Annotated in this window: 88 protein-coding genes, 1 rRNA gene, 3 pseudogenes and 1 riboswitch (1 of these 93 cut by a window edge); of the genes and pseudogenes, 64 read left to right on the top strand and 28 right to left on the bottom strand. The window is 71.1% G+C overall.

All coding sequences use genetic code 11. The features are described from left to right. The first annotated feature begins 221 nt into the window (after nt 1-221). Nucleotides 222-338, top strand: a 5S ribosomal RNA gene (gene rrf / locus ACGFIO_RS35735). 109 nt (nt 339-447) lie between these two features. Here rrf and ACGFIO_RS35730 read toward each other — a convergent pair. Then, on the bottom strand, nt 448-1,296 hold the full coding sequence (locus ACGFIO_RS35730) for a hypothetical protein (protein WP_392833535.1): 849 nt from the start codon (nt 1,294-1,296) through the stop codon (nt 448-450). A 91-nt stretch (nt 1,297-1,387) separates the two neighbouring features. On the opposite strand from ACGFIO_RS35730, the gene ACGFIO_RS35725 reads away from it, so the two are divergent. The 3 genes from ACGFIO_RS35725 (at nt 1,388) to ACGFIO_RS35715 (ending at nt 5,818) form a co-directional block, all read left to right on the top strand. Continuing rightward, the gene (locus tag ACGFIO_RS35725) at nt 1,388-4,027 is read left to right on the top strand and encodes a valine--tRNA ligase (protein ID WP_392833533.1); all 2,640 of its coding nucleotides are present in this window, start codon (nt 1,388-1,390) and stop codon (nt 4,025-4,027) included. Between the two features lie 61 nt (nt 4,028-4,088). Further along, nucleotides 4,089-5,414, top strand: coding sequence for a bifunctional folylpolyglutamate synthase/dihydrofolate synthase (locus tag ACGFIO_RS35720; protein ID WP_392833531.1), 1,326 nt, complete (start codon nt 4,089-4,091; stop codon nt 5,412-5,414). Beyond that, the gene (locus ACGFIO_RS35715) at nt 5,411-5,818 is read left to right on the top strand and encodes a DUF4233 domain-containing protein (protein WP_392833529.1); all 408 of its coding nucleotides are present in this window, start codon (nt 5,411-5,413) and stop codon (nt 5,816-5,818) included. Before ACGFIO_RS35720 ends, ACGFIO_RS35715 begins: the two co-directional genes overlap by 4 nt. Nucleotides 5,819-6,424: 606 nt before the next feature. Here the strand turns inward: ACGFIO_RS35715 and ACGFIO_RS35710 are convergent. Then, entirely contained in the window at nt 6,425-9,682 is a 3,258-nt protein-coding gene (locus ACGFIO_RS35710) for a VOC family protein (RefSeq protein WP_392833528.1), read from the bottom strand. A 254-nt stretch (nt 9,683-9,936) separates the two neighbouring features. Here ACGFIO_RS35710 and ndk point away from each other — a divergent pair, with 254 nt between their 5' ends. Next, nucleotides 9,937-10,359, top strand: coding sequence for a nucleoside-diphosphate kinase (gene ndk / locus ACGFIO_RS35705; RefSeq protein ID WP_392833525.1), 423 nt, complete (start codon nt 9,937-9,939; stop codon nt 10,357-10,359). Between the two features lie 219 nt (nt 10,360-10,578). Here ndk and ACGFIO_RS35700 read toward each other — a convergent pair whose 3' ends face one another. Beyond that, on the bottom strand, nt 10,579-11,019 hold the full coding sequence (locus tag ACGFIO_RS35700; RefSeq protein ID WP_392833522.1) for a carboxymuconolactone decarboxylase family protein: 441 nt from the start codon (nt 11,017-11,019) through the stop codon (nt 10,579-10,581). A gap of 194 nt (nt 11,020-11,213) precedes the next feature. Here ACGFIO_RS35700 and ACGFIO_RS35695 point away from each other — a divergent pair, with 194 nt between their 5' ends. From ACGFIO_RS35695 to ACGFIO_RS35685, 3 genes are all read left to right on the top strand, one after another. Further along, a complete protein-coding gene (locus ACGFIO_RS35695) occupies nt 11,214-12,743 on the top strand; it encodes an alkaline phosphatase D family protein (RefSeq protein ID WP_392833520.1) in 1,530 nt (509 codons plus the stop codon). A 294-nt stretch (nt 12,744-13,037) separates the two neighbouring features. Continuing rightward, nucleotides 13,038-16,178, top strand: a complete 3,141-nt coding sequence (gene ileS / locus ACGFIO_RS35690) for an isoleucine--tRNA ligase (RefSeq protein ID WP_392833518.1) — start codon at nt 13,038-13,040, stop codon at nt 16,176-16,178. A gap of 121 nt (nt 16,179-16,299) precedes the next feature. Further along, on the top strand, nt 16,300-16,974 hold the full coding sequence (locus ACGFIO_RS35685; protein ID WP_392833515.1) for a lysophospholipid acyltransferase family protein: 675 nt from the start codon (nt 16,300-16,302) through the stop codon (nt 16,972-16,974). Between the two features lie 8 nt (nt 16,975-16,982). Here ACGFIO_RS35685 and ACGFIO_RS35680 read toward each other — a convergent pair whose 3' ends face one another. After that, a complete protein-coding gene (locus tag ACGFIO_RS35680) occupies nt 16,983-18,443 on the bottom strand; it encodes a cryptochrome/photolyase family protein (protein ID WP_392833513.1) in 1,461 nt (486 codons plus the stop codon). A gap of 9 nt (nt 18,444-18,452) precedes the next feature. Beyond that, nucleotides 18,453-19,496, bottom strand: a complete 1,044-nt coding sequence (locus ACGFIO_RS35675; protein WP_392833510.1) for a hypothetical protein — start codon at nt 19,494-19,496, stop codon at nt 18,453-18,455. A gap of 168 nt (nt 19,497-19,664) precedes the next feature. Between ACGFIO_RS35675 and ACGFIO_RS35670 the strand changes: the two genes are divergently transcribed. The 6 genes from ACGFIO_RS35670 (at nt 19,665) to ACGFIO_RS35645 (ending at nt 27,303) form a co-directional block, all read left to right on the top strand. Next, nucleotides 19,665-20,456, top strand: coding sequence for an alpha/beta fold hydrolase (locus tag ACGFIO_RS35670; RefSeq protein WP_392833507.1), 792 nt, complete (start codon nt 19,665-19,667; stop codon nt 20,454-20,456). A gap of 3 nt (nt 20,457-20,459) precedes the next feature. Then, on the top strand, nt 20,460-22,919 hold the full coding sequence (locus tag ACGFIO_RS35665; RefSeq protein WP_392833505.1) for a SpoIIE family protein phosphatase: 2,460 nt from the start codon (nt 20,460-20,462) through the stop codon (nt 22,917-22,919). Then, the gene (locus ACGFIO_RS35660; RefSeq protein ID WP_392833502.1) at nt 22,916-23,269 is read left to right on the top strand and encodes an STAS domain-containing protein; all 354 of its coding nucleotides are present in this window, start codon (nt 22,916-22,918) and stop codon (nt 23,267-23,269) included. Before ACGFIO_RS35665 ends, ACGFIO_RS35660 begins: the two co-directional genes overlap by 4 nt. Nucleotides 23,270-23,350: 81 nt before the next feature. After that, nucleotides 23,351-25,303 carry a TIGR03960 family B12-binding radical SAM protein gene (locus tag ACGFIO_RS35655; protein ID WP_392833499.1) on the top strand — a complete coding sequence of 651 codons (1,953 nt, stop codon included), beginning with the start codon at nt 23,351-23,353 and terminating at the stop codon, nt 25,301-25,303. A 24-nt stretch (nt 25,304-25,327) separates the two neighbouring features. After that, the gene (rffA, locus tag ACGFIO_RS35650; RefSeq protein ID WP_392833497.1) at nt 25,328-26,422 is read left to right on the top strand and encodes a dTDP-4-amino-4,6-dideoxygalactose transaminase; all 1,095 of its coding nucleotides are present in this window, start codon (nt 25,328-25,330) and stop codon (nt 26,420-26,422) included. Continuing rightward, a complete protein-coding gene (locus tag ACGFIO_RS35645; RefSeq protein ID WP_392833494.1) occupies nt 26,419-27,303 on the top strand; it encodes a methionyl-tRNA formyltransferase in 885 nt (294 codons plus the stop codon). Before rffA ends, ACGFIO_RS35645 begins: the two co-directional genes overlap by 4 nt. On the opposite strand, the gene ACGFIO_RS35640 is transcribed toward ACGFIO_RS35645, so the two are convergent. Continuing rightward, the gene (locus ACGFIO_RS35640; RefSeq protein ID WP_392833492.1) at nt 27,205-28,179 is read right to left on the bottom strand and encodes a glycosyltransferase family 2 protein; all 975 of its coding nucleotides are present in this window, start codon (nt 28,177-28,179) and stop codon (nt 27,205-27,207) included. The two genes, ACGFIO_RS35645 and ACGFIO_RS35640, sit on opposite strands and share 99 nt — an antisense overlap. Before the next feature lie 44 nt (nt 28,180-28,223). Here ACGFIO_RS35640 and ACGFIO_RS35635 point away from each other — a divergent pair, with 44 nt between their 5' ends. The 3 genes from ACGFIO_RS35635 to ACGFIO_RS35625 all read left to right on the top strand — a co-directional run bounded on the left by ACGFIO_RS35635 (nt 28,224) and on the right by ACGFIO_RS35625 (nt 31,412). Then, nucleotides 28,224-30,161: a hypothetical protein gene (locus ACGFIO_RS35635; protein ID WP_392833489.1), complete on the top strand. Its 1,938-nt coding sequence runs from the start codon at nt 28,224-28,226 to the stop codon at nt 30,159-30,161. A 91-nt stretch (nt 30,162-30,252) separates the two neighbouring features. Next, nucleotides 30,253-30,960, top strand: a complete 708-nt coding sequence (locus ACGFIO_RS35630) for a class I SAM-dependent methyltransferase (protein WP_392833486.1) — start codon at nt 30,253-30,255, stop codon at nt 30,958-30,960. After that, on the top strand, nt 30,957-31,412 hold the full coding sequence (locus ACGFIO_RS35625; protein ID WP_392833483.1) for a GtrA family protein: 456 nt from the start codon (nt 30,957-30,959) through the stop codon (nt 31,410-31,412). The genes ACGFIO_RS35630 and ACGFIO_RS35625 overlap by 4 nt, the downstream gene beginning before the upstream one ends. Here ACGFIO_RS35625 and rfbB read toward each other — a convergent pair. Together rfbB and ACGFIO_RS35615 are read right to left on the bottom strand one after the other, a co-directional pair. After that, on the bottom strand, nt 31,321-32,280 hold the full coding sequence (gene rfbB, locus ACGFIO_RS35620; protein ID WP_392833480.1) for a dTDP-glucose 4,6-dehydratase: 960 nt from the start codon (nt 32,278-32,280) through the stop codon (nt 31,321-31,323). The two genes, ACGFIO_RS35625 and rfbB, sit on opposite strands and share 92 nt — an antisense overlap. Beyond that, nucleotides 32,277-33,344, bottom strand: coding sequence for a glucose-1-phosphate thymidylyltransferase (locus tag ACGFIO_RS35615; RefSeq protein WP_392833477.1), 1,068 nt, complete (start codon nt 33,342-33,344; stop codon nt 32,277-32,279). The genes rfbB and ACGFIO_RS35615 overlap by 4 nt, the downstream gene beginning before the upstream one ends. Before the next feature lie 336 nt (nt 33,345-33,680). Between ACGFIO_RS35615 and ACGFIO_RS35610 the strand changes: the two genes are divergently transcribed. From ACGFIO_RS35610 to ACGFIO_RS35580, 7 genes are all read left to right on the top strand, one after another. Then, on the top strand, nt 33,681-34,403 hold the full coding sequence (locus tag ACGFIO_RS35610; protein WP_392833558.1) for a TIGR03936 family radical SAM-associated protein: 723 nt from the start codon (nt 33,681-33,683) through the stop codon (nt 34,401-34,403). Between the two features lie 134 nt (nt 34,404-34,537). Then, nucleotides 34,538-37,522 carry an Rne/Rng family ribonuclease gene (locus ACGFIO_RS35605; protein ID WP_392833474.1) on the top strand — a complete coding sequence of 995 codons (2,985 nt, stop codon included), beginning with the start codon at nt 34,538-34,540 and terminating at the stop codon, nt 37,520-37,522. Nucleotides 37,523-37,601: 79 nt separating this feature from the next. Next, nucleotides 37,602-38,102, top strand: a complete 501-nt coding sequence (locus tag ACGFIO_RS35600; RefSeq protein WP_392833471.1) for a hypothetical protein — start codon at nt 37,602-37,604, stop codon at nt 38,100-38,102. A gap of 158 nt (nt 38,103-38,260) precedes the next feature. Next, complete coding sequence (rplU, locus tag ACGFIO_RS35595) at nt 38,261-38,575, top strand: 50S ribosomal protein L21 (RefSeq protein WP_392833557.1); 315 nt, start codon at nt 38,261-38,263, stop codon at nt 38,573-38,575. Between the two features lie 11 nt (nt 38,576-38,586). Continuing rightward, complete coding sequence (gene rpmA, locus ACGFIO_RS35590; RefSeq protein ID WP_392833470.1) at nt 38,587-38,844, top strand: 50S ribosomal protein L27; 258 nt, start codon at nt 38,587-38,589, stop codon at nt 38,842-38,844. Nucleotides 38,845-38,915: 71 nt separating this feature from the next. Next, nucleotides 38,916-40,409: a GTPase ObgE gene (gene obgE / locus ACGFIO_RS35585; protein ID WP_392833467.1), complete on the top strand. Its 1,494-nt coding sequence runs from the start codon at nt 38,916-38,918 to the stop codon at nt 40,407-40,409. A 56-nt stretch (nt 40,410-40,465) separates the two neighbouring features. After that, nucleotides 40,466-40,780 (top strand): GNAT family N-acetyltransferase, encoded by a 315-nt coding sequence (locus tag ACGFIO_RS35580; RefSeq protein WP_392833464.1) that lies wholly within the window; start codon nt 40,466-40,468, stop codon nt 40,778-40,780. Here the strand turns inward: ACGFIO_RS35580 and trpS are convergent. Continuing rightward, entirely contained in the window at nt 40,774-41,727 is a 954-nt protein-coding gene (gene trpS, locus ACGFIO_RS35575) for a tryptophan--tRNA ligase (RefSeq protein ID WP_392833461.1), read from the bottom strand. The two genes, ACGFIO_RS35580 and trpS, sit on opposite strands and share 7 nt — an antisense overlap. A gap of 268 nt (nt 41,728-41,995) precedes the next feature. Between trpS and pepN the strand changes: the two genes are divergently transcribed. From pepN to ACGFIO_RS35540, 7 genes are all read left to right on the top strand, one after another. Further along, nucleotides 41,996-44,491 carry an aminopeptidase N gene (gene pepN, locus ACGFIO_RS35570; RefSeq protein WP_392833458.1) on the top strand — a complete coding sequence of 832 codons (2,496 nt, stop codon included), beginning with the start codon at nt 41,996-41,998 and terminating at the stop codon, nt 44,489-44,491. Between the two features lie 34 nt (nt 44,492-44,525). Continuing rightward, the gene (locus ACGFIO_RS35565) at nt 44,526-45,659 is read left to right on the top strand and encodes an ATP-binding protein (protein WP_392833456.1); all 1,134 of its coding nucleotides are present in this window, start codon (nt 44,526-44,528) and stop codon (nt 45,657-45,659) included. A gap of 14 nt (nt 45,660-45,673) precedes the next feature. Then, nucleotides 45,674-46,282 carry a nicotinate-nucleotide adenylyltransferase gene (gene nadD / locus ACGFIO_RS35560; RefSeq protein WP_392833453.1) on the top strand — a complete coding sequence of 203 codons (609 nt, stop codon included), beginning with the start codon at nt 45,674-45,676 and terminating at the stop codon, nt 46,280-46,282. Between the two features lie 40 nt (nt 46,283-46,322). Continuing rightward, complete coding sequence (rsfS, locus tag ACGFIO_RS35555; protein ID WP_392833554.1) at nt 46,323-46,721, top strand: ribosome silencing factor; 399 nt, start codon at nt 46,323-46,325, stop codon at nt 46,719-46,721. After that, complete coding sequence (locus ACGFIO_RS35550; protein ID WP_392833452.1) at nt 46,718-47,350, top strand: histidine phosphatase family protein; 633 nt, start codon at nt 46,718-46,720, stop codon at nt 47,348-47,350. The genes rsfS and ACGFIO_RS35550 overlap by 4 nt, the downstream gene beginning before the upstream one ends. Before the next feature lie 157 nt (nt 47,351-47,507). After that, on the top strand, nt 47,508-47,942 hold the full coding sequence (locus ACGFIO_RS35545) for a hypothetical protein (protein ID WP_392833450.1): 435 nt from the start codon (nt 47,508-47,510) through the stop codon (nt 47,940-47,942). Between the two features lie 52 nt (nt 47,943-47,994). Beyond that, nucleotides 47,995-48,840 carry a DegV family protein gene (locus tag ACGFIO_RS35540; protein ID WP_392833449.1) on the top strand — a complete coding sequence of 282 codons (846 nt, stop codon included), beginning with the start codon at nt 47,995-47,997 and terminating at the stop codon, nt 48,838-48,840. A 299-nt stretch (nt 48,841-49,139) separates the two neighbouring features. Here ACGFIO_RS35540 and ACGFIO_RS35535 read toward each other — a convergent pair whose 3' ends face one another. Both ACGFIO_RS35535 and ACGFIO_RS35530 read right to left on the bottom strand, forming a co-directional pair. Next, nucleotides 49,140-50,378 carry a hypothetical protein gene (locus ACGFIO_RS35535; protein ID WP_392833446.1) on the bottom strand — a complete coding sequence of 413 codons (1,239 nt, stop codon included), beginning with the start codon at nt 50,376-50,378 and terminating at the stop codon, nt 49,140-49,142. A 103-nt stretch (nt 50,379-50,481) separates the two neighbouring features. After that, entirely contained in the window at nt 50,482-51,237 is a 756-nt protein-coding gene (locus tag ACGFIO_RS35530; protein WP_392833443.1) for a putative protein N(5)-glutamine methyltransferase, read from the bottom strand. Between the two features lie 106 nt (nt 51,238-51,343). On the opposite strand from ACGFIO_RS35530, the gene ACGFIO_RS35525 reads away from it, so the two are divergent. From ACGFIO_RS35525 to ACGFIO_RS35505, 5 genes are all read left to right on the top strand, one after another. Next, complete coding sequence (locus ACGFIO_RS35525) at nt 51,344-52,414, top strand: ComEA family DNA-binding protein (RefSeq protein WP_392833440.1); 1,071 nt, start codon at nt 51,344-51,346, stop codon at nt 52,412-52,414. Beyond that, a complete protein-coding gene (locus ACGFIO_RS35520) occupies nt 52,414-54,672 on the top strand; it encodes a ComEC/Rec2 family competence protein (RefSeq protein WP_392833552.1) in 2,259 nt (752 codons plus the stop codon). The genes ACGFIO_RS35525 and ACGFIO_RS35520 overlap by 1 nt, the downstream gene beginning before the upstream one ends. Nucleotides 54,673-54,710: 38 nt before the next feature. After that, nucleotides 54,711-57,101, top strand: a complete 2,391-nt coding sequence (locus ACGFIO_RS35515) for a GH92 family glycosyl hydrolase (protein ID WP_392833437.1) — start codon at nt 54,711-54,713, stop codon at nt 57,099-57,101. Nucleotides 57,102-57,536: 435 nt separating this feature from the next. Then, on the top strand, nt 57,537-58,517 hold the full coding sequence (holA, locus tag ACGFIO_RS35510) for a DNA polymerase III subunit delta (RefSeq protein ID WP_392833549.1): 981 nt from the start codon (nt 57,537-57,539) through the stop codon (nt 58,515-58,517). A gap of 104 nt (nt 58,518-58,621) precedes the next feature. Next, on the top strand, nt 58,622-59,818 hold the full coding sequence (locus tag ACGFIO_RS35505) for a hypothetical protein (protein ID WP_392833435.1): 1,197 nt from the start codon (nt 58,622-58,624) through the stop codon (nt 59,816-59,818). A 967-nt stretch (nt 59,819-60,785) separates the two neighbouring features. Here the strand turns inward: ACGFIO_RS35505 and rpsT are convergent. Then, a complete protein-coding gene (rpsT, locus tag ACGFIO_RS35500) occupies nt 60,786-61,052 on the bottom strand; it encodes a 30S ribosomal protein S20 (protein WP_392833432.1) in 267 nt (88 codons plus the stop codon). A 102-nt stretch (nt 61,053-61,154) separates the two neighbouring features. Beyond that, nucleotides 61,155-62,147: a phosphotransferase family protein gene (locus ACGFIO_RS35495; RefSeq protein WP_392833429.1), complete on the bottom strand. Its 993-nt coding sequence runs from the start codon at nt 62,145-62,147 to the stop codon at nt 61,155-61,157. Between the two features lie 182 nt (nt 62,148-62,329). On the opposite strand from ACGFIO_RS35495, the gene ACGFIO_RS35490 reads away from it, so the two are divergent. The 5 genes from ACGFIO_RS35490 (at nt 62,330) to ACGFIO_RS35470 (ending at nt 67,863) form a co-directional block, all read left to right on the top strand. Then, nucleotides 62,330-62,863 (top strand): DUF4240 domain-containing protein, encoded by a 534-nt coding sequence (locus ACGFIO_RS35490; RefSeq protein ID WP_392833426.1) that lies wholly within the window; start codon nt 62,330-62,332, stop codon nt 62,861-62,863. 238 nt (nt 62,864-63,101) lie between these two features. Continuing rightward, nucleotides 63,102-64,973 (top strand): translation elongation factor 4, encoded by a 1,872-nt coding sequence (gene lepA, locus ACGFIO_RS35485; protein ID WP_392833423.1) that lies wholly within the window; start codon nt 63,102-63,104, stop codon nt 64,971-64,973. A 125-nt stretch (nt 64,974-65,098) separates the two neighbouring features. Further along, nucleotides 65,099-65,383, top strand: a complete 285-nt coding sequence (locus ACGFIO_RS35480; protein ID WP_392833420.1) for a GlsB/YeaQ/YmgE family stress response membrane protein — start codon at nt 65,099-65,101, stop codon at nt 65,381-65,383. A 199-nt stretch (nt 65,384-65,582) separates the two neighbouring features. Then, nucleotides 65,583-66,149, top strand: a complete 567-nt coding sequence (locus ACGFIO_RS35475; RefSeq protein ID WP_392833418.1) for a helix-turn-helix domain-containing protein — start codon at nt 65,583-65,585, stop codon at nt 66,147-66,149. Between the two features lie 61 nt (nt 66,150-66,210). Then, on the top strand, nt 66,211-67,863 hold the full coding sequence (locus tag ACGFIO_RS35470) for an MFS transporter (protein ID WP_392833416.1): 1,653 nt from the start codon (nt 66,211-66,213) through the stop codon (nt 67,861-67,863). Between the two features lie 133 nt (nt 67,864-67,996). Here ACGFIO_RS35470 and ACGFIO_RS35465 read toward each other — a convergent pair whose 3' ends face one another. The 3 genes from ACGFIO_RS35465 to ACGFIO_RS35455 form a co-directional block, all read right to left on the bottom strand. Continuing rightward, entirely contained in the window at nt 67,997-69,634 is a 1,638-nt protein-coding gene (locus tag ACGFIO_RS35465; protein ID WP_392833414.1) for a PAS domain-containing protein, read from the bottom strand. A gap of 139 nt (nt 69,635-69,773) precedes the next feature. Continuing rightward, nucleotides 69,774-70,556, bottom strand: a complete 783-nt coding sequence (locus ACGFIO_RS35460) for a hypothetical protein (RefSeq protein ID WP_392833547.1) — start codon at nt 70,554-70,556, stop codon at nt 69,774-69,776. A gap of 133 nt (nt 70,557-70,689) precedes the next feature. Beyond that, nucleotides 70,690-71,460 carry an enoyl-CoA hydratase-related protein gene (locus ACGFIO_RS35455; RefSeq protein WP_392833412.1) on the bottom strand — a complete coding sequence of 257 codons (771 nt, stop codon included), beginning with the start codon at nt 71,458-71,460 and terminating at the stop codon, nt 70,690-70,692. A 37-nt stretch (nt 71,461-71,497) separates the two neighbouring features. Between ACGFIO_RS35455 and hemW the strand changes: the two genes are divergently transcribed. Then, entirely contained in the window at nt 71,498-72,682 is a 1,185-nt protein-coding gene (hemW, locus tag ACGFIO_RS35450) for a radical SAM family heme chaperone HemW (protein WP_392833410.1), read from the top strand. Here the strand turns inward: hemW and ACGFIO_RS35445 are convergent. Continuing rightward, nucleotides 72,675-73,454, bottom strand: coding sequence for a DUF4870 domain-containing protein (locus tag ACGFIO_RS35445; protein ID WP_392833407.1), 780 nt, complete (start codon nt 73,452-73,454; stop codon nt 72,675-72,677). The two genes, hemW and ACGFIO_RS35445, sit on opposite strands and share 8 nt — an antisense overlap. A gap of 154 nt (nt 73,455-73,608) precedes the next feature. On the opposite strand from ACGFIO_RS35445, the gene hrcA reads away from it, so the two are divergent. Genes hrcA through ACGFIO_RS35430 form a run of 3 tightly spaced genes read left to right on the top strand, consistent with a single transcriptional unit; the run spans nt 73,609 to nt 76,539 of the window. Then, nucleotides 73,609-74,631, top strand: coding sequence for a heat-inducible transcriptional repressor HrcA (hrcA, locus tag ACGFIO_RS35440; RefSeq protein WP_392833405.1), 1,023 nt, complete (start codon nt 73,609-73,611; stop codon nt 74,629-74,631). A 34-nt stretch (nt 74,632-74,665) separates the two neighbouring features. Then, nucleotides 74,666-75,805: a molecular chaperone DnaJ gene (gene dnaJ, locus ACGFIO_RS35435; protein WP_392833404.1), complete on the top strand. Its 1,140-nt coding sequence runs from the start codon at nt 74,666-74,668 to the stop codon at nt 75,803-75,805. Continuing rightward, nucleotides 75,805-76,539 carry a 16S rRNA (uracil(1498)-N(3))-methyltransferase gene (locus tag ACGFIO_RS35430; RefSeq protein WP_392833402.1) on the top strand — a complete coding sequence of 245 codons (735 nt, stop codon included), beginning with the start codon at nt 75,805-75,807 and terminating at the stop codon, nt 76,537-76,539. The genes dnaJ and ACGFIO_RS35430 overlap by 1 nt, the downstream gene beginning before the upstream one ends. A 79-nt stretch (nt 76,540-76,618) precedes the next feature. On the opposite strand, the gene ACGFIO_RS35425 is transcribed toward ACGFIO_RS35430, so the two are convergent. Further along, nucleotides 76,619-77,200, bottom strand: a complete 582-nt coding sequence (locus tag ACGFIO_RS35425; RefSeq protein ID WP_392833399.1) for a hypothetical protein — start codon at nt 77,198-77,200, stop codon at nt 76,619-76,621. Between the two features lie 55 nt (nt 77,201-77,255). Between ACGFIO_RS35425 and ACGFIO_RS35420 the strand changes: the two genes are divergently transcribed. After that, entirely contained in the window at nt 77,256-79,616 is a 2,361-nt protein-coding gene (locus ACGFIO_RS35420; protein ID WP_392833396.1) for a beta-glucosidase, read from the top strand. A 66-nt stretch (nt 79,617-79,682) separates the two neighbouring features. On the opposite strand, the gene ACGFIO_RS35415 is transcribed toward ACGFIO_RS35420, so the two are convergent. Next, nucleotides 79,683-80,441: an SDR family NAD(P)-dependent oxidoreductase gene (locus ACGFIO_RS35415; protein ID WP_392833393.1), complete on the bottom strand. Its 759-nt coding sequence runs from the start codon at nt 80,439-80,441 to the stop codon at nt 79,683-79,685. Nucleotides 80,442-80,573: 132 nt separating this feature from the next. Between ACGFIO_RS35415 and ACGFIO_RS35410 the strand changes: the two genes are divergently transcribed. The 9 genes and pseudogenes from ACGFIO_RS35410 (at nt 80,574) to ACGFIO_RS35370 (ending at nt 88,678) form a co-directional block, all read left to right on the top strand. Next, nucleotides 80,574-81,965 carry a serine hydrolase domain-containing protein gene (locus ACGFIO_RS35410; RefSeq protein WP_392833391.1) on the top strand — a complete coding sequence of 464 codons (1,392 nt, stop codon included), beginning with the start codon at nt 80,574-80,576 and terminating at the stop codon, nt 81,963-81,965. 96 nt (nt 81,966-82,061) lie between these two features. Continuing rightward, a pseudogene (locus tag ACGFIO_RS35405) lies at nt 82,062-82,769 on the top strand (PhoH family protein); the annotation flags it as partial. Further along, a pseudogene (locus ACGFIO_RS35400) lies at nt 82,758-83,573 on the top strand (LAGLIDADG family homing endonuclease); the annotation flags it as partial. The pseudogenes ACGFIO_RS35405 and ACGFIO_RS35400, both read left to right, overlap by 12 nt. A gap of 273 nt (nt 83,574-83,846) precedes the next feature. Next, nucleotides 83,847-84,212 (top strand): annotated as a pseudogene (locus ACGFIO_RS35395) (PhoH family protein); the annotation flags it as partial. 21 nt (nt 84,213-84,233) lie between these two features. Beyond that, a complete protein-coding gene (ybeY, locus tag ACGFIO_RS35390; RefSeq protein ID WP_392833544.1) occupies nt 84,234-84,704 on the top strand; it encodes an rRNA maturation RNase YbeY in 471 nt (156 codons plus the stop codon). 5 nt (nt 84,705-84,709) lie between these two features. After that, nucleotides 84,710-86,029, top strand: a complete 1,320-nt coding sequence (locus ACGFIO_RS35385; protein ID WP_392833389.1) for a hemolysin family protein — start codon at nt 84,710-84,712, stop codon at nt 86,027-86,029. Further along, nucleotides 86,022-86,369 carry a cytidine deaminase gene (locus ACGFIO_RS35380; RefSeq protein ID WP_392833386.1) on the top strand — a complete coding sequence of 116 codons (348 nt, stop codon included), beginning with the start codon at nt 86,022-86,024 and terminating at the stop codon, nt 86,367-86,369. Before ACGFIO_RS35385 ends, ACGFIO_RS35380 begins: the two co-directional genes overlap by 8 nt. Before the next feature lie 260 nt (nt 86,370-86,629). Beyond that, entirely contained in the window at nt 86,630-87,514 is an 885-nt protein-coding gene (gene era, locus ACGFIO_RS35375) for a GTPase Era (protein WP_392833541.1), read from the top strand. An 81-nt stretch (nt 87,515-87,595) separates the two neighbouring features. Then, entirely contained in the window at nt 87,596-88,678 is a 1,083-nt protein-coding gene (locus ACGFIO_RS35370) for an acyltransferase (protein ID WP_392833384.1), read from the top strand. Between the two features lie 70 nt (nt 88,679-88,748). On the opposite strand, the gene ACGFIO_RS35365 is transcribed toward ACGFIO_RS35370, so the two are convergent. Both ACGFIO_RS35365 and ACGFIO_RS35360 read right to left on the bottom strand, forming a co-directional pair. After that, on the bottom strand, nt 88,749-89,501 hold the full coding sequence (locus tag ACGFIO_RS35365; RefSeq protein ID WP_392833381.1) for a thioesterase family protein: 753 nt from the start codon (nt 89,499-89,501) through the stop codon (nt 88,749-88,751). 7 nt (nt 89,502-89,508) lie between these two features. Then, nucleotides 89,509-90,396, bottom strand: a complete 888-nt coding sequence (locus ACGFIO_RS35360; RefSeq protein WP_392833378.1) for a DUF4097 family beta strand repeat-containing protein — start codon at nt 90,394-90,396, stop codon at nt 89,509-89,511. 106 nt (nt 90,397-90,502) lie between these two features. Between ACGFIO_RS35360 and recO the strand changes: the two genes are divergently transcribed. Both recO and ACGFIO_RS35350 read left to right on the top strand, forming a co-directional pair. Continuing rightward, nucleotides 90,503-91,276: a DNA repair protein RecO gene (gene recO, locus ACGFIO_RS35355; protein WP_392833376.1), complete on the top strand. Its 774-nt coding sequence runs from the start codon at nt 90,503-90,505 to the stop codon at nt 91,274-91,276. Beyond that, on the top strand, nt 91,273-92,058 hold the full coding sequence (locus ACGFIO_RS35350; RefSeq protein WP_392833373.1) for an isoprenyl transferase: 786 nt from the start codon (nt 91,273-91,275) through the stop codon (nt 92,056-92,058). Before recO ends, ACGFIO_RS35350 begins: the two co-directional genes overlap by 4 nt. Nucleotides 92,059-92,397: 339 nt before the next feature. On the opposite strand, the gene ACGFIO_RS35345 is transcribed toward ACGFIO_RS35350, so the two are convergent. Beyond that, complete coding sequence (locus tag ACGFIO_RS35345) at nt 92,398-92,895, bottom strand: hypothetical protein (RefSeq protein ID WP_392833371.1); 498 nt, start codon at nt 92,893-92,895, stop codon at nt 92,398-92,400. Nucleotides 92,896-93,048: 153 nt separating this feature from the next. Here ACGFIO_RS35345 and ACGFIO_RS35340 point away from each other — a divergent pair, with 153 nt between their 5' ends. Genes ACGFIO_RS35340 through ACGFIO_RS35320 form a run of 5 tightly spaced genes read left to right on the top strand, consistent with a single transcriptional unit; the run spans nt 93,049 to nt 96,083 of the window. Then, nucleotides 93,049-93,660: a maleylpyruvate isomerase N-terminal domain-containing protein gene (locus ACGFIO_RS35340; protein WP_392833368.1), complete on the top strand. Its 612-nt coding sequence runs from the start codon at nt 93,049-93,051 to the stop codon at nt 93,658-93,660. Nucleotides 93,661-93,718: 58 nt separating this feature from the next. Beyond that, nucleotides 93,719-93,907, top strand: a complete 189-nt coding sequence (locus tag ACGFIO_RS35335) for a hypothetical protein (protein ID WP_392833366.1) — start codon at nt 93,719-93,721, stop codon at nt 93,905-93,907. Nucleotides 93,908-93,931: 24 nt separating this feature from the next. Next, nucleotides 93,932-94,225 carry an MTH1187 family thiamine-binding protein gene (locus ACGFIO_RS35330; protein ID WP_392833363.1) on the top strand — a complete coding sequence of 98 codons (294 nt, stop codon included), beginning with the start codon at nt 93,932-93,934 and terminating at the stop codon, nt 94,223-94,225. A gap of 4 nt (nt 94,226-94,229) precedes the next feature. Then, a complete protein-coding gene (locus ACGFIO_RS35325) occupies nt 94,230-94,904 on the top strand; it encodes an HAD family hydrolase (RefSeq protein ID WP_392833361.1) in 675 nt (224 codons plus the stop codon). 18 nt (nt 94,905-94,922) lie between these two features. Next, nucleotides 94,923-96,083, top strand: a complete 1,161-nt coding sequence (locus ACGFIO_RS35320) for a tetratricopeptide repeat protein (protein ID WP_392833359.1) — start codon at nt 94,923-94,925, stop codon at nt 96,081-96,083. Between the two features lie 627 nt (nt 96,084-96,710). On the opposite strand, the gene ACGFIO_RS35315 is transcribed toward ACGFIO_RS35320, so the two are convergent. The 5 genes from ACGFIO_RS35315 to ACGFIO_RS35295 all read right to left on the bottom strand — a co-directional run bounded on the left by ACGFIO_RS35315 (nt 96,711) and on the right by ACGFIO_RS35295 (nt 101,699). Continuing rightward, nucleotides 96,711-97,127: a hypothetical protein gene (locus ACGFIO_RS35315; protein ID WP_392833358.1), complete on the bottom strand. Its 417-nt coding sequence runs from the start codon at nt 97,125-97,127 to the stop codon at nt 96,711-96,713. Beyond that, nucleotides 97,124-98,806 (bottom strand): histidinol-phosphatase, encoded by a 1,683-nt coding sequence (locus ACGFIO_RS35310; protein ID WP_392833356.1) that lies wholly within the window; start codon nt 98,804-98,806, stop codon nt 97,124-97,126. The genes ACGFIO_RS35315 and ACGFIO_RS35310 overlap by 4 nt, the downstream gene beginning before the upstream one ends. Nucleotides 98,807-99,011: 205 nt before the next feature. Next, nucleotides 99,012-99,785, bottom strand: coding sequence for an energy-coupling factor transporter transmembrane component T family protein (locus ACGFIO_RS35305; protein WP_392833353.1), 774 nt, complete (start codon nt 99,783-99,785; stop codon nt 99,012-99,014). Continuing rightward, nucleotides 99,782-101,131 carry an ABC transporter ATP-binding protein gene (locus tag ACGFIO_RS35300; protein WP_392833351.1) on the bottom strand — a complete coding sequence of 450 codons (1,350 nt, stop codon included), beginning with the start codon at nt 101,129-101,131 and terminating at the stop codon, nt 99,782-99,784. The genes ACGFIO_RS35305 and ACGFIO_RS35300 overlap by 4 nt, the downstream gene beginning before the upstream one ends. Beyond that, a complete protein-coding gene (locus tag ACGFIO_RS35295; protein WP_392833348.1) occupies nt 101,124-101,699 on the bottom strand; it encodes an ECF transporter S component in 576 nt (191 codons plus the stop codon). Before ACGFIO_RS35295 ends, ACGFIO_RS35300 begins: the two co-directional genes overlap by 8 nt. Then, nucleotides 101,696-101,801: riboswitch (TPP riboswitch) on the bottom strand. It overlaps the preceding gene by 4 nt. 136 nt (nt 101,802-101,937) lie before the next feature. Between ACGFIO_RS35295 and ACGFIO_RS35290 the strand changes: the two genes are divergently transcribed. Continuing rightward, a complete protein-coding gene (locus ACGFIO_RS35290; protein WP_392833345.1) occupies nt 101,938-102,753 on the top strand; it encodes an alpha/beta fold hydrolase in 816 nt (271 codons plus the stop codon). Between the two features lie 30 nt (nt 102,754-102,783). Then, nucleotides 102,784-103,317, top strand: a complete 534-nt coding sequence (locus tag ACGFIO_RS35285; protein WP_392833342.1) for a DUF6328 family protein — start codon at nt 102,784-102,786, stop codon at nt 103,315-103,317. On the opposite strand, the gene ACGFIO_RS35280 is transcribed toward ACGFIO_RS35285, so the two are convergent. Further along, a protein-coding gene (locus ACGFIO_RS35280; protein WP_392833339.1) for a hypothetical protein crosses the window boundary here: on the bottom strand, nt 103,277-103,670 show its 3' portion. The gene runs 221 nt beyond the window's last position; the window shows 394 of its 615 coding nt (coding positions 222-615); the start codon falls outside the window, past its right edge; it ends in the stop codon at nt 103,277-103,279. The genes ACGFIO_RS35285 and ACGFIO_RS35280 overlap by 41 nt on opposite strands.

Here is a 103,670-nt window from a genome sequence, read left to right as displayed (position 1 = left end):
CCAGCTAGACGACTGGGTTGATAGGCCGGAGATGTAAGCCAGGTAACTGGTTCAGTTGACCGGTACTAATAGGCCGAGGGCTTAACTAACCTTTAGCGGAAGATTATTGAAGCGTGATTGCGTCCACTGTGTGATTCACAGCAAACAACCATCCACCTTGAATCGTGGCCGGTGACGGTCGGGGTTTGGGTTGCTGGGAGGGTTGTGTTGTTGATGGTTGTTTCGGTGGTCATAGCGGTGGGGAAACGCCCGGTCTCATTCCGAACCCGGAAGCTAAGCCTGCCAGCGCCGATGGTACTGCACTCGGGAGGGTGTGGGAGAGTAGGACGCCGCCGGACTAAACGTTGATCGAGGGTCACCCTTTGCGGGGTGGCCCTCGATTTTTTGTGTCTTGCTCGATTGTTTTTGTGTCCTGCCAGCCCGCCCGCGGTCAAACCGCGGTGCGGGCTAGTTGCGTTTCTGGGCCACGTCGCGGAAGTCGCGCAGGAGCTTGGCGGCTTCGTCCTCGGAACGGCTCGGGAAGAGGCCGACGGCGAGGCTGCCGTGGTCGGCCCAGCCGCAGACCGGCATCTGGCCGTCGGCGGTGATCGTCTGACCGCACTTCATGGAGCCGCCGAGGCCGCCGGCCGGCACGTCGTGCACGTCGGTGACCGAGCCCTGGTCGTCGGCGATCAGGTCGAAGGCCGACTCCAGGTCGTTGCCGGGGCTCCAGATCAGGCCGGTGCCGCCGAAGAGCAGCACGCCCTTCCGCTGGTCAGCGGCATCGCGGTAGACGGCGCCGACCGTCCTGTCGAGGGAGACCTCGGCCGACAGGGCTGTGGTGAGGTAGTCGGAGGTGTTGCGGCCGTTCTCGCTGTCGTCGACCTTGAGGCCGCCGAGGTCCGTGGGCGGGGTGAGGGTGGCGTCCTTCTCCGAGACGATCTGGTAGGCGGTGATGCCCGCCGCCACGGCACCGGCCACGCCGACCGCGAGCAGACCGGCCAGCAGGATCGAGCGCGTACGGGATTTGGGCTTGAGGGTTGCCTCGTCGTCGCCGGCGGGCTCGGTGAGCGGGAAGGGGCCGTCGCCGACCTCGATCGGGTCGGGCTGACTGGCTTCGATCCGGTTCGACCGACTGGCCTCGATCGGGTGGGACTGGCCGGCCTCGATCGGATCGGGCTGACCGGTCTCGGTCGGGTGGGACCGGCCGGCTTCGGCGGGGTCGGGCTGACCGGCCTCGACGTGCACGGATGCGGCTCCTGGAGGGGCCGTTGCCACGGGCTCGGACTCGGCCGGACCGCTGCTGCGCTCGGACATCGGGGCAGCCTAACAATCCACAGCCAGCCGGTTATCCACAACCACGCAATCCCGTGGCTGTCCCCGTACACCACCTCCGTAGAATTGCCGGGTGAGCGAAACAACCCAGACCAGCGCACCCGACGGCCGTCCCTCCGGTGAACTCTCCGCCCAGTACCAGCCGGGCGAGGTAGAGCAGCGGCGGTACGAGTCGTGGGTATCGTCGGGGCTGTTCGCCGCGGACCCGAAGAGTGACAAGCCGGCGTTCTCGATCGTGATCCCGCCGCCCAACGTCACCGGCTCGCTGCACGTCGGCCACGCGCTCGACCACACCATTCAGGACACGCTGTCCCGACTCAAGCGCATGCAGGGGTACGAGGTCCTGTGGCTCCCGGGGATGGACCACGCCGGCATCGCCACGCAGAACGTCGTCGAACGCCAGCTTGCCGCCGAGGGCAAATCCCGGCACGACCTGGGGCGGGAGGCCTTCGTCGAGAAGGTCTGGCAGTGGAAGGCGGAGTCCGGCGGCGCGATCCTCGGGCAGATGCGCCGGCTCGGTGACTCGGTCGACTGGTCGCGCGAGCGGTTCACGATGGACGAGGGGCTGTCCCGTGCGGTGCAGACGATCTTCAAGCGGTTGTACGAGGACGAACTGATCTACCGCGCCGAGCGGATCATCAACTGGTGCCCGCGGTGCCTGACGGCGCTGAGCGACATCGAGGTCGAGCACACCGATGACGACGGTGAGCTGGTCTCGATCCGGTACGGCGACGGGGCCGACGCCATCGTGGTGGCGACCACCCGGGCCGAAACCATGCTCGGCGACACCGCGGTGGCCGTACACCCGGATGACGAACGCTACAAGCACCTGATCGGCACCGAGGTGGAGCTGCCGCTGACCGGGCGGCGCATCCCGATCGTGGCCGACGAGCACGTCGACCCGAGCTTCGGCACGGGGGCGGTCAAGGTCACGCCGGCCCACGACCCCAACGACTTCGAGATCGGGCAGAGGCACCGGCTGCCGAGCATCACGATCATGGACGAACGCGCCGTGGTCACCGTACCCGGGCCGTTTGAAGGTCTTGATCGTTATGAGGCCCGGCCGGCGGTGGTCGCGGCGCTGCGTGAGGAAGGTTGCATCGTCGCGGAGAAGCGGCCCTACGTGCACTCGGTGGGGCACTGCTCGCGGTGCAAGACGACGGTGGAGCCGCGGCTGTCGCTGCAGTGGTTCGTGAAGACCGGGCCGCTGGCCCAGGCCGCCGGCGACGCGGTGCGCGACGGGCGGGTGGCGATCGAGCCGGCCGAGTTGGCCAAACGCTACTTCTCCTGGGTCGACAACATGCACGACTGGTGCATCTCGCGGCAGCTGTGGTGGGGGCACCGGATCCCGGTCTGGTATGGGCCCGGTGGGGAGGTCGTGTGCGTCGGGCCGGATGACGAGGCACCGACCGGCGAGGGCTGGCGACAGGACGAGGACGTGCTGGACACGTGGTTCTCGTCGGCGCTGTGGCCGTTCTCGACCATGGGCTGGCCCGACCAGACGCTCGAGCTGGAGAAGTTCTATCCGACGTCGGTGCTGGTCACCGGGTACGACATCCTGTTCTTCTGGGTCGCCCGGATGATGATGTTCGGGCTGTACGCGATGGACGGCAAGCAGCCGTTCGACGTGGTCGCCCTGCACGGCATGGTGCGCGACGGGCACGGCAAGAAGATGTCGAAGTCGTTCGGCAACGTGGTCGACCCGCTGGACTGGATCGACCGGTACGGCGCCGACGCCACCCGGTTCACGCTGGCCCGCGGAGCCAACCCCGGCTCCGATGTGCCGATCAGCGAGGAGTGGTGCCAGGGCTCCCGCAACTTCTGCAACAAGCTGTGGAACGCGACCCGGTTCGCGCTGATGAACGGGGCCACGGTCGCGGGCGGGCTGCCCGAGCAGGACGAACTGAACGCCGTCGACCGGTGGATCCTGTCCCGGCTCCAGCACGTGACCGCCGAGACGACCGAGCAGCTGGCGACGTACGAGTTCGCGAAGTACTGCGACAGCCTCTACCACTTCGCCTGGGACGACGTGTGTGACTGGTACGTCGAGCTCAGCAAGCCGGTGCTGGCCGCGGGTGGTGCGGAGGCGGAACGTACCCGGCGGGTCCTGGGGCATGTGCTCGACAACCTGCTGCGGCTGCTGCACCCGGTGATCCCGTTCGTCACCGAGGAACTGTGGACCAGCCTGACCGGCGAGGCGACGGTCGTCACGGCGACGTGGCCGGTGTCCGAGGCCGCACGGATCGACGACGCCGCCGAGGAAGAGCTGGCCGCCCTGCAGAAGGTCGTGACCGAGGTGCGGCGCTTCCGCTCCGACCAGGGGCTGCGGCCCGGTCAGCGGGTCCACGCGGCGCTCACCGGGCTGGGCAACGTCGGCATCGACACGCACGAGCCGCTGATCCGGTCGCTGGCCCGGCTGGACGCGCCCGGCGGCGACTTCACCGCCACGGCGACCCTGACCGTGGCCGGCGGGATCACCGTCGACCTGGACACCCGCGGCACCATCGACGTCGCGGCCGAGCGGGCGCGGCTGGAGAAAGACCGCGCCGCCGCCGAGAAGGAGGCCGCGCAGTGCCGGGCCAAGCTGGGCAACGAGTCGTTCGTCAGCAAAGCGCCGGAGCAGGTGGTCGCGAAGATCAAGGATCGGCTGGCGACGGCCGAGGCCGACCTGGAGAGAATCGCGGCGGCCCTTTCGGCGTTGCCAACGGCATGACCGGCCGCACCCAGCGGCGCCACCCGGCGCCCGCGGACGGCATGCCAAAGGAAGGCGTGGCATGAGTGAGTACGACGAGGTTGACGCCGCGCTGTTGAAGCGCGGCTTCACCCGGATGGACTTCGACCTTCGCAAGATCAAAGACCTGATGGACGTGCTCGGGAGCCCGCAACGGGCGTACCCGTCGATCCATCTGACCGGCACCAACGGCAAGACGTCGACCGCGCGCATGATCGACGCCCTGCTGCGGGCGCACGGGCTGCACACCGGCCGCTACACCAGCCCGCACCTGGAAACCATCCGCGAACGGATCAGCCTGGACGGCGAGCCGATCTCCGAGGAGGCGCTGGTCGCCACCTACAACGAGGTCGAGCCGCTGGCCGAGCTGATCGACTCGCGGGTGTCCGAGCCGCTGACCTACTTCGACCTGACCACGGCCATGGCGTACGCGCAGTTCGCCGACGCCCCGGTCGACGTGGCCGTGATCGAGGTCGGCATGGGCGGCGAGGACGACGCCACCAACGTGATCGAGGCCGGCGTCGCGGTGATCACCCCGATCGGGCTCGACCACACCGAGTGGCTCGGCGACACGATCGAGGACATCGCCTGGGCCAAGGCCGGCATCATCCACAAGGGCGCCACCGTGATCAGCGCGCTGCAGACCGAGGAGGCTATGCGCCCGCTGCTCGAACGCACCGTCGAGATGGGCGCCACGCTGGCCCGCGAGGGCGGCGAGTTCGGGGTCGTGCAAAGGGACATCGCGGTGGCCGGGCAGCTGCTCACCCTTCAAGGCCTCGGCGGCGTGTACGACGAGATCTTCCTGCCGCTGCACGGCGCCCACCAGGCACAGAACGCGGCGGTGGCGCTCGCCGCGGTCGAGGCGTTCCTCGGGGCCGGCAAGGACAAGCAGCTCGAGATCGAGATTGTGCGCGAGGGTTTCGCGCAGGTGGATTCGCCCGGCCGCCTCGAACGGGTACGCAGCGCGCCCGCGATCCTCCTCGACGGTGCGCACAACCCGCACGGCATGGCCGCGACCGTGGCGGCGCTGGAGGAGGAGTTCAACTTCCGCCACCTGGTCGCCGTCGTGGCCGCCCTCGGCGACAAGGACGTGTCCGGGCTGCTCGACCTGCTCGAGCCGATCGCCGCCCGGATCGTCGTCACCCGCAACAGTTCGCCCCGCTCGATGCCGCTGGAGGAACTGGCGCAGTTGGCGACCACCATCTTCGGCGAGGACCGCGTGACAGTGGCCCAAACCATGCCCGACGCCATCGAGGAAGCAGTAGTCCTGGCCGAGTCCGACACCGACGGCGAACTCAGCGGCGTCGGCGTCCTGATCACCGGCTCGATCGTGACCGTGGCCGATGCCCGGAAGCTCCTGAAGAAGTGACCACGCCGCCCCCTGACTCCTCTGACAAGCTGCCGCTCGCCGGCTCCTCAGACACGCCGCCGCGTCGGCCGTCGGGTTTGCGGAACCCCGGTGCCGCGGTGCGTGGGCTCGGGGCGGGCACGCTCGTGCTCGAGGCGATTGTGTTGCTGTTGGCGATTCAGCCGATCCGGATTCTCGGCGGGCATTTGAGCGGCTGGGGGATCGGGGCGGTGGTCACGCTCGCCGTGCTGTGCATTCTGGTGGCCGGCGTCATGAAGCGGCGGTGGGCCTGGTCCGCCGGCACTGTCATTCAGGCGTTGTTGCTGGTCAGCGGGCTGCTGCATTGGTCGCTGGCGGTCATCGGGCTGATCTTTGGGGCGGCTTGGGTCTACGCGACCCATGTGCGCCGCAAGATCCTGGGCTGACCCCGGCCGCGATCTCCGGGTGGCTGGGCCTCTGCGTTTCCGGGTGGCTGGCTCCCACGTTTCCGGGTGGCCGGCCTCTGCGTTTCCGGGTGGCTGGCTCCCACGTTTCCGGGTGGCCGGCCTCTGCGTTTCCGGGTGGCTGGCTCCCGCGTTTCCGGGTGGCCGGCCTCTGCGTTTCCGGGTGACCGGCCCCCGTTTTTCGAGCGCTTGCCCCCGGCGTTTCGAGCGGCCGGTCGCCGCGCGTGCATGTGCGGCCGGGTGCTGTGGTGGTTGTGGAGTGGCTCGGTGGCTGGCGTGTTCTTCAGGGGCCGGGCGCTGTGGTGGTTGTCGAGTGGCTCGGTGGCTGGCGTGTTCTTCAGAGGCCGGGCGTTGCGGTGTTGCCGAGTGGCCGGGCGTCGTGGCGTGGCGGCCGGGTACCCGCCACGTTCCTGAAGGGCCGGCTATTGCGGCTTGTTGAGCGGGGAACCCTGTTGCGTTGGCGTGCGGCAGGCCACCGCCTCGATACCCGGCAGCTGAGACTGCGGCGTTTGTTGAGAGACCGGGGGCTGCGAGGGTGGTGGCCGGCCGGGGTGCTGGGGTTGGCGGCCGGCCGGAGTGCTGGGGGTGTCAGCGGATGGCTCGCCACTGGGTGATTGCGATGTTGTGGCCGTCTGGGTCGTAGAAAGTGGCCGCCCACAGCTCGAGCTTGTCGCCGCGGTTGACAGGGCGGGGACCGTGCAGGAACTTTACGCCCTTGTTTTTCAGCTCTTCGAAGACGGCGTCTACGTCGCCTACCTCCAAGTTCAGGTAGATCAGCCGGCCGATGTCGGGGGACAGCGAATGCACCGCGCGGAGAACCAGCCGGGTGTCGCCGGAGGCCAGGACCGCGCTGCCGGTGCCCGTGTCGATCTGGAAGAAGCCGAGCGTGTCGCGGTAGAAGTCGATCGAGCGGGCCATGTTCGTCACCAGGACCGTGATGCCCACGCCGTGAATCGCGCCGGCCGGGCCGGGGCGGGCACTCGGGTAGGCGGTGATGACCTCGTCGGTGCGTTCGGCCGGTTCGTAGCCGGAGCCCTCCAGGTCTGCCCACGGGCGGGGGCCCTTGACGGTCGCGGGGCGGGCCGTGGCCGAGACGATGATCGGCTTGGTTCCGGCCGGCGGGGTGGCGGGACGTGCCGCGGGGGCCGCTGCGGATTTGGGCGGCTCGGTGGGCTCGCTCGACCGGCCGGGTGACGAGGCGGTGCCGGTCGTGGGCGGGCTGAGTGGGGCCGTGCCGATCACCGGGCCGGAATGGGCGGCCGTCGGGCCTGGTGCCGGGATCGGGCCCGGTGCCGGTGCCGGTGCCGGGGTTGAGGCTGGTGCTGGTGCTGGTGCTGGTGCTGGTGCTGGTGCTGGTGCTGGTGCTGGTGCTGGGGGCGTGGCTGGGGCCGGGTCTGATGAGGGCGCGGTCGGGGCGGTCGTGGAAGTGGGGGACGAGGGCGGTGCCTGGGCGGTGGTTGGTGAGGTCGGTGTGTGGGGGGAAGGCGGCTGGGCGGCCTTGGCGGCGGCTTGGCGGGCTTCCCACGGGGGTGGGCCGGGGTCTAGGAGGTCGTCGAGTAGGGGGTCATCGAAGGAGGAGGCGGGGTGGGGGGTGTCCGCGGTGGGGGACGCCTGCCACGGACGGGCGGACTGGACCTTGGGGGTGGCGGACGGGGCGGTGTCGCTGGTGGCGGGTGGGGGTGGGTCGTTGGGGGTGCGGCTTGTCTCCCAGGGGCGGGGAGAGGTGTCGCCGGTAGCGGCTGCTCGGTCGGCGGCTGCGGCGGCTGTTGCCTGAGACGGTGGGGTGGTCAGGTCCTCGTCGGAGGTGGGCGGGCGTTTGGAGACGGGGACCTCGGACGGTGGGGTGGAGGCGGTGGAGCCGGCTGCCCAGGACCTTGGGGGTTCGGGGGTGCCTGGCGGTGGGGCTATGACGTCGGTGGTCAGGCTGTGGCGGGACTCGGGGGCGAACTCCGGGGGGGACTGCAGGTCGTTGTCGTCCAGGGGGAGGTCGATGTCGCGGTCTTCGCGGAGGTGGGTCTCGTCCTGCGGGCGCGAAGTTTGATCCTCGCCGGTGCGGGTCGTCTGGGACTCGTCGAGGTGAGCTGCCCCGGGCTTGCCAGAGTGGGCCGTCTGGGGCCCGCCGGTGTGGGTCGCCTCAGGCGTGCCGGGCTTGTCGGTGAGAGGTGTCTCTTGCTCGTGGAGCTGGGTGTGGGGCGTGGTGGGCTGCGCCTCGGGGTTGTCGGTGGGGGACGCCTCGGACTCGTGGCGGGGGGTGGAGGGTTGCGCCTCGCGGGGGCGGGGAGGGGAAGCAGCCGCGCTGGTGGGGGATGGGTTGGTGGGGTGGGAGGCGGGGCGGGCGGAGGTGGAACCGGGCACGCCGGCGGCACGTTGCTCGGGGACCAGGCCTGCTGGTGGGCCGGCGGGAGTCGGTGGTGCTTCTGGGGAGTGGGTGGGCGTACCCGTGAAGGTTTCTGATTTTGGTTCTGAAGGGCGGCGGGGGCGCGGGCTGGGGCGGCGGTGTTCGGGGGGTGATGGGGGAGTGTCACTCGCTGCGGTGGGGGGCGGAGTGGGAGGTGCGGAGGGTGACTGGACGGGGGTGTAGGCGGGGTGGGTCTGGTCTGTCACGGGGGTGTAGGAGGACGGGCTGGGGTGGGGGTCGGGCTGTTCGAAGAAGGCCGTGCGCCGGTGGGGTGCGGGCTGGTCGGGTTCGGGAGAGGGCAGGTCGGGGTCAGGAGGAGAAGGCTGGTCGGGTTGGAAGGGGAGTGGGTCGGAATGGGGGTTGGAATCGGTCGGGTGGAGGTCGGACTCGGTCAGGTACGAGTTGGACGCGGTGGGGTGGGGGTCGGACTCGGTGGGGTACGGGTCGGGCTGGGTCGGGTGGGGGGCGGACTCGGTGAAACGTGAGTCGGCCTCGGGGGCGGGGGCTGAACGGGGGGTGCGGGGGCGTGGGGGTGCCTCGGTGTGAGCGGCGGCGGGCGTGGGGGGCTCGGGAATAGCGGAGGCGGGGGGATCGGCGGGGTCGGGCTGGGGGGTGGTGGGAGCGGGAGGATCGGTCGGGTCCAGCAAGGGAGTGTCGGGGGTGGGGGGCTCGTCCAGGAGGGGGGACGCGGTTGCCTGGGACTCGGCGTGGTGGGGGTGGGGGCGAGGGGCCCGCTGGGGGAGGACTGTGGGGATGTCGTCGTGGTTGACGTACTCGCCCTCGAGGATGGGGCCGCCTGGGGTGTCGTGGACCACCACTGAGGAGCTGGGGCGTTCCTCCGTGGCCACGGGGGAGGTCTGGGCGGCGGCGGGGGGCATGGGCTCGTCGGGGCCACGGCCCCAGGCTCGGTCGCGGGTCACCCATGGCGGGGCCTCGGGCTCGCCCAGCAGGTCGTCGTCGAGGAACTCCTCGGGCTGCTCGAACGATGGCGGGGGCGGGTCGCCGTCGTCGCTGCGGTCTTCCACGTCGGCCCACTCGATCTTGCAGCGGCGCATGTCGTCGACGTCGACCGAGATCGGCAGGGTCTCGTTCACGCGGGGCCATTTGCCCGTGGGTACGCGCGCGTCGCGCACCATGACCTCGGTCACGGGCAGGCCGGGGGCGACCACCACCAGCTGAATCTCGGCGCGGCCGTAGGCGCCGTTGGGGGGCGGGTCGGAGATCGCCTTCACCTGACCGTGGCCGGTCACCCAGGCGCGGGCGCCGCGGCGCACGACGTTGACCATGCCGAGCGCGATCGCCAGCGCCAGCAGTGCGGCGCCCAGGGCGACGATCGGCCAGCTGGACAGGCCGAGCCCGAACACCATCACGAACACCGCGAAAGTGCCCAGCACCGCCGCGAAAAGCTTGCGCGCCGGCGCGACGGGTCGGCCGGTTTGGTTCGCCACAGTGGACCCCCTTTGTGTTCCTGTCAGGCTATGGCGCTCCGGGGGCGGAGCGAAAGTGTGGTTACCCGCAGTTGGCGCTCGGCGCGAGCCCAGGCGGAACGGCGGTTACCCGCAGGTGGCGCTCGGCGGGGGCCGGGAGAGAAATCGCGGGTGGCCGCCCGGGCGGAAACCGCGGTTGCGCGAGGTTGGCGGTGGGCGCGGGATCGGTACCGATAGGCTGACGCTCCGCGTGTCGAACCTGGGAGGAACCAACCGTGACCAGCCCGTCCGGCGAGCGCTCGCTCGTACTGATCAAGCCTGACGCCGTGCGCCGTGGTCTGGTCGGCGAGATCATCGGCCGGTTCGAGCGCAAGGGACTCGCGGTCGACGCGATGGTGCTGCGGTCGATGGACGCCGCGCTCGCCGACCAGCACTACACCGAGCACGTCGACAAGGCGTTCTACCCGCCGCTCAAGGAGTTCATGACTTCGGGGCCGCTGGTCGCGATGGTGGTGTCCGGCGATCAGGTGATCGAGGTCATCCGGGCGATGATCGGGTCGACCGACGGGCGCAAGGCCGCCGCGGGCACGATCCGGGGGGACTTCTCGCTGTCGAACCGGGAAAACCTCGTACACGCCTCCGACTCGCCCGACAGCGCCAAGCGGGAGATCCAGCTCTGGTTCCCTGAGCTGGCCTGATGCGCGTCGCCCTCCTGGACGACTACCAGCCGGTGGCCCACGGGTACGCCGACTGGAGCGGTCTCGACGTCATTCCCCCGGGTCACCAAGGACGAGCTGGTCAGCACCTCCGACGTGATCACGGTGCACGTACCGCGACCTAAGAGGCGCGGCCGGTGAAGCCACCGGTGGGGACCGCGGGTGTGGCGCGTGCGAGGGGCGCGGGCGCCGGTGGTGGGGTCAAACGTTGGGGAGGTCCTGCTTCGTGGCGATCGCGAGGCGGTTCCAGACGTTGATGGTGACGATGGCCATCAGGAGGTTGCCCAGCTCGGTCTGGTCGAAGTGGCGGGCCGCCTCCTCCCACACGTCGTCGGGGACGCCGTGTTCGCCGAGTTTGGTCACCGCGTCGGTCAGGGCGAACGCCGCCTGTTCCTTCGCGGTGAAGAGCTGGGTGGCCTCGCGCCACGCGGACACGGCGAACAGCCGGCGGGTCGACTCGCCCGCCTGCTGGGCCTCGGTGGCGTGCATGTCGACGCAGAAACCGCAGCCGTTGACCATCGAGGCGCGCAGCTTGACCAGCTCGTACAGCTGCGGGTCGTTGTTCTGCCGGGCGTAGATCTCCATGCCGCTCACGGCCTTGTAGGCGTGGGGTGCGACATCGTTCAGTGAAAGTCGGCTCATGTCAGGTGGACGAGCCCGCCGGAAGAGACGTGACGTGGCCTCGGTCACAGGCCGGTGTGGGGGCGCGACTCCAGTTCGTGCGGAACATCCGCCGGTGTGGGCTCGTCGATCGCGACGCGGATCACGGGTACGAGTTTAGGTGCCGTCCACCTCGGCACGGTGCGTCTGTCATGTCGAGCCGATAGGCCATCATCATGACCTCGATAAATAGACGAACCCTGCTTCGGGTGGGCCTGGCCGGTGGCATCGCCGGCGCCGTGGGGACGGCGAACCCGGCCTTCGCGTACAAGCAGAGCGGGCGCCCGGTTCTCACGCACGGCGTGCAGAGTGGCGACCCTGCGGCCGGGACGGCCATGGTCTGGACTCGCGCCGACCGTCCGGGGCGGATGTGGGTGGAGGTGGCCCGCCGGCCCGACTTCAAGGGCGCCCGGCTGGTCCGCGGTCCGGTGGTCACCCCGGACACCGATTTCACCGGCAAGGTCCGGCTGCGTGGGCTGCCGCCGGGCGAGGACCTGCACTACCGGGTACGGGTGGAGAGCCTGGACCGGCACGGCCTGTTCAGCGCGGCCGAGCGTGGCCGGCTGACCACGGCGCCCCTGGGGCGGCGGGACGTGCGCTTCGTGTGGACCGGCGATGTCGTCGGCCAGGGGTGGGGCATCGATCCGGCGTACGGCGGCCTGAAGATCTTCGAATCGATGCGGCGGCGGCGCCCCGACTTCCTGCTGCACTCCGGTGACACCGTCTACGCCGACGGGCCGCTGGTCGCGAGCGTGACCCTGCCCGACGGCCGGGTCTGGAACAACCTGGTCACCGAGGAGAAGTCCAAGGTCGCCGAGACGCTGAAGGAGTACCGCGGGCAGTACGCCTACAACCTGCTCGACGACGCGTACAAGCGGTTCGCGGCCGAGGTGCCGCAGCTCAACCAGTGGGACGACCACGAGGTGCTGAACAACTGGTACCCGGGGGAGATCCTGGACGACGCCCGCTACACCGAGAAGCGGGTCGACGTGCTGGCGGCGCGGGCGCACCAGGCCTACCACGAATGGGTGCCCATCCCGGCGTCGCAGGGGACGGTCTACCGCAAGCTTTCGTACGGTCCGCTGTTGGACGTGTTCGTGCTCGATATGCGTACGTTCAAGGACGTCAACGACGGCAACACGTACGCCGACCCGAACCGCGGCCTGCTCGGTCACGAGCAGCGCGAGTGGCTGATCAAGGGCCTGAAGCGCAGCCACGCCACCTGGAAGGTGATCGCCAACGACCTGCCGCTGGGCATCGTGGTGCCGGACGGCCCGACCGCCCAGGAGGGTGTGGCCCAGGGCGACCCGGGTGCTCCGAAGGGCCGCGAGCTCGAGTTCGCCCAGGTCCTGCGGTCGGCGCATCGAGCCGGGGTGACCGGTGTCGTGCTGCTCACCGCCGACGTGCACTACACCGCGGCCAACCACTACGACCCGGCCCGCGCGGCGGTCCAGGACTTCACCCCGTTCTGGGAGTTCGTGTCCGGTCCGGCCCACGCCGGGGCGTTCGGGCCGAACGCGATGGACGCCACGTTCGGCCCGCAGGTGGTGTTCAGTCACACCCCGCCGGTGGCCAACGCGTCCCCGGCCGAGGGCTTCCAGCACTTCGGCGAGGTCGAGATCGACGGGCGGACCAGGGCGTTCACCGTCAATCTGCGCGACCGTGACGGTGTGTCGCTCTGGAAGACCACGCTGCAAGCCCCCTGATGCGTGTTTGTGCTCAAAGCGCTTTGAGCACAAACACGCATCAGTGCCCGGGGGCGGAACTCGGATGAAGGAATCGTGGGGTGGCCGGTATCGTTGTGAGCCAGCGGGCAACGAACCGGCCATCACCGGGGAGCCTCCGGAAGAACGGGCTGACGCGCCCTAGTAGAACCGGGCGGACCGACACGCGCAGACGTCGGTGAACGAGCGGGCGGCCTTCACTCAGGTCGTCAAGCGAGGTGGTACCGCGGGCCCAAGGCTCGTCCTCGCAGTCCGACAGGAACTGCGAGGAGAGCAATGAACTACCCGAAGCACACCGATGCGGCCGGCGTTCCGGCCAGCCCCGACCTGCCCGCGGTCGAGCGCGCGGTGCTGGAGCACTGGCAGGCCGACAAGACCTTCGAGGCCAGCGTCGACCAGCGGCCGGCCGGCAGCGACGGCGCCAACGAGTTCGTCTTCTACGACGGGCCGCCGTTCGCCAACGGGCTGCCGCATTACGGGCACCTGTTCACGGGGTACGTGAAGGACGTCGTCCCGCGCTACATGACGATGCGGGGCAAGCACGTCGAGCGCCGCTTCGGCTGGGACACCCACGGGATGCCGGCCGAGGTGGAGACCGAGAAGCAGCTCGGGATCAACACCAAGGCCGAGATCCTCGACCTGGGCGTGGCCAAGTTCAACGAGGCCTGCCGGACGTCGGTGCTGGCGTACACCCAGGACTGGGAGCGCTACGTCACCCGCCAGGCCCGCTGGGTCGACTTCTCGCACGACTACAAGACCCTCGACCCGGACTACATGGAGTCCGTGATGTGGGCGTTCCAGACCCTCTTCAAGAAGGGGCTGGTGTACGAGGGTTTCCGGGTGCTCGCCTACTGCTTCCGGTGCGAGACGCCGTTGTCCAACACGGAGACCCGGATGGACGACGTCTATCGGGACCGCACCGACCCGGCGCTCACGGTCAAGTTCCGCCTCGACACGGGTGAGGACATCGCGGTGTGGACGACCACGCCGTGGACCCTGCCGTCCAACCTGGCGCTGGCCGTCGGCCCGGACATCGAGTACGCGGTGCTGGCCAAGGACGGCCAGAAGCTGCTGGTGGGGGCTGCGCGCGTGGCCGCGTACGCCAAAGAGCTCGACGGTTTCGAGCAGACCGGGACCGTGCTGGGCCGGGAGCTGGTCGGCCGCCGTTACACGCCGCTGTTCGACTTCCTGGTCGAGCCGGGCGGCCCGAACGCGTTCCAGGTGCTCGGGGCCGACTTCGTGACCACCGAGGACGGCACGGGCGTGGTGCACATGGCTCCGGCCTTCGGTGAGGACGACCAGAACGCCTGCAACGCGGCCGGCATCCCGACCGTGGTGACCGTCGACGACCACACCCGGTTCACCGCGCTGGTCCCGGATTACCAGGGTCTGCAGGTGTTCGACGCGAACAAGCCGGTGATCGCCGCGCTCAAGGAGCGGGGCGTCGTCGTGCGGCACGACGGCTACACGCACTCGTACCCGCACTGCTGGCGCTGCGACACCCCGCTGGTCTACAAGGCGGTGTCGTCGTGGTTCGTGGCCGTGACCAAGTTCCGCGACCGGATGGTCGAGCTCAACCAGGAGATCACCTGGACGCCGGCGCACATCAAGGACGGCTCGTTCGGCAAGTGGCTGGCCAACGCCCGCGACTGGTCGATCTCCCGTAATCGGTTCTGGGGCTCGCCGATCCCGGTGTGGAAGTCGGACGACCCCAACTACCCGCGGGTCGACGTCTACGGCTCGTTCGAGGAGCTGGAGCGCGACTTCGGGGTCAAGGTGACCGACCTGCACCGGCCGTACATCGACGACCTGACCCGGCCCAACCCGGACGACCCGACCGGGCAGTCGACCATGCGCCGGGTGCCGGAGGTGCTGGACTGCTGGTTCGAGTCCGGGTCGATGCCGTTCGCCCAGGTGCACTACCCGTTCGAGAACAAGGACTGGTTCGAGCACCACTACCCGGGCGACTTCATCGTCGAGTACATCGGGCAGACCCGCGGCTGGTTCTACACGATGCACGTGCTGGCCACCGCGCTGTTCGACCGGCCGGCGTTCCGGAACTGCCTGAGCCACGGCATCCTGCTGGGCGAGGACGGCCGGAAGATGTCCAAGAGCCTGCGCAACTACCCGGACGTGTACAAGGTGTTCGACACGCACGGGTCGGACGCGATGCGCTGGATGCTGATGTCATCGCCGGTCCTGCGCGGCGGGGACATGCCGGTCACCGAGGTGGCGATCCGTGACGCGGTCCGGCAGGTGCTGCTGCCGCTGTGGAACGTCTGGTACTTCTTCAGCCTGTACGCCAACGCGTCCGGTCACTCGGCCGCATTCCGTACGGATTCGCGGCACCTCTTGGACCGGTACGTGCTGGCCAAGACCGGCGAGTTGGTGTCGGACGTTCAAAATCAGATGGACGAGTACGACATCTCGGGCGCCTGCCAGACCGTCCGCAACTACCTCGACGCGCTGACCAACTGGTATGTGCGGCGGTCCCGGGACCGCTTCTGGGCCGGCGACGCGGACGCGTTCGACACGCTGGCCACCGTGCTGGAGACCCTGTGCCGGGTGCTGGCGCCGCTGGCCCCGCTGACCGCCGAGGAGATCTGGCGTGGGTTGACCGGGGAGCGCTCGGTGCACCTGACCGACTTCCCCCGCCCGGCGGCCTTCCCGGCCGACCACGCGCTGGTCACCGGCATGGACGGCATCCGGGACGTGGCGTCGGCCGCGCTGTCGCTCCGCAAGGCCAAGGGGCTGCGGGTACGGCTGCCGCTGGCCACGCTGACCGTGGCCAGCGCCGACGCCGAGGCGCTGCGGCCGTTCGCCGACCTGCTGGCCGACGAGGTCAACGTCAAGGAGGTGGTCTTCACCGGCGACGTCGCGAACTACTGCGACCAGGTGCTGACCGTCGTCCCGCGGGCGCTCGGACCGCGCGTCGGCAAGCAGGTCCAGCCAGTGATCAAGGCGGTCAAGGCGGGGGACTGGCAGCTGGTCGACGGCGCGCCGACCGCCGCCGGGGTCACCCTGCAGGAGGGCGAGTACGAGCTGAAGCTGGTGGCCAAGGACGCCGGCAACTCGGCGCCGCTGGCCGGCGGCGTGGTCGTCCTGGACACCGAGGTCACCCCGGAACTGGCCGCCGAAGGACTGGCCCGGGACGTGATCCGGGTGGTGCAGCAGGCCCGCCGGGCCGCGAACCTGGACGTGTCCGACCGGATCTCGCTCATGGTGGCCGGATCCGAGTCGGTGACCAGCGCGGTCGCGCAGCACCTGCAGTTCGTGTCGGCCGAGACGCTGGCCGGCGAGGTGACCATGGGCCCGGTCGACGCGCCGTTCATGCCCTCGATCACGGAACTGGGCGACACCTTCACCGGCGAGGTGGGTGACGGCGAGCCCGTCACCGTGCTCGTGGCGAAGGCGTAACCGCAGGTTGAACTCCCGGTCCGGGTCGCCCGGGCCGGGACAGCGGCGGGGACTTTCGGCGGGGAGTGGTTTAGTCTTTTCCCGCCCCCACGTTCGTGTTGTTCCCTCCCGGAGGAACCCGTTGCCGCTGCTCTATTCGTTCGGCAAGATCACCGTCGGTAGTGCGATGATCTTGGGCTGGCGGCCGCGTGTCGAGGGGCTCGAGAACGTCCCGAAAACCGGCGGCGCGGTCTTCGCGAGCAACCACCTGTCCGTCGCCGACGAACTCTTCCTCGGCGCGGTCGTGCCACGGCACCTGGCCTTCTGGGCCAAGAGCGAGTACTTCAACGGCACCGGCGTCCGCGGCCGGTTCAACCGCTTCATCATGGAGGGGCTGGGCGCGATCAAGGTCGAACGGGCCGGTGGGCGCGCCGCGCTGACCGCCTTCGACGCGGCCATCCCCAAACTCAAGGCCGGCGACATGGTCGTCGTCTATCCCGAGGGCACCCGCTCACCCGACGGCAAGCTCTACCGCGGCCGCACCGGCGCCGCCCGGCTGGCCGTGGCCGCGGGCGTGCCGATCATCCCGGTCGGCGTGATCGGCACCGAGCGGATCCAGCCCATCGGCCAGCCGTACCCGAAGCTGGTCGGCTGGGGCAAAGCCACGATCAAGTTCGGCGAGCCGATCCCGACCACCGGCCGGCCCGACGACCGCACCGCCCTGCGCGAGCTGACCGACGAGGTCATGGCCGAGATCCAGAAGCTCACCGGCCAGGAGTACATCCCGCGCTACGCCCCGGCCAAGGGGCAGGACTAAGGCAGGTCTCAAGGCGCGCGGCTGCCTCGGGCGGTCTCCTGCTCGACCAGCTCGTCCAGATCCTTCAGGCGGTCCAGGCCGCGCAACGGCTGCCGCATCCGGTGGTTGTCGCGCAGCTTCGGCTCGTTGCGGTGCAGGAAGGCCCAGTAGCCGGCGGTGAACGGGCAGGCGTCGTCGCCCACGCGTTTGCGTGGGTCGTAGCGGCAGCCGCCGCAGTAGTCGCTCATCCGGTCGATGTAGGCGCCGCCGCCGGCGTAAGGCTTCGAGCTCATCCGCCCGGCGTCGGCGAATTGGCTCATCCCGATCACGTTGGCGGTCATCACCCACTCGTAGCCGTCCACGAACGCCCGATGGAACCAGTCGGCCATCGCGCCCGGCTGCCAGCCACGTTGCATCGCGTAGTTGCCGAGCACCATCAGGCGGGGGATGTGGTGCACCCAGCCTCGGTCGCGGACACCGGCCAGCACGTCGGACAGGCAGGCCGCGTCGACCTTGTCGGCTTCGAGATCGGCAAACCACGGGGGTACGCGGCCGGCGGCGCCCAGTTCGTTGGCGCGGCGGTAGCCGGGCTCGAAATACCAGTACAGGTGCCAGACGAAATCCCGCCAGCCGAGGATCTGCCGGACGAAACCCTCGACCGAGGCCAGCGGCGCGTGGCCCGAGCGGTAGGCGTCCTCGGCCCGGTGGATCACCTCGACGGGGTCGAGCAGGCCCAGGTTCAGCGGCGCGGAGAGCAGGCTGTGGGCCATCCACGGGTCGCCGGCCAGCATCGCGTCCTCGTACCGGCCGAACGTCGGCAGCCGGTGCTCGACGAAATGCCGCAGCCGGGCCAGCGCCTCGGCCCGGGTCGCCGGGAACAGCCGCGGGCCGTCGTGGCCGAGAAAGGTGATGCCGTCCTCGCGTTCCCACCGGTCCAGGTCGGCCCGCACCTGCTCGTCGATCTCGTCCTCGACGATCTTCGGAGCCTCGGGTACGCCCAGAGCCCGCTGTTTCGGCGGCGGTTCCCGGTTGTCGGCGTCCAGATTCCACCGCCCCCCGGCCGGCTCCCCGCCGTCCATCAGCACGTCGTGACGGCGCCGCGCATCCCGGTAGAAGTCCTCCAGGCGCAGCGCCGTCCGCCCGGCGGCCCAGGCGGTGAAGTCCTGCGGGCCGGTCACGAAGCCCCGTGGCGGCAGCATCTCGACCGGCCGGCGGAGGACGAAGGCGCGTGCGGCCCGCGAGGTGGGATGGCAGACGCTCAGGTCTTCGGCCGGCAGGCTCTCGGCGTACGTGGAGGATCGCGCGAAGCGCGCCTGATCGCCCAGCTCGGCCGCGCGGTGCCGCAGCGCCGAGAGCACCAGATGGGCCTTCTGCCGGTGGAACCGGCGGCGCCGGAACACCGCCTGCGATTCGATCAGCAGGACGGGCTGGTCCGGCGCGTCCAGGAAGTGCGGGCCGAGCTGGTCGGCGAACAGCCACCTGCGGGTCATGCCGATCTTCTACCCGCGGGTGAGCACCGCACTCCGCAGAACCGCCGTGAGATCGGCGCTGTCGGCGACGGAACGCCTGGTCATGAGCACTGTCACCAGGCTGCCGTGGTCGGCCCAGGCGCACACCACGACCGTGTTGCGGCCGGCCTTGCCGGTGCCGCAGCGCTCGTGCACGCCGGTTTCGCCCATGTCGAAGGTCCGCACGTCCCGGATGTCGTAGTCGGGGGTGAGCTGGCGGATCTGCGCCTCGACGTCCTGCTTGGGGGTGATCCGCAGGCCGGTGGTGCCGAAGATGGTGACCCGTTTGCCGTTGCCGTCGGCGTAGACGCCGGCGAACGCCGCGCCGTCGTTCAGCTCGGTGGCCAGGCGATCGGCGGCGCGGCGGCTGGTCGTGTCGTCGCGGCGGTCGAGGTCGGACACCTCGTCGGGGAGGACGGCGTTGACCGGGTACTGGCCGAAGGCGGGCAGGAGGAACAGAGCCGGGACGCCGCAGCAGAAGACCAGGCTGAGCAGGGCGAACGTGCCCAGTTTGCGGATCGGGTGGCGCTTCTTCGGTGCCGGCGGCAGGCCCTTCGGCTGCGGCTTGACCGCCTGCTGGGCGTACTTGGGCGGCACGTAGCCGGGCCGCGGCTGGACCGGCAGCCGGTTGGCCCTGGGCTTCTCCGCCTTCCGGGCCGCCGGCGGCGGAGGAGGGGGAGGGGGCGGCGGAGCAGGCGTTTCGACGCGGGTCGGGGGCGGCGGGGGCGCTTCGACCGGTGCGTCGAGGCGGGTCGGCGGCATCGAGACCGGCTCGGGCTCGGGGACCGGGAGTCGCAGCGGGTCCCAGGGGGTGTCCTGGCCGGCCCAGGGGTCGACGGCTGGGGTCTTGCCCCAGTCGTCGTCGTCCTCGGCCGGTGGCTTGCGGCGGGGCCAGAGGGACTTCTTCGGCTGGGGTGGCGGGATCGATGCCGCACCGCTCCAGCGGACCGGAGCGTCCACCGTCGAGGGCTCGCCGACCCGGGTGGGGTCGGGCGGTCGGGCATCCGGGGGATCACCGCCCGGCTGATCGGCCATCCGCTCGTCTCCTCCTCAAGGTCGCCACCAGCGTGAACAAGAAGCCAAAGCCCAGGTTATCCGGGGTGTGCCAGGCCGTAGACGCCCGCCGAACCAGACACCGGCTCACAAATGCCGGACAACCTGACCGTCGTGCGGGACGCTCCGGAGTCGTAAGGTGACCCCACGATGAATACGACTGTGCGCAACGCCGTGACCGTTACCGGGAATCCCACCGGGCAGCCGATCATGTTCGTCCACGGGTACGGCTGTGATCAGAACATGTGGCGCTTCGTCACGCCCGCCTTCGCCGACGATCATCGGATCGTGTTGCTCGACCTGGTCGGCAACGGAAAATCGGATCTCAGCCAGTACGACGAGAAGAAGTACTCGACGCTGAACGGCTACGCCGACGACATGCTGGAGATCATCTCCGAGCACGGCCTGCGTGACGTGATCTTCGTGGGCCACTCGGTGAGCGCGATGATCGGCATCCTGGCCGCGATCCGCGAGCCCGAGCACTTCGCCCGGCTGGTGCTGATCGGCCCGTCGCCGCGCTACATCGACGACGAAGGCTACATCGGCGGCTTCCAGCGCTCCGACCTCGAAGAGATGCTCGACTCGCTGGACAGCAACTACCTGGGCTGGTCGAGCGCCATGGCCCCGGTGATCATGGGCAATCCGGAGCGGCCGGAACTGGGCGAGGAGCTCAAGAACAGCTTCTGCCGGACCGACCCGGAGATCGCCCGGCACTTCGCCCGGGTGACCTTCCTCTCCGACAACCGGGCCGACCTGCCCCGGCTGCGGACGCCGGCGCTGGTCCTGCAGTGCTCCGACGACGTCATCGCCCCGACACCCGTGGGGGAGTACGTGCACGCCCAACTCGCGGGTAGCACACTGGTTCACATGAATGCCACGGGTCACTGCCCGAACCTCAGCGCTCCGGACGAGACGATCGCCGCGATCAAGGCCTATCTGTAGGACATGAGTGAGAGGGACGTGACTCAGGACCTACGCGTGCCGTGGGAGGAGGATCCCGGCGAGTTGTATGAGCACGCCCCGTGCGGATATCTGACCACGACTCCCGACGGCACCATCGTCAAGGTCAATGAGACCTTCCTCGCCTGGACCGGCTATGTCCGCACCGAACTGATCGGACGACGGCGGTTCCGTGACCTGCTGAGCTCGGGCGGCCAGATCTACCACGAGACGCACTACGCGCCGTTGCTGCGGATGCAGGCCGACGTGCACGAGGTGGCGTTCGACCTGATCTGTGCCGACGGTCGCCGGCTGCCCACCCTGGTCAACTCCACGCTCAGCCGGGACGCGGACGGACTGCCCCGGCTGATCCGGACCACGATCTTCAACGCCACCGAGCGTCGCGGGTACGAACGCGAACTGCTGGCCGCCCGCCGCGCCGCCGAGGACTCCGAGCGCCGGGTGCGCGTACTCCAGGAGATCGTCGCCGACCTGGCCGCCGCACCCACCGAGACCGAGGTCGCACAGGCCCTGGTCCGCGCGCCCGGCCCGGCCTTCGGCGCGACCAGCGCCGGCGTGTGGGTCAGCGGCACCGCGGGCGACGACCTGACCGCGGTGTCGGCGATCGACCCGGGCGTGACCGCGGCGGCCGCGGCCGAGGTGGCCCGCCGTGGCGTCCTGCGGGTGATCGCCGACCCCGCCGAGGCCGGCGCCGAACCGGACGGGCTCGGCGACGCCATGCGCGCGGCCGGACGGACGCTGGTCGTGCTGCTCCCGCTGACCGCCGGACCGGCCGGCGACGGCATCGAGGTGCGCGGCGTGCTCGCGTTCAGCTTCACCGAGCCGCGCGTGCTCAACGACGGCGAACTGCGCGTGGTCCGGCTGCTCGGTCAGCAGGGCGGGCAGGCGCTCGACCGGGCCCGGCTCTACGACGCGGTGCGGCTGCGCGAGCAGCGGGCCACGTTCCTGGCCGGCGTCACCCGCGAGATGGACGAGGAGAACCGGCTCACCGCCCGGGCCCATCGGCTGGTCGAACGGCTGGTGCCGGAGATCGCCGAGTGGGCCTCGGTGCGCCTGCAGATCGGCGGGCCGCCCGGGTTGCTGGCCGAGGCGGGTGGCCCGGCGCCGGACCCCGAGCTCATCGCCGCGCAGATCGAGGGGGTCACGACCAGTGGCGAGGCGCTGTGGCCGGCCGCCGACGCCGACGCCGACGGCATCGCGGTGCTGCCGCTGACAACCCGCGGACGGGTGCTCGGCACGCTGGCCCTGCGCATGGAGGGCGCTCGCCGCGCCCTGGCCGAGTCGGGATTCCTCACCGCGCTGGCCGCCCGGGCCGCCCTGGCGCTGGAGAACGCGCGGCTCTACGAGCAGGAGCGGGCGGTCGCCCGTACGCTGCAGCGCAGCCTGCTGGCCGGGACGGCGCCGCAGGACCCGCGTTTCGTGGTCGAGACCCACTACCACGCCGGGGCGCAGGGACTCGAGGTCGGCGGCGACTGGTTCGACTCGTTCATGGTCTCGCCGGACAAACTGGTGGTCGCGGTCGGCGACGTGGTCGGCCGGGGCATCGACGCCGCCGCCACGATGGGTCAGCTGCGCAGCGCGATCCGGGCGGTCGCCTCGGCCGAGGCCGGACCGGCCAAGGTGCTCAAGAAGCTGGACCGGTTCGTCGACCGGGTGATCCAGGCCCGGATGGCCACCGTCGCCTATTGCGAGATCAACCTGGCCACCAACGTCCTGACCTACGCCTGCGCCGGCCACCTGCCGCCGCTGGTGCACGAACCGGCCAGCCCGGCCCGCTACCTGATGGGCGCCCGATCGGCGCCGCTCGGATCCCGGGCGGGCAAGCGCGAACGGATCGAGGAGAAGGTCAAGCTGGCCTCGGGCACCCGCCTGCTCCTCTACACCGACGGCCTGGTGGAGCGGCGCAACCGCCCGATCGACCGCGGCCTGGACACGATGGCCCGCGAGTGGGCCCGCCGCCGCGACGCGCCCACGGCCGGGCTGGCCGCCGGGTTCGCCGATCTGATGGTCGGCTCCGACCACACCGACGACGTGTGCCTGCTCTGCTTGACGCTGGGCACCGACGAGCGCCTGGAGCGTTCCATCGGCGCTGATCCGATGCAGATTGCACTGCTGCGCAAGGAGATGCGCGGCTGGCTGGTCTCGCACGGGCTGCCCGAGGAAAGCGTCCAGGGTGTCCTGCTGGCCTGCTCGGAAGCGGTGGCCAACGCGATCGAGCACGGCTACCGGGACGACCCGTTCGGGCGGGTCGAGGTGTCCGCGACGATCTCCGACGACGCGGTCGAGGTGGTCGTGGCCGACCGGGGCGTGTGGCGGCCGGCCCGCACCGACGTGGCGCGGGGACGCGGTCTGCAGCTGATCCGGCAGGTAATGGATCATGTGTCGTTCGACCGGAGCAACGGCACGGTGGTCACCATGCGACGCTCCCGGAGGGATGACTCGTGAACTTCGAAGCCGGCAAGTTCGTCTCCGCGTACCGCCGCGGTCCGGCCTTTGTCGTCTCGATCACCGGCGAACTCGACCTGGCCACCGCGCCGGAGATCGGCCGGGCTTTCGTCAACTACGTGGGCGCCGACGCCCCGGTCCTGCTCGACCTGACCCAGGTCTCGTTCCTGGACAGCGCCGGGGTGCGGCTGCTCGACTTCATCGTCGGGGACATGGACGAGCGCGGCCGGGCGATCCGGCTGATCGTCGGTGACGCCGGTCCGGTGCGGATGACGCTCCAGCTGTGCGCCTTCCGCGACGACCTGCTGGCCGCCGATCTGGACAAGGCCGCGGCCGAACTCGGCGCTTAGCACGACCTGTCCGGGATTCAGTCGCGGTGGAGGCGCCCCGGGAACGAATCTGAGACAGGTCGACGCGTACCCTGGATCCCCATGAGCGTCACTTCCGTGTTCCCACAGCTCGAGCAGCTGCTACCCCGGGTCAGCAAGCCGATCCAGTACGTGGGTGGCGAGCTCGGCGCCGTCGTCAAGGACTGGGACGCCACCACGGTCCGCTGGGCGCTGATGTACCCCGACGCCTACGAGGTCGGGCTGCCCAACCAGGGCGTCCAGATCCTCTACGAGGTGCTCAACGAGCAGCCCGACGTGCTGGCCGAGCGCACCTACGCGGTCTGGCCCGACCTCGAGGCGCTGATGAAGGAAGCCGGCGTCCCGCAGTTCACGGTCGACGCCCACCGCCCGGTTCATGCCTTCGACGTGCTCGGTGTCTCGTTCGCCACCGAGCTGGGCTACACCAACCTGCTCTCCGCGCTCGACCTGGCGCAGATCCCGATGATGGCCGCCGACCGCGACGAGTCACACCCGATCGTGCTGGCCGGAGGGCACGCCAGCTTCAACCCGGAACCGATCGCCGACTTCATCGACGCCGCCGTGCTGGGCGACGGCGAGGAGGCGGTGCTCGAGATCACCGGGATCATCCGGGAGTGGAAGGCCGAGGGCAGTCCCGGCGGGCGTGACGAGCTTCTGCTGCGTCTGGCGCGTACCGAAAGCATCTATGTCCCTCGCTTCTACGACGTCGACTACCTGCCCGACGGCCGGATCCAGCGGGTCGTGCCCAACCGGCCGGACGTGCCGTTCCGGGTGCACAAGCGCACCACGATGGACCTCGACGCGTGGCCCTACCCGAAAAAGCCGCTGGTCCCGCTGGCCGAGACCGTGCACGAGCGCTACGCGGTGGAGATCTTCCGGGGGTGTACGCGCGGCTGCCGCTTCTGCCAGGCCGGCATGATCACCCGCCCGGTGCGCGAGCGGTCGATCACCACGGTCGGCCAGATGGTCAAGGAGGGCCTGGAGTTCTCCGGCTTCTCCGAGGTCGGCCTGCTCTCGCTGTCCAGCGCCGACCACTCCGAGATCGGCGACATGTGCTCCGGCCTGGCCGAGCAGTACGCCGACACCAACGTCTCGCTGTCGCTGCCGTCGACCCGGGTCGACGCGTTCAACATCGACCTGGCCCAGGAGCTGTCCCGCAACGGGCGCCGCACCGGCCTCACCTTCGCGCCCGAGGGCGGCTCGGAACGGATCCGCAAGGTCATCAACAAGATGGTGACCGAGGAAGACCTGATCCGGACCGTCGTCACCGCGTACTCGAACGGCTGGCGGCAGGTCAAGCTGTACTTCATGTGCGGCCTGCCGACCGAGACCGACGAGGACGTGCTGCAGATCGGCCGGATGGCCCACGAGGTGATCAAGGCCGGCCGGGCTGCCGCCGGCACCAAGGACATCCGCTGCACGGTCTCCATCGGCGGGTTCGTGCCCAAGCCGCACACCCCGTTCCAGTGGGCGCCGATGGAGCGCCCCGAGGTGATCGACAACCGGCTCAAGATGCTCAAGCAGGAGATCAACTCGGACCGGTCGCTGGGCCGGGCCATCGGCTACCGCTACCACGACGGTGAGCCCTCGCTGATCGAGGGCCTGCTGTCCCGCGGCGACCGGCGGGTCGGCGCGGTGATCAAGCGGGTGTGGGACAAGGGCGGCCGGTTCGACGGCTGGTCCGAGCACTTCTCGTACTCGCGGTGGGTCGAGGCGTGCGCCGAGGTGCTGCCCGGCTTCGGCGTCGACCTCGACTGGTTCACCACCCGCGAGCGCGAGCAGCTCGAGGTGCTGCCCTGGGACCACCTCGACTCCGGGCTCGACAAGGACTGGCTCTGGCAGGACTGGCAAGACTCGAAGAGCGAGTACGAGCAGGACGACTGCCGCTGGACGCCTTGCTTCGACTGTGGCGTCTGCCCGTCCATGGACACCGAGATCCAGATCGGGCCGACCGGCAAGAAACTGCTGCCGCTCACCCCGGTAAATGGTCTGAAGGTTCCCGCGCACACCCATTGACGCCCCCGGACGGTTGAACGGGACGTGCAGATCCCGTTCAACCGTCCGTACCGCGCGCCGCGCGAGCTCGACTACCTGGCCGAGGCGGCCGCCTCCGGGCACACCTCCGGCGACGGCCCCTTCACCCGCCGGGCCACCGCACTGGTCGAGTCGCTCACCGGTGCCGCGCACGCGCTGCTGACCACCTCGTGCACGCATGCCCTGGAACTGTGCGCGCTGCTGCTCGACCTGAAACCGGGCGACGAGGTGATCATGCCGTCGTTCACGTTCGTGTCCACCGCCAACGCGTTCGCCCTGCGCGGCGCCGTGCCCGTCTTCGTGGACTGTCGGCCGGACACCCTCAACCTGGACGAGAACCTGGTCGAGGCGGCGGTGACGCCGCGTACCCGGGCGATCGTGGTCGTCCACTACGCCGGCGTGGCCTGCGCCATGGACACCATCCTGGCCGTGGCCGGGCGCTACGGCCTGGCCGTGGTCGAGGACAACGCGCACGGGCTCGGTGGCAGCTACCGGGGGCGACCGCTGGGCAGCTTCGGCGCGCTGGCCACGCAGAGCTTCCACGCCACCAAGAACGTGTCCTGCGGCGAGGGCGGCGCGTTGCTGATCAACGATCCGTCCCTGGTCGAACGGGCGGAGATCATCCGCGAAAAAGGCACCGACCGCAGCCGGTTCTTCCGCGGCCAGGTCGACAAGTACCGGTGGATGGACATCGGGTCCAGCTATCTGCTGTCCGACCTGCTGGCGGCGGCGCTGACCGCCCAGCTGGAGGCGTTCGGGGAGATCCAGCGGGCCCGGCACGAGGTTTTCGACGCGTACGCCGCCGCCTTCGGTTTCTCGATGCCGCCCGGCCATCCGGCCCACCTGTACTACCTGCTGATGCCCGACCTGGCGGCGCGGCAGGAGCTGATCGCGCACCTGCGCGGCCGCGGGGTGCAGGCGACGTTCCACTATCAGCCGCTGCACGACGCTCCGGCGGGGGAGCGACTTGGTCGGACCGGGCCGGGCGGCTGCCCGGTGACGTCCGACGTGGCCGACCGGCTGGTGCGGCTGCCGCTCTGGGCCGGCCTGACCCCCTCCGACGTCGACCGGGTGATCTCGTCGGTCGCGGTCCCCGCATGATCGTTCTCTATGCCATGACCGCCAAGGGGGTCGCGGTCTTCGACGCCCTCGACCCCAGCCTGGTCCGGGCGGTTGTCTCGGCGCGTGATCCCGGAACGACCGACGACTCCTACCGTCAGCTGTCGGAACGCTGCGCTGAGCGGGGTGTGCCGTTCCTGGACCGTGGCGACGAGGTGCCGGCCGCACCCTATGCGCTGGCCGCCGGGTGGCGGTGGATGATTCCGGAGCTTCCCGGGCGTACCCTCATCGCCTTTCATGATTCGCTCCTGCCGCGCTACCGCGGCTTCAACCCGCTGGTCACGGCCCTGCTCGCCGGGGACGCCGAGAGCGGCGTGACCGCGCTGCTGGCCACCGGCGAATACGACCGCGGCGACATCCTCGGCCAGGTGCGGGTGTCGCTGCGACCGCGTCCGATGCGGATCGCCACCGCCGTCGACCTGATGGCCCGGGCCTACGCCGTGCTCGCGGCCGACCTCGGGCAGCGGATCGCGGCCGGAGAACGGCTCACCGCCACACCGCAGGACGACGACCTCGCGTCCTACAGCCTGTGGCGGGACGACGCCGACTACGAGATGGACTGGTCGCGGCCGGCGTCGTGGTTGCGGGACTTCGTCTACGCGGTCGGTCCGCCCTACGCCGGGGCGCGGTCTCTCCTCGACGGGCAGCCGGTGCGGATCCACGACGTGACCGCCGAGCCGGACGTGGTGGTGGCCAACCGTACCCCCGGGAAAGTGATCTTCCTGAGGGATGGCCGGCCGACCGTGGTGTGCGGCAGCGGCCTGCTACGCGTCGACGCGCTGACCGACGACGGCGGCCGTGACCTGCTTCCCCTGCGGCGCTTCCGGGTCCGGTTCGGCCGGTCGCACGACGTAGGTCGGTAGGCCGAGCCCGTTGGCGTGAATACGGCCGATGTACTCGCCCAGCACCCCGACCGCGATCATCTGCGCGGCCGAGAACAACGCCACCATCGACGCGACAGTGGTGAAGCCGGCCACCGTCGTCTCGCCCGTGAAATACAGCCACAGCACCCGGCCCAGCAGCAGCACGCCGATCAGCCCGACCAGGAAGCCCAGATACGTCACCAGGCGCAACGGCGCGGCCGAGTAGCCGAGCACCATGTTCAGCGTGTGACGCAGGAGCATGCGCAGGGTGTAACCGGAGCGGCCGTGCTCGCGCTCGTCCATGCGTACCGTCACCGAGGTCACGCTGGTCGTGCCCCAGGACAGGGCCACGTCCAGGCAGGCGTGCGGGCCGCGCAGCTCGGTGAAGCCGTCGCGGAGGAAGGTGCGGAAGGCGCGGAACGCGCTCAGCTGCCGGGCGCCCGGGACGCGGAGCAGCCGCTCCAACCCCGACTTGGCCAGCCGGGAGGCGAGGCTGCGGGCGGCGCCGTGCTCCTCCTCGGCGGCCACGCCGTAGACCAGGTCGACGTCCGGGGTGAGGGCGGCCAGCAGGGTGCCGATCTCCTCCGGGCGGTGCTGGAGGTCGTCGTCCATCGTCACCACGACCTCGTGCCGGGCCTCGCGTATGCCCGCGACCAGCGCGTTGTGCTGGCCGTAGTTGCGGCTGAGGCGCATCGCGCGGACTTCGTCGTGCCGCCGGTCGAGCCGGCTGGCGGCCGCCCAGGTGGCCCGGTCGCCGCCGTCGACCACGAGCAGTATTTCTTTGCGGCCGTCGGTGGTTATCGCGGCGAGCCGCTCGACCAGCGGCGGCAGCGTCTCGGCCGACCGGTAACAGGGGATCACGACCGAGATGTCCACTGCGCTATCCTATCTACCCATTTGTGTCAGGTACGGTCGGCGCCATGACGACCACCCTCGCGGCCACCGCGCCCCCGGTCGCCCCCGTACGTCGCTCCCGGCGCGGCCCCGCCCTGGCCCTGGCGTTCTGCGGTGCCGTGGCCGTCGTGTGGATCACCGCCGCCGCGCTCGCCGCCGGCCGCGGATACGACCTCACCGACGAGGGCTTCTACCTGCTCTCGTACCGCTGGTGGGCGATCGACCACCGCAACTTCACCGGCGTCGCCTACCTCTACGGCCCGGTGTTCGACCTGCTCGGCCACGACGTCGCCGCCCTGCGCCTGGTCCGCGTCGGCACCATCGCCGGCGCGCACCTGCTGTTCGGCCGGGCGTTCATGGCCTGGCTGCGACGCCGGCGCCCGTCCGCCCCGCCGACCCGCCTGTGGGAGGCCGCCGGGGCGACCGCGATCCTCGCCGCCGGTGGGGTCACCTACAGCTGGCTGCCGGCCACCCCCGGGTACAACGACGTGGTCCTGCTCGGGGCAATGCTCGGGCTGGCCGTCGTCTGCGTGCTCGGCCCGCGGACCTGGCCGTCGTTCGCGCTGGGCGTGCTGGCCGTGCCCGTCCTGCTGACCAAATGGGCCGCGGTGTCGGTCATGCTCCCCGTACTTCTCGCGGTGGTCGTCGTTCTTTTCCGGTACGGGTTTCCTCATCTCCTGCGGGCGGCCGGTTGGTGCATGGGCGGCTTCGCCACAGCGGCGGCGCTGGTGCACGTGCTGATCGTGCCCCTGAACGTGGCCCTGCCTCCCCTGATCGAGGTCAACCGCCTCCTGGCCGCCTCCAGCTTCGCCGTGCCCGTCCTCCTGGAGCGTTACTGGACCACCACCCGCCCCACCCTGATCGAGGTGGCCCACCACTACGGCCTGTTCCTGCTCGCCCTGGCCGCCTTGACCCACCTCCGCCCCGCGCCCCGCCCCGCTCCACTCCCGGCCGCCCGCCTCGCGTCCCGTCCCGCCCGACTTCTTGCTGCCTGCCTCCCGTCCCGTCCCGCCCGGTCCCTTGCTGCGCGCCTGGCCCCGCGTCCGGCTCCGGACCCCGCGTCCCTCCCGGCCTCGGGCCCCGTGCCGATCCCGGCCGCCCGTACCGGTGCCGCCGATGCGTATCTGTGCTCAGAGCAAAGGCGCGGCCGGGTCCTTTCCGGAGTGCTGATCGCGCTCGGTGTGGCCGGTTTCGCCCAGGCCGCCTGGCACACCGCGACCGCCGGCGGCCTCGGCGGCGGATCGGCCAACGCCGAACACTTCCTCGCCCCCGCCGTGGCCATCGCGCTGGCCGGGCTCCTCACCATCCGCGGCGACCGCCTGTTCCTGGCCCTGCTCGCCGTGGTCCCGCTCGCCTACGCCTTCGGCACCTCCAACGCTCCACTCAAGATCTCCATCAACGCCCTGGCCATCTGGGTCGCCATCCTCATCGCCGCCCTGACCAGCGGGCCGCCCGCCGGCCGAGCCCCCCGGACCCTGCTCGCCGCGGTGATCGCGGGTGGCCTGGTCGCCTCGTCCGGCATCGGGGTCGGTGGTTCCTGGCTGCACCCCTACCGTGGCCGCCCCAACACCCAGGCCACCGCCCCCGTCCCCGGCGTGCCCGAACTCGCGTCCCTGCGGCTCGACCCGGTCAGCGCCCGGCGTTACGCCACCTTGCGTGCTCGCCTCGCGCCCTATCTGGACCCACCCGGCCGCCCGATCATCGCCCTGGACAAGATGCCCGGCCTGGTCTTCCTCCTGGGTGGCCGCACCGTGGGCGAAGGATGGTACGACCCGGCCAACCGCCCCCGCACCGCCGCCGGCATCCGTGCCGCCTGCTCCACCCTGGACCGCCGCCCCCTGCTGATCCTCAACCGCCCGATGGTCCCGGCCGACCGCGCGATGCTGGGCGACTGTGGCACCGGCTACCGGCGGCTGGCCCCGCCCCGCGAAACCGCCGGCTACACCGTCTACGTCCCCTCCTGACCGCCCCGCCCACCACTGGGGTTGGGGCGGGGGCAACGACGTGGACGGGGTGGGTGGCGTTGAGGACGTAGGGACTCGAGGAGGACTTCGCTTGGATGCGAGTGATATTCATCGGCTGGCCGACGTAGAGGATCGGCACTGGTGGTTCCGGGAGCGGCGGAGCATCTTGGCCCGCTGGCTGCGTGGGCTGGAACGGGACGGTGCACCGGGGTCCGCCCTCGACATCGGGGCGGCGGGCGGCGGGAACACGCGGGTGCTGCGGCGGCACGGGTGGCGGCCGGTCGCGGTGGAATACAGCGCGGACGGTGCCCGGGTGGCGGCCGGGCGGGGGCTGATCGTGGTGCGGGGCGACGCCACCGGCCTGCCCGTGGCGGGTGGCTCGGTCGATCTGGTCACCGCGTTCGACGTGATCGAGCACATCGAGGACGACTATCTGGCGCTGGCCGAGATTCGGCGGGTGCTGAGGCCGGGCGGGACGGTGCTGGTCACCGTCCCCTGCGACATGCGGTTGTGGTCGGCGCACGACGTCGCCAGTCAGCATTTCCGGCGATACGACCGGGACGGGCTCCGCCGCGTGGTGCGGAAGGCGGGGCTGGAGATCGACGAACTGTGGAGCTGGAACGTGCTGCTCCGCCCGGTTGTGGCGGCCACCCGCAGGCGAGCCACCGGCAACGAGCTCACCCTGCCGCCGGCGCCGGTGAACGCGGCCCTTCGCGCGGCGGTGGTCGCCGAACGCTACCTGCCGGTCCAGCGCCTGCCCGGTGTCTCGCTGATGCTGCGCGCCCACCGCCCACGGTGAAGACTTCGGTGGTGCGGCGGCTGGTCGACGACCGGCGGGTGCGCTATCTGGCCGCCGGCGGGTTCAGCGCGGTGCTCTATTACGCGGTGTTCGCGGCGGGGTGGCTGGCGTTGGGGCGGGTTGTGCCCTACCTGGTGCTGGCGGTGGTGACCGGGACGTTGTGCGCGGTCGTCACCTATCCGGTGTATCGGTGCCTGGTGTTCCAGACCGGTGGGCCGGTGCTGGCCGGCTTTCTGCGCTTCTATGCCCTGTGCCTGTGGTCGCTGCTGTTCGGGATCGGGGGGCTGTGGGCGCTGGTCGAGCTGGCGGGGCTGCACGTGCTGCTCGCGCAGGCGGTGATCATGCTGCTCGGGCCGCTGATCAACTACCAGGCGGGGCGGCTGTGGGCGTTTCGGCCCACCACCGCGGATGGTCGCGGTACCACGCCACCGTCGCCGCCAAGCCCTCGGTGAAAGCGACCTCAGGGGCGTACCCCAAAGATTGGATCTTGGTGTAGTCGACGGCGTAGCGGCGGTCGTGGCCGGGGCGGTCGGGCACCCGCTCGACCCGGGACCAGTCGGCGCCGCACGCGTCCAGCAGCAGCCGGGTCATCTCGACGTTGGTCAGTTCGGTGCCGCCACCGATGTTGTAGACCTCGCCCGGCGAACCCTTGGCCAGCACCGCGCGGACGCCCCGGCAGTGGTCGGCGACGTGCAGCCAGTCGCGCACGTTGCCGCCGTCGCCGTAGAGCGGGACCGTGCGGCCGGTGAGCAGCCGCGTCACGAAGTGGGGGATCAGCTTCTCGGGGTGCTGGCGCGGCCCGTAGTTGTTCGAGCAGCGGGTGATCCGCACGTCCATGCCGTAGGTGCGGTGGTAGGCCAGGCACAGCAGGTCGGCGCCGGCCTTGGCCGCGGCGTACGGCGAGTTGGGCCGCAGCGGATCGGTCTCCGGCCACGAACCGCGCTCGATCGACCCGTACACCTCGTCCGTGCTGATCTGGACGAACGTCGTCACGCCGGCGGCGCGGGCGGCGTCCAGCAGGGTCTGCACGCCCAGCACATTGGTGCGCAGGAAGGCCGTCGGGTCGGCGATCGACCGGTCCACGTGCGTTTCGGCCGCGAAGTTGACCACGACGTCGTGGCCGGGCAGCACCGAGGCGAGCAGGTGCGGGTCGGCGATGTCGCCGCGGACGAAGGTGTGCCGGTCGCAGCCTTCGAGATTCGCGAGATTCCCGGCGTACGTCAGCCTGTCCAGAACCGTGACCCGCGCACCCTCGGCGAGCAGGTCGCGGACGAACCGGGAACCGATGAAGCCGGCGCCGCCGGTGACCAGCGCCCTCATCCGCGCAGCCGGACCGTGCTGTGGTCGCCGATGACCAGCTGGTGGGTGTTGGGCGCCTTCCGCGCGGGCGTCACCTCGACGCCCCGGCCGATCAGCGACGCCTCGATCCGGGACACCCCGCGCACCGTCGAGTCGCTCATCACGATCGAGTACTCGATCTCGGCGTCCTCGACCACGCAGCCGGCGCCGATCGAGGTGAACGGCCCCAGGTACGAGCCGACGATCTTGGTGTCGGCGCCGACCACGACCGGACCGCGCAGCACCGAGCCCTCGACCACGGCGCCCGGCTCGATCACCACCCGGCCGGTGACCTCGGTGCGGTCGTCGACCGAGCCGCCGATGCTGGTCTCGATCGACTCCAGCACGATCCGGTTGCATTCGAGCATGTCCCGGACCCGGCCGGTGTCCTTCCAGTAGCCGGTGATCAGGTGCGAGTGCACGTGGTGGCCGTGATCGATCAGCCACTGCAGGGCGTCGGTGATCTCCAGCTCGCCGCGGGCCGACGGCCGGATCGCCCGGACCGCGTCGTGCACCGCCGCGGTGAACATGTAGACGCCGACGATGGCCAGGTCGGACGCGGGGTCGTCGGGCTTCTCGGCCAGGCCGACGATCTGCCCGCTGCGACCGAGTTCGGCCACGCCGTACGAACCGGGGTCGTCGACCGGGGTGAGCAGGATCTGCGCGCTGTAGTCGCCGGCGCGGAAGGCCGACACCAGCTCCTGGATGCCGCCGACCAGGAAGTTGTCGCCGAGGTACATGACGAAGTCGTCGTCGCCGAGAAAATCACGGGCGATGAGTACGCAGTGAGCGAGGCCGAGCGGCGCCTCCTGCGGGATGTAGGTGACCCGGATGCCGAACCGGCCGCCGTCGCCGATCGCCGCGCGTACCTCGTCACCGGTGTCGCCGACGATGATCCCGACGTCGGTGATCCCGGCCGCCCGGATCGCCTCCAGGCCGTAGAAGATCACCGGCTTGTTGGCGACGGGTACGAGCTGCTTGGCCGAGGTGTTGGTCAGGGGACGCAACCGGGTACCCCGGCCACCGGCCAGGACGAGTGCCTTCATGCGCCGTTCAACGACAGTGCGAAGATGGAGAAATTCTGTGCCGGCCACCGGCGCCTGGTCCTCCGGACGGCGCGGAGAATCAACCGCCCAAAACCAGCGTAATACCGGCGCCTGGTCCTCCGGACGGCGCGGAGAATCAACCGCCAAAACCAGCGTAATACCGGCGCCTGGTCCTCCGGACGGCGCGGAGAATCAACCGCCAAAACCAGCGTAATACCGGCGCCTGGCCCTCCGGACGGCGCGGAGAGTCAACCGCCGAAACCAGCGTATTGGAGCAGAGCCATCCCCAAGAACCAGCCGGTCGGCGGTCAGGCGCCGGTCGTACAGAGAATCAGGATCCGGTACGCCAAGCGCGGCCCGCTGCGTTTCACGTCACACCGTGACTTCGCCCGCGCGTTCGAGCGGGCGTTGCGCCGGGCCGCCGTACCCATCGCCTTCTCCCAGGGTTTCCACCCCCACCCCAAGATTTCGTACGCCTCGGCCGCGCCCACCGGCGTCGGCAGCGAGGCCGAATACCTGGAGATCGGCCTGCAGGCCCCGGTCGACCCGGCCGAGCTCCGGGCCGCCCTGGACGCGGCGTTGTCGCCCGGGCTCGACGTGCTCGACGCGGTGATCGCCCGCGAGGGGACCAGCCTGGCCGACCGGATCGACGCCTCCCGCTGGCGCCTGGAGCTTCCGGGCGTCGAGCCGGCGGTGGCCGCGGACGCTCTGCAACGGTTCATGAGCGCTCCGGAAGTGCAGGTCGAGCGCATGACGAAGCAGGGCCGGCGGACGTTCGACGCGCGGGTGGCGGTGACTTCCGGCACGGTGATCGACGAACCTGCCGCACCTTCCGGGGCCGCCGCGTCGCCGTGTGCGATACTCGACCTTGTCGTACGGCAGGTCACGCCCGCCGTCCGACCCGATGACGTCCTGTCCGGTCTACGCGTGGTGGCCGGTCTGGAGCCGCCGGCGCCGCCTCGAGCGACGCGGCTGGCCCAGGGTTCACTCACCGCGCACGGGGAATTTGTTGATCCGTTGGACGCGGATCGCGAGGACGAACCCATCGGAGGGCGTTAGCCGATTCGGCTGGCGTCCGTCGGAGACTTCGGTCGACTCGACCGCCACCGCGGCGGACGGGCCCGAAAAACTTGCGGCGACCCTGCGTGGCAGCGCTCACACGCGCCCGGGGCCGCCAGAACTGGAGAGCGCCCATGCTCGATAACGAGCCACAGGGTGGGGACGAGGGCGAGGTCACACCTCAGCCTGCGGAGGCCACCGAGAGTAACGAGACCGCGGCTCCGGCGCGACGGACTCGAGCGAGGAAGAAGGCCGCTCCTCCGGCGGCACCCCCGGCGGACGAGCCCGGTGCGGCCATCGAGGTGGCCGCGACCGAGGCTCCGGTCCGGGCCCGCCGCGCCCGGAAGAAAGCGGCACCCGCCGCGGCGGCGGAACCCCCGGCTTCGGCCGCCGATTCGCCGGCTTCGGCCGCTGACTCGCCGGTCGATGAGGTGGCCGGTGTGCCGGCGCCCGCCGCCGAGAAGCCGGTGAAGCGGACCCGTGCGCGCAAGAAGGCCGCCCCGCCGCCCGCCGAGCCGATCCCTGAGCTGGCCATACCGCCCGCGCAGGCGATCGCGGAGGACGAGACGCCGGTCGCGGACGAGGACGAGGAGTCGATCGTCGTCGTCCCGCTGGACGACGAGCTGGTCGAGGAGAAGCCCGCGCCCCGCAAGCGTGGTGCCGCCCTGCCCCCGGTCGTGCTCTTCATGCCGCCGGAGGCTCAGGAGGAGCCGCCCGCCCCCGCGCGCCGCAGCCGCAAGAAGGCCGTCCCGGCCGCCGAGGCCGAGGCCCCCGAGGCGGGTGTCGAGGCCGGTTCGCCGGTGGGCCGCGCCGCCGAGGAGGAACCGGTCGAGGAGGCCCCGCGCCGCAGCAGCCGCCGCCGGCGCCGGGGTGCGGCCGAGGAGGCGCCGGCCGAGGCCGAGGCCCCCGTCGTCGCCGAGCTGCCCGCGCTGGAAGAGGTCGACGAGAGCGCCGACGACGTCGAGGACGACGCCGCCGACGATGACACCGAGGACGACGAGTCGGGCACCGGTCGCCGGCGTCGTCGCCGGGGCCGCCGTGGCCGTGGCCGCGGCAAGGGCCCGGCCGACGAGAACGACGAGGGTGAGGACGGCGAGCCCGTCGCCGCGGACGCCGGCGAGAGTGAGCCCGAGGGCGAGGACGACGAGGAGGGCGACGGGGTCACCCGGCGTCGCCGCCGTCGCCGCCGGAAGGGCGCCGGTGGCAGCGACGACACCGGCGGCGTCGAGGACGGCGTGCACACCGTGGTCCGGGTCCGCGAGCCCCGGCGCAGCGACGAGGTGCAGGGCGTCTCCGGTTCGACCCGGCTCGAGGCCAAGCGCCAGCGCCGCCGGGACGGCCGCGAGCAGCGCCGCACCCGGCCGCCGATCCTGAGCGAGTCGGAGTTCCTGGCCCGGCGGGAGGCGGTCGACCGGGTCATGGTCGTGCGCCAGAAGCCGGACCGGACCCAGATCGCCGTGCTCGAGGACGGGGTGCTGGTCGAGCACTACGTGTCCCGGTCCACCTCCGGCACCATGGTCGGCAACGTCTACCTCGGCAAGGTCCAGAACGTGCTGCCCAGCATGGAGGCGGCGTTCGTGGACGTCGGCCGGGGGCGTAACGCCGTGCTCTACGCCGGCGAGGTCAACTGGGACGCCACCGGGCTGGAAGGGCGGGCCCGCTCGATCGAGCAGGCGCTGCGCTCCGGTGACTCGGTGCTGGTGCAGGTGACCAAGGACCCGATCGGGCACAAGGGCGCGCGGCTGTCGAGCCATATCGCGTTGTCGGGGCGGCACCTGGTCTACGTACCCAATGGGAATGCCTCGGGGATCAGCCGCAAGCTGCCGGACACCGAGCGCAAGCGCCTCCGCGACGTGCTGAAGAAGCTGGTGCCGGACGGCGCGGGCGTGATCGTGCGGACCGCGGCCGAGGGGGCCAGCGAGGACGAGCTGGCCCGCGACGTCAAGCGGTTGCAGGCGCAGTGGGAGGACATCCAGGCCAAGGCCGCGCAGGGGCACGCCCCGGCGGCGCTGTCCGAGGAGCCCGACCTGGTCATCCGGGTGGTCCGTGACCTGTTCAACGAGGACTTCAACGAGCTTGTGGTCCAAGGTGACCAGGCCTACGGCGAGATCGAGAACTACCTCAACAGCGTCTCGCCCGACCTGGTCGAGCGGCTGCACCGGCACGCCGGGGCCAGCGACATCTTCGCCGACAAGCGCATCGACGAGCAGATCCTCAAGGGCCTGGACCGCAAGGTCTTCCTGCCCTCCGGCGGTCACCTGGTGATCGACCGCACCGAGGCGATGACCGTGGTCGACGTGAACACCGGTAAGTACACCGGGGCCGGCGGCAACCTGGAGGAGACGGTCACTCGCAACAACCTGGAGGCGGCCGAGGAGATCGTGCGCCAGCTGCGGCTGCGTGACCTGGGCGGCATCGTGGTGATCGACTTCATCGACATGGTGCTGGAGAGCAACCGGGAGCTGGTGTTGCGCCGGCTGACCGAGTGCCTGGGCCGGGACCGGACCAAGCACCAGGTCACCGAGATCACCTCGCTGGGCCTGGTGCAGATGACCCGCAAGCGGATCGGCGCCGGCCTGCTGGAGGCGTTCAGCGAGACCTGCGACCACTGCAAGGGCCGCGGCGTCATGATCCACACCGAGCCGGTGCCCGAGAAGCGCTCGTCCGGCGTGGTCAACCAGGTCAAGGCGGTGGCGGCGGCGCCCACCACGCCGACCAAGTCGTCGCGCCGGCGCGGCCGCAACGCCGAGCCCGCACCGGCGGAGGAGCCGGTGGCCGAGGTCGCGGTCGAGGTCGAGGCGCCGGTCTTCGAGACGGTCGTCGAGCCGGTGGCCGAGCCGGTGGAGGCGCCGCCGGTGGCACCCGTGGCGCCGGTGGCCGGGTCGGGCATCATCGGCGCGCGGCCGGTGCTGACCACGAATGAGAGCGACGACGACTACGACATGAGCGGGTACGACCTGTCGCGGTTCGAGGCGAACGGTTCGGGGCCGCTGGCTGGTTCCGACGACCCGGACGCGGCCGGCGAGGACGACGAGGATGACGACGACGAGCCGGTGGGTGCCGGCGCGGGCCGTCGGCGGTCGCGTCGCGGGGGAACCCGGCGGCGTACGCGCCCCTGATCGATGTGGGGATGGCGGTTCGGTAAAGAAAGTTAACTGCCGAGCCGTCATCGCCATCGACGTCGGTTACTATCCCCCGATGCGACGCCTGGTCCTCCTGCTCCTGCTCCTGCCGCTGGCCGCCTGCTCGACCGGGCCGGCCGGCGGGAAGACGGCCGCGCCGGCCACCATTCCGGCGCCGGGCGCCTCGGCCACCGTGCCGCCGCCCAGCTCCACGGCCCCGGCGGACACGTCCGGTGACGCCAAGCTGTCGCAGGACACCAAGGCCATCTGCGCCCAGGCCGACAAGCTCACCACCAGCTTCGGCGCCACGTTCAGCCAGGACCTCAAGGCGCTGATCGACTCGGCCCAGAATGCGAAGCAGAAGGCCGAGGTCGAGCAGAAGACCAAGCGGGACGTGCAGAACTTCTCGTTCGCGCTCACCGACCTCTCCAGGCTCGCCGCCGACTCCGACCTCAAAAAGGCGCTGGCCGGGATGGGCAAGGAGGTCACCGCGCTCAAGGGTGACGTGCGTCAGCTCGATGCCGGCCAGCTGGGCGAGCTGAGCGGTAAGCTGGACAAGGCCTGCGGCCGGTCGTGACACCCCGGTTTGGGAGTGGGCACGCCGATGAAGTACGCTAATCAACGGCGCTTTTCCAAGCGCCATCTTCCTGTGCGGCCCTGACGGGCGCCGGGATGAGCACCATCCGCCAAGCAGCGCAAACCTGGGCTGCGCAAGTGTCAGGGAGTCCGCGTCCGATGTACGCGATCGTCAAGACCGGCGGCAAGCAGTACAAGGTTGCCGAGGGCGACGTGATCGAGGTCGAGAAGCTCGCGGGTGTTCCCGGCGACTCGCTGACGCTCGCTCCGCTCCTCCTCGTCGACGGTGACGATCTGGTGACCGATGCGGCCAAGCTTGCCAAGGTGACGGTGTCCGGCGAGATCGCCGAGCACACCAAGGGTCCGAAGATCCGGATCCACAAGTTCAAGAACAAGACCGGCTACCACAAGCGCCAGGGTCACCGTCAGCCGCTGACCCGCGTCAAGGTGACCGGCATCTCCACCGGGAAGTAGGGGCAGCAGCCATGGCTCACAAAAAGGGTGCGTCCAGCTCGCGCAACGGCCGTGACTCCGCCGCCCAGCGGCTCGGTGTCAAGCGCTTCGGCGGCCAGCTGGTGAACGCCGGCGAGATCATCGTCCGGCAGCGCGGCACCAAGTTCCACCCGGGCGACCTGGTCGGCCGCGGTGGCGACGACACACTGTTCGCGCTGGCGCAGGGCAACGTGCAGTTCGGCATCAAGCGCGGCCGCAAGACGGTCAGCATCGTGCCGGTGGCACAGTAACCATCTCTCTCGGCGGGCCGCGGACCTGAAAGGGTCCCGCGGCCCGTTGTGTTTTCAGCAGGAGTGACAAAGTGACCACGTTCGTCGACCGGGTCGTGCTGCACCTTCAAGCGGGTGACGGCGGCCACGGCTGCGTGTCCGTCAAGCGGGAGAAGTTCAAGCCGCTGGGCGGGCCGGACGGCGGCGACGGCGGCCACGGCGGCGGCGTCACGCTGCAGGTCGACCCGCAGCTGCACACGCTGCTCGACTTCCACTTCCGGCCGCACATCAAGGCGTCCAACGGCGGCGGGGGAGCCGGCGCCAACCGGGACGGTGCGAAGGGCGCCGACCTGGTCCTCAAGGTGCCGGACGGCACTGTCGTGCTGACCACCGAGGGTGAGGTGCTGGCCGACCTGATCGGGGCCGACGCCTCGTTCGAGGTGGCCCGGGGCGGGCGCGGCGGGCGCGGCAACGCCTCGCTGGCCAACACCCGGCGCAAGGTGCCGGGCTTCGCCGAGCTGGGCGAGCCGGGCGACCGCTTCGACGTGGTGCTCGAGTTGAAGAGCGTGGCCGACGTCGGGCTGGTCGGCTTCCCGTCGGCCGGCAAGTCGTCGCTGATCTCGGTGATCTCGGCGGCCAAGCCCAAGATCGCCGACTACCCGTTCACCACGCTGGTGCCCAACCTGGGCGTGGTGCAGGCGGGCGAGCAGACCTTCACCGTCGCCGACGTGCCCGGCCTGATCCCGGGCGCGGCCACCGGCAAGGGGCTGGGCATGCAGTTCCTGCGGCACATCGAGCGGACCTCGGTGCTGGTCCACGTGCTCGACGCGGCGACGCCCGAGATCGAGCGTGACCCGCTGGCCGACCTCGACGCGATCGAGGCCGAGCTGGCCGCGTACGGCGGGCTGGAGGACCGGCCCCGGATCGTGGTGCTCAACAAGATCGACGTGCCGGACGGGCGGGACCTGGCCGAGATGGTCAGGCCCGACCTGGAGGCTCGTGGCTACCCGGTGTTCATGGTCAGCGCGGTCACCCGTGAGGGCCTCAAGGAGCTGGTCTTCGCCCTGGCCAAGGCGGTCGACGAGCACCGGTTGGCGGCGCCGCCGGCCGAGCCGTCCCGGGCCGTGCTGCGGCCCCGGGCGCTGGATGAGAAGGGCTTCACGATCGAGCAGGACGCCGACGACGTGTACGTCATCCGGGGCGTCCAGGTCGAGCGCTGGATCCTGCAGACGAACTTCGACAACGAGGAGGCCATCGGCTATCTGGCCGACCGGCTGGAACGCCTCGGCGTCGAGGCCGCGCTGGCCAAGAAGGGTGCCCAGCCGGGCGACCCGGTGCGGATCGGCGCCCAGGAGTTCGACTGGCAGCCCAACGGCGGCGAGTACGTCCAGGGCCCGCGCGGCACCGACTCGCGCCTGGAGGACAAGTCCGGCCGGGCCACCGCCGCCCAGCGCCTGGCCGCCCGCAAGGCCCGCCGGGTGCGCTCCGACGACGAGCTGTTGCACATGGCCCCGGACGGCACGGTGACCACCGTGGCCAACGCGAACAGACCGGTCCTGGTGGAGGACGACGACACCGAGGAATAGATTCCCGGCCAGCTGGGCGCAACCCGCGCGAAACGGACCGAGAATAGGATTTCGTCGTGCAGATCCAGACGCGCGAGGCGCTCGACCCCGAGGTCGTCGCCCTGCTCATGGCGCGGCGGCGGGAGCTGGCCGCGTCCGGCGTCGAGGCGGCTGACGCCGAGGACGGGCACTTCCTGGTCGCGATGATCGGTGGCCACGCGGTCGCCTTCGGCGTGTGGGAGCCCCGAGGCGCCGGCGGGGCGGAGCTCACCTGTGTGTACGTCCGGCCGTCCTTCCGCGGCCGGGGCATCACCGTGGCGCTGACCGTCGCGCTCGAGGAGGAAGCCCTGGCCACGGGTCGGCAGCTGGTGGCGCGGCCGCTCGTTCAATAGACGCCGACGGCCTCCTTGGCCCGGCGTACCGTGGCCTCGGCCGTCGGAAGCACCCGCTCGCGCCCCGCGTCCAGCACCGAACGCACGTGGCCGGGGTCCTTGGCCAGCTCGGCGTGACGCGCCCGGATCGGCGCCAGCATTTCCTCGACCGCGTCGGCCACAGCGGTCTTGAGCGCGCCGTAGGACGTGAAGTCGGCCGACCCGCCGCAGGCCTCGAGGATGGTCAGCAGGTTGGTCACCCCGGGCTGGCCGACCGGATCACGACGAACCTCACCGAGCGTGTCGGTGACCGCGCGCATGATCGTCTTGCGGACCTTGGCCGGCGGGTCCAGCAGCCCGATCCGGCCCACGTCGCCGGCGGCGCTCTTGCTCATCTTGGCGGCCGGGTCGGCCAGGTTCATCACCCGTGCCACCCCGGCCGGCAGCACGCCGACCGGCACCCGGAACGTCGGGCCGTAGCGCTTGTTGAACCGCTCGGCGACCGTCCGGGCCAGCTCCAGGTGCTGGTTCTGGTCGTCGCCGACCGGCACCTCGTCGCTGTCGTGGACCAGGATGTCGGCCGCCATCAGCACCGGGTAGGTGAGCAGGCTGAGCCGCACCGGGCCGCCGCGCGCCGACTTCTCCTTGAACTGGATCATGCGGGCCGCCTCGCCGTAGCCGGTCGCGCATTCGAGCAGGTAGTGCAGCTCGTAGTGGGCCGGCACGCTGGACTGCGCGAACAGCGTGGTGCGGGACGGATCGAGGCCGGCCGCGAGCAGCAGGGTGGCGGTCTCCAGGGTCAGCTCGCGCAGCCGCGCCGGGTCGTGGTCCATGGTCATCGCGTGCAGGTCGGCCACGAACACCAGCGACTCGTTGGTCTCCTGCGCCGCGATCATCGGCAGCATCGCGCCCAGCAGATTGCCCAGGTGGAGGCGCCCGGTCGGTTGAAAGCCGGTCAGTCTTTTCATGATCAAACCCTTTCGTGAGGTACGCCGAGCGGTCCTCACGAAAGACACCGTGTGCACCAGAGCACAGAAACGGCCGCCTGCGTGAGGCGGCCGTAGCGTCGGTTTCGCGTGTCGGGTGGGCCGCCCTTGAGACTCGTTTCAAATTCGAATCCGGGGCGGCGTGGCTTGGGGCGAATTTGAAACAAGTCTTAAGGCAGCCACCAAGCAAGAGTCGACACGCGCATGACAGGAGCATCCCGGGCTGTCGCGTACCGGCATGATTGTCGGCATGCCCTTGACCCGTGCCGAGGCCACCGAGCGGGCCGCGACGATCGATGTCCAGTCGTACGAGATCGACCTGGATCTGACCGACCCGGCCGGCTCGTTCCTGTCCCGCACCGTGGTCCGGTTCGCCGCGACCGAGGGCGGCGCCACCTTCGCCGACCTGGAGCCGGCCGAGCTGATCGCGGCCACCCTGAACGGCGCCGAACTGGACCCGGCCACGCTGACCGGCAAGCGGCTGCCGCTGACCGGGCTGGCCGCCGCCAACGAGCTGGTGGTCGAGGCGCGGATGCGGTTCGCCAACGACGCCGAGGGCCTGCACCGCTACGTCGACCCGAGCGACAAGCGCACCTACCTGTACGCCAACCTGTTCCTGGACGGCGCCCGCAAGGTGTTCGCCTGCTTCGACCAGCCCGACCTGAAGGCGCCGGTGACGCTGCGGGTGACCGCCGCACCGGAGTGGGTGGTGGCCGCGAACGCCCCGATCGCCTCGGCCGCGGGCGGGCGCTGGGAGTTCGCGCCGACCGTGCCGCTGGCCACCTACTTCGTGACGCTGCTGGCCGGGCCGTACCACGAGGTGCGGGACGAGCACGCCGGCCGGCCGCTGGCCGTCTACGCGCGGCAGTCGCTGGGAAGCTACCTGGACGAGCAGGCGCCCGAGCTGTTCGAGATCACCAAGCAGTGCCTCGACCGGTACGCCGAGCTGTTCGACGTGCCGTACCCGTTCGGCCACTACCAGCAGGCGTTCGTGCCCGAGTTCAACGCCGGCGCGATGGAGAACCCGGGCCTGGTCACGTTCCGGGACGAGTTCGTCTACCAGTCGGCGGTGACCGACAGCGAGCGGCAGCTGCGGGCGGCCGTGATCGCGCACGAGATGGCCCACATGTGGTTCGGCGACCTGGTCACCATGCGCTGGTGGGACGACCTGTGGCTGAACGAGTCGTTCGCCGAGTACATGGGTTACCGGGTGACCGACGAGGCGACCCGCTTCCCCGGTGCCTGGACCAGTTTCGCGGTGGCCCGCAAGTCCTGGGGGCTGCGCGCCGACCAGTTGCCGTCCACGCATCCGGTGGCACCGTCCGAGGTGGATGACACCGAGCTGGCGCTGCTCAACTTCGACGGCATCTCGTACGCGAAGGGCGCGTGCGTGCTCAAGCAGCTGGTCGCCTTCCTCGGCGACGACGTGTTCCTGGCCGGGGTCAACGAGCACTTCGGCGCCCACCAGTTCGGCAACGCGACGCTGGCCGACCTGCTCGGCGCGCTGACCAAGGCGAGCGGCCGCGACCTGAGTGCCTGGGCCGAGGCGTGGCTGCGTACCGCCGAGGTGAACACCCTGCGCACCGAGGTCGCACTGGCCGACGACGGCACGTACGCCGAGGTGGCGATCGCGCAGACCGCGCATCCGAGCCACCCGGTGCTGCGGCCGCACCGGATCGGCCTGGGCGTCTACGACCGCGCCGCCGACGCCACGGTGAGCCGCCGCGCCCTGTTCGAGGTGGACATCCCGGCCGGCGCCGAGCGGACCGTGGTGCCCGAGCTGACCGGGGCCGCGCCGGCCGATCTGCTGCTGCTCAACGACGGTGACCTGGGGTTCGCCAAGATCCGCCTGGACGACGCCTCGTTGGCCGGTGTGCCCACCCTGCTGCCCCTGCTGGGCGACTCGCTGGCCCGCGCGGTGATCTGGGGCGCGATCATCGACGCCGCCCGCGACGCCGAACGGCCGGTGGCCGAGCTGGTCACCCTGGTGCTGTCGGCGCTGCCGATGGAGACCGAGGTGGTGATCATCGAGGACGTGCTGGCGATCACCCGCCGGCTGGTCGACCGGTACGCCATCCCAGAGACCCGCCCGGCCGCGCTGGAACTGCTGGCCCAGGCCTGCGACCGGCTGCTGACCGTGGCCGAGCCGGGCGGCTCCCGGCAGCTGGCCGCGGTCCGGGCGCTGATCGCGTCGACCGTGGACACCGCCCGGATCCGCGGCTGGCTCGACGACGACGGCGTGCCCGAGGGGTTGGCGGTCGACGCCGAGCTGCGCTGGCACATCCTCTACCGGCTGGTGAAGCTGGGCGCGGCCACCGACGCCGAGATCGAGGCCGAGTTCGCCCGGGACCGGACGGCCACCGGCGAGCGCTTCGCCGTGCGCTGCCGGGCCGCGCTGCCGTCGGCCGAGGCGAAGGCGGCGGCCTGGCGGAGCATCGTCGACCCGGCCACGTCGGCCCGGATGGCCGAGGCGGCGGCGCTCGGCTTCTGGCATCCGGAGCAGACCGCGCTGACCGAGGCGTACGTGGCCCGCTACTTCGCCGAGATGCCGGGGCTGTTCGGTGAGCGGGGCGGCTACGGGGCCGAGCTCATCGCCACCGCGCTCTACCCGTCGCTGGCCGTGGCCGAGTCCACTCGCACCCTGGCGGCCGGCCTGCTCGCCCAGCCCGGCATGAACGCCTCGCTGCGCCGCACCGTGGTCGACAGCGACGACGACATGCGGAAGGCCCTGCTGGCCCGAAGTTGACCCGAATGACCGTTTCTGCCCGTACGCTAAAAATGTGGGTAATGAGCGGGCTGAACGCCTGGAAGGTCTGGGCCGGCTTGCCGGTGGGATCGCGCACGACTTCAACAACCTGCTGGGCGTGATCCTCAACTACGCCAACTTCGTGATCGAGGAGGCGTCGGGGGGCAAGCCCGACCTGGCGGCCATCGCCGACGACGCCCGGCAGATCGTCCGGGCCGGCGAGCGCGGCACCGATCTCACCCACAAGCTGCTGGCCTTCGCCCGCCGCGAGGTCGCGCGCCCCCGGGTGGTGGACTTCAACGAGGTCGTGACCGGCCTCGAGGCGACCGTGCGGGCCGAGATCAACGACAACATCGAGCTGACCGTACGCCCGGGTCCGGACCTGCCCCCGGTGACCTGCGACCCCGGCCAGATCGAGCAGGTGCTCGCAAGCCTGGCCGCGAACGCCCGCGACGCCATGCCCGACGGCGGCACGCTTGTCATCGACACCGCCTGCCAGCGGATCAGCGCGGGGCACCCCGAGCTCGAACCCGGCGAATACGTGCGATTACGCGTCTCCGATTCCGGTGAGGGCATGCCGCCGGAGGTGGCCGAACGCGCGTTCGAGCCGTTCTACAGCACCCGGACCGGCAGCACCGGGCTCGGGCTGGCCACCGTCATCGGGCTCGCCGGTCAGGCCGGTGGCACCGCGTCGCTGACCTCCGAACCGGGCGTCGGCACCACGGTCACCGTGCTGCTGCCGATCGGCTCGGCCGAGCAGGCCGACCCGCTGGCCTCGGCGCCGCCGCCGAGCGCCGGGAACGGCGAAACGCTGCTGGTCGTCGAGGACGAGGCGGCGCTGCGCGACGTGGCCGGGCGGATCCTTTCGGGCGCCGGGTACCACGTGCTCACCGCCGACGGCGGCCGGCAGGCGCTGGAGCTGGCCGCGCTGCACGAGGGCGAGATCGACCTGCTGGTCAGCGACGTGGTGATGCCCGGGATGCTGGGCAACGAGCTGGCCGAGCGGCTGGTCGACGTGCGGCCCGGCACCCGGGTGCTGTTCATGTCCGGGTACGCCCAGCCGGTGCTCGCCGCCCAGGGCAACCTGGAGCCCGGGGTGGCACTCCTGGAGAAGCCGTTCACTGCTGGTGATCTCCTCAGTGCCGTACGCAAGCAACTCGATGGTTGATCTATATTTCTTCGATGGGCGGCAAGCGGATCGGCATCATGGGTGGCACGTTCGACCCGATCCACAACGGTCACCTGGTCGCGGCGAGCGAGGTCGCCGCACGGTTCGAACTGGACGAGGTCGTCTTCGTGCCGACCGGCGAACCGTGGCAGAAGCCGCTCGGCGTGACACCGGCCGAGGACCGCTACCTGATGACGGTGATCGCCACCGCCTCGAACCCGCAGTTCCAAGTCAGCCGGGCCGACATCGACCGCACCGGCCCGACCTACACCGTCGACACGCTTCGTGACCTGCGCGCCGACCACGGGCCGGACGCCGAGTTGTTCTTCATCACCGGTGCCGACGCCCTGGAGAAGATCCTCTCCTGGAAGGACGCGCTCGAGGTCTTCTCGCTGGCCCACTTCATCGGGGTGACCCGGCCCGGCTTCGAACTGTCCGACAAACACCTGCCGGCCGACACCGTACGCCTGGTCGAGGTACCCGCCATGGCCATCTCATCGAGTGACTGCCGGGCTCGCGTGCGCTCCGGGAAACCGGTGTGGTACCTGGTCCCGGACGGTGTTGTGCAATACATCGCCAAACGGGGCCTGTATCGGGCTAGCGGGAATGTCACACCTGTGTGAGACGCTTGACTCTCCTGGACCTGACTCATAGGGGATGCTCTTGCCCGTCACCGAACGCGCTCTGGAACTCGCCATGGCGGCCGCCCAGGCTGCCGCGGACAAAAAGGCGCAGGACATCGTCATCATCGACGTGGGCGACCAGCTCGCCATCACCGACGCCTTCGTGATCGCCTCCGCCTCCAACGAACGACAGGTGGTCGCCGTCGTCGACGCTGTCGAGGAGGCTCTGCTCAACCTCCCGGAAAAGGCGAAACCGGTCCGCCGCGAGGGCGAGCGGCAGGGTCGCTGGGTCCTCCTCGACTTCATCGACATCGTCGTTCACATCCAGCACACCGAGGAACGCGAGTTCTACGCCCTCGACAAGCTGTGGAAAGACTGCCCGTCGATGCCGTTCGTCGACCGCGACCTGGCCGACGCCGACGCCACCGGCGCGGCGTGACCAGGCTCATCGTCTGGCGCCACGGCAACACCGACTGGAACGCGACCCATCGCGTCCAGGGCCAGACCGATGTGCCCCTCAACGAGCTGGGCCATCAGCAGGCGGTCGACGCCGCCGCGCTGCTGGTCCGCTTCAAACCGGACGCCATCGTCGCCAGCGACCTGCGCCGGGCCGCCGACACGGCCGCCGCGCTGGCCGCGGTGACCGGGCTGGCGGTCAAGCACGATCAGCGCCTGCGGGAGCGGTCTTTCGGCCTGTGGGAGGGGCTGACCATGACCGAGGTCGCCGAGCGGCGGCCCGAGGAGTACGCCCGCTGGACCCGCGGTGAGGACGTCATCGGCGGCGACGTCGAGACCCTCGACGACCTGGGCAAGCGGGTCAGCGAGGCGCTGCTCGGCGCGGCCGCCCTGGCCCCGCCCGGTGGGACTGTCGTCGCGGCGACGCACGGCGCCGGGGCCCGCTCGGGCATCGGGCACCTGCTGGGCTGGCCGCGCGAGCAGCTCCGCACCTGGCGGGCGTTGCAGAACTGCCACTGGGTCGAGCTGACGCATGACGCCTCGCGGGGCTGGCAGCTGGCCGCGTACAACGTGGGTGTCTTCTCCGACCGCCCCGTCCCGCCCCCCGTCTGATCCACCCCATCCCTTCCATCCTCCCCGGGCCTCGTCGTTCCCGGGCCTCGTCGTTCCCGGGCCTCGTCGTTCCCGGGCCTCGTCGTTCCCGGGCCTCTTCCTTCCGTGCCTCGTGCTTCGTGCGGAACCGGTGCGGGTGGCCTAGCGTCTTACCTCGATGAAGATCACCGGTCCTCTCGTCCTGATCGCCGTCCTCGCGGCGCTGGCCACCGCCGGATGCGCCCGCGGCGCCTCCACCTCCCCATCCGCGACCTCGCCCTCCTCCACCTCGCCTTCCGCGGCCTCGCCCGCCTCGCCTTCCTCGCCCGGTTTGCCGGAATCCTCCGACCTGCCGCAGCCGAGCAAGGGCGGCGAGCCCGGCCAGACCGGCGCCCAGACCATCACCGGCAAGATCAGCAAGGGCGTCGAGCCCGGGTGCCTACTGCTCACCGCCGGCAGCCAGAGCCACCTGCTGGTCTTCGACGACGCCGCGCTGAAGGCCGAGGCCAAGGAGGGCGCGACAGTCGTGGTGACCGGCCGCAGCGACCCCGGCCTGATGACAACCTGCCAGCAGGGCACGCCGTTCCTGGTGACCGCCGTCCGCCCCGGCTGACCTTTACCGCTCTGACGCTGTCGGGTCGCCCGTTATCGGCTACCGTGCCCGCATGACCGTCGCGGTCGTCACCGACTCCACCGCGTACCTGCCCGCCGAGCTGAGCGGCACGTATGACCTGACCGTCGTGCCCTTGACCGTGGTGATCAACGGTGACTCGGGCCTGGAGGGCAGCGAGATCACGCCGACCGAGGTGGCCCGTGCCCTGAACGCCCGCCGCGCCGAGGTGAGCACCTCCCGGCCGGCACCGGAGCAGTTCGCCGAGGCGTACCGCAAGCTTCTCGCAGCCGGCGCCGACGGCGTGGTCTCGATCCATCTGTCGGCGCAGCTGTCCGGCACCTACGACGCGGCGTGCCTGGCCGCGGCCGAGGTGGGCGAGCAGGTCCGGGTGGTCGACAGCCAGACGACCGGCATGGGCCTGGGTTTCGTCGCGCTGGGTGCGGCCACGATCGCCCGCGAGGGTGGGACCCTTGACGAGGTACGCGCCGGAGCAATCGATCACACGGCCCGCACGAGCACCCTCTTTTACGTGGACACGCTGGAGTTCCTCCGCCGGGGCGGCCGCATCGGAGCCGCCGAGGCCCTGGTCGGCACCGCCCTCTCGGTGAAGCCGATCCTGCACGTGGTCGACGGCGCCATCGTGCTGCGCGACAAGGTCCGCACGGCCGGCCGGGCCCTGGCCAAGCTGGTCGACCTGGCCGTGGACGCCTCCGGCACCGGCGAGGTCGACATCGCCGTCCACCACCTGGGCTTGCCCGACCGGGCGGCGGCCCTGGCCGACGCGGTGTCCATGCGCATGGGGGACCGCCTCCGCGACTGCTACATCACCGAAATCGGCGCCGTCGTAGCCGCCCACGTAGGCCCCGGCGTAGCCGGCGTAGTCGTCCACCGCCGCTGACCCCCGTCGCGTGGGTCGCGGCTGTCCTTCTCTGGCCTGGGCCCCGGTGTCCTTCTTCGGCCTGGGTCGCTCTGTCCTTCCTCGGCCTGGGTCGCGGCTTCACTTTCTCTGGCTGGGGTCGCAGCTGCCCCTCTCAGGCCATTGCCGCAGTTGCTCTCCTCCGGCCATTGCCGCAGTTGCTCTTGTCTGGCCATTGCCGCAGTTGCTCTTGTCTGGCCATTGCCGCAGTTGCTCTTGTCTGGCCATTGCCGCAGTTGCTCTTGTCTGGCCGGGGTCGCGTTGCTCTTGTCTGGCCGGGGTCAGAGCTGCCAGCGGGGTGGGTCGAGGTCGGGTACCTGGGTGAGTTTGGGCAGAATGTCCGACCAAGGCCGGATGGTGCCGCCAACGTCGATCTCGTCGGCGGGCGGCAGCAGAGCTCCCGGTGTAGCGACCGCGCGGGTGCGCAAACCGTCCACAAGCGCCAGCTCAGCCGCCCCCGGCAACGTCTCGGCCTGCCGCGCGTACTCCTGAACCCGCTGGATGATCTCGGCCCGGCGGACACAGTCGTAAAGCGGCTGCCCCGGCGCCGCCGGATAGGGAACCGTCCGCCCGTCCGCACCACTCACATAGGCCATCGGCGTGATCGCCCGCGGCGACGTCAAATACATCACCTCGGCCCTCGCGAACAATTCCGGCAGATGCGAACTCCCGTCCGCCGCCACGATCAACGTCGCGTGATCCGGCGCAAAGGCCACCGGCTCCCCGCCCACCTGCCCCGACAGCTTCGCCAGCCAGCCGTCCAACAGCAGATGCGACGTCCAATAGGCGTTGTCGTCGCCCACGAACTGCACAATCACCGGCTCGCCGGCGACCCCTTGCAGAATCGCCCCCGACAGGTTCCCCCGCGCCGCCGCGAACACCTCATCCGCCGTCACGCCCCACCCGGCGAGCTGGTCGGCCCCCACGTACGTCATGGTCTCGGGCTGGTCGACCACCACGAACTCCGACAGAAACGGCAGCCGCGGCCGCCGCAGCGGCGCATCCGGCCCACTCCCCGGAATACCGCCGCGCAAATGAGCCGGCCGAAGCAGAGGCCGCAACATCGGCCGCACCTCGGCCCAGTTCCGCGGCAACTCCGGCCCGCTGAGAAAGCCCGCCACGAAGCTCTCGACCCGCGCCCGTCGACTGCCGGCCTGCTGCCTGTTGCCGGCCTGCTGCCTGTTGCCGGCCTGTTGCCGGGTGGTGGCCTGGTCCCGGGCGGCTGCCTGTTGTCGGGTGGTGGCCTGGTGCCGGGTGGTGGCCTGGTCCCGGGTGGTGGCCTGGTCCCGGGCGGCTGCCTGTTGTCGGGTGGTGGCCTGGTGCCGGGTGGTGGCCTGGTCCCGGGCGGTGGCCTGTTGTCGGGCGGTGGCCTGTTGTCGGATTGACGGGGCGCGGCGGGCGCGGGCGGCTCGAGGCAGCGACGCCAGCAGCGGCTCGAGGGGCAGGATGGTCGCCTCGTCGGCGCCCGGTCGCGTAAAGCGCACCGCGAACGCGGCCGCCTGGTAGCGCGCGTCGGTCACCCCGGCCCTCCGCAGCCGCCGGATGACCTGGCTGGCCAGCCGAGCACGGGCGATCCGCCGCAAAAGCCCCACGTCGCGGCCCCTCTCTGACAGGCCGCAGACCCTACCGCACCGCCAGGATCACCGTCGCCTCAAGATCTTCGTCGGTCACCACCTCGGGCCGCAGGCCGGACGCCCTCGCCGCGGCCGTCGCCGGCTCGATCTGGGCCTCGGTGATCTCGGACAGCAGCACCCCGCCGGGCCTGAGCCACGCCGGCGCCTCGGCGGCCACCGCCCGGAAGACGTCAAGGCCGTCGCCGCCGCCGTCCAGAGCGCTGTGTGGCTCGTGGTCACGCGCCTCGGCCGGCAGCAGAGGGATATGCGTGGTCGCGACATAGGGCACGTTGGCCAGCAGGACGTCGACCGTCAGCGGGCGGGGGAGGGCCGCGTACAGATCGCCCTGGTAAGCCTGGCCGACGCCGGTCAAGTTGTCGCGGGCGCAGGCGACGGCCACCGGGTCGACGTCGGCGGCGTACAGCATGATTCCCGGACGTTGCCGGGCGACGGCCAGGCCGAGCGCGCCCGAGCCGCAGCACAGGTCGACGACCACGGCGTGCTCGGCGGTGCGACGGATCGCCTCGCGGACCAGGAGCTCGCTGCGGACGCGCGGGACGAAGACGCCGGGGCGCATCTTTACCCGTACCCCCGCGAAGTCAGCGAAACCCACCACCTGCTCGAGCGGCTCGCCCCGCGCCCGCCGCGCGACCGTCTGTCTCAGGGCGGCGTCGTCGTCGGCGGCCTTGATCAGCATCGTTGCCTCCTCCTCCGCGAAAACACAACCTGCCGTCCGCAGTGCGGTGATCACCTCGTCCTCGGTCATGCCCACAGGTTTAGCACTTCGGCAAGGGCGGTCCGGAGTTATCCACAATCGACGTTTATCCACAGGCCTGGCCCGCCGGCCTCGACGACCGGCCTAGCTTCGCCGCGTGCCCAAACGTGACGAGAACGACGAGGTGGCCGCGGCCCGGTTCCGGTCGGTCCTGGCCACTGACACACCTGTGCGTGACCTGTTCGCGGACCGCAGCCCGGTCCGCTGGTCCGAGCTGATCCCAAGCTGGCCGGACGACGTCGACCTGCCCGACCCGCCGCCGCCCGAGAGCGTCCGGCCCCAGCCCCAGCCACGATCGCAGCCGGACCGGTCGCCCGCCGAGCTGGCCGCGGTCGCTGCGAGCAGGCAGCCCTGGCAGGCGGAGTCGATCCCTGGCACCGCGGCGTTACCTCTACGCGCCGGTGCCGCGGACTTCGGAACGTGGACGGCGCCGGATGTGTCCGTGGCCGATCTGGGTGTGCGACCCGTGCCGCAGGCGGAGGATGAGGACGAGCGAGAACCGCGGCTCAGCCCGGCCGGGGCGTTCGGTGGGCGGCTGGCGGCGTTCGACATCGGGCGACCCGGGGTGAAGGCGCTGGCCGTGGTGGCCGCCCTGGTGGTGATCATCGCCGCGTTCCTGGCCTGGCGGGCCCGGCCGCACACCGAGACCGTGGTGCCCGACGAGCCGCGGCCACCGGCCTCGGTGTTGCAGGACGAAAAGGATCCGCTGGTCGTCCCGTCGCCGAGCGGTGCGGCACCCGCACCCGTCGTCGTGGCGGTGGCGGGCAAGGTGGTCAAGCCGGGGCTGGTCACTCTGCCGGCCGGCGCTCGGGTCGCGGATGCGCTGGCGGCGGCCGGTGGCGCGAAGCGCGGTGTCGACCCGGGACCGCTCAACCTCGCCCGCAAGGTCGTTGACGGGGAGCTGATCATGGTCGGTGGACCGCAGCCGTCGGGCGGGGCGGTCGCACCCGCGGCCGGTGGCGGCAGTGCGCCCGGCGTACCGATCAATCTCAACACCGCGACCCTTGCCGACCTGGACAATCTGCCCGGTGTCGGGCCGGTGCTGGCTCAGCGGATTCTCGAGGCGCGCGACGCTCAGGGCGGCTTCAAGACGGTCGGCGACCTGCGCAAGGTGAACGGTATCGGCGCCTCGCGGTTCGAGCAGCTCAAGGACCTGGTGACGGTGTGATCCCCGACCTTCGGCTGGCCGGCTTCGCGGTGGCGACGTGGCTGACCGCGCTGGGTTGCCTGTACGCGTCGGCGCGTGTCGGATTTCTCGTGGCGGGGGCGGCGTTGGCGCTGGCGGCGATCGGTGGCGCGGTGATGCGCCGGCGGTCGAGAGGCGCGGCCTGGATCGTGATCGCGCTGCTGCTCGGTGCGGGCTGCGGTGCCGTCGCCACGGCGGCCCGGGTGCTGGCCAAGGAGTCGGTCCCGGTGCCGGAGGGGGAAACCGTACGGGCCGAGTTGATCGTGCGTGACGACCCGCGATCACTGGTGAGATCGGCCGGGCAGCCGCCCACCTACCTGGTCGGGGTGGACGTCGTGCGGCTGGGGGACGTCACCCTGCGGGCCCGTGGCGTCGTCCTGGGTAGCGACGACGGGTGGCGCGGCCTGTTGCCGGGACAGCGACTCACGACGGCCGGCCGGCTGCTGCCTCCGCGCGGCGGCGACCTGAGCGCGGCGGTGCTGTCCGTCCGCGAGCCGCCAGAGCTGCTTGGCCGGCCGTCGTGGGCCCAGCGGGCGGCCGGCGTCCTGCGCAGTGGCCTGCAACGGGCGTGCGAGCCGCTGCCCGACGACGCCGGTGGCCTGCTGCCGGGCCTGGTCGTCGGGGACACCAGCCGCCTCGATCCGGGGTTGGAGGCGGATTTCCGGACAACCGGGATGACTCACCTCAACGCGGTCAGCGGGGCGAACGTGGCCATCGTGCTGGGGGTCGTGCTCTTCGTGGCCCGGCGGTTGCGGGCCGGCCCGATCGTGGCGGCGCTGGTGTGCTCGGTGGCGCTGGTCGGCTTCGTGATCCTGGTTCGGCCGTCGCCCAGCGTCGTCCGGGCGGCGGCGATGGGCGCGATCGGCCTCGTCGGACTGGCGGCGGGACGGCCACGCGCGGCGCTCCCGGCGCTCGCGGCGGGGGTGGCGGTGCTGGTCATCGCCGACCCGGAACTCGCCGGGGATGCCGGATTCGCACTGTCGGTGCTGGCCACCGGGGGTCTGCTGCTGCTCGCCCCGAAATGGCGGGACGCCCTGCGCCGCCGCGGCTGGCCGCCCGGTGCCGCCGAGGCGCTGGCCGTTCCGGCGGCGGCCCAGGTCGCATGTGGACCGGTGGTGGCCGGGCTGTCCGGCTCGGTGAGCCTGGTCGCGATCCCGGCCAACCTGCTCGTCGTCCCGGCCATCGCGCCGGCCACGCTGCTCGGGATCGGCGCCGCCGTGCTGTCGCCGGTCTGGCCGCGCGGGGCGGAGTTCGTGGCCTGGCTCGGGCACTGGCCGGCGCGATGGCTGGTGTGGGTGGCCACCTACGGCGCGCGGGTGCCGGCCGGCGCGGTGCCGTGGCCGGGCGGTGTCCTGGGCGGGCTGCTGCTCGGCGTGATCACGGTGGCGTTGCTGGTGGCGGCGCGGCGGGCGATCGTCCGGCGGCTGGTCGCGGTGATCGCCCTGGGCGGAGTGCTCGGTGCCTTGCCGGTGCGGATCCTCGCCTCGGGCTGGCCGCCGGACGGCTGGCTGGTCGTCGCCTGCGATGTCGGCCAGGGCGATGCCGTGGTCCTGCCCGCCGGGGACGGCCGTGCCGTGGTGATCGACGCCGGGCCGGAGCCCACCGCTGTCGACGGGTGCCTGCGGCGGCTGGGCGTACACACCGTTGCTCTGTTCGTGGTCAGCCACTTCCACGTGGACCACATCGGCGGAGTGGCCGGAGTCTTCCGCGGCCGCCACGTGGAGGCGGTGATCGCCCCCGACTTCGCCGAGCCGGTCGGCGGGCGCCGGGCGGTGGCGGAGCTGCGGGCGATAAGAACCGTCCATCCGGGATGGACATATCGGGCAGGGCGGATGGTGCTCCAGGCCATCGGGCCGACCGAGATCCTGCACGGGACGTCCTCCGACGCCAACAACAACTCGCTCGTGCTGAAGGCGGTCGTCGATGGGCGAGCCGTGTTGCTGCCGGGGGACGCGGAAACCGAGGAACAGCACGAGCTGCTGAACCTCGACGTCCGGGCCGATGTGCTCAAGGTCGCCCACCACGGCAGCGCGTACCAGGAACCGGCCTTTCTCGACGCGGTCGGTCCGCGGGTGGCGCTGGTCAGTGTCGGCCGTGACAACGACTACGGTCATCCCAACGGGCCACTGCTGGAGAGGCTGCGCCGCGGTGGGGCCCGGGTCGTGCGTACCGATGAATCGGGCGATGTCGCCGCGGTCGCGACCGGCCATGATCTGTCCGTCGTCGCGAGGGGGAATTGATCATGTTCTGTTCACGCGTTGCTCTTAGCGTCCGGCGCATGAAGAAGCTCGTGGCCCTGCTCGCCGCCGTCATCCTGCTGCCGGTCACCCCGGCCCAGGCCGCGCCGGTTTCGCTGGTGGACGATCCGGTCTCGTACGTGGACCCGTTCGTCGGTACGACCCGGGGCGGGAACACGTGGCCCGGCGCCACCCGGCCGTTCGGCATGATCGCGTGGAGCCCGACCAGCACCACCGGCGACCAGACGAACACGGCGGCGGCCAACGGCTACGAGTACAACGCGACCCGGCTGCGTGGCTTCAGCCTGACCCACGTCAACGGGGCCGGCTGCCACCCGGGGGCCGCCGGTGACGTACCGATCCTGCCCTGGACCGGCGACGTCACCACCTCGCCGACCGCGGACACCACCGACGCGAAGTACGCGGCGAACTTCGCGCACGCCAACGAATCCGCGTCGCCCGGCCACTACACCGTCGGCATGGACAACGGGGTGCGCGCCGACCTGGCGGTCAGCACCCGGGCCGGCGTGGGGGAGTTCACCTTCCCGGCCGGCGCGGCGGCGAACCTGCTCTTCCGCACGTCGAACAGCCTGAACGGCAGCGAGAACGCGGAAACCGTGATCGACCCGGCGGCCCGGACGGTCACCGGCTCGGTCCTCACCGGAGGGTTCTGCGGGCGGCGCGGCAACGGCGGCGGCGCCACCAACCCGAACCGGCGGTCGTGGTACCGGCTCTACTTCAGCGCCACCTTCGACCGGGCCTTCTCCAGCACCGGCACCTGGAAGAACGCCGAGATCACCCCGGGCGGCACCAGCTCGACCGGCGGCGAGGGCTACCTGACCGGCGCCGACCGGGCCGGGCGCGGATCGGGCGGATGGGTCGGCTTCGACACCGCGGCGGGACAGACGGTGCGGATGCGGATCGGCATCTCGTACGTGAGCTTGGCCGGCGCCGTCGCCAACCGCGACGCCGAGATCCCCTCCGGGGCCGGCGTCACCCAGGTCGCGCAGGCCACCCGGGACGCGTGGTCGACCGAGCTGAAGCGCATCCGGATCGGCGGCGGCACCGAGGACCGGACCCACGCCTTCTACACCGCGCTCTACCACTCGCTGATGCAGCCGCAGACGATGGACGATGTGGACGGCCGATACTTCGGCGCCGACCTCCAGGTCCACAGCAAACCGGCCGGTCAGGGCTCGGTCTACGGCACGTTCTCGGGCTGGGACCAATACCGGGCGCAGATCCAGCTGCTCGCCGTCCTGCGACCGGACGTGGCCGGCGACATGGCCCAGTCGATGCTGGCGTTCGCCGAGCAGAACGGCGGCATCTGGGATCGCTGGCTGCACCTCGGCGCGCCCACGCACGTGATGACCGGCGACCCGGCCGCGCCCACGCTGGCCACCTACTACGCGATGGGCGTCCGCAACTTCGACACCGACGCGGCGCTGGCGTCGCTGTACCGGCAGGCCACCGTGCAGAACGCGCAGGCGCTGTCGGACGCCGGCTGCCCCGGCCAGTGCACCGGGCAGCGGCCGGCCCTCGACACGTACCTGAGGCTGCACTACGCGGCCAACGACATCTGCCACTGCTGGGGTGGTGCGGCCGAGACGCTGGAGAACTCGCTCGCCGACTTCTCGCTGGCCCAGTGGGCCAAACGGGCCAAGCGCAACGATCTCCACCGCGAGTTGCGGCCCCGCGGCGACTACTGGCGCAACACGTTCAACCCGGCGGCCGGCTACCAGGCCGCGCGCAAGGCGGACGGCAGCTGGCAGCCCGGATTCACCCCGTCGACGGACGTCGGGTTCGCGCAGGGGTCCAGCGCCACGTACACGTGGATGGTCCCGCAGGACGTGGCCGGGCTGGCCGAGGCGATGGGCGGCCGGGACGCGGCCACGACCAGGCTCGACGGGTTCTTCCACGACGAGAACGGCAACTGGGCGGTGCTCGGCGGGAACGCGTTGCGCTACGACCCGACCAACGAGCCCGGCATCCACGCGCCGTGGCTTTACAACGGGCTCGGCCGGCCGTGGAAGACGCAGGCCACGGTGCGTCAGATCGTCGACACGGCGTACGGCGTCGGGCCCGCCGGCCTGCCCGGCAACGACGACCTCGGGACCATGAGCGCGTGGTATGTCTTCGCCGCCGTCGGCCTGTTCCCGCAGGTCCCGGGGCGGGCGGAGATGCTGCTGGGCAGCCCGGTGTTCCGGCGGGCGGAGATCTACCGCAGTAGCGGCGTCCGGCTCACGATCAACGCCGACGGCACGGACACGTTTGTCCAGTCAGTGCGCTTCCGCGGCGCCGACCTCACCCGGTCGTGGCTGCCGGAGGGCTTTGTCCAGAAGGGCGGGGCGGTCACGTTCAAGCTCGGACCCAACCCCAACACCACATGGGGTACGCGCAGCGCGGACTTGCCCGTTGACTACTCGCGCTGAGCAGGGCGAGACCTCCGGCGTGACCGCTGCGGGTTGCCCCGTTGGGCCACGCCGGTGTCCCGGGGGAGCCGGTGCCGTCCCGTGGTGGGCTGTCCCCGCTGAGCCGGTGCGGCGTCCCGTTGGGGCGCTGGCGGCGTTGCGGCCGGGGCGCTGGCGGCCGTTGCGGCTGGGCTGATGTCGGTCGTTCCGGCTGGGCTTTTGCGGCTGTGTCCGGGTGACACGCCCGGATTAGCCCGTTGGAATAGGTGGGGGTCGGATGATCGGTTTCGATGTCACGCGGGCGGGTTCGTCGGGGGCGGGGAGACATTCAGCCTGATCGAGGGGATTTGCGGTTCGCGGGCCATGTTCGGGGGTCGATATGTCCGTGTTTGCGGGCGGTGATGAGCGTGATTACGCGGGGTGTGGGCGGTGGGACTGTCATACCCCCGTGCGACGATATTCGGCGTGACCGACGCACCCCCCGCCCCGTTGCTGCTCGTCCAAGGCGACGAGGAGTTGCTGGCCGCCCGCGCCGTTGAGGCTGCCGTCGCGGCGGCTCGCTCGGCTGACCCGGGTGCCGACGTCCGGGAGTACGAGGCCGGTCAGCTGGCCTCGGGCGAGGTTGCCGAGATGCTCAGCCCGTCTCTGTTCGGCGGGCGGCGGGTGCTGGTCGTCCGCAGTGGGCAGGACGCACGTAAGGATCTGGCGAGCGCGCTCCTCGCGTACGCCAAGAATCCTGATCCTGAAGTGAACCTGATTGTCACGCACCTCGGCGGTGCCAAGGGCAAGGCGTTCGCCGACGGGCTCAAGTCGGCCGGTGCCACGGTCGTGGCCGCCGCCAAGCTCAAGGGCGACCGTGAGCGCGTCGCGTTCGTGCGCGACGAGTTCCGGCGGCACGGCGGCAAATGTGACGAGGCGGCGGCGTCCGCGCTGATCCAGGCGGTCGGCACCGACCTGCGCGAGATCGCGGCGGCCTGCTCCCAGCTGCTGGCCGACACCGACGGCAAGATCACGCCGGGAGTGGTCGCGCGCTACTACCGGGGGCGGGCCGAGGCGAGCGGCTTCACGGTGGCCGACGCGGCGATGGTCGGCGACGTGGCCGGGGCGCTGGAAGCGTTGCGTTGGGCGCTGCACGTCGGTGTCGACCCGGTGCCGATCGCGGATGCCATCGCCGACGGCGTGCGGACCGTCGCCCGGGTGGCCTCGGCGGGGCGCGGTAACCCATACCAGATGGCCAGCTCGCTCGGCATGCCCGCGTGGAAGATCCAGCGCGCCCAGGAGCGGGCCCGCGGCTGGAGCCCCGAGGGCCTGGTTGACGCGATGCAGGCGGCGGCCGACTGCAACGCCGCCGTCAAGGGTGGCGCCGAGGACCGCGGATGGGCCCTCGAGCAGGCCGTCTTCGCCGTGGCCGCGGCACGCCGGGGGTCGGCCCGATGAGCCGCACGATCCGGTCGCGGCGGGCCGCCCCCTCACAAGATCTTCCGCTGTACGCACGGCTGCTCCGCCTGCGTCATCTGGCGCCGAGCGGGTTCCTGTGCTTCGTGTTCCTCGAGGGCACGGTGGCGCTGGGCATCCTGCTCGCCCTGGCCGAACTGGTCAGCTGGTGGGGAGTGCTGATCCTGCCGGTCACGGTGGCCGCCATGGTCAAGCTGAACGACGTGATCGCCGGAGTTCTCAGCCGGCCGGCTTCGGCCGCTGCGGGCGGTGGTGCTTCGAAACGGGGACGTTCGCTGGTGCGGCCGGCGGTGGCGACCTCGGGGTCCGCTTCGGGTCGGCCGGGTTCCGGTCCAGGCCGCTCGGACGCCTCTCTGGGGCCGGCGGATGCTGTTCTGGGGCGGACGGGTGATGCTGCGGGCGGTTCTGAGTTCGGTGCGGGCCGGGCTGAGTTGGCCTCCGGGCTGTCGCAGTCCGCCTCCGGGCTTTCCGAGTCTGCTGACTTCGACCTGGGGCGGCCCGAGTTCGGGATGGACGATCTTTCGCTCGGGCGGGCGCGGACGGTTGATCTGAGCAATCCCGATGGGGCGCGGGCGGTTGGTCAGCCTGTGTTTCACGCGGAACCGGGCGGGGGCGCCTCCGGTGGTCGCCGCCGCTATCGTGCGGGGGAAATGCCTGGTCAGCGGTTGGGTTCAAGCTCGGGTGGGCGCGGCGGAGGCTGGAGCCTGTGGAAGCCGCCCGGTGAGCGACACGACTCCGAGCAGTCGCCGGATGAGCACCGCGGCTTCCAGGATCTGCCAGCCGAGTCCCGGGATTTCGGGGACCTGCTGGGTGAGCGTCACGACGGCCAGGATCTGCCGGGTGCGTCTCCGGACTTTGAAGACCTGCCGAGTGAGCGTCACGGCCCTCCGGATCTGCCGGGTGGGTCTCGCGATTTTGGGGACCTGCCGGATGAGGGTCGCGGCTCGAAGGAGTTGCCGGGTCACGCCGTCGAGGAGTCGCCGGGTCACGCCGTCGAGGGCCTGCCGGGTCGCGCCTTTGAGGAGCTGCCGGGTGGGCGTCGCGCCTTCGATGATCTGGAGCCTTGCGGATTTGGGGACCTGCCCGGGGAACGGCGGGGGTCGGGGGAGATCCGCCGCGAGCGGGAGCGCGACGGTCTGGGCGACGTGCCCGGCGGCGGCTCGCCGATCGTGACCGCCCCGGAGCCGCTGTCGCCGAACGGCGGCGCCGCCCAGGTCTGGGCCGACGACCCCGAAACCATCCGCCAGCGTGCCCGGCAGTCCGCCGCCCGCCGCTACGAGTAACGCCCACACTTCGCCTGCGTCCACGCGCGCCGCGTCCGTCCTGCGCCGTCGTCAGCCTCGCGCGGCGTCCGTACGGCCTCGGCCGCGCCGTTGCGCTGCGAGGGGTCGTGAGCGTCGTGCCGTCCTCGCGACGTTGGCCTCGCGGAGTGTCCTCGCCCTGCTAGGACCCGCGTCGCGAGCACCCGGCGTCGGTGATCGCGCGCTGGGGCATGCATGCGGCTGGGGCATGCATGCGGCTGGGGCATGCATGCGGCTGGGGTATGCATGCGGCTGGGGTATGCACGCGGCTGGGGTATGCACGCGGCTGGGGTATGCACGCGGCTGGGGTATGCACGCGGCTGGGCATCCGCGAGGCTGGGCATCCGCGCGACTTCTGAAGAACTGCTTATCGGCTGCTCAAAGTTGGCTTTCGGCGCTCACGAAGGCGACCCGCAGCGGCCTAGCGTCGCGTTGCCCGCGCCTGTTGGAACGCGAGTTGTTTCCGAAGTCCTTACTCGCCCCTAGGGCCGGTCACTGTAATTCCGGCGGTGACCGGCCCGCGACTCGCACAACCCGGACGCGGGCGAGCGTGCGCCGCTGCCAAGTGTCCTGGGAAAGGCGAGCGTGCACCGCCGCGGGACCCCGGAGAGGGCGAGCGGGCACCGCCACGGGTGAGTCATGCGACCGGAGAGGGCGAGCGTGCACCGCCACGGGTGAGTCGTGCGACCGGAGAGGGCGAGCGTGCACCGCCACGGGTGAGTCGTGCGACCGGAGAGGGCGAGCGTGCACCGCCACGGGTGACTCATGAGACCCGGAACGCCGGCGAACGCGCACCGCCGGAGGGTGGCTCAGGTGACCTGGACAAGGCGAACCGGACCCGGACACGGCGAACGGGCACCGCCGCGAGACCTCTCGGGAGAGGCCCGGCGATGCCCGAAGGTGCCGATGCGCCGGCGTCGGCCGCCAGGAGAACGGCGGCCGGGCGGGATCAGGCCGACAGCGTCGAGACGCGCTTGGCGATGGCCGACTTGCGGTTCGCCGCCTGGTTCTTGTGGATGACGCCCTTGCTCACGGCCTTGTCGAGCTGGCGCGAAGCGTCACGCAGCAGGGTCTGAGCCGTCGTGGAGTCGCCCGCTTCGCTCGCCTCGTGGAGCTTGCGGATGACCGTCTTCAGCGACGACTTGACCGACTTGTTGCGCAGCCGAGCCTTCTCGTTCTGCCGGTTGCGCTTGATCTGGGACTTGATGTTCGCCACGCGACAGCCTTGTCCTGACTAGGTTCGGAGGAATCCGAGCGGATGATGTCTTCCGTCGTAGACACGCCAGCAGTCAGCGGCGCGTCACCACAACGCGAGAACCTACGTTACCAGCCCATCCTTCGCCCCACCAAAACGGGTGGACCAGCCCCGGCGCTCGGCCAGCCAGGTCAGGGCCTGGACGCCGCTGTACGCGTGGTGCTGCCGGGCCGTCGCGGCGGCCGTACCGGTGGAGCCCGCCGCCCTGGTCAGCCAGTAGCCGCTCATCGCGGCCAGCGTCCCGTCGACGCCGCCGGGCGGGGGCTTCCACGAGGCGATCAAGGTGTCCGCGTCGAGGCCGCTGGCCCAGGCGCTGACCAGCAGGGTCACCGTGTCGAACCAGGGGGCGCCCAGGCACGGCCAGGTCCAGTCGCACAGCCACGCGTCGCCGGTCGGGTCGATCATGACGTTGTCGACGCGCAGGTCGCCGTGTGTGACCCCGGTGCCCGCGACCAGGGGCGGGAGGCGTTGCTCGAGGCCGGCCAGCTCGTCGAGGTGTGACAGTGCCCACGGCGGGAGCGCGGGAATGGGCGCGCGGCCGGCGGCGACGGGGGTCCACCAGGAGAGTTCGTCGCGGACCAGGTCGGTCAGGCGGGGCAGGTCGCGCAGCGGGGCGGGTGGGTGGCTGAGCGCGTCGGCCGCAGTACGCCACGCCGTCAGCGTCGCCGCGAGCGAGGCCGGCGACCAGGGCAGCGCCGGGATGTGACCGTCGATCGCGTCCAGGCACAGCACGTAGTGGCCGGCCACCTCGAGGGTCCAGCGCGGTCGTGCGGCTCGCACCCCGCTCGGCAGCGCGGCAGTGATGTGCGCCTCACGGGCGTACGCGTGACTGGTGTTGCCGAAGGGTGCGGCCTTGACGAACACGCGCTCGCCCGGCCCCGACGTCAGCAGCCCGGCGAAAGCCGTCGTGAAACCGCTGGTCGCGCTGGTCGCCGAAGCGACCGGCGCGCCCAGCCGGTGGGTGATCGCGTCGCGCACGGCGGTGGGCAGATCTTCCCAATTCGGGCGTACGGCTGTCGCCGAGTACGGGATCTCGGGCAACGACACCGGGCGCATGCCGACCATCCTGCCGTCCCGCCACCCGGGCCTGTGGCGGCCAGGCCGGCGGACGCGCCGGGATCCGGGAAGGTGAAGAGCGGCCGGGCGCGAAGACGAGGGCAGCCGGGCGTGTGACGAGGCCGCCGTGGGGCCGCGCGGCTGGAGCGAACTTGTCGTACCCCGATGGCACGATTCTCGGCATGAGAACCGACGACTTCTGGGCGGTCATCGACCGGGCGACCGCCGATCGGCCGGGCTCGCCCGCGGTGGTGGCCGAGCGCGCCGTCGACGAGCTGAGCCGGCGTGAGCCCGACGAGATCGCGGCGTGGGGCCGCCACCTCGACAAGGTCATGGCCGCCTCCGGCACCGAGGATCTGTGGGCGGCGGCCTATCTGATCAATGGCGGCGCCTCCGAGGAGGGTTTCGACTCTTTTCGCGGCTGGCTGATCGCGCACGGGCGAGACGTGGTGGCGCGGTCCGTGCGCGAGCCGGATTCGCTGGCCGAGCTGCCGGCGGTGCGGTCGGCGGCGGCGAGCGGGGCGGTCTTCGAGGCCGAGGAGGTGCTGTCCATCGCCCGGTCGGCCTACCAGCGGGCGACCGGCGACGAGCTGCCCTCCTCCGATGTCGCGGCGGGCCGGCCCGACCCGGCCGACCTGTGGGATTTCGACAACGAGGACGAGATGGGCAAGCGACTCCCGCGGCTGTCCGCACTGTTCCTGGAGCCGCCGGAGTAGGCCCCGGCGCAGGCGATTCGGGCGGCCAGGGCGCGGGCCAACGTAAGCGATTCGGGCGGCGAGAGCACGGGCCGGGTGAGCGATTGGAGCGGCCGGAGCGGGGGCTGGCGTGAGCGATTCGCGCGGCCGGAGCGGGGGCTGGGGCGGGCGACTCCAGCCGCCGGAGTAAAAGCACGCGGCGCGGCGTGGGACGATGGGAGAGGCCAGACCCCAAGCGAGCTACGAGAACGGACGAACGTTGCCCGACCCCGTCGTGAACATCATCGGGGCGACCGACCCTGGTCGCATCCGCAACTTCTGCATCATCGCGCACATCGACCACGGCAAGTCCACGCTGGCCGACCGCATGCTGCAGATCACCGGGGTGGTCGACCCGCGGCAGATGCGCGCCCAATACCTCGACCGCATGGACATCGAGCGTGAGCGTGGCATCACGATCAAGTCCCAGGCCGTACGCATGCCGTGGGTCGTCCGTGCGGGCGGCAACAAGGGCGACACGGCCGTCCTCAACATGATCGACACCCCGGGGCACGTCGACTTCACCTACGAGGTGTCCCGCAGCCTGGCCGCCTGTGAGGGCGCGGTGCTGCTGGTCGACGCGGCTCAGGGCATCGAGGCGCAGACCCTCGCGAACCTGTACCTCGCGATGGAGAACGACCTGCGCATCATCCCGGTGCTCAACAAGATCGACCTGCCGGCGGCGCAGCCCGAGAAGTACGCCGAGGAGCTGGCCAAGCTGATCGGCTGCGAGCCCGACGACGTGCTGCGCGTCTCCGGCAAGACCGGCGTCGGCGTGGAGCACCTGCTCGACGAGATCGTCCGCCAGTTCGTGCCGCCGGTCGGTGACAAGGACGCGCCGGCCCGGGCGATGATCTTCGACTCGGTCTACGACGTGTACCGCGGCGTGGTCACCTACGTCCGGGTGATCGACGGCCGCATCGAGTCGCGCGACAAGATCAAGATGATGTCCACCGGTGCCGTGCATGAGCTGTTGGAGATCGGCGTCGTCTCGCCCGAGATGGAAAAGGCCGGGGCGCTCGGCGTCGGCGAGGTGGGCTACCTGATCACCGGCGTGAAGGACGTGCGCCAGTCCCGGGTCGGCGACACCGTGACCGGCAACGCGCGGCCGGCCAAGGAGGCGCTGGGCGGCTACAAGGACCCGCGCCCGATGGTCTACTCCGGTCTCTACCCGATCGACGGCTCCGACTACCCGGCCCTGCGTGACGCCCTCGACAAGCTGAAACTCAACGACGCCGCGCTCACCTACGAGCCCGAGACGTCCACGGCGCTCGGCTTCGGGTTCCGGTGCGGCTTCCTCGGCCTGCTCCACCTCGAGATCATCGGCGAGCGGCTGGAACGCGAGTTCAACCTCGACCTGATCTCCACCGCGCCCAACGTGGTCTACCAGGTGGTCACCGAGGACCTGGAGGAGACGACGGTCACCAACCCGAGCGAGTTCCCCGAGGGCAAGATCGCCGAGATCCACGAGCCGGTGGTGCGCGCCACCATCCTGGTGCCCAACGACTACGTCGGCGCGGTCATGGAGCTGTGCCAGAGCCGCCGCGGCCAGCTGCTGGGCATGGAATACCTCTCGACCGAGCGGGTCGAGCTGCGCTACACCCTGCCGCTGGCCGAGATCATTTTCGACTTCTTCGACCAGCTCAAGAGCAAGACCAAGGGGTACGCGTCGCTCGACTACGAGCCGTCCGGCGAGCAGGTCGCCGACCTGGTCAAGGTCGACATTCTGCTGCACGGCGAGCCGGTCGACGCGTTCAGCGCGATCGTGCACAAGGACAAGGCGTACGGGTACGGCACGACCATCGCCGCCAAGCTGCAGAAACTGATCCCGCGGCAGCAGTTCGAGGTGCCGATCCAGGCGGCCATCGGCAGCCGGATCATCGCCCGCGAGACGATCCGCGCCATCCGCAAGGACGTGCTGGCCAAGTGCTACGGCGGTGACATCAGCCGGAAGCGCAAGCTGCTCGAGAAGCAGAAGGAAGGCAAGAAGCGGATGAAGATGGTGGGCCGCGTCGAGGTCCCTCAGGAGGCGTTCATCGCGGCGCTGTCCACGTCGGACTCCGGTGACGCAAAAGGGGCGAACAAGAAATAAAATCCCTCCAAATCCCCTCGTACGAGACAACTTCTTGATCGAGCGGTTTGGGTTTTCGTACGGTCGGGAACTCCTCGGGTCGACGGACGCAACGCATAGCTCCACCCCCTGAGGAGGGACCCCCAATGACTGTCACCGGTATCGTCGTCGCCCTAATCGTCGGCCTCGTGATCGGCGCGCTGGGCCGCCTGGTCGTGCCCGGCAAGCAGCACATCCCGATCTGGCTGACCATGCTGATCGGTGTCGTCGCCGCGCTGCTGGGCACCGTGCTGGCCCGCGCGTTCGGCGTCAACACCGACTCGGGCGGCGTCATCAACTGGGCCGAGCTGGCCTTCCAGGTCGTCCTCGCGGCGATCGGTGTGGCCCTGGTCGCCGGCATCGGCGGTCGTCGCCGTCGCCTGACCCGCTGATCTCGGGCGTCCCCGGACGCCTTTGGAACCACACTGCCACAAACGAGAGCGCCGGACCCCTTCCCCCGGGTCCGGCGCTCTCGGCTTTCCCCAGCCGCGTCGGCTCGTGCTCACCGGGGACGGAGGCGCCGCGTGCGGTCGTGGTGGTTGTGGTGCGCGGGCGGCTGGGCGGGGCGGCTGGCGTCGTAGCATGGCCGGCATGTCGCAGGTGGATTTGTCCGAGCTGGTCCGGCAGCGGATTCGGGGGTTGCGGCAGGCGCGCGGCTGGAGTCTCGACGCGCTCGCGGCGCGGTGTCATCTCAGCCCGTCGACGCTGAGCCGGATCGAGACCGGCCACCGGCGGATCGACCTCGACCAGCTTGTCGCCCTCGCGCAGGCGCTGGGCAGCACCATCGACCAGCTCGTCGAGCCGGTCGACGACGCCGACGTGATCATCCGGCCGATGGAGCGCCAGGAGCCCGGCCTGACCACCTGGGTGCTGTCCCGGGACGCGGCCCAGCACGGCGGACGGTTCGTGGCCAAGATGCGGATCACGCCGGAACGACGCTCGGGGCCGGGTCATCTGACCGTGCATCCGGGGCGGGAGTGGTTCACCGTGCTCGACGGGACGGCCGTGCTCTACCTGGGTGAGCGCCAGATGACCGTCCGGCGGGGTGAGGCGGCCGAGTTCTCCACGATGATCCCGCACTCGATCGGCGCGCCGGCCGGGCCGGTGGAGATTCTGACCATGTTCGACCAGGACGGCGAGCGAGCGCACGCCGACTGACTTCTTGCGACTTTCGCAAGAGCGCGTGCCGATGTCGCAAGGGCGTCGATAGCTTTCGGGCATGAGCACACCTCCCCTCGACCCGCGCCGGCTACGCGCCATCCTGATCGCGGTCTGCGTCGCCCTGATGGCGGTCATCGCCTCGGTCTCCGGGCTGAACGTCGCCCAGCAGGAGATCGCCCTGGCCTTCGACGCCTCCCAGGGCACCGTCCTGTGGATCATCAACAGCTACACGATCACCCTGGCCGCGCTGCTCCTCCCGCTCGGCGCCGTCGGTGACCGCTGGGGCCGCAGGCCGGTCCTGCTGGCCGGTCTGATCGTCTTCGGCCTGGCCGGCGTGGCGGCCGGCCTGGCCACCTCGTCCCCGGTGATGATCGCCGCCCGTCTGCTGAGCGGGGTCGGCGCCGCGATGATCATGCCGGTCACCCTGGCCGTGATCACCTCGACCTTCCCGGGCGAGCAGCGGTCCCGGGCGATCGGCGTGTGGACCGGTGTCGCCGCGGGTGGCGGGCTCCTCGGCATGTACCTGTCGGCGCTGCTGGTCGACGTGGCCAGCTGGCGGTGGCTGTTCGTACTCCCGGTGGCCCTCGTGCTCGTGGCGACGGTCCTCACCCTGCGCTCGGTGCCCAACTCCCGCGAGGAGTCACCGCACCGCTTCGACCTGGGCGGGTCGCTGACCTCGGTGGTCGCCGCGGTCGGGCTGACCTTCGCCCTGCACGAGGGCCCGGACCGGGGCTGGACCTCGGCGCCGGCGCTGGGCGCGCTGATCGCCGGCCTTCTGGGCGCGGCCGGTTTCGTGGCGTGGGAACTACACCGGCGGGCGCCACTGCTGGATGTACGCCTCTTCGGTGAGCGCGGACTGGCCGGCGGGTCGGTATCGCTGCTGACCGTGTTCGGCGTACAGGCCGGAATCTTTGTCGTGCTCTTCCCGTACTTCCAGGCCGTGCTCGGTTGGTCGGGCCTGCGCTCCACGCTGGCCATGCTGCCGATGGCCCTGCTGATGATGGCCGCGTCCGGCGTCGCGCCGCGGCTGGCCGCCCGGGCCGGCGCCCGCGCGACGATGGCGGCCGGGATCGCGCTCGGCGGCGTGGGGCTGGCCCTGATGGCGGTGCTGGTGTCGGTCGACGGCGGCTATCTGTCGGTGCTGCCCGGCATGGTCGCGATGGGCTTCGGCATGGGCCTGTCGATGACGCCGTCGACTGAGGCGATCACCTCGGCGCTGCCCCGCGAACGGCAGGGCGTGGCGTCCGCCCTCAACGACGTGACAAGGGAGCTCGGCACCGCGCTGGGGGTAGCGCTGCTCGGTGCGATCGTGTCGGCCGGCTATCGGGACGCGATCGGCTCCCGGCTCGGGGCCGTGCCGCCGGAGGTCGCCGATTCCGCGCGGGAGGGGATCGCCACCGCCCTGGCCGCCGCCGACGGGTCGCCGGCGCTGGTCCGGGCGGCGCAGGAGGCCTTCGTCGAGGGCTGGCAGCACGCGATGTGGGCCGGGGTCGCGGTGATGGGCCTGCTGCTGGCGTTCGTGGTCGCCCGCGGGCCGGGGAAGCTGGTAGCGCCGGGCGATATTTCGGGCTCGGATGCCGCGCGGGGCTACCACTGGGAGGACGAACGCACCGGGAGGCGCGGCAGGGGCGTGGTGGAGGAAGCGGGCGGTAACAGGGGCGCGGGACATGAGGGCGAGGGCGGAGCGGCCGAGGTGCGCGTCGGCGGATAGGGCGAAGATCAAAGCCGGATGTCGTAGCGGAGTGGGTGGTGCCGACCGTCGCTCCCGCCGAGGTCGCTTCGCTCCACGTGCGTAAATGGTTGCGCTCGAACACCCCCCGGCGGGGGCCAGAGCGGCGCGAGGGTCAGTAGCGGAACTTGTGCTGGGCGCTGCGGCGGTTGACCCAGGCCGGCAGTTCGTCGACGTGGTCGATGTGCGGAAGGCGTTCGTCGGGTTCGTGGCCGGTCGGCACGTGGCGCATGGTCACCACGTAGCCCTGGACCAGGCGGTCGTCGCGCAGGTCGCGGTAGGTGGCCTCGACCAGGACCTGGCGTTCGTCGGGGCGCCGCAGCGAACAGAACAGCACGCCGTCGCCGTCGTCCTGCAGGGCCTGACGGACCTGGGTGCGGTCGTCGGGGTGGACCAGCTCGGTCAGGGTGGCCAGCGGCGGCAGCTCGTCCACGCCGATCAGGTCGCGGAGCGCGGGGCTCGCGTACCGGATCCGCTGGTCCTCGTCGATCACCAGCATCAGCTCGGCCGTGTTGCGGACCACCGCCCGCAGGTAGAGGTCGCTGTCGCGGCGGCCGACCGCCTCGACCAGGGTGATCCGGTCGAGGGCGAGCGCGGCCTGGCCGGCCAGCACCTCGAGCGCGTCCTGGGTCGCGGTCAGGTCCTCGCGGTGACCGGCCACGACCAGCGCGCCGCCGCTGGGCCGGGCCACCGCGAGCGGTTCCAGCCACAGCGGACAGACCAGCGTGGCGTCGTCGTTGTCGGAGTCTTGCACCCACCACGAGCGGCCGCGGGGATCGGTGCCGGCCGGTGGCACCGCCTCCATGGTGAGCTGGCGGTCGTCCATGGCGAAGACGACCTTGTGCAGCGCCGCGGCCGGCATCAGACCGTCGATGGCCGCGCGGACCGCCCGGTCCACCTCGTCCGGGCCGGCCGCCGCCACCAGCGCCGCGCTGGCCTCGCGCAGGGTGCGTTCGCGCAGCAGGGCCCGGCTGTTCTGGGCGACCGAGTCGGCCAGCCGGGTGATCGTCAGGGTCAGGGTGATCGCCCCGGCGATGGCGATCAGGAGGCCGTCGGTGACGTCGCCGCTCAGCGCCTCGATCATCAGCACCGCGGGTGGCGTGGCCACCGAGATGCCGAGCAGCGCGGCCCAGTGGCCGCGCCACGGTGACGGCCGGGTCGGCATCGGCACGGTCAGCCGGCTCATCGACGGGTGCAGCGCGGACGCGCCCCAGGCCAGGTACAGGACGCGGTAGCCGGACTCGGTCCACCAGTTCTCGGCCAGGCCCCAGGCGATGTCCGAGCCGAGCATGCCGACTGCCCCGACCAGCAGCAGGATCGCCGCGACGTTGCGGCCGGTGGCCATCAGCAGGCGCACCGACACGACGATGAGAAGCAAGTCACCGATGACATCGGCGGCCGAGATCTGTCCGATCTGGCCGGTGCCGCCGATCACGAACACCCAGACGACCAGCAGGGCGGCGCACGAGAAGGCCAGCAGGTCGATCAGCCGGGCCCGGTCGACCAGGATCGCGCCGCCGCGGGTGAACTGGAGCAGTCCACACGCGACCAGCGCGAACATGCCGTAGTAGCAGACCTCCGCGAGCTGGCCGTGGTCGAGGGCGAGGGCGGCGTCGCCGATGGCGAGCAGGAGGACGGACCCGGCCAGCAGGAACCACGGGCCGATCCGGGCGGGTCGGTGGCGGCAGACCCCGATGGCGATGGCGGCGGCACTGCCGGCTCCCAGGATGATCCATTCAAGGGCGCTCAGCACGAATAACTAGTACCAGCGTGGTCGCTATCTGTCCATCGCGCCGTATACGCAGCGCGATTAGCGGCAATATCGGTCGACATTACCGAGAGCAATGCGAATATTTTGCCACGGCGGCGCTCAACAATGTCGATGCCGCCGGTCAGCTGAACACTTCGGCGACGACACGGGTGTCACCGACCCGGCGGTCGCCGGTTACCGGCTGCCACTTTCCCGTTGGCGCATGCCACTCGAGGTTAGCGAAACGTACCCGTTCGAGACCGGTGTCGCGGGCGTGCGCCACCAGCCAGTGCGCGTACCGCCAGCCGGCGTCGGTGTTCGAGATCTTCAGCGTCAGGCCGGTCGCCTGGGTCACCGGCTTGCCCAGGCCCCGCCCCCAGTCGGCGCGCAACCCGGCGGTGACCTTCTTGACCGCGGTCTGGCCGCGCATCGCCGGCTGGCCGGTCAGGGTGCAGGCGACCGCGCCGGTGGCCTTGCCGGTCAGGGCCTTGGCCAGCACCTCGGCCTTCGGCGCCCACTTCTGGTACGCCTCCGGGTAGGCCGATTTCTGCACCCGCTGGGCGGCGTCCGTGATCCGCATCTTTTCCCAGCCCTTGACTCGTTTGAGCGCGGCGTAGAACTTCTTCGACGAGTAACGCGGGTCGAGCAGCTGGTCCGGTTTGCCCCAGCCCTGGCTGGGGCGCTGCTGGAACAGGCCGAGGGAGTCGCGGTCGCCGTGCTCGAGGTTCTCCAGCTTGGATTCCTGCAGGGCCGTGGCCAGGGCCACGGCGATGGCCCGCTCGGGCATCTTGCGGCTGACCCCGACCGCGGAGATGGTCGCGGCGTTGGCCATCTGTACGAAGTCGAGGCTGACCTGGTCGCCCGCGCTGACCACGCAGGCCGGCCCGATCTTGGGCAGGCTGATCGAGTTGATCGACCCGGACATGGAGTTGACCAGGGCGATCACTCCGGCCACGACGGCGATGCCAAGCACCAGCAACACCGCGACCGGCTTCTTCAACCCTCACCCCTCTCGCTGACGGACGCCAAGCGTAGTCAACGACCGCACTCGCCTTCGGTCACTGGGGGATCCAGCCCGCCGGGCGCTTCTCCCGGTATGCCGCCACGCCCTCACGGCCCTCCTCGGACTTGAAGTATCCGGCCGACCGGGCGGCCAGGTCGGCCAGATCGGCGCGGATGGACCCGGCCGGCGTACGCCGGAGAATCTGCTTGGTGCCGGCCAGCGCGAGTGGGCCACCGCGGACCAGCGAATCGCAGTACCGGGCCACCGCCGCGTCCAGTTCCCCGGCCGGCACCGCCGCGGTGACCAGGCCGATCTCGGCCGCGCGGGCGCCGTCGAAGACATCGCCGGTGAGGTAGAGCTCGGCGGCGGCGCGCGGGGCCAGCCGGGGCAGCACGGTGGCGCTGATCACCGCCGGGATCACCCCGAGCCGCACCTCGGTGAAGGCGAACGTGGCTTCCGGCGTACACACCGCGATGTCGGCCGCCGCGATCAGGCCGAGCCCGCCGGCTCGAGCGGGACCACCGACCCGCGCGACGACCGGCTTGGGGAACTCCCAGATGGCCGCGAGCAGGTCGGACATCGTCTCGGCGGGCAGCCGGCCGGTGCCGGAGGTGACCTGCTGCGTCTCCTTGAGGTCGGCGCCGGCGCAGAAGACGGAGCCGGTGTGGGTGAGGACGACGGCGCGGACCGAGGCGTCGGTGAGCGCGGTCGCCAGCGCGTCGAGCAGCTCGGTCATCAGGGCGGTGGACAGCGCGTTGCGGTTGGCCGGGCTGTCCAGGGTCAGGGTGGTGATCCCGGCGGCCGTCGAGGTGTGGACCAGCTCCATGCGCCGACCCTATCGGCGGGGAGTGCACACTTGACGGATGCCAGGTCCGCTGCCCGAGGGTGAGCCCGTTCCGGTCGACGGTTCATTGCCCGACCACGCCGCCGCCCGCGCCGGACAAAACGGATTCGGGGTCTATGTCCACGTGCCGTTCTGCGCCAGCCGCTGCGGCTACTGCGACTTCAACACCTACACCGCCGACGAGGCCGGCCAGGAGGGCTACCTCGACGCGGTGCTGGCCGAGCTCCGGCTGGCCGGCAAGGTGATCAGCCCGGAGCGGGTCGACACGGTCTTCGTCGGCGGCGGCACGCCCACCCTGCTCGACCCGGGCGACCTGGCCCGGGTGCTGGACGCGATCGACGCCACCTGGGGTCTGGCGCCCGGTGCGGAGGTGACCACCGAGGCCAACCCCGAGTCGGTCACGCCCGAGTCGCTGCGGGCGCTGCGCCGGGCCGGTTTCACCCGGATCTCGCTGGGCATGCAGTCGGCCGCGCCGCATGTGCTGGCCGTCCTCGACCGCCGGCACACCGCCGGGCGCGCGCCGCGGGCCGCCACCGAGGCCCGGGAGGCCGGGTTCGAGCACGTCAACCTGGATCTGATCTATGGGACGCCGGGGGAGACCGCGGCCGATTTCGACGGCTCGCTCGACGCGGTGGTCCAGGCCGGTGTCGATCATGTGAGCGCGTACGCCCTGATCGTCGAGGACGGCACCCGCCTGGCCGCCCGGATGCGCCGCGGCGACCTGCCCTACCCCGACGACGACGTCGCCGCCGACCGCTACCTGGCCGCCGACCAGCGGCTCAGCGCGGCCGGTCTGGAGTGGTACGAGGTGTCCAACTGGGCGGCCGGCGAGGCGGCCCGTTGCGCGCACAACATGCTCTACTGGACCGGCGGCGACTGGTGGGGCGTCGGGCCGGGCGCGCACAGCCACGTCGGCGGGGTGCGGTGGTGGAACGTCAAACACCCTTCCGGGTACGCCCGGAAGCTCGCCGACGGCGAATCTCCCGGGTTCGGCCGGGAGCTCCTCACCGCCGCCGACCAGCGCATGGAGGACATCATGCTGCGGGTGCGGCTGCGCGACGGCATGCCCTTGGACGGGCTCGACGCCGCTCGCTTCCTGGCGGACGGCCTCCTCGACGCCGCGGCCTACGGCGCCGGCCGGCTGGTGCTCACCCTGCGCGGGCGGCTGCTGGCCGACGCCGTAATCCGGGACCTCGTTACTTGACCATCCGGAACGTCGCCGGGTAGTGGTAAAGCTGGCCCTCGTTCGCCTTCATGCCCGCGATGATCGAGAACACGATGATGACCACCCAGGTGATCATCGGCAGGAAGAACAGGACGCCCACCGTGCAGGCGGCCAGGATCGACGCGATGAGCGTGGCGATGCCCCAGGTGATCTGGAAGTTCAGGGCCTCGACCGAGTGCGCGCGTACGGTCGGCGACTCGTTGCCCTTGGCCAGCATCGCCACCAGCGGCGCGATGAAGCCGACGATGATGCCGCCGAAGTGCGCGATCAGCGCCCAGGTCTTCTCGTCGTTGTTGGCATAGCCGACCGGGGCGGGACCGGCGCCGGGCGCGCCGTAGCCGGGGGCGCCGTAACCGGGCTGGCCGTAGGTGCCGCCGGGCTGCTGGTAGCCGCCGGGCTGGGCGTACGGGTCCGGCGGCGGGGCGCCGTAGCCACCGGCACCGGAGGACGGCGGCGGACCGTAGCCACCGGCGCCCGACGACGGGGGAGGACCGTAGCCACCGGCGCCCGACGACGGTGGCGGGGCGTAGCCACCGGCACCGGAGGTGGGCGGCGGAGAACCGTACGTGGGTGGCTGCGGAGAGCCGTACGTGGGTGGCTGCGGAGAGCCGTACGTGGGCGGTTGCGGGGAGCCGTACGCGGGCGGCGGCGGGGCCGATCCGGACGTCGGATCGTTACCCGAATATGGGTTCAACGGCGCCGTCGGGTCGGACGGGTTCCCGTCGCCTGGCGGCCGAGGTGGTTCAGTCATGGCTGACACGGTAGGACCGCAGCTCAACGGAGTCGAGACCAACCGCCGGGGACTCGATCATCGCGCCGCGGCGGACGGCGACGTAGACTGGCACTCGCCGATCAGGAGTGCCAGTTCGTCGTTGCCGGCCGATGCAGAGCGGGGGAGGGGTCAGATGAGTCTCGATGACCGCAAACTCGAAGTGCTCCGCGCGATCGTCGAGGACTACGTCGCCACCCAGGAGCCGGTCGGGTCCAAGGCCTTGGTCGAGCGGCACCAGCTGGGCGTTTCCTCGGCCACGGTGCGCAACGACATGGCGGTGCTGGAGGAAGAGGGCTACATCCGGCAGCCGCACACCAGTGCCGGCCGGGTGCCCACCGACGCCGGTTACCGCCTCTTCGTCGATCGGCTCTCCCGGGTCAAGGCGCTGAGCCCGGCCGAGCGCCGGGCCATCGAGCGGTTCCTGGCCAACCCGGTCGACCTCGACGATGTCGTGCACCGGACAGTGCGGTTGCTGGCTCAGCTCACCCGGCAGGTGGCGGTGGTGCAATATCCGAGTCTGGCGCGCTCCTCCGTACGCCATCTGGAACTTGTTCCCATCTCCACCACCCGCATCATGCTGGTGATGATCGCCGACACCGGCCGGGTCGAGCAGCGGCTGGTCGAAATGCCCGGCCCGGTCGCCGCCGACGACGTCACCGAGCTGCGGCGCAACGTCAACGAAAAACTGGCCGGTCAGCGGCTCGCCGACACCCCGCCGCTGGTGCAGGCGCTGGTCGACGACTGCGCCCCGGACCGCCGCGGCACCATGGCCTGCCTGGCCACCGTGCTGCTCGAGACACTGGTCGAGCGCTCCGAGGAACGTCTGATGCTGGCCGGTACGGCCAACCTGACGCGCGGCGGCGTGCTTGACTTCCAGGGTTCCCTCCGGCCCGTGCTGGAGGCGCTCGAGGAGGAGGTCATCCTGCTCAAGCTGATCGGGGAGGTCGAGCCGAGCACCACCCGGGTGCGCATCGGCGACGAGAACGAGATCGACAACCTGCGGTCGACCTCGGTGGTGAGCGCCGGGTACGGCCCGGGCGGCACCATCATCGGCGGGCTCGGTGTGCTCGGGCCCACCCGCATGGACTACCCCGGCAACATCGCCACCGTACGTGCGGTGGCAAGGTACCTTGGCGACCTGCTGGCCCAGAACTGATGGATCTGCGCGAACATTGAGGACTTCAAAGCCCGTGGCGAAGGACTACTACGGAATTCTCGGCATCGGCCGGGATGCCACCGATGACGAGATCAAGCGCGCCTACCGCAAGCTGGCTCGCCAGTACCACCCGGATGTGAATCCCGATCCGGAGGCGCACGAGAAGTTCAAGGACATCAACGCCGCGTACGAGGTCCTCTCCGACGACCAGAAGCGGCAGATGGTGGACCTCGGCGGCGACCCCTTGGCGCCCGGCGGCGGTGGCGCCGGTCCGGGTGGCCCCGGGGCCGGGCCGTTCGTCGGCTTCCAGGACATCATGGACGCGTTCTTCGGCACCGCCGCCGGTGGCGCGTCCCGGGGTCCCCGGCCACGGACCCGCCCCGGCGCCGACGCGATCCTCCGGCTCGAGCTCGAGCTGCAGGAGACCGCGTTCGGTGTCGAGGCGCCGATCACCGTCGACACCGCTGTCCTGTGCTCCCAGTGTTCCGGCGCCGGCACCGCGCCCGGCACCCACCTGGCCACGTGTGAGACGTGCGCCGGCCGGGGCGAGGTGCAGAGCGTGCAGCGCACCTTCCTCGGGCAGGTCGTGTCGTCCCGCCCCTGCCAGGTGTGCCAGGGCCACGGCACGGTCATCCCGTCGCCCTGCCCGACCTGCGCCGGCGACGGCCGCATCCGCACCCGCCGCAGCCTGACCGTCAAGATCCCGGCCGGGGTCGAGGACGGCATGCGGATCCGCCTGGCCCAGCAGGGCGAGGTCGGCCCCGGCGGCGGCACGGCCGGCGACCTGTACGTGGAGATCCACGAGCGCCCGCACGACGTCTACAGCCGCAAGGGCGACGACCTGCACTGCCGGGTCACGCTGCCGATGACGGCGGCCGCCCTGGGCACCCGGCTGACCATCAAGACCCTCGACAGCGAGGAGTCGATCGAGGTCAAGCAGGGCACCCAGCCGGCCAGCACGCTGCGGATCCGCGGCAAGGGCGTGCCCCACCTGCGCGGCCAGGGCCGTGGCGACCTCTTCGTGCACCTGGACGTGAAGACGCCGACCAAGCTGACCGCCGACCAGGAACGCATGCTGCGCGACTTCGCCAAGACCCGGGGTGAGGATGTGGCCGAGCTGAGCAAGCAGGGCGGCTTCTTCTCCCGGATGCGGGACGCCTTCAACGGCCACTGATGTCGGCTCCGCTGTTCCTCGTCGACGAGCTGCCGGCCGGGGAGACCTGCACGCTGGCCGGGGCCGAGGGGCATCACGCGGCCGACGTCCAGCGGGTCCGGCCGGGTTCGCCGGTGGTCCTGGCCGACGGGCGCGGTGGCACCGTCTCGGCCACCGTCGCCTCGGTGGCCAAGGGGAGCGTGGTCCTCATCCTCGGCGCCCGCTCGACGGTGCCCGCACCGGACCCGTCGCTGACCGTGGTCCAGGGCCTCCCCAAGGGCGATCGTGGTGAGCTGGCCGTGCAGGCCATGACCGAGGTCGGCGTGGACGAGATCATCCCGTGGTCGGCGACCCGCTGCGTCACCCAGTGGCGCGGCGACCGAGGCCTGAAGTCGCGGGCCAAATGGGTGTCGACGGCCCGCGAGGCGGCCAAGCAGTCACGCCGGCCGTGGCTGCCGATGGTCGCCGGCGCACCCGACCTGAGCACCAGGCAGGTGGGTGGCCGGCTGGCCGGCGCGGCGGCGGCGTTCGTGCTGCACGAGGACGCCGACGTGCCGCTGACCGGGGTTCCGCTGCCCGCTACGGGCGAGATCGCGCTGGTGGTCGGGCCGGAAGGCGGGATCACGGAGGACGAGATCGAGGCATTCGTGGCGGTGGGGGCGCGGCCGGTCAAGCTCGGTGACGCGGTCCTGCGTACGAGCACGGCGGGTGTCGCGGCGCTGGCCGTGCTGTCGGCCCGCCTCAACCGCTGGTAGGCATCCCGGCGCCTCGACCGCTGGTCGACATCCGGGCGCGGGCGCCTCGACCGCTGGTAGACATCCGGCCGCGGGCGCCTCAGCCGCTGGTAGACATCCCGGCGCGGGCCGCCTCGCCGCGGGGCGACAGGCGGTAGCCGACCGGGAGGCTCTCGGTCAGGCCCAGCTCCTTCAGGCGGCGGACGTCGCGCTTGAAGGTCAGCATGTCGGGATAGCCCAGGCCGCCCCACAGGTCACCGGCCCGGACGGCCGGGCGTTCCGCGATCATGGCCAGCACGGCACGGGTCCACGGGCCGCGGGGACTCGTCGCGTCCATCCGATCCAGCCTCGCCGTCAGCGCGGCGAGATCATCCGGGGACAACTCGGCCGAGGAGCGTAGGGCGACCCGCGGGTCGGCGCCGGCGTAGACCACCTCGACGCGGTAGACGTCGCCGGGCTTGTCGGGCAGGTCGGCGGTGGCCGCGGCGGCGCTCGGGTAGCCGGCCGCGCGGGCGTCGGCGGCGGTGATGCGCCTGATCGGGGCCACGGCGCGTACCTCGATCACGCCGGCCATCGTGCGCAGGCGGGTGCCCACCCGGACCCGGGCCCGCTCCCACTTCCGGAACACCACCGATACCCGGCCGTCGCGGATCCGGTCGAGGGCATCCGGCCTGAACAGCATTACCCCAGCGTGCATGGGAAGGGTCGGACGATCAAGGATCTGAAACAATCGGGCCGTGGATGAGTTGATCAGTGAGCTGACCCTCGAGGAAAAGGTTTCGTTGCTCGGCGGGCAGGACTTCTGGTCACTGCCGGAGATCCCGCGGATCGGGCTGCGGTCGCTGGTGATGTCCGACGGGCCGGTCGGCGTACGCGGCACCGGCTGGGCCCCCGAGGACCCGTCGGTGGCCCTGCCCAGCCCGACCGCGCTGGCCGCGACCTGGGACCGGGAGCTGATCGAGCGGGCCGGGCAGGTGCTCGGCCAGGAGTCCCGCCGCAAGGGTGTGCACGTGCTGCTCGCCCCGACCGTCAACCTGCACCGCACCCCGCTGGGCGGCCGGCACTTCGAGTGCTTCTCGGAAGACCCGCTGCTCACCGGCGAGATCGCGGCCGCCTTCGTGGCCGGCGTGCAGGCGCACGGCGTCGGCACCACGGTCAAGCACCTGGTCGGCAACGACTTCGAGACCGAACGGATGACCGTGGACGTGCGGATCCCCGAGCGGGCGCTGCGCGAGGTGTACCTGCCGCCGTTCGAGCGGGTGGTGCGAGCCGGCGGCTGGGGTGTGATGTCGGCCTACAACGGCGTCAACGGCTCGCCGATGTCGTCGCACCGGGAGCTTCAGCAGCGCGTACTCAAGGACGAATGGGGTTTCGACGGGATCGTCGTGTCGGACTGGCGCGCGGCCCGGGACACGGTCGGTGCCGCGCTCGGCGGCCTCGACATCGCGATGCCGGCGATGCAGAACCCGTGGGGCGCGGCGCTGGTCCAGGCGGTGCGCGACGGCCTCGTCCCGGAGGCCGAGATCGATGACAAGGTACGCCGGGTGCTGCTGCTCGCCACCCGCGTCGGTGCCCTCGGCGCCACCCCGGAACCGCGGCCGGAACTGGACGGGCCGGCCGTCGCCCACGAGGTCGCGGCCCGGTCCTACGTGCTCGTCCGGAACGAGAACTTCACGCTGCCGCTGGAGCCGGCCGCGCTGACCCGGGTGGCGGTCATCGGCGCGCTGGCGATGGACGCACGGGTGCTGGGCGGCGGCAGCGCCACCGTCACCCCGCAGCACGTGATCTCGCCGCTGGAGGGGATCGGGCGGGCACTGTCCGGGGTGGACGTGGCCTACGCGCCGGGCGCCGACCCCCGGCCCTTCCTGTCGCCGGCCCGCGGTCCGGAGTGGACCGGGCTGGGCGTCGACCTGTCCGGCCGGCACTCGTTCGAAGTGGCCGAGGCGGCGCTGCGCTGGATCGGCGACCTGCCCGGAGGGCTGCGGCCCGAGGAGATCGACCGGATCACGATCAGTGGCACGCTCACGCCCGGAGTGGACGGCGAGCACACGTTCGCGGTCTCCGGGTTCGGCACGTTCGTGCTCGCCGTGGGTGAGACCGAGCTGTATCGCGGTTCACTGCACCCGACCGGCACGGAACGTGGTGAGCTGCTGCTGTCGCCGCGGGAGTTCCGGGCCACTGTGACGTTGCCGGCCGGCGTACCGGTCGAAGTGACACTGACCCAGACGATCGCCGCCGGTCTGGCCCACACCGTGAACACCACCCTGGGCCACCGCCCGCCCGGGCCCGGCGACGCCGAGATGATCACCGAGGCGGCGGCCCTGGCGGCCGAGTCCGACGTCGCGATCGTCGTCGTCGGCACCACCGAGCAGACCGAGTCGGAAGGCTTCGACCGGACCACGCTGGCCCTGCCCGGCACCCAGGACGAGCTGGTCCGGCGGGTGGCGGCGGCCAACCCGCGCACGGTCGTGGTGGTCAACGCGGGCGCGCCGGTGCTGCTGCCGTGGGCCGACGAGGTGGCGGCGGTCGTGCTGACCTGGTTCCCCGGGCAGGAGGCCGGGGCGGCGTTGGCCGACGTGCTGCTCGGCGTCCTCGAACCGGGCGGTCGCCTGCCCACGACCTGGCCGCGCCGGGCCGAGGACTGCCCGGTCCTGGAGATCACGCCGCGCGACGGGGCGGTGTCCTACGACGAGGGCGTGTTCATCGGGTACCGCGCGTGGCTGCGATCGGGTGCGGTTCCGCACTTCGCGTTCGGACACGGGCTCGGGTACACCACGTGGAGTTACGACGAGCTGCGGGTCGCGGACGGGATGGCCGAGATCACGGTGACCAACACCGGTGCTCGGGAGGGGCGCGAGATCATTCAGGTGTACGTACGCCCGACAGCCCCGGACGACACACGCCCGGCGACGTGGCTGGCCGGTTTCGCCACCGTGACCGCCCACCCCGGCGAGCGCGTGACGGTGCGCGTCGAGTTGCCCGCCCGCACCTTCCAGACCTGGACGGACGACGGCTGGCAGACGGTGCCGGGCGACTACGAGATCGTCGCCGCGCACGCCCTCGACGACCCCCGCCTGACCAGCCTGACCCGCCCATAGAGCAACCCCAGTGGTAGCCCTGGGCGGTGTGGGGGACTCGGATGCCGCCCGGGCCCACCACTGGGGTTAGGTGCGGAGGTAGCTGGCGCCGTTCATGTCCAGGATGGCCCCGGAGGCCCACACGGCGTCGGGAGAGGCCAGCCAGTGCACCGCGGCCGCGACCTCGTCGGGCTGGGCCACCCGGTTGAACGGGCTCTGCGCGCGGATCGCCGGGCCCCGCTCGCCGTTGAGGTAGCCGGCGGCCATGTCGGTCTCGATGAAACCCGGCGCGACAGTGGCCACCGCGATGTTCAGCGGGGCCAGGGCCACGGCCAAGGACTGGCCCATCGCGTTCAGGGCCGCCTTCGAAGCGCCGTAGGCGGGCTGCTCGGGCTCGCCGCGGAAGGCGCCGCGCGACGACACGTTGACGATCCGGCCGCCCCCGGCCCGCAAATGCCGCACGGCGGCCCAGCAGGCGTTGGCGGCGCCGAAGAGGTTCACGTCGAACGTGCGCCGCCACGACTCCAGCCACTGGTCGTAGCCGGCCTCCAGCAGCGGCACGGCTCGCTCCGACCCGTAGACGCCGGCGTTGTTGACCAGCACGTCGAGCCCACCCAGCCGGTCGGCGGCGTCGTCCACCATCGCCCGCACCGCCGCCGGATCGGCCAGGTCGGCCCGCACCACCACGTGCCCCGCGCCCGGCAACGAGGCCGCCACTTCCCCGGCCGCCGCCGCCGAATCCCGATGATGCACCGCCACCCGGTCCCCACCGGCCGCGAACCGCCACGCGATCGCCCGCCCCAGCCCGCGCGACGACCCGGTCACCAAAACCGCACGTGAAGTCATCCCTTGACCTTAAAAGAGTGACCATTTACGCACGTGGAGCGGAGCGACCTCGGCGGGAGCGGCGGTTTGTACCACCCACCCAGGTGCGACATCTTGCTCTTGATCTTCGTAAAAGAGAATTAGGATCAACCGGTGGACAACTGCCCTCGCGTGATCCCGGCCGAGCAGCGCTACGAGCGCGAAGCACGCAAAGTCCAGGCCGGCGGGCGGATCCCGGCGCTCTCGGTCGCCCTGCACCGCGCCGACCGCGACCTCTGGACCTGCACCGTCGGCGAGTCCGGCGACCCGGCCCGGGCCCTCGACGAGCAGTCCCGGTTCCGGATCGGCTCGGTCACCAAGACCTTCACCGCCGCCCTGGTCATGCAGGCCCGCGACGACGGCCTGCTCGACCTCGACGACCCCGTCGGCAAGCACATCGACCTGCCGGCGCACGGCGACGCCACCATCCGGCGGATGCTCTCGCACACCTCCGGCTTCCAGCGCGAACCGCACGGCGACGTCTGGGACATGCTCGAGATGCCGTCGGCCGCCAAGATGCTGGCCGAGCTCGAACGGGCCGAACGGGTGCTGCCCAACGCGCGCCGCTACCACTACTCCAACCTGGCGCTCGGGGTGCTGGGGCAGGTCGTCGCCCGGATGCGCGGCGGAACCTGGTTCGAGGTGCTCAGCGAACGGGTGCTGACACCGCTCGGGCTGACCTCGACCAGCTACCAGCCGACCGGCGACGCGGTGGTCGGCTGGCTGGTCGACACCTACTCCGACGCCGCCCGGCCGGAACCGGCCACCGACATGGCCGGCGCCGCGCCCGCCGCCCAGCTCTGGAGCACGGCCGCCGACATGGCCCGGTGGGCTGCTTTCCTGGCCAGCCCCGAGATCGTCGACCCGGACGGCAAGGTGCTGCCCGCGGCCACCGTCGACGAGATGCGCTGGCCGCTCACCACCATCGACGAGGATCTGTGGTCGGCCGGCTTCGGGCTCGGGCTGATCCTCGAACCGGCCGGCAAACGGACCATGCACGTCGGGCACGACGGCGCGATGCCCGGCTTCCTGGCCGCCGTCTACGGCCGCCGCGGCGGTGACGGCAACCCCGGTGCGCTCGGCTGCGCGGTGCTCGCGTCGTCCGGCACCGCCATGGAGATCGCCGAGCTGCCGCACAACCTGCTGCGCCTGGCCACCGAGCTCGACCCGGCCGAGATCAAGCCGTGGCGGATCGGCGCGGCCGCCCCCGAGCACTACCGGCCGGTGCTGGGCCGCTGGTGGGGTGAGGGATTCCCGTACGAGTTCGCCTGGCACGACGGCACCCTGCAGGCGCGGGCCGCGGACGCACCGGCCGACCGCCCGCCGGCCGTGTTCCGGCCCCTCCCGGACGACCCCGACGTGCTCCGGACGGTCTCCGGCCGGGAGGTCGGCGAGCTGCTCCGGATCACTCGAGATGAACACGGTGTCATCGCCCAGATGCACTGGGCGACCTACCGTTTCACCCGCCGGCAAGAGGCCTTCGACGGGCTGCCACCCGGGGACTAATGGTGTCGGCGGTGCGGGCGCGGAACGGATACGATGGGGCGGTCCTTACGGCGCAAGAGGAGAAAGCAGGTGGCGTAGGTCCTCGGGGCCGCCCCTATGACCAGCACCGACCACACTTCGAGCGCGTCCGGCGCAGCTCGGGTGCAGACCAAGATCTCGGTCGCCGACCCGAAGATCATGGTGAACCTGCTGGGCGCCAAGGATGAGATCCTGCGCCTGATCGAGCGCACACTCGCCAGTGACGTCCATGTCCGCGGCAACGAGATCACGGTGACCGGCGCCCCGGCCGACAACGCGACCGCCGAGCGACTCTTCTCGGAGCTCATCGAGCTGATCGAGAAGGGCGAGACGCTGACCGTCGACGCGGTCCGGCGCACCGTCGCCATGCTGGAGCAAAACACGGCGGAGCGACCGGCCGAGGTGCTCACGCTCAACATCCTCTCCCGGCGCGGGCGCACCATCCGCCCCAAGACGCTGGGCCAGAAACGCTACGTGGACGCCATCGACGAGAACACGATCGTCTTCGGCATCGGCCCCGCCGGCACCGGCAAGACCTATCTGGCCATGGCCAAGGCCGTGCAGGCGCTGCAGGCCAAGGCGGTCAACCGGATCATCCTGACCCGGCCGGCGGTCGAGGCGGGCGAGCGGCTGGGCTTCCTGCCCGGCACGCTGAACGAGAAGATCGACCCTTACCTGCGGCCGCTCTACGACGCCCTGCACGACATGCTCGACCCCGAGTCCATCCCGCGCCTGATGCAGGCGGGCACGATCGAGGTCGCGCCCCTGGCCTACATGCGTGGCCGGGCGCAGCCGCTGAACGCGCGGGTTCTGACTCCGGACGGCTGGCGGGCGATCGGCGATCTGGCCGTCGGTGACCTGGTCACCGGCTCCGATGGCCGGCCCACGCCGGTGCTGGGGGTCTACCGGCAGGGCCGCAAGCCGATCTACCGGGTCACCGCTCAGGACGGCGCGTCGACAATCGCCTGTGGCGAGCATCTCTGGACCGTGCGTACGCCGGACGACCGCGGTCACGGTCGCCCGGCGCGAACGGTGGAGACCCAGGAGATGATCGGCAACCTGCGGCGTGGCCACGTGCATCGGTACGAGCTGCCGCTGGTCGAGCCGGTCGAATTCGTGCCGCGGGAAACCCCGATCGATCCGTACGCGATGGGCCTGCTCCTCGGTGACGGCTGCCTGACCACGGCGACCACACCGTCGTTCACCACGGCCGACCCGGAGCTCGCCGAGGCTCTCGACGCCGTCCTGCCGGGCATCACGGTCAGCCGTACGAACGAGGTCGACTACGTGCTGCGCCGCGAGGGCGGTGGTGGGCGTGGCGGTGTGATCACCGCCAACCCGATCACCGCGATCCTGCGTGAGCTCGAGCTGGCCGGGACGCGATCGAACACCAAGTTCGTGCCCGAGGTCTACCAGTTCAACAGTGCTGCCTCGCGCCTCGCCCTCCTGCAAGGTCTGTTCGACAGCGACGGCGGAGTGGTCACCCAGCGCGGCCGCACCTGCCGGGTGCAGTACACCACCGCCTCGGAGCGGTTGCGCGACGACGTCCTCTTCCTGGTGCGGTCGCTGGGCGGAGTCGCGTACGTGAGCCGCCGCGCCGCGCTGGGCCGTAAACCCGGTCTGGCTCGCGGCCGCGAGGTGCGTCACCGGCACGACGCGTTCGTGATGGATATTCGGCTGCCGGCCGGGCTCGAGCCCTTCCGGCTGGAGCGCAAGAAGGCCCTCTACAACGCCACCGGTGGTGGCCGGCCGATGCGGTTCATCCACGACATCGAGCCAGTGGGCGAGGCGGAGACGGTCTGCATCTCGGTCGGGGCTCAGGACTCGCTCTACGTCACCGACGATTTGATCGTCACCCACAACACCCTCAACGACGCGTTCATCATTCTGGACGAGGCTCAGAACACGACGCCCGAGCAGATGAAGATGTTCCTGACCCGGCTCGGGTTCGGGGCCAAGATCGTTGTCACGGGTGATGTGACGCAGGTCGACCTGCCCGGTGGGACGACGAGTGGGCTGCGGGTCGTCCGTAATATTCTGCGCGACGTCGAGGATGTGCACTTCGCCGAGCTGTCCAGCTCCGATGTGGTGCGTCACCGGCTGGTCGCCGAGATCGTGGACGCCTACCAGCGGTACGACGAAGAGCAGGAAGAGCAGGCCGCACAGTCAGTTCGCGCCGTCCCGGGCCGCGCCGCCGGTGGCGGTGGCCGCGCGGGACGCCGACGCTAGCAAGGGATGAGAAGCACCACTATGTCCATCGAGATCGCCAACGAGTCGGGAGTCGAGGTCGACACCGACGCGATCCTCGCGGTGGCCCGGCACGCCCTGGACGAGATGGGGGTCAACCCGCTCGCCGAGCTGTCGATCCTGCTCGTCGACATCGACTACATGACCGAGCTCAACCACCGCTGGATGGGCAACGACGGCCCGACCGACGTGCTCGCCTTCCCGATGGACGAGGGCAGCGTCGACCACGGGCCGGGTGAGGCCGGCGCCGGCGAGCCGGCGCTGCTCGGCGACATCGTGCTGGCGCCCGAGGTGGCGGCCAAACAGGCCGCCGCCGCGGGGCACTCGGCCGCCGACGAACTGCACCTGCTCACCGTGCACGGGGTCCTGCACCTGCTCGGGTACGACCACGCCGAGCCGGAGGAGGAACGCGAGATGTTCGCGTTGCAGGCCAGGCTGTTGCAGTCCTGGCGTTCCGGACGGCAGGCCGGCTGACCCCGATGGACGGCGGCGGACTACCCGATCTGCAACTGCTGATCTACGCGGTGGTTCTGGTGTTCCTGGCCGGGCTCGCCTCGATGACCGACGCGGCGCTGGCGACCGTGTCGCCGGCCCGGGCGTCCGAGATGGCCCGGGAGGGTCAGCGCGGCGCGGCGGCACTGGCCGCGGTGGCCGGCGACGTCGTGCGGCATCTCAACCTGCTGCTCCTGCTGCGCCTGGTCTGCGAGCTGACCGCGACCACGCTGGTGGCGCTGGTCGCGGTGGACACGTACGGCGCCGGCTGGCGGGCGGCCCTGGTCACCGCGGGCGCGATGACGGTGGTCTCGTTCGTCGTGGTCGGTGTCGCGCCGCGGACGCTGGGGCGGCAGCACGCGTACGCGGTCGGCCGGGCCGCGGCGCCGCTGGTGCGCTGGATCGGCCGGGTGCTCAACCCGCTCGCCTCGCTGCTGATCCTGATCGGTAACGCGGTGACCCCCGGTAAGGGGTTCCCCGAGGGGCCGTTCGGCAGCCAGGTCGAGTTGCGTGAGCTGGTCGACCTGGCCGAGCAGCGTGGCGTGGTCGAGCACGGCGAACGCGAGATGATCCACTCGGTGTTCGCGCTGGGCGACACGATCGCCCGCGAGGTGATGGTGCCGCGGACCGAGATGGTGTGGATCGAGAGCCCGAAATCGTTGCAGCAGGCGCTGTTCCTGTTCCTGCGCTCGGGTTTCTCGCGGATTCCGGTGATCGGCGAGAGCGTCGACGACGTGCTCGGGGTGCTCTACCTCAAGGATGTGGTGCGGCGGACGCAGAACGGTGACCCGGCGGCGCCGGCGACCGCGGTGGCCGAGCTGATGCGCTCGGCCACGTTCGTGCCGGAGTCCAAGGCGGTCGACGATCTGCTCTCCGAGATGCAGGCGGCGCGCACCCACCTGGTGATCGTGGTCGATGAGTACGGCGGCACGGCCGGGCTGGTCACCATCGAGGACATCCTCGAGGAGATCGTCGGCGAGATCACCGATGAGTACGATGTCGAGCGTCCGCCGGTCGAGACACTGGAGGACGGTTCGGTGCGGGTGACCGCGCGGCTGCCGATCGAGGACCTCGGTGAGATCTTCGGGGTCGAGCTGCCGGCCGACGACGTCGAGACGGTCGGCGGGCTGCTGGCGCAGGCGCTGGGCCGGGTGCCGATTCCGGGCGCCGAGGTGGACGTTAACGGTCTGCACCTGACGGCCGAGGGCACCACCGGCCGGCGCAACCGGATCGACTCGGTGCTGGTTAACCGGGCGGTCGCGGAGGCCGACGAAGAGACTGAGGAAAGAGCACACGCTGATGCCTGAGATCGTTGAACTGACCGCTGAGGACCAGAAGCTGGTCACGCTGGCGCGCGGCTCCCGCGCCCGGGTGGGCGCTCTGGAGGGTGCGGCGGTGCGCGACCAGGACGGCCGCACGTACGCGGCGGCCACGGTGACGCTGCCGAGCCTGGTGGTGACCGCGTTGCAGCTGGCGGTGGCGTCGGCGGTGGCCGCGGGGGCGACGAAGCTGGAGGCGGCGGCGGTGGTGACCGAGGCCGAGGCGCTGGAAGGGTCGGGGCGGGCGGCGGTGCGTGACCTGTCGGCCGACGCGCCGATCCACGTGGCCGCGCCGGACGGTTCGCTGCTGGGCACGGTCACGGCGTGACCGACTCTCGGGGCGACAAATCGGATATGTCGGCAAACGGCGGCGCGGCGGAGAGCGGTGCGACGGGCGGCGCGACGAAAGGCGGCGCGGCCAGGGCCGCCGGGCGAGGCGAGAAGGAAAGCAGTGGGGGCGGGCGGAAGGGCAGCGTGCGGAAGCCGCGGCACCGCAAGGCGAGCAGCACCGAGGACCGCGGTAAGGCTGTCGAGCGTACCCATCGAAGTAAGCAGCACCAGCACAAAGCGGTGGCGCGGCAGGAGGCCGTGGACGACGTCTATCGCGCGGGTTTCGCCTGTTTCGTCGGGCGGCCCAACGCCGGCAAGTCGACCCTGACCAACGCGATCGTCGGGCAGAAGATCGCGATCACGTCGAACAAGCCGCAGACCACCCGGCATGTGATCCGCGGCATTCTGCACCGGACCGACGCGCAGCTCGTGCTGGTCGACACGCCGGGCCTGCACCGGCCCCGCACGCTGCTCGGGGAGCGCCTGAATGACCTGGTCAAGGAGGTCTGGAGCGAGGTCGACGTGATCGGCGTCTGCTTCCCGGCGGACGAGCCGATCGGGCGCGGCGACCGGTTCATCTCGGCCGAGGTCGCCGAGCTGAAGGCCATCGTGATCGCCGTGGTGACCAAGGTCGACCTGGTCGATCCGGCGACCCTGGGCGCGCATCTGCTCGCGGTCAGCGAGTTGTACGATTTCGCGGAGATCGTGCCGGTGAGCGCGGTGTCCGGGCATCAGGTCGAGACGCTGGTCGATGTCATCGTGCGGCATCTGCCCGAGTCGCCGCAGCTGTACCCGGACGACATGCTGACCGACGAGCCCGAGCAGGTGCTGATCGCCGAGCTGATCCGTGAGGCGGCGCTCGAGGGTGTGCGCGACGAGTTGCCGCACTCGATCGCCGTGCTGGTCGAGGAGATGCAGGACGAGGGCAACCTGATTAGGATATTTGCTGACGTCTATGTCGAGCGCGATTCGCAGAAGTCGATCGTGATCGGCACGCGTGGGTCGCGGCTGAAAGAAGTGGGTACTCAGGCCCGTGCGCAGATCGAAGCCCTGCTCGGGCGACGTGTTTATCTTGATCTACACGTCCGCGTGGCCAAGGAGTGGCAACGTGACCCGAAACAGCTGCGTAAGCTCGGTTTTTAATTAGGGAATTTATATATCGGGATTGTGGGTTTTCTCACGCGGGTTGGTAGCCGCCGATGAGTTTGGGTAGAGGTTAATGCCGTGCGCAACCGCTACCTCGACCTGCTCCGAGCCGCGGCTGTCGTCCGGGTGGTCGTGTACCACGTGACCGGATTGCCGGCTCTGACCGTCCTGTTCCCGGCCATGCCGATCATGTTCGCGCTGGGTGGCTCCATGATGGCCGCCTCGCTCGACCGCACCGGCCCGTTCGCCGTCGAGAAGCGGCTGCGCCGGCTGCTCCCGTCGCTCTGGGTTCTGTCCGCCATCGCCGTACCGGCCATGATGATCGACGGCCTGGTCTGGGACTGGAAGCTGCTGATGTGGTTCTTCCCGCTGGAGGACCCGCCGGCCGGTGGCCCGTGGCTCGAGGCGCTGAGCGCGATGTGGTACCTGCGCGACTTCCTGTGGTTCGTGCTGCTCTCGCCGATCCTGCTGCCCCTGTTCCGCAAGTTCCCGCTGGCCACGGTGGTGACGCCGTACGCCGCCCTGATCGTCACCCAGCTCCTCGGCGTGACCGTGCACCCGCCGATCCTGCGTGACCTGATGCTCTACGGCGGCGCGTGGGTGATCGGTTTCGCCCACCACGACGGCAAGCTCAAAGACCGCCGGCTGCTGTGGGTGGCCGGGGCGGCCGCCCTGGTCGCGGCCGTGTGGGTGGTCGGCCATCCCGGACCGCGCGGGTACGACCTGAACGACATCCCGCTCGGCAACGCCCTCTGGTCGCTGGCGCTGATGCTGGTCCTGCTGCGTATCTCGCCCAAGGTGCCGGAGTGGCGGCCGGTGACCGTCCTGAACGCGCGGGCGCTGACGATCTACCTGTGGCACGTGCCGATCATCGTGGCCATGACGCACGCCGGTGAGACGGCCGGCTGGGCGGTGCGAGGCTGGTGGGGTGACGCCTGGCGAATGGCCGTGGTGCTGGCGCTGCTGGGGCTGGTGACGCTGGCCGTGGGCTGGGTCGAGGACCTGGCCGGGGGGCGGCGCGCGACCCTGGTGCCGGGGCGGCCGGCACCGAGCCCGAGCCCGTCGCAGGAGCTGCTCTCCCGGATCCAGCGCCTGCCCGCCCGCCTCGGCAACCGGACCCCGGTCAGCGCCTCCGCGCCGGCCTCGGCGGCAGCCGACTGATCAGCCCCGCGGCATCGATGGCGGCGGTCGGCTGATCAGCCCCGCGGCACCTGTGGCGGCGGCCGGGTGATCAGCGCTGTCGCACCAGCAACGGCTGTGTGACCTGGGCGAACCGGCCGCCCGGGTCGCTCAGGTCGCCGGTGCACAGCCCGATGCCGTCGGCTGTCACGTCCGTGCGGCAGGCCAGGCGCACCCAGTCGCCGACCGGCTCGCGCAGGAACGTGGTGGCCATGCCGGGCGGGATGCTCAGCCACTCCTTCAGGTCGAAGTTGGTGGACAGGCCGTTGGCCGCGTCGGCCACGATCAGCGTACGGGCCACGCCGGTGAGAGCCTCGCCGGCGACCAGCGGGTGGTTCACCCGGGTCCACACGTCGGCGTGCCCCTCGGCGGACAGCAGCGGGCCGCTCAGGCCGTGCCAGTCGGTGGCCCGGCCGTACCCGAAGAAGTCCATCCCGCTGTCGCTCCCGGCCGGGACCGGCGGCTGCGGCTCGCCCGGCGTCACCACCGACGGCTCGGGGCCGGGCGCGATGTGCCAGCCGCGGGCCACCACCGCGACCTTGCCGTCGACCACCATGCGCGCCTCGCGCAGCGCGGTCAGCCGCCCCGGCTTGATCGTCGTGACCTCGACCGACAGCGGGCGGCGGGGGATCGGGGCCAGGAAGTCGACACTCAGCCGGGTCAGCCGCTGATCATCGGGGGCCATCGCCCGCGCGAGCAGGGCCGCCGGTGGGCCACCGTGCTGCATGCGGGTGTCCCACGGGCTCTCGGTGAGATCGGTCGGTTCGTAGCGGTCGTCGCCGAGCGGAAGGTAGAACGCGGTCATGCACCGATCATGACGTCCGGCCGGGGGCGGGCGCCTTCGGGGCGTCGGGTGCGGCCGGGACCGCCGGCGAGTCGACGCCCGACCCGGGCCGCGAGGTGAGGGTCACGTCGCCGCTGTCCGCGGTGAGGGTGAGCTTGAACTTCGAGCTCCGATCGTTGACCAGGCCCGGCCCCTCGGTCGCCTCGTCGCCGGAGTTGGCCTGGGTTTCGATGGCATAGCTGCCGGCCGGCACCCGGACCATCACGTTGCCGCTGTCGGCCACCGCGGTCACCGACATGGCCTGGACCGCCTCCACGTCCACGTCGCCCGAGTCGGCGCGCAGGTCGATCGGGCCGCCCGAGACCCGGATGGCGCGTACGTCGCCGGAGTCGGCCGACGCGGTGACCTTGCCGGTGGCGTTGTTGACGGCGACGTCGCCCGAGTCGGCCTTGGCGACGACGTCACCCTGCACGTCGTTCACCGCCAGGTTGCCCGAGTCGACAGCCACGTCGACCCCGGCCACCCCGGTCAGCACGACGTCGCCGGAGCCCAGCGAGCCGCGCACCTTGACGCCTTCCGGTGCGGTGATGTCGTACGACACCCGGCAGTTCGGGCCGCAGTCGGTGTTGATCGACAGCTTCGAGCCGTCCAGCCGGTAGGAGGCGCCCGGGTCCGAATTGCGGTGCACGATCCGGTTGATCGTGGTCTCGGTCAGGGACGGCTGGGTGCGGATCAGCACGTCACCGCCGTCACCCGAGACCACGATGTCGGTGATCTTGGCCTTTTCCACGTCGCTGAAGGTCAGCTTGGCGCCGACCCCGCCGCAGCCGGTGAGAGCGGTTGCGGTTACGGCCGCGATCAGGGTGGCGGCTCCGGCGCGGCGAAAACCGGGGCGGCGGAGATGGCTCGACGTCATGTCAACGACGCTATGAGGCCCCGGACGGGGGCACCATCAGTTTCATCACTGAGCCGACCCTGATGTGGCCTCAGGGTTGTCGTACCGGCCGGGCACAATGTTCTGCGTGCCCGCCGGATACCGACGCCATCTCTACCGCGACGACGCGGTGGTCCTGCGTGTGCAAAAACTGGGCGAGAGCGACCGGATCATCACGCTGCTGACCCGCCGGCACGGGCGGTTGCGGGCGGTGGCCCGGGGGGTACGCCGCACCACGTCGCGGTTCGGCGCCCGGCTCGAGCCGTTCGGGCACATCGACCTGCAGCTGGCCGGGTCACCCGAGGGCGTCGGCAGCACGCTGCACTCGGTGAGTCAGGTCGAGGCGGTCGCGCTGTACGGCAAACAGTTCCTCGGCGACTACCCGCGCTACACCGCCGCCAGCGCGATCGCCGAGACGGCCGAGCGGCTCACCCCGATCGAGCGCGAGCCGTCCCTGCGCTTGTTCCAGCTCACCCTGGGGGCGCTCAAGGCCCTGGCCGCCCGCGAACACGCCGGGCCGCTGGTGCTCGACGCCTACCTCCTCCGGGCGATGGCCACCGCCGGCTGGGCGCCCGCGCTGACCGAGTGCGCGGTGTGCGGCCAGCCCGGGCCGCACGGCGCCTTCTCCGTCCCGGCCGGCGGCTCGGTCTGCCCCGACTGCCGGCCGCCCGGCGCCGCGCATCCCGCCCCCACCACCATCGGCCTGATGGCCGCCCTGACCGCCGGCGACTGGCAGGTCGCCGACGCCACCGAGCCACCGGTCCGCCGCGAGTGCAGCGGGCTGGTGGCGGCCCACCTGCAATGGCACATGGAGCGAGCGCTGCGCTCGCTGCCGCTGGTCGATCGACGGGAGAGTCCGTGAGCCCACGTCCGCCCACCCCGCACCCCTCCGGTGCGAAACCGCCGGCCCTGCCGCGCGAGGCGCTGCCCAAGCACATCGCCATCGTGATGGACGGCAACGGCCGCTGGGCCAAGGAACGCGGGCTGTCCCGCACCAAGGGGCACGAGCAGGGCGAACACTCGCTCTTCGACGCCGTCGAGGGCGCGATCGAGCTGGGCGTTCCCTACATTTCGGCGTACGCCTTCTCGACCGAGAACTGGAAGCGGTCGCCCGACGAGGTCCGCTTCCTGATGGGCTTCAACCGCGACGTCATCCGCCGGCGCCGCGCCCAGCTGGTCGAGCTGGGCGTGCGGGTGGTCTGGTCGGGCCGCCGCGGCCGGCTGTGGAAAAGCGTGATCGACGAGCTGCAGGCGGCCGAGGACGCGTCCCGCAAGAATTCGACGCTGACCCTGCAGTTCTGCGTCAACTACGGCGGCCAGGCCGAGATCGCCGACGCGACCGCCGCGATCGCCCGCGACGTGGCGGCCGGCCGGCTCAAGCCTGACAAGATCAACGAGCGGACGATCGCGAAATACCTCTACCACCCCGAGGTGCCCGACGTCGATCTCTTCCTGCGGCCGTCGGGGGAGCAGCGCACGTCGAACTTCCTGCTCTGGCAGTCCGCGTACGCCGAGATGGTCTTCCTCGACACCCTCTGGCCCGACTTCGACCGCCGCCACCTGTGGTATGCGTGCGAGCTCTTCGCCAGCCGCGACCGCCGCTTCGGCGGCGCGATCCCCAACCCGGTGGCACCCCCCACCTGACCGTCCGGGGTGGTAGCCCCGGGCGGTATCCGTGGCCGGGACGGCGCTCTGGGCCACCACTGTGGAGAGCGGTGGTAGGCGTGTATCCGTGGCCGGGACGGGCTGGGCTACCACCGCGGAGAGCAGTGGTGGGCCTGGGCGGTGTTTGCGGCTCGGATGGCGCTCTGGGCTACCACTGTGGGTGGGGACTGGGGGCAGTCACGTCTCCGCGTGGGGGTTTATGGGCGGGACCGATTACGCAGGTGGAGCGAAGCGACCTCGGCGGGAGCTGCGGTCTGTACCACCCACCCCGCTACGACCTCCGGCTCTTGATCTTGATCTTCGAGAGGTCGCCGCACGTCATTGCCCGAACGGTCCCCTTCCGATCCAGTCGCGGAGGGCGCCCGAGGTCTCGTCGACCGTACGGCCGGTCGTATCGATGATCGGGACCGGCCAGGCGGCCTCGTAATAGTCCCAGCGGTCCCAGGCCATCCGGGGCCAGGCGCCGCTGGTCAGCACCTCGGGATGGTGCCGGGGATCGGCGGCGTGCCCACGATGCCAGCGTCCCCAGTGGACGAACGCCGCGCGCTGGGCCGGGGACCACTTGCCCGGGTCGCGGCGGTCGAGGCGGTGCAGGCGTTCGGCGTCGGAGACGTCGAGGACACAGGCGGCCAGGCCGTCGAGGAGCGGCGCGGACGGGGCGGCCAGCACCTCGCCGATCGGCGACTGGCCGAGCAGCAGCACGTCGACGCCCTCGGCCTGGTAGGACAGCACCCGCCGCAACCAGGATTCCAGGCTGCGCTGCCGCCACACCAGGTCAGCGCCGGGAGGTACGCCGATCTCGTCGAAATCGTGCACGACGAGACCCCGAATCGCGGCGCATCCGCGCGCCGCGGTCGTCTTCCCTGAGCAGCTGGACCCGGCGATCGACCAGAGCACAGCGTTCTCACCTCCATAGGTTGTTACCTGATGTTGAGGGCCGCTGACCGCCCGTGCTGGGATCATTACCAGATGCTCACTGTTCTCGATGTGCTGCGGAGCGAATCGGACACACTGATCCGCGCGCTCGGCGATCTGCCGGCGGTCGCGTGGGAGCGGCCCACCCGCTGCACGCCGTGGCTGATCCGGGATCTCACCGGCCATCTGGTCGTCACCATGTCCCGGCTGCCGGGCATGGTCGCCGGGCCGGCGCCGGCCCGGGCCGAGGTGACCGCGGCCGGCTACTACCGCCCGGACGGCCGCTTCGACGCCGGCACCGACGCCGACCGCGTCGAGTCGGCGCGCCGCCACGCCGCCGGAGCGTCGCCCGCCGATCTGATCGCCACGCTGGCCGAGAGCTGCCACGCGGCGATCGTCGCAGCCGCCGGCCAGTCGCCCGGCCGGGTGGTGCTTACCCGGCACGGTGACCCGATGCTGCTGACCGAGTTCCTGACCACCCGGGTGGTCGAGCTCGGCCTGCACGGCCTGGACATCGCCGACGCGGCCGGCCGTCCACCGTGGATCACCGCCGCCGCGACCGACCACCTGCTGCGCCTGCTGTTCCCGGACACCCCGCCCAAGCTGGCCCTGCTCCGGCTGGCCACCGGCCGCGGCGCCGAACCGCGCCTGGCGTTCCGGCCCTGAAGCCCATCAATCCCCCGAGTGACATACAAACCTTCGCGTTCGCGATAGCGTGCCGGATGTGTCCGATCCATACGCATCTCTGCCCGACGACCATGACGAACCGGACCACTGGGTGCTGGACCTCCCCGACGACCAGATCGACATCGCCTGCGACTTCTATCGCGACGAGACCGGCAGCGGCCGGCCGCTCCGGCTGCGCCCGTTCGGTGTCTTCGACGAGGTGTCCGGCCTGCGCACGCTCAACTGAGGCGCGGCGCAATAGCATTGGCGGATGTTGGTTGCGTTTTCTGTGACGCCGCTCGGCGTGGGGGAATCGGTCGGGGACGCGGTGGCCGAGGCGGTGCGGGTGGTGCGGGAGTCGGGGCTGCCCAACCGTACCGACGCCATGTTCACCACTATCGAGGGCGAATGGGACGAGGTCATGGCCGTCGTCAAACGGGCCGTGGATGTGGTGGCCGAGGCGGCGCCCCGGGTCAGCGTGGTGCTCAAGGCCGACATCCGGCCAGGTGTGACCGGCGCGCTGGAGTCCAAGGTCGCGCACATCGAGCGCAAGCTGGCGGAGTAGCCCCGTGCGCACCCTGGTCATGTGGGACATCGACCGCACCCTGCTACACACCCGAGGGGTCACCAAGGAGGCCTGGCGGGCCACGTTCACCGAGCTCACCGGGCTGGAGTGGCGGGCCGCCCCGAACTTCGCCGGCCGTACCGACCTGGACGTCTGCGCCGAGGTGTTCCGCGAGCACGGTGTGACCGACTGCACGCCCGAGCTGTTCCTCGAGCACTACGTGCGCGCGATGGAACGCGACCGGCACCTGGTCATCGAGCGAGGTGCGTTGATGCCGGGCGTACGCGAGGTCCTGGACCGGCTGGCCGCCGACCCGGCCGTGGTGCAGACGCTGGTCACCGGCAACGTGGCGCCGGTGGCCCGGCTCAAGGTGGAGGCGTTCGGGCTGCATCACGTCTTCGACGAGGAGATCGGCGGGTACGGGGGAGATCACGCCGTCCGGGCCACCCTGGTCCGGCGCAGCCTGGAACGGGCCCACGCCAAGTACGCCGAACCGTTCCGCCCGGTCGTCGTCGGCGACACGGTCAACGACGTGGCGGCCGCGCTGGCCAACGATGTGACGGTGGTCGGCGTGGCCACCGGCACCACGACCGCGGCCGAGCTGGCCGAGGCGGGCGCCCACGCCGTACTGGCCGATTTGTCGGAAGTGGATCGGGCGGTCCGCGCCATCGTGCCCTGACCCGGGATAATCCGTCCCATGTCGCCGCTCGCCGCACCCGCCACCGATGACCTGGCGGAGATCGCCGAACTCGTAGTGACCTGGTCGGGGGTGGTTCTGGGCGGCTTCGCGCTGCTCATGGCCATCCTGACGGTGCTGTTCGTGGGGGCCGGCTTCTTCGGCATCCGGGAGCTGCGGTCGATCCGCCGCACCGGCGCCGACGCCCGCCGGGAGCTCGAGCAGCAGAAGACGATCGCCCAGGACGTGACGTCCAACACCAACCGCGCGATCAAAGCCGCCACCGACCTCTCCGAGGAGGCGACGTCCCTTCTGGAGCGCGCCCGGACCGCGGTCGATATGACCGAGACCCAGACCGAGCAGGTACGCCAGCTCAGCGCCCGCCTCCAGACCCAGATCCACGACCTCGACCAGCGCATGAACACCATGGTCGAGGTGTCCTACCTGTTCAACCAGGGCGAGGAGGCCTACCACGAGGGTCAGTACGACAAGGCCGTCGAGTTCCTGCGGCGGGCCCTGCAGCTGCAGCCCAAGAACGCCCGGGTCCGCTACCGGCTGGGCCGCGCCCTGACCAACCTGGGCCGCGACGACGAGGCGCTGACCGAGCTGACCACGGCCATGGCCGACGGCCACGACCCGGCCCACGGCGAACGCGGCCTGGCCTGGCTGTTCCGCCACTCCGACCCGGCCCGGGCCGACGAGCACGCCGAGCAGGCCGTCTCGGTGGCGCCCAGGAACGCGGCCAACTGGAACGTGATCGGTCTGCTGCGCCGCGACCAGGAGGACCTCGAGGGCGCGCGGAAGGCTCATCAGAAGGCGCACGACCTGGAGCCGAACACCATCACGACCTCGTTCTACCTGGCCCTGCTGGCGGCCCGGGCCGGTCAGCTGACCCGGGCCCGGCAGTGGTCGGAGGAGGCGGTGACCATGCTGGACGTCGAGCGCCGGGCCCGCACGGTCAACATCTGGGCGTCGGTGATCCGGTGGAGCGACCTGATCCTGCACGACCAACTCGACGAGGCCGACCGTTACGCCGCCGAGCTGGCCGAGAACAGCCCGTCCCGGCGGCGCGCCCACGAGGTCGGCGGGCACATGCGGTTCTTGCTGCGGAGCCTCGACCACGCCGACCTCGAGGAGCGATATCTGCACGCCCTGGAGAGAAAATGGGGACGGCGCCGTTAGAGCGACCTCTCGAAGATCAAGATCAAGAGCCGGAGGTCGTAGCGGGGTGGGTGGTACAGACCGCAGCTCCCGCCGAGGTCGCTTCGCTCCACCTGCGTAATCGGTCCCGCCCATAAACCCCCACGCGGAGACGTGACTGCCCCCAGTCCCCACCCACAGTGGTAGCCCAGAGCGCCATCCGAGCCGCAGATACCGCCCGGGCCTACACTGCCTGACGACGGCCGCGGCGTCGGCGGAGGGGGCGGAGGGCGAGTCCATCTTCCAGGAGGGGCTGGACGCGCCGGACAACAAGGTGCTGCCCGGCCGGTCCGTCACCTGGTGGATGGGGTACGGCGTGAAGAGCCAGAAGGATCTCCAGCTCGAGGTGGCCGTCGGGTTCCTCGACTACGGCACGGTCATCTTCACCGGCTAGAGAATTCTTCCCCAGCAGACACTGCCCGCGCCCGCCCGCCGGCCTCAGGTCAGTGATGACCCTGGGCGGTGGTCGGGCCTCGGACGCCGCCAGGGTCTACCGCTGCTCTCCACAGTGGTAGGCCCAGGCGGTGCCCGGGCACCGCCTGGGCCTACCACTGGCGCGTAGCTCAGGGTGGTGGCCGATATCGCTGGTGGCGTTGAGATGCGGGGAGGTCAGTGGGCGGCGCAGCAAGGGGTTGGGTTGCGGGTTTCGAAGGGGACCACGTGGCCGTCGGTGGCCGGCATGACGGTCAGGGTCAGAGAGCCGTTGCGCCAGGTGGGGCGTACGAAATCGTCGGTGTCGAGGATGAGGGACGGGTCGGCGGGGCCGCCGGCCAGGATCTCGACGTGGTCGATCGCGGACAACGCCAGGACCTCGGCCACCGGGAGGGAACCGGTCAGGGCGTCCACCCCGGGGTAGCGCACCGCCCGCGCGCCCTCCCGGGGTGCGAATACCACCTCTACGTGCGGTCGCGGTAGGTACACCAGCAGGGTGCACGCGGTCGCCGGCACCGGGTCGCTGGTCGCGATCCAGTGCTCGGCGGCGGCCACGTCGGCGAAAGAGGCCGGCGCGGCGGGGGAGGACGTCACCTGGGCAGGACCCAGATGGGGTTGGTGTAGAACCACAGGTCGCCCCACGGGTCGGCGTTTCCTACGGCGTCGAGGGCGGGGCCGTGCGGGTCGATCGCGGCCCCCATCAGGCCGGGCTGGGTGCGGTTGCCGTCGGTTCCGCGTACCCGGAGGTAGAAAGGCTTGTCGAGGCGGCCGAGGTTGTAACGCAGTGAGAGCTTGCCGGTGCGGGCCGAGACCTCGAAGGACTTCACCACCTTGGTGTCGGGCGCGGTGAACTTGTCCTTGTCGGTGACCGGACCGGTGACCGTGCCGACGATGACGTCGACCCGCTTGAGCAGCGGCACGAACTGGCGCCAGTTGGGCACGTCCTGCAGGTCGATGTCGAGGGCCAGTTCGGTGGCCACGCCCCGCTTCACGCGCAGGACGCCACCCAGGGGAGCGCCCGCGCCGGGCGCGCCGGCCACCCGTACCCGCATGTCCAAGGCCTTGATCAGACGGCCGTGGTCGACCCAGACCCGGCCGTCCCGCAGACCGCTCATGACCGCCTTGTAGCTGCGGGCGTGCGCGCCGACGTTGGTGCGGCCGTAGAAGCCGGGCCAGAAGTCACCGGCCGAAACGTTGACGGTGCCGGTGTAGACCGGGTCGTTGTACCTGCCGTTGGCCTCGAAGTCGCTGCCGGGGCCTCGGTCCGACTGGTCCAGGTAGTTGACGTGGCTGTCCGAGTTGACGGTCACCCACCAGGCCCGGCCCTCGGCCAGCAGGCTGTCCCAGAGGCCGCCGACGGTGGCGGTCATCCAGTCGAAGCCGCCCCAGGTGCGGTAGCTTTCCGGCGGGTAGCCGGGGAACGACGCCGCCGTCGGGTTGTTGTCGTAGTAGCCGCGGGCGCCGCCGCGGCCGTTGGGGGCGGGGATGCCGGCGGCCTGATGCCCGGGCGCGCCCTCCATGCCGATGGCGACCGTGGGGTCGGCGTCGCGCCAGTTGCGGATCTCGTGCGGCGAGTCGATGCCGCGGCGGGCCGGGTGGTTGGCCAGGAACAGCGCGCCTTCGACCTTGCGGGCGCGGACCTGCTCGCCGAGGAACTGGATGCCGGCGATCGCGGCCGCCTCGTTCTGCTCGTTGGTGTTCGAGGCGGGCAGCTGGGAGCCGTCGTACGCCTGCTCGAACCGCTTGAGCACGTCGACCTCGTTGCGCCCGGGGTGCACGAACACCGTGGCGTGCTCGGCGCCGGGGATGTTCCACTCCAGACCCTGGAAGGTGAGGAGTTCGGGGAGCGACGCGCGGGTGTGCAGGATGTCCGGGTTGACCTTCTCCACGCCGATCTTGGCGTGCGCGTTGCTGCCGTGGTCGGTGATGACCAGCCAGTCGAGGCCGTAGGCGTGGCCGTGCTTGGCCTGGTCGATGACCCGGTACTGGGCGTCCGAGCTGTACTGGGTGTGGATGTGGTGGTCACCGGCCAGCCAGGTGAGCCCCTGCGAGGAGGACGGCGACGCGGGCGAGGCGGCGGCGGGCGTCGAGGGGGACGCCAGGACCGAGGCGGCCGCGCCGGCGCCGAGCAGGCCGGCGCCACGCAGGAAACCGCGCCGGGAGACGTCCGCGGGCGAGAGCTCCGCGTCGGGGATGTTCAAATCAAGAGCCGGGGGTACGTCCGCAGCTCCGCCGACGTGGTCATGATGATGGTGGTGGTGGCCGTGACCCATGGGTTGAGCTCCCAAATGATCAAGAAGGTTGACCGGTTGAGCGTCGCGGCAGCATCTCAACACCACGTGTACCCAAGCTGACGCCCGAGCGAACACGTGCCCTGATGCATCCGTGTGCTCAGAACGCTTTGAGCACATGGGCGTATCGGTTGCATCGGTGTGCTCAGAACGCTTTGAGCACACCGACGCATCGCTGGCGCGATCGTCATCCGATGATCGGCCTGAACAGTCCGGACACGACACTGGCGGCGAGCGCCGCCGACGACAGCAGCGCCGCCGCGGCGATCAGGGCCCAGTCGGCCCGGCGGAAGATCTGCCGGCGGGCGTACGTGCGTGTGGTCCCGGAGTCGAATCCGCGCGCATCCATCGCGGTGGCCAGCCGCCCGCCCCGCCGCAACGCCCCGACCAGCAGCGCGAACGCCGTCGACGCGAACAGCCGCAGCCGGGCCACCGGGTTGCGCCCGGCGTCCAGTCCCCGCGCCCGGCGGGCCAGGGTGAGCGCCTGCCATTCCTGCCCGAGCAGCGGCAGGAGGCGGAACGCGGCCAGCGCCCCGATCGCGAACCGGGCTGGCGCCTTGGCGTTCTGCACCAGCGCGTCGGCCAGGTCGGTGGGATCGGTGGTGACGAACACGATCACCCCGGGCAGCGCCACCGCGAACACCCGCAGGACCAGGCCGAGCGCCCCGAGCAGCACGCCGCTGGTGATCTCGACGGGGCCGGCCGCGAAGAGCGGGGTGCCGCTGCGGTCGGCGGCGAACAGCACCATGGTGACCAGGATCCCGCCCGCGCTGAGCAGCAGCGGCCACGCCCGCCGGAACAGTTCGCCGGCCGAGACGCCGAACAGCGGCAGGACGGCGAGTTCGACGGCCACGCCGATGGCGGGCGTGAGCGGGTCCAGTGTGGACACCAGGGGAAGGGCGAAGAGCAGCGCGGCCGCCAGTTTGGCGACCGGGTTGCGGCGGGCCAGCACCGGGGTCATGCGAGGACGAACGTTCGATCCGCCGATGAGGAAACGAAGTCGGCGTCGTGGGTGACGGCGACGATGCCGTGCCCTTCGTCCCGGAGCGAGGCGAACAGGGCGACCAGCTCGATCCAGGTGCGGCGGTCCTGGCCGAAGGTCGGTTCGTCGAGGACGAGCAGGCGCGGGGCGCGGGCCAGGGCGGTGGCCACGCTGAGTCGCCGGGCCTCGCCGCCCGAGAGCGTGTACGGGTTGGCGTCGGCGAGGTGGGCGAGCCGGAGCCGGGCGAGGAGTTCGTCGGCCCGGGGACCGGCCAGCTCGTCGCGGACCCGGGATGTCACGAACTGATGTTCCGGGTTCTGGAAGACCGATCCGATCCGAGCGGCGAGGTCACCGGCACGCCATTTCGCGGGTGAGCCTCCGGGCGCCGCCCAGACGGTGCCCGACGTCGGCCGGAGCAGGCCGCCCAGCAGCAGGGCCAGGGTCGACTTGCCGGCGCCGTTGGGCCCGGTCACGGCCAGGATCGACGCCTCGTGGGCTTCGAGCGAGACCGGGGCCAGACGATCGGTGTACGAGGCGTGCTTCGCGCGTACCAGAGGGGCTCCGGGCGGAAAAACGGCCTCGTGCCGGGGCAGCGACCGGCCCGGCACCCACACCCCCTCCTCGGCGAGGGCGTCGCCGAGCTGGTCGAAAACGGCCTCGGGCGGGCCGTCGGCGCGCACCCCGCCGCCCGGCTCGAGCACGACGACGCGGTCGATCAGCGGCAGCGACTCCGCGACCCGGTGCTCGACCAGGATCATCGTGGTGTCGCGGCCGACCGCCCGGGTCAGCGCCTCGCGGATCAGCGCCGCACCGGCCGGGTCGAGGTTGGCGGTGGGCTCGTCTAGGAGCAGCAGCCCGGGCCGCAGGGCGAGGACACCGGCCAGGGCAAGCCGTTGCGCTTCGCCGCCGGAGAGCGCCGAGGTGGGCCGGCTGAGGGGGTACGGGAACCCGACGCGATCCAGCGCGTCACTGACCCGCGCCCAGATGTCGGTGCCGGGCACCCCGCGGTTCTCCAGCCCGAAGGCCACGTCGTCGCCGCTGCGGGCCATCACCAGCTGGGTCTGCGGATCCTGGAACAGCAGCCCGACGTGCTCGCGGGCCTTGCGCGGTTCCAGTCCGTCGATCTCGACCGCGCCCGCCGCCTCGCCCGAGTCCTCCGGCAGCAGCCCGGCCAGCGCGGCCAGCAGTGTGCTCTTGCCCGCACCGGACGGCCCGAGCAGCAGCACCCGCTGGCCGTGGGCGATCGTCAGGTCGACCTCACGCACCGCCCACGCGCGCCGGCCGGCATGCCGCCAGCCGAACCCGCGGAGGACGACCTCAGACAAGCGCGCGTTCCCGCCCGGCGCCGAAGCGGTCCAGCACGCCGGTCGGTGCCAGGGCCTTGACCAGCGCCCAGCTGCCCAGCCCGGCCACGACGGTGCTGCTGACGACGGTCAGCAGGGCGTACGGGATGCGGTAGTCGACCAGGTCGTAGCCGCCGTTCCAGACGAAGAAGTCGAACACGGCCGCGCCGACGCCGGTGAGCAGCCCGGCCAGCAGCGCCGCGGGCAGCCGCCAGGAGCGGTAGAGCAGGATCGCGAAGGCCAGCTCGGCTCCCAGCCCCTGGACCAGGCCCTGGGGGATGATCACGGCACCCCACTGGGCGCCGAGCAGGGCCGAGATGGTCGCGGCGACGGCCTCGGTGAACAGGGCCGCGCCGGGCTTGCGGATGATCAGGCCGGCCAGCACGGCGGGGATCAGCCAGACGCCGTAGAGCAGCGTCTGCGCGGGCGGGAAGAACGCGAAGGCGCCGCCGGTGGCGCCCCACAGGATGTTCCAGGCCCAGAAGATGACGCCGAACGCGACGGCGATGACGGCCGCGATGACGATGTCGATGGTCCGCCAACGACTCATGGAATCCTCCAACTCCCTGCGCCGGCATTACCCGGATCAGGTTCGAGGGTCTGCGGGCTTGACCCCGCACTCTCAGCGCTGCGCGCTCCCCTGTCGGATGACATCTCTTCACGACCTACCTTGATTGCGGCCGGCCGGCGCGGATGCAGGCGGTCTGGGCCGTCGTGAAGAGATGTCACTTGCTGTGTTTCGATGAAGCTAACACCGTACGGCTGTACCGGGAAGGGAGCCCCCTCACATGCGGGTCGAGGCACGTGGACTGACGTTTGACGTGGTCGTCGAAGGACCGGAGGACGGCACCCCGGTGCTGCTGTTGCACGGCTTCCCGCAGGACCATCGGGAGTTCGAGCCGATGCTGCCCCGCCTGCACGCCGCCGGCCTCCGGACGTACCGCTACGACCAGCGCGGATACGCTCCCGGCGCCCGTCCCGCCGAGGTGTCCGCCTATCGGCTGGACGAGCCGGTGGCCGACGCGGTGGCGATCCTGGACGCTCTCGGCATCGAGAAGGCGCACGTGATCGGCCATGACTGGGGTGCTCAGGTCGGCTGGCTGCTGGCCTCCCTTCATCAAGATCGCGTGTCGACCCTGACCGCGGTGTCGGTACCGCACCCGCGGGCCCTCGCGCTGGCGTTGCGGGTCCGGGCGTCGCAGCGGGCGCGGTTCGCGTACATGGGTGTCTTCCGTTCCCGGATCGCCGAGCGCCTGCTGCTGGCCCGCGACGGCCTGGTGTTGCGGCAGATGATGGCCGCGATCGGGGAACGGGCCCGGCTGTACGCCGACGCCATGCGCGAACCGGGCCGGCTGACCGGCGGCCTGAACTGGTACCGCGCCCTGGATCGGCAGGTGCTGGCCGGTGTCGGCACGATCCAGGTGCCCACCACGTACGTGTGGGCCGACAAGGACCCGGTGGTCGGGCTGACCGCCGCGCTGCGGACCGCCGACTGGGTCGACGCCGACTACCGGCTGGTCGCGTTCAAGGGGGTCACCCACTGGGTGCCCGAGGAGGCGCCGGACGCGCTGGCCGACGCCGCGCTGGCCCGGATGGGCGTTTGATCACGGCTTGACCTGGGAAAGCGGCTGCCCATGGCCGAGGAGAAGAAGAGCATCCCGGACGAGTCGGAGAAGAAGCGCTGGGACCGCAACTTCGGTGACCTCCTGCAGGAGCTGCGGGTCGCGCAGACCGGCGTCCAGATCCTCTTCGCCTTCCTGCTCACCCTCCCCTTCAGCAGCGGCTTTCCCAAGACCACGGCGTTCCAGAAGGACACGTACGTGGTCGCGCTGATCGCCGCCGCGTTCGCCACCGCGATGATCATCTCGCCGGTGGCGTTCCACCGGGCGCTGTTCCGCCAGGGCCGCAAGCCGGAACTGGTCCGCTTCGCGCACCGGATGGCGACCGGCGGCCTCGCGTTCATGCTGATCTCGATGGTGAGCAGCGTGCTCCTGATCACCGACTACCTGCTCAGCATCGGGCCCGCCGCGATCATCACCGCTGTCACCGCGGCCTGGTTCCTGGTCTTCTGGTGGATGCTGCCGGTGGTCCGCCGCAACTGGGGCGAGGACGAGGACAAGGACGGCTTCATCGACGACGTCCCGAAGGACTCAAGCCAAGTCGACTGAGCTCCAGCTCGGCCAGCGCGTCGACCGCCGCGGCGTCGCCGTTGCGCCACGACTGGGCGATGTCCGGGCCCAGCCGGGTCAGCTTGTTGAGCGGCTGCGAGGCCAGCGCGCGCAGGGCCAGCAGGTCCTTGCCGGCGGGCTGACTGCGTACCCGCGCGGCGATCCCGGCCCGCCGCATCCAGCGCACCCGCAGCGGCAACCAGAGGAACAACACCAACGCGAGGGGTACGGCGACCAGCAGCAGCGACAGCACCAGCGCCAGGTTCTGGACGATCTGCTGCTGCTCGCGCCCCGCGTCGGCCAGCGTCCGGGCCGCCTCGGCCGCTTTGGTGAACGGCGCGGTCAGCTCGTCG

Origin of the sequence: Actinoplanes sp. NPDC049265 (assembly GCF_043197135.1) — a bacterium.
Taxonomy (GTDB): domain Bacteria; phylum Actinomycetota; class Actinomycetes; order Mycobacteriales; family Micromonosporaceae; genus Actinoplanes.
Note: the sequence above shows the minus strand (reverse complement) of the source record. Positions and strands in the feature narration are given on the sequence as shown.

Excerpts from the sequence above, each read along its gene's own strand:
- ACGFIO_RS35670 (WP_392833507.1), top strand. The coding sequence starts at position 19,665 with ATGAATACGACTGTGCGCAACGCCGTGACCGTTACCGGGAATCCCACC.
- rpmA (WP_392833470.1), top strand. The coding sequence starts at position 38,587 with ATGGCTCACAAAAAGGGTGCGTCCAGCTCGCGCAACGGCCGTGACTCC.
- rplU (WP_392833557.1), top strand. The coding sequence starts at position 38,261 with ATGTACGCGATCGTCAAGACCGGCGGCAAGCAGTACAAGGTTGCCGAG.
- ACGFIO_RS35600 (WP_392833471.1), top strand. The coding sequence starts at position 37,602 with ATGCGACGCCTGGTCCTCCTGCTCCTGCTCCTGCCGCTGGCCGCCTGC.
- ACGFIO_RS35635 (WP_392833489.1), top strand. The coding sequence starts at position 28,224 with ATGACGACCACCCTCGCGGCCACCGCGCCCCCGGTCGCCCCCGTACGT.
- ACGFIO_RS35470 (WP_392833416.1), top strand. The coding sequence starts at position 66,211 with ATGAGCACACCTCCCCTCGACCCGCGCCGGCTACGCGCCATCCTGATC.
- ACGFIO_RS35295 (WP_392833348.1), bottom strand. The coding sequence starts at position 101,699 with ATGAGTCGTTGGCGGACCATCGACATCGTCATCGCGGCCGTCATCGCC.
- ACGFIO_RS35655 (WP_392833499.1), top strand. The coding sequence starts at position 23,351 with ATGAGCGTCACTTCCGTGTTCCCACAGCTCGAGCAGCTGCTACCCCGG.
- ACGFIO_RS35730 (WP_392833535.1), bottom strand. The coding sequence starts at position 1,296 with ATGTCCGAGCGCAGCAGCGGTCCGGCCGAGTCCGAGCCCGTGGCAACG.
- hrcA (WP_392833405.1), top strand. The coding sequence starts at position 73,609 with ATGAGTCTCGATGACCGCAAACTCGAAGTGCTCCGCGCGATCGTCGAG.
- ACGFIO_RS35480 (WP_392833420.1), top strand. The coding sequence starts at position 65,099 with ATGACTGTCACCGGTATCGTCGTCGCCCTAATCGTCGGCCTCGTGATC.
- ACGFIO_RS35615 (WP_392833477.1), bottom strand. The coding sequence starts at position 33,344 with ATGAAGGCACTCGTCCTGGCCGGTGGCCGGGGTACCCGGTTGCGTCCC.
- ACGFIO_RS35425 (WP_392833399.1), bottom strand. The coding sequence starts at position 77,200 with ATGCTGTTCAGGCCGGATGCCCTCGACCGGATCCGCGACGGCCGGGTA.
- ACGFIO_RS35330 (WP_392833363.1), top strand. The coding sequence starts at position 93,932 with ATGTTGGTTGCGTTTTCTGTGACGCCGCTCGGCGTGGGGGAATCGGTC.
- ACGFIO_RS35695 (WP_392833520.1), top strand. The coding sequence starts at position 11,214 with ATGACCTCGATAAATAGACGAACCCTGCTTCGGGTGGGCCTGGCCGGT.
- ACGFIO_RS35460 (WP_392833547.1), bottom strand. The coding sequence starts at position 70,556 with ATGTCCGGGTCGATCAACTCGATCAGCCTGCCCAAGATCGGGCCGGCC.
- nadD (WP_392833453.1), top strand. The coding sequence starts at position 45,674 with ATGGGCGGCAAGCGGATCGGCATCATGGGTGGCACGTTCGACCCGATC.
- ybeY (WP_392833544.1), top strand. The coding sequence starts at position 84,234 with ATGTCCATCGAGATCGCCAACGAGTCGGGAGTCGAGGTCGACACCGAC.
- ACGFIO_RS35665 (WP_392833505.1), top strand. The coding sequence starts at position 20,460 with ATGAGTGAGAGGGACGTGACTCAGGACCTACGCGTGCCGTGGGAGGAG.
- ACGFIO_RS35605 (WP_392833474.1), top strand. The coding sequence starts at position 34,538 with ATGCTCGATAACGAGCCACAGGGTGGGGACGAGGGCGAGGTCACACCT.
- ACGFIO_RS35290 (WP_392833345.1), top strand. The coding sequence starts at position 101,938 with ATGCGGGTCGAGGCACGTGGACTGACGTTTGACGTGGTCGTCGAAGGA.
- ACGFIO_RS35675 (WP_392833510.1), bottom strand. The coding sequence starts at position 19,496 with ATGGCCGATCAGCCGGGCGGTGATCCCCCGGATGCCCGACCGCCCGAC.
- ACGFIO_RS35415 (WP_392833393.1), bottom strand. The coding sequence starts at position 80,441 with ATGACTTCACGTGCGGTTTTGGTGACCGGGTCGTCGCGCGGGCTGGGG.
- rfbB (WP_392833480.1), bottom strand. The coding sequence starts at position 32,280 with ATGAGGGCGCTGGTCACCGGCGGCGCCGGCTTCATCGGTTCCCGGTTC.
- ACGFIO_RS35310 (WP_392833356.1), bottom strand. The coding sequence starts at position 98,806 with ATGGGTCACGGCCACCACCACCATCATCATGACCACGTCGGCGGAGCT.
- ACGFIO_RS35720 (WP_392833531.1), top strand. The coding sequence starts at position 4,089 with ATGAGTGAGTACGACGAGGTTGACGCCGCGCTGTTGAAGCGCGGCTTC.
- ACGFIO_RS35385 (WP_392833389.1), top strand. The coding sequence starts at position 84,710 with ATGGACGGCGGCGGACTACCCGATCTGCAACTGCTGATCTACGCGGTG.
- ACGFIO_RS35490 (WP_392833426.1), top strand. The coding sequence starts at position 62,330 with ATGAGAACCGACGACTTCTGGGCGGTCATCGACCGGGCGACCGCCGAT.
- ACGFIO_RS35545 (WP_392833450.1), top strand. The coding sequence starts at position 47,508 with ATGAAGATCACCGGTCCTCTCGTCCTGATCGCCGTCCTCGCGGCGCTG.
- ACGFIO_RS35445 (WP_392833407.1), bottom strand. The coding sequence starts at position 73,454 with ATGACTGAACCACCTCGGCCGCCAGGCGACGGGAACCCGTCCGACCCG.
- ACGFIO_RS35430 (WP_392833402.1), top strand. The coding sequence starts at position 75,805 with ATGTCGGCTCCGCTGTTCCTCGTCGACGAGCTGCCGGCCGGGGAGACC.
- ACGFIO_RS35320 (WP_392833359.1), top strand. The coding sequence starts at position 94,923 with ATGTCGCCGCTCGCCGCACCCGCCACCGATGACCTGGCGGAGATCGCC.
- ACGFIO_RS35540 (WP_392833449.1), top strand. The coding sequence starts at position 47,995 with ATGACCGTCGCGGTCGTCACCGACTCCACCGCGTACCTGCCCGCCGAG.
- ileS (WP_392833518.1), top strand. The coding sequence starts at position 13,038 with ATGAACTACCCGAAGCACACCGATGCGGCCGGCGTTCCGGCCAGCCCC.
- ACGFIO_RS35365 (WP_392833381.1), bottom strand. The coding sequence starts at position 89,501 with ATGACCGCGTTCTACCTTCCGCTCGGCGACGACCGCTACGAACCGACC.
- ACGFIO_RS35680 (WP_392833513.1), bottom strand. The coding sequence starts at position 18,443 with ATGACCCGCAGGTGGCTGTTCGCCGACCAGCTCGGCCCGCACTTCCTG.
- ACGFIO_RS35475 (WP_392833418.1), top strand. The coding sequence starts at position 65,583 with ATGTCGCAGGTGGATTTGTCCGAGCTGGTCCGGCAGCGGATTCGGGGG.
- ACGFIO_RS35495 (WP_392833429.1), bottom strand. The coding sequence starts at position 62,147 with ATGCGCCCGGTGTCGTTGCCCGAGATCCCGTACTCGGCGACAGCCGTA.
- ACGFIO_RS35645 (WP_392833494.1), top strand. The coding sequence starts at position 26,419 with ATGATCGTTCTCTATGCCATGACCGCCAAGGGGGTCGCGGTCTTCGAC.
- ACGFIO_RS35340 (WP_392833368.1), top strand. The coding sequence starts at position 93,049 with ATGCTCACTGTTCTCGATGTGCTGCGGAGCGAATCGGACACACTGATC.
- ACGFIO_RS35285 (WP_392833342.1), top strand. The coding sequence starts at position 102,784 with ATGGCCGAGGAGAAGAAGAGCATCCCGGACGAGTCGGAGAAGAAGCGC.
- ACGFIO_RS35455 (WP_392833412.1), bottom strand. The coding sequence starts at position 71,460 with ATGGAGCTGGTCCACACCTCGACGGCCGCCGGGATCACCACCCTGACC.
- ACGFIO_RS35380 (WP_392833386.1), top strand. The coding sequence starts at position 86,022 with ATGCCTGAGATCGTTGAACTGACCGCTGAGGACCAGAAGCTGGTCACG.
- ACGFIO_RS35305 (WP_392833353.1), bottom strand. The coding sequence starts at position 99,785 with ATGACCCCGGTGCTGGCCCGCCGCAACCCGGTCGCCAAACTGGCGGCC.
- ACGFIO_RS35515 (WP_392833437.1), top strand. The coding sequence starts at position 54,711 with ATGAAGAAGCTCGTGGCCCTGCTCGCCGCCGTCATCCTGCTGCCGGTC.
- ACGFIO_RS35700 (WP_392833522.1), bottom strand. The coding sequence starts at position 11,019 with ATGAGCCGACTTTCACTGAACGATGTCGCACCCCACGCCTACAAGGCC.
- trpS (WP_392833461.1), bottom strand. The coding sequence starts at position 41,727 with ATGAAAAGACTGACCGGCTTTCAACCGACCGGGCGCCTCCACCTGGGC.
- hemW (WP_392833410.1), top strand. The coding sequence starts at position 71,498 with ATGCCAGGTCCGCTGCCCGAGGGTGAGCCCGTTCCGGTCGACGGTTCA.
- ACGFIO_RS35530 (WP_392833443.1), bottom strand. The coding sequence starts at position 51,237 with ATGACCGAGGACGAGGTGATCACCGCACTGCGGACGGCAGGTTGTGTT.
- ACGFIO_RS35360 (WP_392833378.1), bottom strand. The coding sequence starts at position 90,396 with ATGACGTCGAGCCATCTCCGCCGCCCCGGTTTTCGCCGCGCCGGAGCC.
- pepN (WP_392833458.1), top strand. The coding sequence starts at position 41,996 with ATGCCCTTGACCCGTGCCGAGGCCACCGAGCGGGCCGCGACGATCGAT.